This is a genomic window from Ensifer sp. Root278, assembly GCF_001429285.1.
Lineage (GTDB): Bacteria > Pseudomonadota > Alphaproteobacteria > Rhizobiales > Rhizobiaceae > Ensifer.
In genome coordinates this window covers 5001-117195 of record NZ_LMJJ01000001.1, presented here as the reverse complement: position 1 = coordinate 117195, position 112195 = coordinate 5001, and the positions used below count along the sequence as shown (strand labels likewise).

Genomic DNA, 112195 nt, shown 5'->3' with positions numbered 1-112195 from the left:
CGGAATGAGCACGATGGCTTTACCTGAATTTTCGCGATTCATGATCTGGCCTTCAAAAACCCCGCTGAAAGTGTCAATAAGTCTCAGTTAGGGGCCGATAATCACTGTTGCAACGCAGAGCCAAAAGACATAGGTTCCGCGCGATTTCAAGATAGGCCGGGTTTTTGTTTGCGCCGGTGGCAAAGGGAGCGTTTGCAGATGAATTCATATGTGAACATGGGCGTGGGTGCCTTTCTGGGGACGGTCTTCGTTCTGATGTCCGTGTCCATTGCATCGGAAGGCATTTTCCACTCCGAGGCTCCCGAGAAGGAAGGCTTCGCGATCGTTGCCGAAGAGGGCACGTCTGAAGCCGGCGCCGGCGGCGCCGCAGAAGTCGAAGTCGATATCAAGCCGCTGCTTCTCAAGGCCGATGCTTCTGCCGGTGAAGCCGTGTTCAAGAAGTGCGCAAGCTGTCACACCGCCGACAAGGGCGGCGCAAACAAAGTCGGTCCGAACCTCTGGGGCCTCGTCAACCGTCCGATCGCCTCGCATGAAGGCTTCAGCTATTCGGCCGGCATGAAGACCTTCTCCGAGGGCAGCAAGGTCGTCTGGGATTACGACCACCTGAGCTTCTTCATCGAAGCGCCGAAGAAGCACGTTCCGGGCACCGCCATGGGCTTTGCCGGCGTCAAGAAGCCGGACGAGCGCGCCAACCTGATCGCGTGGCTGCGCGAGCAGGCCGATTCTCCGGCTCCGCTGCCGGATGCGGCTGGCGGCGCTGCCGAAGCGGCACCGGCTGCTGGCGCCGAAGGCGCAAAGCCGGCAGAGGCTCCGGCAACCGAAACCAAGCCGGCTGAAGGCCAGGCCGCTCCGGCGACGGAATCCAAGCCTGCCGAAGGCCAGCCGGCACCGGCGCAATAAGCTTAGCGGTTGGAAACAACCCATTCGAAAGGCCCGGCTCGCGCCGGGCCTTTTGCATTTGCGGGGCACGGTGACGCGACACATCCACGCGAATCGATAGACGGGATTTCGCTCCTCCCGAGGAAACACTTCCCGAAGTTCCGAAGCAGTCACACCAGCAGATAGGCCCAGACCGAAACGCTGACGACGCCGAGCGCGGTCGTCAATGTGATGGTCGAGGAGGCGAGTGCGTGGCCGACGTTGAAATGGTTGGCGATCAGCCAGGCGTTGACGCCGGTTGGAACGGCCGATGTCAGCACCAGCGCCGTCGTCCAGTTGTCGTTGAGGCCAAGCAGGTGGCAACTGGTGAACACGACCCCGGGCATGACGAGGAGCTTCAGCACACTCGTAAAGGAAGCAAGACCGAGATTGCCGGCAAGGCCGTATTTGTCTAGCGCCATGCCGATCGAGATCAGCGCTGCCGGCGCCGCCATCGAGGCAAGCTGATCGACGACAGTCTTCACAGGTCCGCCAAGCGGCTGGCCGACGAGATGAAACGCTGCGCCGCAAGCAAGCCCGATGACCAGCGGATTGCGCACCAGGTTGCGGCCGACGCCGGCGAGAAGATGCAACGGGCTTTGCCCTGGTTTGCCGCTTGCACGGCGCTCGGCACGCTCCATCAGCAGCGTGCCGGCGATCATCATGACCGGCAGATGGACGGACAGCAGGATCGAAATCGCCACTATTCCCTCCTCGCCGACGATGCGTGAAACCAACGGCAAGCCGATGAACACGGTGTTGGCGAAGGCCGAGGAGACGCCGGCAAGAACGCCCATGCGTGGGTCACGCCGGAAGATGAGCGTTGCAGCCAGATGCCCGGCCGCCCAGGTGACGGCAACGCCGGAAAAGTAGGCGACCCAGAGCGGCCAGGGCGAACCGTCCTTGAAATCCGCTTCGGCAATCGTGCGAAATAATAGAACGGGAACGGCAACACGAAAGACGAAGTCGCCGAGCGCTTCGCCGACAGCCGGTTTCAGATAGCCTGACCGAACCAGCAGCCAGCCGGCAAGGATCAGGACGAAGATGGGCAGAACGTTCTGGAAGATGTCGGACATGCGCAGGCCTTGGGATGGGACTGCCAGCAATAACCGCGTTCACGCCAGGATCGCAAGCGCGGCGCGGCAGAGCACTTTCAAGGGAACCTTCGCAGACCGCAGGCGTTCGGGAAGAGCATGAGGAACATGCCATGCCGCCAGATAAGCCCATTTATGCCCATGGAGACGACGATCCGCATCTGACGGATGACGCGCTCGCCGACAAGGTGCTGCGCTTCATCCAGTATGCCGCCCTGGTCGACACGAGCCGCATCTCGGTGATGGCGCTTGGCGGGCTCGTCGTTCTTTCCGGTGAGGTCGCGAGCGAAACGGACGTCGCCTGCGCCGGGGATGCGGCGGCATCGGTGATCGGTGTTGCCAGCGTCGAGAACCGGCTGAACGCGAAGCCGGGCGACGCCGACCCGCATGCCTGAGCGGTGATCCGACGGGTTGCCACGTCAAAAGCCGAATGATAGGACATGCGCCACTATTGATGTCGATATGGGCCTGGCATTGCCGTCAGCCTGCAGGAGCCGCAGATGAGGACCGACGAGTCAGCAACCAGGTAAGCCGCAACAACGGTTTGAAAAAGTTGTTGCGGCGTCTGTCGGCTCACACTCCCAAGATTTGATGAAGTGGCAGATCGCCGCCGAATGTTACCCATTTGCGCGGATGTTTCATCATGCCCGATCATAACTTGCCCACCTGGCCCTATACGCTGCCGGCGGCTCTGCTGCTGATGGCGCCTTTCGATATCCTGGCGTCGCTCGCCATGGACATCTATCTGCCTGTCGTGCCGGAAATGCCCGGCATTCTCGGCACGTCGCCGGCAATCGTCCAGCTGACGCTGAGCCTCTACATGCTCATGCTGGGCTTGGGACAGGTGCTCTTCGGCCCGCTCTCCGACCGGTTCGGCCGCCGTCCGGTGCTTCTCGGAGGCGCGACTTTGTTTGCACTGACGTCATTGCTGCTGGCGGTCACCACCTCAGCGCCGGTCTTCGTGGCACTCCGGCTTGCGCAGGCGGCGGGCGCCTCGGCGGCGCTGGTCGCGACCTTCGCGACGGTGCGGGACGTCTATGGCGCACGTCCGGAAGGCGTCACCATATACGGCCTCTTCAGCGCCATGCTGTCCTTCGTTCCGGCGCTCGGACCGATTGCCGGCGCGCTGATCTCAGGCGCTCTCGGCTGGCAGGCGATCTTCCTGACGCTCGGCGTGCTCGGTCTTACCGCGCTCGGCCAGGCGCTGCTGCGCTGGTCGGAAACCCGGCCAATCCCTTCCGGCAACGGGAAGCCCAGCTTTAAGCCCATTCTCAGGAACGGCGCGTTCTGGACCTATACGCTCGGCTTCAGCACGGCGATGGGCGCGTTCTTCGTGTTCTTCTCGACCGCGCCGCGCCTGCTCATCGATCGCGCCGGCTATTCGCAGTTCGGCTTCAGCCTCGCCTTCGCGACGGCGGCAGTGGTGATGATCCTGACCACGCGCTTCGCCAAGGGTTTCGTCGGCCGCTACGGGATGTCCGGCTGCCTCATGCGCGGCATGGCAGCGCTGATCCTTGGCGGGCTGTTGCTTGCCGCCGGCGAAGTCTTCACGACACCCTCCTTCGCAAGCTTCGTGCTGCCGATGTGGGTGATCGCCGTCGGCATTGTCATGAGCGCCTCGGTGACTGCGAACGGCGCGCTGAAGGCCTTTGACGCGATCGCCGGAACGGCGGTGGCGCTCTACTTCTGCATCCAGAGCGTGATCGTCGCCGTCGTCGGCACCGGCGCCGTTCTGTTTCTGAAGGGCTATACGGCCTGGCCGCTCGTCGGCTACTGCCTGGTGATGGCGACGGTCACGCTCCTGGCGCTGGCGCTCCTGAACCGACGTGGAAGACAATAGCTGCCATGTACCTCCCGGAGCGGTTGCCTGCTCCGGGAGGTATTCAGCCAACCGGTCCGGCGGCTGCCAGCAAGACCGCAAGATGCCTCTTGACCTCGCCCCTGGGGCAGGCCCCAGACTTGTCTCATGACCGATTCTTTTTTCCTCGCCGGCCGTTTCGGCGCTGCCACAAGACTGTCGCCGAAGGCGCTCCGGCTCTATGTTGAGCAGGGCCTGCTCGTGCCCGCCCACGTCGATCCGGTGACCGGCTACCGCTACTACGCCGCCGAGCAGGCGGGCCGCGCCCGCTTGATCGCAAGGCTGCGGCAATTGGGCCTGCCGATCGCCCGAATCGCCCGCCTGATCGAGCTTCAGCCCGAAGTGCGCCTCGCCGAACTTCGCGCCTGGCTGGAGGTACAGACCAAACGGCTCGAGGAGCAGAGCGAGCTGGTGCAGGCGATCTTCCGGCAATCGTCCGGCGGCGATGATCCGCTGATCAAAGCCGTCCGCGTCCGCGACACTGCCCCTTCGAAGATCGTCTATCGGCAGGGTCATGTGACGGTCGATGCGCTCGACGCTTTCACGGAAAGCGCCGAAGCGGCGATCCGCAGCTACCTGGCACTATGCGGCAAGGACGACGATGGGCCGATGACGCTGCATTTCCACGAGCCCGTGAACCATGATGGCAAGGGCCTCGTCGAGGTCGCGATCGGCTACACCGGCAGCCTCGAACCGTCAGGTGATCTGCGCATGCGACTTCAGCCGGCTGGGCGCGAAGCATTCCTGCCGGTGTCCGAGACGTTCGAGACCTTTCCGGCGGTGCTGCGTGTCTACGACGCGATCGAGGCCTGGTTCGAGCACAGCAACGATCTCAATTGTTTCGGCAGCCCCTACGAAATCTACCCCGGCAGCGGCGACGCCCGTTTCGATGTCGCCTATCCCATCGTGCCTTAACAAGCCTCCCTTCACATCCCCCCTCAATCGCTCAAGGGTTCCATCCGATGCAGCACGTTCCCTATGTGGGCTCCGGCCCCTATTGCTACGCCAATTCCTTCGCCATGATGTTCGGCGAGGCGGCGCCCTCGCCCGCCGTCATCGAATTTGCCACAAGCAGCCCGTTCGGAATGCAGCTCATCGGCGGCTCGCTGCCGTTCTTCGACCCCTATGGCTGGGACCCGGAAGCCGGGTTCGACGGCGCGCTTGCTGCGCTCGGCTGGACCTCGGAAGTCAGCAAGGGTGACGATGCCGAGGACGCGCTTTCTCGCCTCCGGTCGACGCTCAAGGATGGCCCGGTCTGGGTCGGCCCGGTGGAAATGGGACATCTCCGCCATCAGCCCGGCATGACCGGGCCGATCGAGGCCGACCACTATGTCGTAGTCCTCGCGCTCGACGAGGAGCGGGTGCTGATGCACGATCCGCAGGGCTACCCCTACGCCTCGCTGCCGATCAGTGATTTCATGGCGGCCTGGAGCGCGAAGACGCTCACCTACGGCGATTCTTTCACGATGCGGTCGGGCTTTTCGCGGGTGGCGGAGGTCTCGGAGGTGGACGGGATCCGGGCCTCGATCCCGGCCGCGATCCACTGGCTGTCGATGGTTACGGATCGAGCGATGCCGCCTAGGAGCCTCGGCAATGCCGAGGCCGCCGAAGCGCTGGCGGCGCGCATCGAGGAACGCTGTGACAAGGGCTTGCGGGCGCACCTGATCCATTTCGCCGTTCGCGTCGGCGCCCGCCGTGCGGCTGACGCCGAAACCTGCCTCGAGCGCGCCGGCTTTGCCAAGTCCGCCGCCGTTGCCGGCGAACAGGCGCGACTCATCGGCGCGCTGCAATATCCGTTGGTCTTGCGCAGAGATGCGGAAGCGGCGGAAGCCCTGCGGCGGCTGGCTCCGACCTACGATCGGCTGCTCTCCGCCCTGCGAGGCGGAGACTGATTCCAGCAACACGCAACTCCGGACGGAAAACCGCTTCGCACTTTTCCTGGAATTGCTTCACTTGGCACGGGCGCAATTCCGGACGGAAAACCGCTTCGCACTTTTCCTGGAATTGCTTTAGGCAATGAGCTCGGAGAAGCTCTTCGGCCGCTCCGACTTGGCGTCGCGTACGGTTGCGTAGTGAAGTCCGACGACACCGTTGTCGTAGTGTTCGCTGCCGATCAGCTGCAGTTCGTTCTTATCCCTCAGCCGGGCGAACCACGGTTCACCCGGCGAGACGACGGGATAGACGAAGAAGTGGTAGCGATCGACCAGCCCGAGGCCGATCACCGTCTGCGCCAGGCTGGCGCCACCCGAGAGATGGATATCGCCGCCGGGCTCAGCCTTCAGCTCCATCAGGTAGCGCGAAAGTGCGGCGTCGTCGGCAGCCACGACCTGTTCGGCATTGTGCCAGGGGCTGATTGCCTGCTCACCGGTGCGGGAGAACACAATCTTGCGGGAGTCGTGCATGCGTTTGGCCATCACGCGATTGGTCTCGCCGTTGACCTCATCGTTCAGCGCGCCGGGCCAATAGCCGACCATCTCCTCGTAGGTGGTGCGCCCGACGAGTACCGTGTCGTAGCCGGCATAGAGGCGGTCGATCGCCCGGTACTGCTCATCGACCACCGTGCCCATCCAGGCAAGCGGATCGTCGAGGCGGCCATCGAGCGTCGTCATCATCTGCAGGACGATGTTGCGCATGTCTTCGCCTCCTTAATGGGTTTGCTCGACGAGCCGGGCCAGTTGCTCCGCCACCGTTCCCCAGCCGTCGTGGAAACCCATCTCCTCGTGCATCTTCCGGTCCGCGCCGTTGCGGTGCATCACGTGGGCGGCGTACTCAGTGCCGGCCGGATGGTCGCTGAGCGTGATGATTGCCGTCATGAAGGCGTTCTCGGCCGGCCGCCAGCCGGCAACGAGCGTATCGGTGAAGACGATGCGCGAGAGTTCGTCGACCGCGAGGAAGCAGGCATTGATATGCGGCACGAACTCGCCGCCGCCTTCGCTGATCCGGGTCACGAAGCCGCCGCCCGGCTTCAGGTCCATATCGATCACCTTGCATATTGCCGGCGCCGGGACCCACCATTGCTCAAGCCGGGTCCGATCGCTCCAGGCGCGCCAGACGGTCGCGCGCGGCGCCTTGATGATGCGTGCCATCGTCAGGTCGAGTTCGGGATCTGGAGAGCGGATCATGTCATTCCTCCTCGTGTTCAGTGACGAATTTTTCCAGCCGGTCGGCACGGCCTTCCCAGAGCGCGCGCTGCGCCGAAAGCCAGGTCTCGACCACGGCGAATTGCGCCTTCTCGATGGCGCAGGTCCGCACCCGGCCCTGCTTGTGCGTGCGGATCAGGCCGCTGCCTTCCAGGAAGTGGATGTGCTTCATGAAGGACGGCAGGGCCATGTCGAAGGGTCTGGCGAGATCGCTGATGCTCGCCGGGCCGCCGCCGAGCCGCGAAAGCACGGCGCGCCGGGTGGGATCGGCGAGCGCCTGAAAGATCACGTCCAATCGGCCTGAATACTGTTCCATAAGGCTAAGTATCATGACCAAACACTTAGCGCAACAGCTAACTATTGAAGTCCTCCCCGACAGGCTCGAGCCAATTTGTCTCACGGCGCCGTGCCGTCGACCGCAGGTCGAGAGCCGAGACCATTTCCCCATTTCCCGCTGATATGTTTTACTTGCTGCACTTTGCGGGATCGACAAAGGTCAGGGGCCAAAGCTCGAATGATGCGCTTTCTTGTGTTCGCGGTCGCCGCGCTCATCGCATTCGACGGGAATGCAGCAGAGCAGAATTTCCCCGCCGATGGCGGTCTGATTTATTTCAACATGCCGACCGGCAACATCGGTTGCCAATACACGCCAGCCGGTGGCTCCGATGTTTATGTCCCGGAGGACGGCGGCCCGGAACTTGGCTGTGACCGCATCGAACCGACCTATCAGAGGTTCATTCTGGGAAAGGCGGGCAAGGCCCGACGATTCCAGAACGCGGGCGATACAGCATGCTGCGACGGCTCCCATATCCTGAGCTACGGCAACAGCTGGAAGAAGGGGCCGTTTAGCTGTCGGTCCAGCAAGACCGGGCTCAGCTGCGAGCGCAGTGACGGCCACGGTTTTTACATCAGTCGATCGAAGACCGACGTCTATTAGAGCGGCAGCAGGAAAGGTGCATACGGTTTGCCGCGCGCCCTGACTTCTGGTTGATGGCCAGAGCGGGTTTGGTCGCAATCCTGTCGCGTTAGCGCTGACGAGGCCAGCAAGGGGTCGCCGCAGCACGCGGTAGCTCGATCCGGCAGAAGATCAGCGCTCGCCTATCTCCTGCAGAAAAGTCTCCAGGACGCTGCGGCTCTGCGCCAGCTTTTCCGTCTTCTCTTCGACAAGCCGGATCTGCTCGTGCAGGGTGACGCGCAGTTCGTCGCAGGGCTCAAAGATCGGACCTTCTCCGCGAACGCACGGCAGGAACTGCAGGATCGTCGGAAGGGTCATGCCGCCGGCGCCCAGGAGTTTGATGCGCTCGACGGTTCTCACCTCCGCCAGATCATAGTCGCGATAGCCGCTTTCGGTGCGTCCAGGCTTCAACAGCCCTTCGGCTTCATAGTAGCGCAGCATCCGAATGCTGACGCCGGTGCGTTTCGACAGCTCGCCTATTTTCATTCCGGTCCCTTCGCCTCGCCCTTGACTCTGACAGCGCTGTCAGACCTTAGACCTATTGGCTCCTTCATGTGAACACACCCAGGAGCAAGACCATGCCGAACGAAACAAGCCTCTATCCCGCAGCGCTCAACGGCCGCCCGGCCAGCGCTGCCGATCTGATCCCCTTGGCTTTTGCCGGCTTCGCCCACTTCACCGCAATTCAGGTCAGGGACTGCAAGATCAGAGGTCTGGACCTGCATCTGAAGCGCCTCAGCAACGCCTCTCTCTCCTTCTTCGGCCGCGCGCTGCCCGACGAAGAGTTGCGCGCCCACATCAAACAGGCAATCGACGCAGGTCCGGCGGAGGGTACGGTCGAGCGTGCGCTCATATCCGGCCGGGTCCGCGATCGCCCCCTTGGCGTATCGCTGCGACGTCCGGTCCCAGAAACGCGCGTCACTCGCCGTCTTCATGCTGCCTGCTCCCCAGAGCGCGACCAGATCTCCTCGGCACGGTCGAGGCCGGAGCCACGCCGGTCAAGGGATTCCGGCTACCGCGCAATCGTCAACAAATGGCGGAGATCGGACGGTCAATCAGCGAAGGCCCCTTCGCGCTAGGCCAGACGAACCCAATCGACGGTTTCAAGCACATAGGGCGCGAAGAGAAAGTCGCGGATCGCAGCGATCTCGTCCTCGCGCCAATCGAGAAGAACGAAATGCGCAGGCATCTCCATGGGCCCGGCGCTGTCGAAAACCAGCATGACCGGACGCCCCTCGATCGCACCGAGCGCGAACCGCCACCTCGTCTCCTCGGCATAGCGGGTGAAGTAGCGGCCAATGCCCTCACGGCCCTCCAGCCTCAGCCTGTTGACGAGCTCGAGCTTGACGTCTTCGGCCAGCATGGCGCGGATCGCATCGAAATCGCCCCCCTGAAACAGGCGCACATAGGTCGCCATCTTCTGCCGGTTGGCATCGGACATCAGCGGCAGCCGCATATCGTCCGGGCGATCCGCCAGTTGCCGGAGCGACGCGCGTCCGCGCTGGAGCGCCGACTTGGCAGCCGCCGGCGTGCAGTCGGCAATATCCGCGATTTCTTCGACCGAATGTCCGAGCACATCCTTGAGAATCACGGCGCAGCGCTGAAGTTCAGGCAGCTGCAGGAAGGTGTGAAAGCCGACCGCAACGATGTCCGCTTCGGGCAGCCGTGCGTCCTCCAGATCATCGCGCAGCGGAACGACCCTGTGCCGGGACCGCCGGCGCAGGAAATCGAGGCTGGTATTGTGGGCGATGCGAAGCAACCAGCCCTCGATATTGTCCACGACCACACCGTCCGCCCGCGCCTGCAGGGCCTTGATCAAGGTATCCTGCAGCACGTCCTCGCCGTCCACGGCCGAGCCGGTCATGCGCGCGCAATAGCGATGCAGCCGCGGCCTGAACTCGCGCAGGCGATCCTCGAAATCTTCCACGTTCATGTATCGAGCTCCATGGGCGCATTTCCAGGCGTCAGCCCATCGGCGACGACGGCACGATAACGCGGGTCCAAAGAAATGTCCGCCGCCTTCCGGCCACTGTCGGCGGGCGTCGGCGGCGGATCGACATCACCTGTTATCGCTGAACACGGCCTCGCCCAGGATCGACTCAAGGCTTGCCAATTCCAGGATCTGCGGGAAGTAGGCCTTCATCCGGGGATCGGCCCGCATCGCCTCAATGGCCGCCGGCGTCTCCCATTCCGAATAGATGATGACGCTGGCGCCGTCCTTGGCGGCGATCAGCCGGCTTGTGTGCCAACCGCCGAGCGTGCTGATCACGGTTTCGATGTTGCGCTTCAGGAGCGCAATCAATTGCGCCTGCTTGCCGGGTTCGACCTTCAGCAGATTGACGAGTGTGACAGGTTCGGTGGTCATCAGCGTGTCTCCTTTGCTACGGACACAGCAAAGACGAACCGGAGAGGCGAAACGGATCGCGCCGAAGAAGATTTTTTGCGGGTTGGCGCCAAGCGGGTTGGCAACGTCTTGATATTGATCGCTGTGGCAAGGGAGAGAAATGGCGGACAGAGAGGGATTCGAACCCTCGATACGCTTTCACGTATACACGCGTTCCAGGCGTGCGCCTTCAACCACTCGGCCACCTGTCCATCCGTCAGCAGCCGATGGTCAATCCGGCTGGATGGGAAGGGCGGGGCCCTTCGGTGTCGACCGGTGTAAACCGGCGGACGCGCGTCTATATACCGATGATTTGCTTGGGATCAACTGCTTTCTGACAGATTGTTGACATCTTGTGAAACGAGCGGCCCGTCGTCCCCATTGTGCATACCAGGCGGCACGCTTATCTCTTGCGCCGGGACGAGTGTCACGTCCCGGCAGCGTCCAGATGCCAGCTCGGCTCTACTGCGATCCCCGCATAATTTCGCCACTGGGCCTTGTCCGAGACCCCTGCGATCGAAGAAGATGCCGCCGGGGCGTTGCGCTTGACCATGACATGACGCGACCAGTGACATGAAGGGATAATTGGACCGATGCGGTTTCTACTAAGGCTGGCGAGCGCCGTCGTGTTGTTTGCCGCCGTGCTTGCCGGCGCCGTCGACGCGATTCAGTCGGTCGCCGCATCGGAACTGGTGATGACCTCGCTTGGCGACGACCTGGAGGCGCTGGGCGCCGACACGGCGAGCTGGATCCAGTTTGCGCAGCGTTCCGATACGGCGCAGACGATCTGGCATTCGGTGCTGCATTGGCTGCTGATGCAGCCGGCCTTCGCCGTGCTGGCGCTGCTCGCGCTCGTTCTGTGGATGGTCGGTTACAAGAAGCGGCCGGCCGCGGGCCGCTTCGCCGCCTGATTTTTAGCGGAGCCCGTCTCTGCACCGACGAGGAGTATGCTGATGTTCCTGATCGACATGTTCAACAAGAAGACGATCATGCCCGATGCGCAGACAGCGCTGCCGGGTCGCGACGAGGCGATCCCGACGGCCGAGACGCATTTCGTCTCCGGGCGGCCGCTGAATGGCCCCTACCCCGACGGCACGAAGCAGGTCCTGCTTGGCATGGGCTGCTTCTGGGGCGCCGAACGGCTGCTCTGGAAGATCCCCGGTGTCTACGTGACGGCTGTCGGTTACGCTGGCGGGCTGACACGGAACCCGACCTATCAGGAGACGACCACCGGGCTCACAGGCCATGCCGAGGTGGTGCTGGTCGTCTATGATCCAGAGACGGTTCCGCTTGCGACCCTGCTCAAGACTTTCTTCGAGGAGCACGACCCGACCCAGGGCATGCGCCAGGGCAACGATATCGGCACCACCTACCGCTCGGCAATCTACACCTATGACGACGAGCAGCTGGCGGAGGCCAAGGCCGCGCGCACCACTTTCCAGGCGGCGCTGAAGTATTCCAACCATGGCGGCACGATCACCACCGAGATCGGCAAGGCCGGCCCATTCTACTTCGCCGAGGACTACCACCAGCAATATCTGGCGAAGAACCCGAACGGCTATTGCGGCCTGCGCGGCACCGGGGTGAGTTGCCCGATCGGGTACTAGGGCGCCGTGCGTTCGACTGACGCACAAAGGACGCTCTAGCACTTTGATTCTAGAGCATCTTTCCGCCTCCGGTGGTTCCACTCGAGAGCGGGATGCTCTAGACAGGCCGATGTGCTTGGCCTCAATCGACCCAAACCTTCACCAGATCGTTTCGTGTAAACAAGCGCTGGATGCGGGCGGAGAACCGCACACACTTTTCCTCATCCCGCTCCGACACCGGGGGCCGCTTTGGCCCTCTCGAAAGCAAGCGCGATACCCACAACCCAGAGGTCGCGCCGGATGGGCGCGCACACTTGCCGGCGATCTCAAAAGCGCAACAGAACCGGTGCCTTACGGGTACCGGCTTCTGTGGCTTGTATTTTTACCATCTGAAAAATTTTGAGTGTTTTTTTGCCGTGACCGTGCAAGGATGCGCCACCCTAGCCCCAAGGAGAAGGGGGTGGGTTCCGCAGACAGGTTCCGTCGGGGAGCCGGCGGGAGGACCCAATAAGATCAATAGCGACAACAGGGCTGCACAATGAAAAAAACCATTCTCGGTCTCTTTGCCTTTTCGATGATGTCCGCGACGGCACTGGCCGCCGACATCAAGCCAGCGATCATCTACGATCTCGGCGGCAAGTTCGACAAATCCTTCAACGAGGCTGCCTTCAACGGCGCCGAAAAGTTCAAGACGGAATCGGGCGTCGAATACCGCGAGTTCGAAATCGCCAACGATGCCCAGCGTGAACAGGCGCTGCGCCGCTTTGCGAGCGACGGCAACAGCCCGATCGTCATGGCCGGCTTCAACTGGGCGGCTTCGCTCGAGAAGATCGCGCCGGAATACCCTGATATCAAGTTTGCGATCATCGACATGGTCGTCGAGAAGCCGAACGTCAAATCGGTCGTCTTCAAGGAACAGGAAGGCTCCTACCTCGTCGGCGTTCTCGCCGGCCTCGCTTCGAAGTCGAAGACCGTCAGCTTCATCGGCGGCATGGACGTTCCGCTGATCCACAAGTTCGCCTGTGGCTACGTTGGCGGCGCCAAGTCGACCGGCGCTGACGTCAAGGTTCTGGAAGCCTACACCGGAACGACGCCGGACGCCTGGAACGACCCGGTCAAGGGCGGCGAAATCGCCAAGTCGCAGATCGACCAAGGCTCGGACGTCGTCTACCACGCAGCCGGCGGCACCGGCGTCGGCGTTCTGCAGGCAGCAGCAGATGCGGGCAAGCTCGGCATCGGCGTCGACTCCAACCAGAACGGCCTGCAGCCGGGCAAGGTCCTGACCTCGATGCTGAAGCGCGTCGACGTTGCCGTCTATGAAGCCTTCACGGCGGCCAAGAACGACAAGTTCGAGTTCGGCATTTCCAACCTCGGCCTCAAGGAAGATGGCGTCGGCTATGCGCTCGACGACAACAACAAGGCACTGATCACGCCTGAGATGCTCGACGCAGTGGAAAAGGTGAAAGCCGAAATCATTGCCGGCAAGGTCGAAGTTCACGACTACATGAGCGACGAGTCCTGCCCCTACTAAGAGCAGCACTTATGTAAATAGAGAGGCCGCCGGTTCGTTGGACCGGCGGCCTTTTAATTTCCGTTTGCCGTGGCGCTCGATCAGTAGTGCGGCGGCCGGGTGATCGCCGGCGCATCGAGCGATTGCTCCTCGAGCGACAGGAAACGCTCGGTCAGCCGGTCGAGCTTGGCGCGCGTCTGTTCCACCACCTTCCATTGCTCGGCAAGCTGATCGGAAAGTTCCTCGATGGTCTTGGCCTGGTGGGCCACCGTTTCCTCGAGGTGGGTGATCCGTTCGTCCGTCTTGTTCATGTCCGCCAACTCCGTCCTGCCACGCGCCGGCGCGCCCGCGCAGCACAATGGGATCTTGCCGGCAGATTGGCCATAGCCGGCATCATGTCAAGCAAGAGCCTCTCAGGCCTTCGCCGCCGCACTGCCCGAGAGCGAAAATCCGGGATCCTTTGCCGAAAGCCGCTTGTGCAGATGCACCATCAGTCCGGCAGCAAAGAGCGGCGTCAAAAGGTTGACGAACGGCACCGCCAGAAAGGCCGCGAGCAGAAGGCCGGCGAGAAAAACGGTGGAACGGTGCTTCTCGCGGAAGAGCCGCGCCTCCGCCGGTGCACGATAGCGCATTGCCGCGAACTCGAAGAATTCGCGGCCGAGCAGATAGCCGTTGACCAGAAAGAAGGCGACGAGATTGACGCCCGGAACGAGCAGCAGGAAGAGCGCCAGCAGGTTGCCGAGGATGACAACGCCGAGAAACTTCAGCGATCCGGCGATCGCCTCGCCAAGCGGCAGCGGCCGGCCCTGCGGCTCGCTCGGATAGTCCCGCTTCTCGATCACCTCGGCAACATCGTCGAGGAAGAAGCCGGCGATCAGCGCGGTGACGGGGGCCAGAAGCAAAGCCAAGGCGAGCGCCAGCCCGAGGCTCGCGAAGATGCCGACGACGAAGGTCAGCCAACCGGCCCAGACGGGCGTGCCCGGCATCAGCGTATCGATCCACGGCAGCGCCAGCCAGATAAACACTTCGCGCACCGCAAACCAGAGCGCGACGAGCGCCAGTATCGTCAGGCCCAGCACCTTCCAGAAAACCGATCGGGTCTCGGGCGCAAGGAGATTGGCAAGCGAAAGTCGCGCCGCGTCCAAGATCATCATCGCTCTCCAGTATGGCCCAAGGTTCGATGATGCATGTAGGCAGGGGCACCACCAGCGACAAGACACACGCGGCGGAAGCCAGTCTTTATGCAAGATTCACGCGCCTCGTCTAAGGGAAGCATGGAAAACGCCAAGGGCGGCGATATTGTAGACGTAGCGGACAGCAGCCGCAGGCAAGAACAGCATTCCGCGGAGGATGACATGACAGAACAAAAGACACTCGCCAGCCTTTCCGTGCTGGTGCAGAGCGGCAAGCTGGACCCCGTGGACCTCGCCAAGCAAACCTATGCGGCGATCGACGCACACGGCGACTATGCCATCTTCGTCGAACTGACGCCTGAGCGCGCGACGCGGGATGCCGAGGCCGCCTCGAAACGCCTCAGGGCGGGACGCTCGCTCGGCCTGCTCGACGGCCTGCCGGTCGCGTGGAAGGACCTCTTCGATGTGGCCGGCAGCGTCACGACCGCCGGCTCGAAGGTGCTGCAGACGCACGCCCCGGCGAGGAGCGACGCTCCGGTCGTTGCCGCCGTTGCCGCAGCCGGCATGGTCAGCGTCGGCCGCACCAATATGAGCGAGTTCGCCTTTTCGGGCCTTGGCATCAACCCGCATTACGGCACGCCGAGGAACCCCGCGGCCACCGACGTTGAGCGCATTCCCGGCGGCTCGTCGTCAGGCTCGGCGGTCGCGGTCGCGGCCGGGCTGGTGCCAGCAGCCATCGGCACCGATACCGGCGGGTCCGTCCGCATCCCCGCGGCGATGACCGGCATTGTCGGTTACAAAGCAACACGCGGCCGCTACACGATGAAGGGCGTCTTTCCGCTGGCTGAAAGCCTGGATTCGCTTGGGCCCCTTTGCCACACGGTGCAGGACGCCGTGTGGGTGGACGCTGCCATGCACGGGCTGACGGCTCCGACCGTGCGCCGCGCCGACCTTTCAGGCGTCGCGCTGGTGATCCCGGAAACGGTGGTCTTCGACGATGCGGAAACGGAAGTCGTCGAGGCGTTCGAGGATGCCATCAGGCGGCTCGAGAAAGCCGGCGTTGCTATCAGCCGCCGCGCCTTCCCGACCTTCTCGGCGGTCTTCGGGCTGATGGCGCGCCATGGCGCCCTGGTGACGGCCGAGGCCTATGCGCTTCATCGCGAGCGGCTGGCCGGGCACGAGGCCAATGAGATGGATCCCCGTGTCGTTGCCCGCACCAGGCTCGGCGAGAAGATCACCATGCCCGACTACATTGCCCTGCTCGACGCGCGCGACCAACTGATCCATGAGACGGTCGACAGCCTGAAGCCGAACGAGCTCATCGCCCACCCGACCCTGCCGCATGTGGCGCCGCCGATCGCGCCACTGATCGAGGACGACGAGCTGTTCTTCAAGACCAACGCCAAGACACTGCGCAACACGTCGATCGGTAACTTCCTGGATTTCTGCGGCATCTCCATTCCCTGCGGTACCGGGGCGGCCGAAATGCCCGTTGGTTTGCAGCTTGCCGCGCCGCATCACCAGGACGATCGGCTGCTCTCCGTCGCGCTCTCTGCCGAAACGATCATCCGGGGTGAGGCATGATCGTCTGTTTCGACATCGGCGGCTCGGCGATCAAGGGCGCGATCGTGCATTCGCGCGACCGGATCTTTCCGTTGCCGCGACGGACAACGCCGCTCAGCAACTTCCGCCAGTTCATTGAGGCGCTCGAATCGGTCCTGGACGAAGCGGGCGGACACCCGGATTGCGTGGCGATCTCGATCACCGGCGTCATCGATCCCGAGACGCGGCGGATCAAATGCGCCAACATCCCCTGCATCGACGGACGTGACCTAGTCACCGAACTCGAAGCGGCGCTGCACCTGCCGGTGAAGATCGCCAATGACGCCGACTGTTTCGCGCTTGCCGAAGCAGGTGCCGGCGCCGGGCGCGGCCACCGTATCGTCTTCGGCGCCATTCTCGGCACCGGGGTCGGCGGCGGCCTGGTGATCGACGGCCGGCTGATCAATGCCGATGGCGGCTTTGCCGGCGAATGGGGACACGGCCCGGCGATCGCGGCCGAGGCCGGCAACCCGCCGATCGCCATTCCCGCCTATGACTGCGGCTGCGGCCAGAAGCGCTGCGTCGATACCGTTGGCGGCGCCCGCGGGTTGGAGCGGCTGCACCAGACCGCCCATGGCAAGACGCTTTCAAGCCATGAGATCATCGAGGCCTGGAAGGCTGGGGATGCAGAGGCAAAGCGCACGGTCGATCTGCTCGTCGATCTCGTGAGTTCGCCTTTGGCACTCGTCATCAACATCACCGGCGCGACGATCGTGCCTGTCGGCGGCGGACTCTCCAATTCCGAGGAACTGCTCGCCGAAATCGACAGGACAGTGCGTAGCCGGATTCTCCGGCAGTTCGAACGGCCGCTGGTGGTGCGTGGTGAATGCCGGGTCGAGCCCGGATTGATCGGCGCGGCGCTGCTTGGCCTCGGCGAGGAGAAGATATGAGCGACATCAAACTGGAAGTCTGCGTCGACGATGCCGACGGGCTTTACGCGGCGATCGAGGGCGGCGCAGACCGGATCGAGCTCTGCGCCGCCCTGTCCGTCGGTGGCCTGACGCCCAATCCCGGACTGATGGCGCTGGCCGGTCCGCCGCCGGTGCCCGTTTACGCCATGATCCGCCCTCGCCCGGGCGATTTCGTCTTCTCCGCCGCGGACCTCGATGTCATGCGTCGCGATATCGACGCGGCGCGGGCGGCAGGTCTCGCCGGCGTGGTGCTCGGCGCCTCCCTTGCCGACGGTCGCCTCGATAAGTCGATGCTGATCAAGCTCACAGGCCATGCGGCCGGACTCAGGATGACGCTGCACCGCGCCTTCGATCTGGTTCCGGATTTCGCCGAGGCGATGGAGGTGGCGGTCGAGCTCGGCTTCGAACGCATCCTGACCTCGGGCGGTGCCAGGAGCGCACCGCAGGCGATCGATCGGTTGGCCGAAATCGTCGATCTCGCCAAGGGCCGGCTGTCGATCATGCCGGGGTCCGGCGTCACCCTCGATACGGTCGATGCCCTTCTCGACCGGGTGACCGTCAGCGAAGTGCACTCCTCCTGCTCCGTTCGTGAGCCGGCTCAGGATCCGCGATTGGTCGAAATGGGCTTCGTTTCGGCCGACCGGCGCCGCACCGATGCGGAAACGGTCCGGGCGATGAAGGCGAGACTTCCAGCGCGCTGAGACAACGTTGCCCGAAATGAAAAGCCCCGGACAACATTTGCGCTGTCCGGGGCTTTTGCTTGATGCGTTATGATCAGGCGGCGTAGACCTGCGTGCCGCCGATCCAGGTAGAGCCCATGCCAAGCTCCGGCGTCAGAAGCACGAAATCCGCATCGGCGCCGGGCTTCAGCCGTCCCTTGTGGGTGGCGAGACCCATAGCATCGGCCGGATAGGCGGAGGCCATCCGCAAGGCTTCTTCCACCGGCAGGCCGAGCTTGTCGTGCACGAAACGGACCGACGACAGCATGTCGATGTCGGCGCCGGCGAGCGTACCGTCGGCAAGCGTCAGGCGACCGCCCTCGCGCAGGATCTCGCGGCCGTTCAGCTGGAAGCTGGTCATGTCCGTGCCGATCGGCGACATCGCGTCGGTCACCAGGAAGATCTGGCCCGGGCCGACTTTTGCGCGCAGCGCCACGCCCATCGAGGCCGGCTCGACATGGTAGCCGTCGGCAATCAGGCCCGCATGCAGCGTGCCGGTGGCAAGTGCCGCACCGACCACGCCCGGCTCGCGATGGCCAAGGCCGCTCATGGCGTTGAAGAGATGGGTCACCGTCCTTGCGCCCGCCTTGGCATAGGCGACGGCGGTTTCGTAACCGACATCGGTGTGGCCGAGGCTGACGACGGCGCCGGCTTCGGCCAGCGCCCGCACCTGTTCCCGGGTGGCGTTTTCGGGCGCCACGGTCACCATCAGCACGCCGAGCGCCTTGGCGCAATCGAGCATTTCGGCGAGATCGGCATCGTCCATCGGACGGATCAGCGTCGGATCATGGGCGCCCTTGCGTGCGACCGAGAGATGCGGGCCTTCGAGATGCAGCCCGAGGAAACCCGGCACGCCAGCGGCCTTGGCGTCGAGACCCGCCTTGATGGTGGCGCTTCTGATTTCGCGTGTGTCGGTGATCAGCGTCGGCAGCAGTGCGGTGGTGCCGAACTTGGCATGCGCCGAACAGATCTGCCGGATACCCTCGACGGACGGTTCTTCGTTCAGAAGCGCACCACCGCCGCCGTTGACCTGCAGGTCGATGAAGCCCGGCACCAGCAGCATGCCATGCGCATCGATTTTTTTGGCATCGGCGGGGACGTCCGCCACTGCCACGATCGCCTTGACGCGGCCGGCCTCGATCACGAGAGCACAGCCGTCATGCCATTCGACGCCGTCGAACAGGCGGGCGCCGGTGATTGCTTTCCTCTCGCTCATCTCGTCTCCGTTACCTTCTTGAGGCTCGCCGGTGCGTCGGGGTTGAGACCGCGCGAGCGCGACCAGGCTTCGACGAAGCCATAGAACGGCAGGATCAAGGTCAGCGCGTCGGTGATCGGGTGGCCCGTCTCGACGAACGGCAGGCGCTTGGCCTTGCCGGCAAGGCTCGATGTAACATGAACCACTGCGCCCTTTTCGGCCATACCGTCGGCAATGCCGGCGACCGAAGTTTCGGCTGCATCACGGGCCGCAAGCGTCAGCACCGGGAACTTGGCGCCGACGAGCGCCACCGGCCCGTGCAGAACTTCGGCCGCGGAATAGGCTTCCGCATGCATGCCGGATGTTTCCTTGAACTTCAGCGCCGCCTCGCTGGCGATCGCAAGCGCCGGGCCACGGCCGAGCACATAGAGCGATTCCGCCTCGCCGAGATCGTCGGCAAAGGCCTGCCAGTCGAGCTTGACGGCCTTCGCAAACTGGTTCGGCAGATCGGCGACTGCCCGCTTAAGCGCTGCGTCACCGGTCCATTCGCCGAGCACGGCAAGGCCGGCGACGATCGAATTGACGTAGGACTTGGTGGCCGCAACGGCGATTTCCGGACCGGCGAGAATGTCGAGAGGGTTGGTGCAGGCCTCGGAGATCGGCGAGGGCAGCGTGTTGGTGAGCGCGATCGAGACGGCGCCGGCATCGGTCGCGGCCTGGGCCATAGCGACGATATCCGGGCTCTTGCCCGACTGCGAAATCGCGATCGCCGCGGCACCGCCGAGCTTCAGTTTGGCGCCGTAGATCGAGGCGAGCGACGGGCCGAGCGAGGCGACCGGTCGACCGGCCTGCAGCTCGATCGCATATTTGAGGAAAAGCGCGGCATGATCGGAGGAGCCGCGGGCGATCGTGACCAGGAAGGCCGGATCCTTGACGCGGAGTGCCGCGCCGGCGGCCTTGAGCTGATCGGCCGAGCGTTCCAGCAGGCGCTGGGCGGCTTCGGGGATCTCGTCGATTTCTCGGCGCATATTGGTCTGCATGGTCAATTCCTTTCTGCGGGCGGTCGCTTTAGGATTCCGACAGCGTCAGTTCCGCGACAAAGTCATAGGCATCGCCCCGGTAGAGCGAGCGGGTGAATTCGACGACGCGTCCGGATGCGAGATAGGAGACGCGTTCGATGGAAAGGCCGGCCGAGCCAACGGCAACGCCGAGCATCGAGGCATCCGGGTCCTTGATGTTGCAAGCGGAGATGCGCTGGACGGCGCGCACCGGCCGGGACCGCGTCTTGTCAAGCGCCGAATAGAGCGACGAGGTGACGGCCTGCGGGTCCGGCAGGAACTCCGCAGAGATGCTGGCGCGCTCGATCGCAAGCGGCATGTCGTCGGCGATGCGAAGGCGCCCGAGGCGGGCGACCAGCGCGTCGGCGGGAAGGCCAAGCGCCATCATCTCATCCGGCGAAGGATGAAACAGGCCGCGTTCCAGCCAGCGCGCATGGGTGTTCAACCCGCGGCGCGCCATGTCTTCGGTGAACGACGTCAACCGCGACAGAGACTGCTGCACCTTGGAGACCGGCTTGACGACAAAGGTGCCGGAACCGTGGCGGCGGACAAGCAGCCCATCGCGCACGAGATCGTCTACCGCCTTGCGCACGGTCACGCGGCTGATGTTGGCATAGTCGGCAAGATCGCGCTCTGGCGGCAAGGCGTCGCCATGGTTGAGCTTGCCCGACTGGATTGCGTCTTCGAGCGATTGCCGAAGCTTGAGATAGAGCGGCCCCGATCCTCCGGACTGCAGGCCCTCAAGCGGCAGAATGGAAGCGAGCTGGTGCGTCATGCACTCGCCCTCGCATGTGAGCCAAACCGTTGCGCGGCCAGAGCGACCGACCCGGTCAGTGCGTCCGCCTCGGCTTCGACGAGCAATGCCTGATGGCGCTCGGCAAGCCAGGGGCGATAGAGCGGCGCCAATCCGCCAAGCAGACAAAGCCTCTCGCAGCCTCGTGCAACCACGACATCCAGCGCCTCATCCACCGTAAGTGCGGCGGCCTTCAGGATCCGCACGGCGACGGGATCGCCTGCGGCAGCCCCTTCGAAGACCCGCGGCGCATAGCGGCCGAACTCGCCGGGCTTCGCAAGACGGGCAAAATCGACGACATCGCGCGCGTCGTTGTTGAATTCGGCCAGAACGCTATCCGTGACCGCGGAAGCTGCATGAATACTGTCGAAGGCAAGCAGGCTTTCCTGCAGAAGCGCATGGCCGATGCGGGCTCCGCTGCCATGGTCGCCGATGGTGAAACCCCAGCCGCCGACATAACTGACCGTATCTCCTTGGCGCAAAATATAGATGGTGCCCGTACCGAGGATGGCGACCGCGCCATCCTGGTTGCCGAGCGCACCCTGCAGCGCGATCAAACCGTCGGATTCGATATCCGCGGCGGCGAAGGGCAGACGACGCTTTACGTAATGCACGGCATCGCCGACATTATGTCCGGCCACACCGACGATCGCCTTGGCGGCGGCAATGCCCTCAGGGTCGAGGCCCGCCTCTTCAAAGGCTGCGCGGGCGGCTCCGCCGATATTGGCGAGCGCGGTTTCCGGGTCTGTCAGGATATTGGCGGCGCCGGCCTTGCCACGCCCGAGAATGCGCCCATCTGCCGTTGCCACGGCAGCTCGGCAGCTCGTCCCGCCCCCGTCGATTCCTATCAGGTAATTTGTCATGAGTACCTCCGCCCATTGAGGATACCAAAAAAATACCAATAACCAAGTCTGAATCCGCCCACGCTTTCGATTTCGTTGCAATTCATTGAAATTCAAGGACTAATTTAGACGATCGGTTTTTTCAGGCGCCAAAAGTTAAATTCTGCTGGACAATTGGTATTTTTTTGGCATTAATTTCAACCGAGAGGAGACATGACCCATGCCGTCAGCAAAGACCGAAGAGCGTCACGACAACGCCAAGGGCCTGGATCTTATGCATCCGGCGCTGGCGCTGCGACTGCTCGCCGCCGGCCAGCAGGCAGCGGCCAAGGCCGTCGATGCGGCGATCGAGTCGATCTCCGCCGCCGCCTCGATTGCCGCCGAAGCGCTCAGCTCCGGGCGGCGTCTTGCCTATGCGGGCGCCGGCAGCTCCGGTCTCATGGCGATGGCCGACGCGCTCGAGCTGCCCGGCACCTATGGTATCGCGCAGGATCAGATCGTCATCCTGCTTGCCGGCGGCGCTGCCAGCCTCAGCGACCTCGCGGGAGGTTATGAGGACGATATGGACCTCGCCCGAGAGGACGTGCGCAAGGCGGGCATCGGCGCGGGCGACTGTCTCGTTTCCGTTTCCGCAAGCGGTTCCACCCCTTACGCGCTTGCCGCTGCCGACGAGGCCCGCAAGCGCGGCGCCAAGGTAATCGCCGTCGCCAACAATCCGGGTGCGGCGCTCTTCAAGGACGCGGACGTCTCGATCCTCTTGCAGACGCCGCCGGAAGTGGTCTCCGGCTCGACCCGCATGGGCGCCGGCACCGCACAGAAGATCGCCTTCAACATGTTCTCGACACTGGTCGGCATCCATCTCGGCCACGTGCTCGACGGCCACATGGTCAACCTGCGCGCCGACAATATCAAGCTGCACGGCCGCGCGATCCGCATCGTCACCGACATCACCGGCATCAGCGCCACTGAGGCCGGCCGGCTGATCAACGAGGCCTCCGGCTCGGTCAAGGTCGCGATCCTTCTCGCCTCGGGCGCGAAGGACGTTGCAGCCGCCGACGCCGCTCTGAAAGAGGCCAAGCAGAATCTGCGCCGGGCGATCGGTATCGTCTCGGCCTGAATCAATTCTGGGATCCAAACCGCGCCAAAGCGGCGCCTATAAAAAGGGAGAACCTGCATGACCCGTACAACAATCAAAGGCCTGCTGCTCGCTTCGAGCATTCTCGGCACGGCCGGGCTGGCGCACGCCGAGGACGTGACGCTGACCATCGAAAGCTGGCGCAACGACGACCTGGCGATCTGGCAGGAAAAACTGATCCCTGCCTTCGAAGCGAAGAACCCGGGCATCAAGGTCAAGTTCGCCCCGATGGCGCCGACCGAATACAATGCGGCGCTGAACGCCAAGCTCGATGCCGGCTCCGCGGGTGACCTCGTTACCTGCCGTCCGTTCGACGTCTCGCTCGAACTCTACAACAAGAAGCACCTTGCCGACCTGACGGCGCTGCCGGGCATGGAAAACTTCTCGCCGGTCGCCAAGTCCGCCTGGACCACCGATGACGGCAAGTCCACCTTCTGCGTGCCGATGGCTTCAGTCATCCACGGCTTCATCTACAACAAGGACGCCTTCGACCAGCTCGGCATCCAGATCCCGACGACGGAAGCCGAATTCTTCGCCGCCCTCGACAAGATCAAGGCGGACGGCAACTACATCCCGATGGCGATGGGCACCAAGGACCTCTGGGAAGCCGCAACCATGGGCTACCAGAACATCGGCCCGAACTACTGGAAGGGCGAAGAAGGCCGCGCTGCGCTGATCAAGGGCGAGCAGAAGCTGACCGACGAACCGTGGGTCGAGCCCTACCGCGTTCTCGCCAAATGGAAGGACTATCTCGGCGACGGCTTCGAAGCCCAGACCTATCCGGACAGCCAGAACCTCTTCACGCTCGGCCGCGCCGCGATCTATCCGGCCGGCTCGTGGGAAATCGGCCTGTTCAACACCCAGGCACAGTTCAAGATGGGCGCCTTCCCGCCGCCGGTCAAAAACGCCGGCGACACCTGCTACATCTCGGACCACAATGACATCGGCATCGGCCTCAATGCCAAGAGCGCACATGCCGAACAGGCCAAGACCTTCCTGAGCTGGGTTGCCTCGCCTGAGTTCGCCGACATCTACGCCAATGCACTGCCGGGCTTCTTCAGCCTCAACTCTACCCCGGTGAAGATGACCGATCCGCTCGCCCAGGAATTCGTCTCCTGGCGCGAAAAGTGCAAGCCGACGATCCGCTCGACCTACCAGATCCTGGCGCGCGGCACGCCGAGCCTCGAAAACGAAACCTGGGTCGAATCGGCCAACGTAATCAACGGCACCGATACGCCTGAGGTTGCCGCCGAGAAGCTGCAGAAGGGCCTCGACTCCTGGTACAAGCCGGCGAAGTGAGAAGAGACGTAAGCGCAACAGGTTCCCTCCCCTTTTTGGGGAGGGTCGGCCCTACGGCACCCGTGTCCTGCCGGACGCAGAAGGGCGCCGTAGCAGTTTGAATTGCTGCATGTTTTGTCCTTGGGACACTTGCAGCAAGGCCGGGCGGGGCGACATTGGCCGATGAGGCACTCCCCCAGCCGTCGCGTCACAGGCCTCCCATCGTGGGAGGCCACCGACGCAGTCGTTTGCAAAAGAACGCGATAGACTTAACCTTCGTCATGAGCCCTCAAAAAAGGGCAGATGGCATACGGCGAGACCGGCCGTGTGGCGTCGGTGCGCATCGTGATTGTCTGGGGAACCGGTCTTCTAGAAACGGATGGTTCAATGAGTGACGCTCTTTCAGTGCAAGACGGACAGCCGACCGCAAGGCGGCCGAAGCGCTGGCACATCCTCGTCTTCCTGCTCCCGGCCTTCCTGGTCTATTCGGCGGTGATGATCCTGCCGCTGATCGAGACGCTCAGGCTCTCTCTGTACAACACGGTTGACGGACAGCCAGCCTTCGTCGGGCTTGCCAATTTCCAGACACTGTTTGGGGAAGAGCGCTGGGCCCACGACTTCTGGAACGCGCTGAAGAACAACGTCATCTTCTTCATCATCCATATGTGCGTGCAAAACCCGATCGGCGTCGCCCTCGCCGCGATGCTGTCGATCCCGAAGCTGCGCTTCGTCACCTTCTACCGCACGGCGATCTTCCTGCCGACGCTGCTCTCCTTCGTGATCGTCGGCTTCATCTGGAAGCTGATCCTGTCGCCGATCTGGGGGGTGTCGCCCTGGATACTCGACCTCGTTGGCCTGAAGTCGCTGTTTGCGCCCTGGCTCGGAAAGCCGGGTTCCGCGCTCATCGCCGTGTCGCTGATCTCGGTCTGGCAATATGTCGGCATCCCGATGATGCTGATCTACGCAGCGCTGCTCAACATTCCCGATGAGGTGATCGAGGCTGCCGAATGCGACGGGGTTACCGGCTGGAGCCAGTTCTGGAAGATCAAGCTGCCGCTGATCCTGCCGGCCATCGGCATCATCTCGATCCTGACCTTCGTCGGCAACTTCAACGCCTTCGACCTGGTCTACACGGTGCAGGGCGCGCTTGCCGGGCCTGATGGTTCGACCGACATTCTCGGCACGTTGCTTTACCGCACCTTCTTCGGTTTCCAGCTGCAGCTCGGTGACCGCTCCATGGGCGCGACGATCGCCACGGTGATGTTCCTGATCATCCTCGCCGGCGTGTCGCTCTACCTCTTCGTCATTCAGCGCCGCATGCGCCGCTACCAGTTCTGAGGAGACCGGAGATGTCGAAAGCACGCGATTCTTTTCTCCGCACCGGCTTCGTCCACGTGGCGCTGATCGCCTACACGCTGGTGTCGCTGTTCCCGGTGTTCCTGACGATCATCAACTCGTTCAAGGACCGCAATGCAATCTTTCGGGCGCCGCTGACGATCCCGACGCCACAGACCTTCAGCCTGATCGGCTATGAAACGGTCCTCGGCCAGGGCGATTTTGCCACCTATTTCCAGAACAGTTTCATCGTCACGATCGTCTCGATCGCGCTGGTGCTGCTCTTCGGGGCGATGGCCGCCTTCGCGCTGTCGGAATACCGCTTCCGCGGCAACACGGTGATGGGCCTCTATCTTGCGATCGGCATCATGATCCCGATCCGTCTCGGCACCGTCGCCATTCTCCAGGGCATGGTCGCCGCCAACCTGGTCAACACGCTGACGGCGCTGATCCTGGTCTACACGGCGCAAGGGTTGCCGCTCGCGATCTTCATCCTCTCGGAGTTCATGCGCACGGTCTCGGATGACCTGAAGAACGCGGGGCGCATCGACGGGCTTTCGGAATACTCGATCTTCTTCCGCCTGGTTCTGCCGCTGGTGCGGCCGGCCATGGCGACTGTCGCGGTGTTCACGATGATCCCGATCTGGAACGACCTCTGGTTCCCGCTGATCCTGGCCCCGGCGGAGGCGACCAAAACGGTGACGCTCGGCTCGCAGATCTTCATCGGCCAGTTCGTCACCAACTGGAATGCGGTTCTGGCGGCCCTCTCGCTCGCCATCCTTCCGGTCCTCGTTCTCTACGTCATCTTCTCGCGGCAGCTGATCCGCGGCATCACGGCAGGAGCAGTCAAGTGAGTGCAAGCAGCAAACCCGTCCGGGTCCTCGTCGCAGGGCTCGGCAACATGGGGCGCAGCCATGCGCTCGCCTATCACAACAACCCCGGCTTCGAGATCGTCGGTCTAGTCAACCGTTCGAAGGTGCCGCTGCCGGAGGAGCTCAGCGGCTACACGATCTATCCCGATTTCAGATCGGCGCTTGCCGAACTGAAGCCGGATCTCTGCTCGATCTGCACCTATTCCGACAGCCATGCCGACTTTGCCGTCATGGCGTTTGAAGCCGGTGCCGACGTCTTCGTCGAGAAGCCGCTGGCAACCACCGTCGCCGACGCAGAGCGCGTCGTCGCGGCTGCAAAGAAGCACGGTCGCAAGCTGGTGATCGGCTACATCCTGCGCCACCACCCCTCGTGGATCCGGCTGATCGCCGAGGCCCGCAAGCTCGGCGGCCCCTATGTCTTCCGCATGAACCTGAACCAGCAGTCGAGCGGACCGACCTGGGAGACGCACAAGTCGCTGATGAAGACGACGTCGCCGATCGTCGACTGCGGCGTGCACTATGTCGACGTCATGTGCCAGATCACCGACGCAAAGCCGGTGGAAGTGCGCGGCATGGGACTTCGCCTCTCGGACGAGATCGCCCCCGACATGTACAATTACGGCCACCTGCAGGTGATCTTCGAGGATGGGTCGGCTGGCTGGTATGAAGCCGGCTGGGGTCCGATGATCTCGGAAACGGCCTTCTTCGTGAAGGACGTGATGTCACCCAAGGGCTCCGTGTCGATCGTCATGGACCAGAACGCCAAGTCCGACGACATCGACATACATACCAAGACCGCGGTGATCCGGCTGCACAACGCCGAAACCGGTCCCAATGGTCGCTTCCTGAGGGCCGATGAGGATCTCAAGATGGACGGCGAGCCCGGGCACCAGGAACTCTGCGACCGCGAGCAGGCCTATGTGCTGAAAGCCATTCGCGAAGACATCGACCTCGACCGTCACATGAACGATGCCGTCCAGTCGCTCCGCATCTGCCTTGCCGCAGACGAAAGCGTGCGCACCGGCAGACCAGTCAAACTCTAAAGGGGGCAACCAGGTGGGATCGCTTCAACTCAAATCCATCCGCAAGGCCTATGGCAGCCATGAAGTGCTGAAGGGCATCGACCTCGAGGTGAAGGACGGCGAGTTCGTCATCTTCGTCGGCCCGTCCGGCTGCGGCAAGTCGACCTTGCTGCGCACCATCGCCGGCCTCGAAGACGCGACCTCCGGCAGCGTGCAGATCGACGGCACCGAAGTCGGCCATGTGGCGCCCGCCAAGCGCGGCATCGCCATGGTGTTCCAGTCCTACGCGCTCTATCCGCACCTGACGGTGAAGGACAATATGGGCCTTGGCCTCAAGCAGGCCGGCAAGCCGAAAACCGAGATCGACGACAAGGTCGGCAAGGCGGCGAGCATGCTGTCGCTCGATCCCTATCTTGCCCGGCGCCCGGCCGAACTCTCCGGCGGCCAGCGTCAGCGTGTGGCGATCGGCCGTGCGATCGTGCGCGAACCGAAGCTCTTTCTGTTCGACGAGCCGCTCTCCAACCTCGATGCGGCGCTGCGCGTCAACACCCGGCTCGAGATCGCCCGGCTGCACCGCAGCCTGAAGGCGACGATGATCTACGTGACCCACGACCAGGTGGAGGCGATGACGCTCGCCGACAAGATCGTCGTCTTGAACGCCGGCCAGATCGAACAGATCGGCTCGCCGATGGACCTCTACAACCGGCCGGCAAACGTCTTCGTCGCCGGCTTCATCGGCTCGCCGCAGATGAACTTCATCGAGGGCGCGCGGCTCGGCGATATCAGCGCCAAGACGATCGGCATTCGCCCCGAGCACATGGCGCTTTCGCGCGAGAGCGGCGACTGGAAGGGCAAGGTGGTGCACGTCGAACATCTCGGCGCCGACACCATCGTCTACATCGATTCCGAGCAGGTGGGCCTGATCACCGTCCGCCTCTTCGGCGAGCATCGCTATGCACCTGACGATATCGTCTATGCGACACCGATGGTGGGCAGCATGCACCGTTTCGGCGACGACGATCGCGTTCTCGCCTGACCCCATTTTGGGGCCGACGCCCCATCACAGCTGCGTGAAAACCAGCCGCCACAGGGACTAAATCCCTGTGGCGGCTGAATTATTTTTTGATTCTACGCACCGCATCACGCTGTTGCACTGCAAAGCGAATTAACATACATTTGTGTTTGTATATTAGCTTTCCGGTATTTGCCGAACCTGATACCGGTTCCGCTCCCCTTCACTTCCGGACCGCACGGGCACCTTGCGAGATGCAGCCGTTGCCTGCGGTCACCGAATATGGACATCGCTATGCGCATGAACCGACCGACACTGGCCGCCGCCTTGGCAACTGTGATTCTTCTTTCCGGTTGCCAGAAAGAGGACGAGCAGCCGGCCGCCGCCGCATTCCCACCGTCCGCGGTCGCGGTCTTCACGACCAAGACCGAAACGCTGCCGATCACCAACGAGCTCCCCGGCCGCATTACCGCGACACGCGTCGCCGAGGTCCGCCCGCGCGTTTCCGGCATCGTCGTCGAGCGCGTCTTCCAGCAGGGTTCCAAGGTCAATGAAGGCGACGTGCTCTACCGCATCGATCCGGCGCCCTTCCGCGTGCAGGTCGAAAAGGCCGAAGCAACGCTTCGGCGCGCCCAGTCCGTGCGCCTGCAGGCCCAGCAGAAGGCCGATCGCCAGGAACAGTTGAAGAAGGCGAACGTCGTCGCCGCGCAACAGTTGGAAGATGCGGCGGCCCTGCTCGCGACCGCCGACGCCGATGTTGCGATCGCCGAGGCCGGCCTCGCGGCAGCGAAACTCGACCTGCAATATGCCGACGTGACGGCACCGATCAGCGGCCGCATCGGTCGCGCGATGATCACCGAAGGCGCGCTCGTCAGCACCAACAGCTCGGAAAATCTCGCGACGATCCAGCAGCTCGACCCGCTCTATGCCGACTTCACCCAGTCGGCGACCGACCTCATCCGCCTGCGCAAGGCGCTCGAGGACGGCAAGATGCTGAGCGGCGACGAAGAAGCCGAAGTCCAGCTCGTGCTCGACGACGGCACGGCCTACGAACACAAAGGCAAGCTGCTGTTCTCCGAAGCGGCCGTCGATGCGACGACCGGCCAGGTGACGCTGCGTGGCGAATTCCCGAACCCCGAAAACGACCTGCTTCCCGGCATGTATGTGCGCGTGCTCGTCCAGCAGGGCGTCGAGAAGGATGCGATCACCGTCCCGCAGCAGGCCGTCCAGCGCAACAATGCCGGCCAATCGCAGGTCTACGTCGTTGCCGCAGACAACAAGGTCGAGTTCCGCAATGTGACGCTCGGCCGCACCATCGGCACCCGCTGGCAGGTGACCTCCGGCCTCAAGGCCGGCGAGAAGGTCATCGTCGAAGGCTTCCAGAAGATCGGCCCCGGCGCCCCGGTCGAGCCGACGGACTGGAACCCGGATGCCAAGCCTGCGGCAGAAGCAGCCCAGACGACGGCCTCTGCCGACGAAAAGCCTGCCGAAGCTACAAAGTGAGTTTGATTGATGCCCAGTTTTTTCATCGACAGGCCTATTTTTGCCTGGGTGGTGGCGATCTTCATCATGGTCGCCGGCGTCATTGCGATCCCGCTTCTGCCGGTATCGCAATATCCTGACGTCGCACCGCCGCAGATCTCTATCAACACGAGCTACCCCGGCGCCTCGTCACAGGACACCTATCAGAGCGTCACACGACTGATCGAAGACGAGTTGAACGGCGTCGAAGGTCTGCTCTATTTCGAATCGACCTCCAGCGCCTCCGGTTCGGTTGAAATCAGCGCCACCTTTGCGCCCGGCACCGATCCGGGACAGGCGGCGGTCGACATTCAGAACCGCGTTCGCCGCGTCGAGCCACGCCTGCCCGATTCGGTCAAGCGCCAGGGTGTTCAGGTCGATGAGGCCGGTTCCGGCTTCCTCATGATCGTGGCCCTGACCTCGACCGACGGCTCGATGGATGCCATCGGCCTCGGCGATTATCTCAGCCGCAACGTTTTGAGCGAAATCCAGCGTGTGCCGGGCGTCGGCCGTGCGCAGCTTTTTGCCACCGAACGCTCGATGCGCGTCTGGCTCGACCCGGACAAGATGCTCGGTCTGAACCTGACCGCGGCGGACGTGACGAACGCGATCACGGCGCAGAACGCCCAGATTGCCTCCGGTTCGATCGGCGCCCAGCCGAACCCGATCAGCCAGCAGATCAGCGCGCCCGTTGTCGTCAAGGGCCAGCTGGAGAGCGCCGAAGAGTTCGGCGCCATCGTCCTTCGCGCCAATCCGGATGGTTCGTCCGTTCGCCTGCGCGACGTCGCCCGTATCGAAATCGGCGGCGAAAGCTATGCCTTCTCGACGCGGCTCAACGGCAAGCCGTCGGCGGCTATCGCCGTCCAGCTGTCGCCGAGCGGCAATGCCATGTCGACCTCGGCGGCCATCAAGGAACGCATGGACGAACTGGCGAAGTTCTTCCCGCAGGGCCTCGAATACTCGGTCCCCTACGACACTTCGCCCTTCGTCGCCGTCTCGATCGAGAAGGTGCTTTCGACGCTGGTCGAGGCGGTCGCGCTGGTGTTCATCGTGATGTTCCTGTTCCTGCAGAACATCCGCTACACCATCATCCCGACGCTCGTCGTGCCGGTCGCCCTGCTCGGCACCTGCGCCGTCATGCTGGCGATGGGCTTCTCGATCAACGTTCTGACCATGTTCGGCATGGTGCTGGCGATCGGCATTCTCGTCGACGATGCGATCATCGTCGTCGAAAACGTCGAGCGCATCATGTCCGAGGAAGGGCTGACGCCGAAGGAAGCGACCCGCAAGGCGATGAAGCAGATCACCGGCGCCGTCATCGGCATCACGCTGGTTCTCGCCTCCGTGTTCATCCCGATGGCCTTCTTCCCGGGCGCCGTCGGCGTGATCTATCGCCAGTTCTCGCTGACGATGGTCGTCTCGATCCTGTTCTCGGCGCTGCTTGCCCTTTCGCTGACGCCCGCGCTCTGCGCGAGCTTCCTGAAGCAGGTGCCGAAGGGCCATCACCACGCCAAGCGCGGCTTCTTCGGCTGGTTCAACCGCAGCTTCGACAAGACCTCGCACGGCTATAGCGGCATCGTGAAGCGCCTTGTCCACCGGACCGGCCGCTACATGATCGTCTACGTGGCCGTGCTGGCCGGTCTCGGCTGGCTGTTCATGAAGCTGCCGTCGTCGTTCCTGCCGGACGAAGACCAGGGCTTCGTGATCGTCATGATGCAGTTGCCGTCGGAAGCGACCGGCAACCGCACGACCGAGGTGGTGGAGCAGGCCGAGAAGATCTTCGGCCAGGAGCCGGCCGTCGAACGCATCATCGCGATCAACGGCTTCTCCTTCTTCGGTACCGGCCAGAACGCGGCGCTTGCCTTCGTGACGCTCAAGGACTGGAAGGAACGCGACGCCAACAACGCCGCACAGTCGATCGCGATGCGCGCGACTATGGCGATGAGCCAGATCAAGGACGCGATCAGCTTCGCGCTGTCGCCGCCGGCGATCCAGGGCCTCGGCACCACCGGCGGCTTCTCGTTCCGCCTGCAGGACCGCGGCGGTCTCGGCCAGGCGGCACTGTCGCAAGCCCGCGACCAGCTTCTCGGCATGGCGGCCGAAAGCAAGGTGCTTGCCGGCGTCCGCTTCGAGGGCATGCCGGATGCGGCCCAGGTCAGCGTCGACATCGACCGCGAGAAGGCGAACACCTTCGGTGTGACCTTCGCCGACATCAACTCGACGATTTCGACCAACCTCGGCTCGTCCTACGTCAACGACTTCCCCAATGCCGGGCGCATGCAGCGCGTGACGGTGCAGGCGGACGAAGGTCAGCGCATGCAGACCGCCGACCTCCTGAACCTGAACGTCCGCAACGCCAATGGCGGCATGGTGCCGCTGTCGGCCTTCGCGACGGTGGAATGGGTCAAGGCGTCGACGCAGACGATCGGCTATAACGGCTATCCGTCGGTCCGCATCAGCGGCGAGGCAGCACCCGGCTATTCGTCCGGTGACGCGATCACCGAGATGCAGCGTCTCGCCGGGCAGCTTCCGGCTGGCTTCGGCTACGAGTGGACGGGCCAGTCGCTGCAGGAAATCCAGTCCGGCACCCAGGCGCCGCTCCTGATCGCGCTGTCGTGCCTGTTGGTGTTCCTGTGCCTTGCGGCCCTCTACGAGAGCTGGTCTATCCCGGTTGCGGTCATTATGGTCGTTCCGCTCGGCGTCATCGGTGCCGTGCTGGCGGTCACCATGCGCGACATGCCGAACGACGTGTACTTCAAAGTGGGCCTGATCGCGATCATCGGTCTCTCGGCCAAGAACGCGATCCTGATCATCGAGTTCGCCAAGGAACTGCGCGAGCAGGGCAAGTCGCTGATCGACGCGACGCTGGAGGCGGCACATCTTCGCTTCCGGCCGATCCTGATGACGTCGCTGGCCTTCACGCTCGGCGTTCTGCCGCTGGCGATCGCCACTGGTGCGAGCTCCGGCAGCCAGCGCGCCATCGGCACGGGCGTCATGGGCGGGATGATCTCGGCAACGGTGCTCGCCATCTTCTTCGTTCCGGTCTTCTTCGTGTTCGTCACGAAGCTCTTCGGTCGAAAGAAAGTGGAAAACACACCGGCAGCCGCAGAAAACCCCACGCCCGCCGAGTAAAATGACAACAGACGGCCCGCTGCACATCACTGTCGGCGGGCCGTCTGATGAGGAGGAATGAATGCGCCGAACAAAAGCCGACGCAGAAGTAACCCGACAGAAGATCCTGTGCGCCGCCGAGCGCGTCTTCTACGAAAAGGGCGTCTCGAACACGACGCTCGAAGAAATCGCCAAGGCCGCCGGCGTAACGCGCGGTGCCATCTACTGGCACTTTGCCAATAAGACCGACCTGTTCCTCGCACTGCACGACGCCGTGCCCCTGCCGCAGGAAGACATGGTCGCCCGCGAGATCGAGGCGGAAGCCGCCGATACCCTTTCCATCCTCGAAGGCGCCATGGGCGACTGGCTCGATGTTCTCGCCGCCGACGAGCAGCGCCAGCGCATCCTGACGATCATGCTGCGCACCAATTACGACGGCGACATGAGCGAGGTCCTGACCCGCCAGAAAGAACTCGACGAACGCCACAATGTTCTGCTTGAGCTCGCCTTTTCGCGCGCGCTTGCCAAGGGGCAGATGCACGAGAGCTGGACGCCGGCCTCGGCGACGCGGACGCTGCACTGGATGATGCTCGGGCTCTGTACGGAATGGCTGCTCTTCGGCCGTCCCTTCGATCTGACGGCCGAGGGACGCGAAGGCCTGAGCCGGCTCTTTGCCAGCTTCCGCGCGCCGGCGATCACGGCAACCGCCGTTGCCGCACGCCCCTGACATCCTCAGCCGGCGCCCGTGCGGGTACCGGCTCAGATGCTTTCGGACCCTGTTAGCTGAACACCACCGTCTTGTGACCGTTGAGCATCACGCGCCGCTCCAGGTGCAGCTTGACGGCCCGGGCGAGCACGCGGCTTTCGATATCGCGGCCGGTGGCGACAAAGTCCTCGGCCGTCAGCGCATGGCTGACGCGCTCGGTTTCCTGCTCGATGATTGGACCTTCGTCGAGATCCGGTGTGACGTAATGTGCCGTCGCGCCGATCAGCTTCACCCCGCGCTCATGCGCCTGATGATAGGGCCTGGCACCCTTGAAGCTCGGCAGGAAGGAATGGTGGATGTTGATCGCCTTGCCGTAGAGGCGCTTCGACAGATTGTCCGAAAAGACCTGCATGTAGCGGGCAAGGATGACGAGGTCGGCGCCGGTCTCCTGGACCAGGCGCAACAGCCTCTCCTCCTGTTCGGCCTTGTTGTCCTTCGATACCGGCCAACAGTGGTAGGCGAGCCCCTCGGCCTCGGCCGTGCCTCGGCTGTCCTCGTGGTTGGAGACAATGGCAACGACCTCCGCGTTCAGCCAGCCGACACGGATCTGGTAGATGAGATGCAGGAGCGCATGATCGAACCTGGAGACGAGGATGAGGATCTTCGGCTTCACTGTGGCGTCCGCGAGAACGGTCCGCATCTGGAAACGCTCGACGGCCGGGCGCAAGGCCCGCTCGACATCACCAGCCTGAACGCTCGCCGCAACCTGAAATGCGATGCGCATGAAAAAGCTGTTGGTCTTTGTGTCCCAGAACTGGTTGCTTTCGGCGATGTTCGCGCCGAGCGCGGCAAGCTCGGTGGTGACGGCCGCGACGATGCCGGGTTTGTCGTCGCAGGAAAGCACAAGAATGAAGGTCTTCGGCGCCATGATCTCCTCCGATTGCGGCGGTTCCGGATGAGGCCTCGAGCCCCCTCCCAACCGCTGCCTATGGGGAGTTGAACGCGCCGGCAATCGTTCCGGCTGCGACGGCCGACGCTTTCTATCATCCTGATGGAAAGACGCCCGAGGGCATTAAATGCCCCCGGGCGCTGCAAGATTCATCGCATATGACTTTTGAGGTTTTCTGAGGGAATTCCATCAGAAAACCAGGCACAGGGCCGCTCGGATTAGTGCGCCTCGTCCCAGTTGGTCGCGGCGCGCGCATCGACCTTGAGCGGCACCTTCATGTCGAGCGCCGGCATGGCGGCGTTCTCCATCACCGAGACGACGATCGGAATGGTCTTTTCCACCTCGGCGTCCTCAACCTCGAAGATCAGTTCGTCGTGCACCTGCAGCAACATGCGGGCCGAGAGTTTCGCCTCGGCCAGCGCCGGCTCCATCTTCGCCATGGCGCGGCGGATGATATCGGCGGCCGAGCCCTGGATCGGCGCGTTGATCGCGGCGCGTTCGTTGAAGGCGCGATGCGACGGGATCGACGAGCGGATATCCGGATAATGTGCCCGGCGACCGAAGATGGTCTCGACGTAACCGTGCTCGCGGGCGAACACCTTGGTGCCTTCCATGTAATCGCGAATGCCCGGGAAGCGCTCGAAATAGCGCTTGATGTAGTAGCCGGCCTCGGAGCGTTCGATCGACAGCTGGTTGGCGAGCCCGAAGGCCGAGATGCCGTAGATGATGCCGAAGTTGATCGCCTTGGCGCGGCGGCGGATCTCGCCCGGCATGCCCTCGACCGGAACGCCGAACATTTCCGAGGCCGTCATCGCATGAATGTCGACGCCGTCGGCGAAGGCCTGGCGAAGCTGCGGAATGTCGGCGACATGGGCGAGCACGCGCAGTTCGATCTGGCTGTAGTCGGCCGAGACGAGCTTGTGGCCGGGCGTCGCGACAAAGGCAGTGCGGATCTTGCGGCCTTCGGCGGTGCGCACCGGGATGTTCTGCAGGTTCGGATCGGACGACGACAGGCGACCGGTCGTGGTGGCGGCCAGCGCGTAAGACGTGTGAACACGCTTTGTCTCCGGGTGGACGAAGCCCGGAAGCGCATCGGTGTAGGTGGATTTGAGCTTGGTCAGCTGCCGCCAGTCGACGATCTTGCGCGGCAGCTCGTGGCCTTCGGCGGCGAGATCTTCCAGCACCTGCGCCGAGGTCGACCATTGCCCGGTCTTCGTCTTCGACCCGCCGGCAAAGCCCATCTTGCCGAACAGGATGTCGCCGAGCTGCTTCGGCGAACCGATGGTGAAGGTTTCGCCAGCGAGCTTGTAGATCTCGTCCTCCAGAGCCGCCGCACCTTGCGCGAGCTCGCCCGAAAGCCGCGACAGGATCTGGCGATCAATGGTAATGCCGCGATCTTCCATGCGCGCAAGCACCGCGACCAGCGGCCGCTCGAGCCGTTCATAGACGCGCGTCAGCCCCTTGGCGGCCAGCCGCGCCTTCAGGATGTGCCAGAGTCTCAGCGTGACGTCCGCATCCTCGGCGGCATAGGCCGTCGCCCTGTCGATATCGACGAAGTCGAAGGTCACCGACGACTTGCCGGAGCCGGTGATATCCTTGTAGGCGATCGGCTTGTGGTTCAGCCAACGCTCGGAGAGCGCATCCATGCCGTGGGTGCCGTTGCCGGCATCGACGACATAGGACATCAGCATCGTGTCGTCGAAACTCTCCACGGTGATGCCGTGCCGCTTCATCACGAGGTAATCGTATTTCAGGTTCTGCGCGACCTTGAGGACGGAGGGGTCCTCGAGCAGGCGCTTCAGCCGGCTGAGGGCCTCCCCGACCGGGATCTGGTTCTCGGCGAGCCCGCCCCCCAGGAGATCGCCGACACCGGTCTTGTGGATCAACGGAACGTAGGCCGCCCGGATGGCGGTGCCCGTCGGGTCCGCCCGATGGTCGGCGATCGCCAGCGAGAAGCCGACGAGATCGGCCTGCATGGCATCGAGCGAGTTCGTTTCCGTGTCGAAGCCGACGACGCCGGCATCGCGCGCGGCTGATATCCACTGGTCGAGAGCGGCGACATCACGGATCGTGACATAGGCGCTGTGATCGAACGGTGCCTTCGCGAAGATTTCGGCTCGAGCCGCTGCCAGCGCCTGCGGCGTGGCGTCTGCCGCATCCGTTTCGCCGGCACGTGACAGGACAGCGGCGGCTTCGGCGGCCTCACCGCGGATCGCTGCCTTGGCGGTGGAACCTTCACTGACAGCCGTCGCCGCGTCTCCCTTGTCGAGATCCGGGCCGCGCGCATCCGCGCCCCATTCCACAGGCACGCTTGCGGCTTCCACGGCGTCCGCGTCCGTGCCCGTCGCCGCGGCGACACGACGCGTCAGGGTGGTGAATTCCATCGCCTTGAGGAAGGCGATCAGCTTAGGCCCGTTCTGCGGCTCCAGGCTCAGCTCTTCCAGCGGGACATCGAGCGGCGTGTCGGTCTTGAGCTCCACGAGCTGGCGCGACAGGCGCGCGAGGTCGGCATTGGCGATGATGTTCTCGCGGCGCTTGGCCTGCTTGATCTCGCCGGCACGCGCCAGCAGCGTTTCAAGATCGCCGTATTCCTCGAGCAGCTGGGCCGCCGTCTTCGGGCCTATGCCGGGAATGCCGGGAACGTTGTCGGTGGAGTCACCGGTCATCGCCTGGAGATCGATCATCTTCTCCGGCGGCACGCCCCATTTTTCGATGACCTCGGGGATCGAGATCTGCTTGTCCTTCATGCTGTCGTACATCGATACGTTCGACGTGACGAGCTGCATCAGGTCCTTGTCGGACGAGACGATGGTGACACCCGCGCCGGCCGCCTCGGCAAGGCGCGCATAGGTGGCGATCAGATCGTCCGCCTCGTAGCCTTCCTTTTCGATGCAAGGCAGGTTGAAGGCGCGGGTCGCGTGACGGATCAGGCCGAACTGCGGAATGAGGTCTTCCGGCGGCGCCGTCCGATTGGCCTTGTACTGATCGTAGAGCGCGTTGCGGAACGTCTTCGAGGAATAGTCGAAGATGACGGCGAAATGGGTCGGCGTGACGCCGACCGAGGTGTCACGCGCATCGGTGAGCAGCTTCCACAACATGTTGCAGAAACCCGATACCGCATTGACCGGGAGGCCATCGGATTTGCGGTTGAGCGGCGGGATGGCATGGAACGCCCGGAAGATGAATCCGGAGCCGTCGACGAGGAAGAGATGATCACCGTTTTTCATGGGCAAATGGATAGCGCGGGGTGAGGCAAAGGTCCATTGCGGTTTTCCCGCCGGGCACTACAATCTCCACTTGCCACAGAGGAAGCCAGCCATGCCGCATGACGTGCGTTACGCCCTGCAACAGTATCTCCTTCTTTCAGGCTTTGCCGTCTTTTGCTTCCTCATTTCCTGGCTCCTGTCGGCCGATCCGACATTCCTCGTCATCATCAAGACAGTCTTTGCGCCCATCTATCTGCTCGCCATGGCGGGCCTCGATACCCATTTCAAGCGCGCGGACGGCGCTCCCTGGCCGCGTTGGCAAAAGGTGGAATATGCAGCAGCCCGCGCCGCACTCAACGTTGCCTTCATTGTCGTCATATCGATCACGCCAGATCAAACAGCTGGCGAAATGGCAAAGACGGCGATGATGGTTGCAATGGCGATCGGCGTTGTGGAATTCATTTTTGCCTTGCGAAACCGGGCCTCGACGGATCGCTGAGAGGTGCGTGAGCTTTCACGCAAACGTTACGCATTTGTAATGTCGGAATCGCACCGGCTATCCTTGAAAAGCCACATTTGACTCCTCAAATCTTAGTCAACGGCACCGAGTGATGCCGTCTTCTGGTGATTGGCCTGTCCCCCGCCCGCACCAGATGAGGACAAAGGCCTTATCCCCCTCTCCGGGCCTTTGTCCCGTTTTCAAGAAACCGTCACGGCGCCGCCTCCGCGCCGTGACGGTTTTTTACTTGGCACCAAGGCTTTCGATAATGTCCGCTCAAATCGAAGTGAGCTCAGCGCTTCCCAAGGTTCATCGCCTGCATTGTAACTTGTCTTCATGACGCTTCGGGCGTACCGATAGGCATGGCCTTCAATCGTATGGAATCTGCGACCTATCTGGCCAGCCTGCTGGCGAAGAGCTTTTCGCGCGCGCTTCACGAGCGCGGCCAGAAGCTTGGTTTCGCACCCGGTCAGTTTCCGATTCTGCTCGAACTTTGGGCCGAGGAAGGCTTGACGCAGAAGCAACTGCTCGATCGCCTCGACATCGAGCAGGCGACGATGGCCAACACGCTCTCCCGCATGGAGCGGGACGGGCTCATCGTCAGACGCAAGCACCCTCAGGACAAGCGCTCGCAGCAGATCTTCCTAACCGAACGGGCAAAGGAGATGGAGGCAGCCGCCAAGGAAGCAGCCCTTGCCGCCGACCAGTCGCTGCTTTCCGGCCTCAGGAATTTCGAGCGCGAGCTGATGCTCGAATATATGCGCATGGCGCTTGCCAGCGTGGCACGTGGCGACGGCCGCGCCTGAAGCTTCGCACCTCCCCTGATCGATCCATCAAAATATTTGGCTTAAAGCGAATGACCTTAGGCTCTAAAACCAGAGCGAGCGCGTCCAGTGCCTTTGCGTGTCTGAAGGCGCAGCGTCGAATGCTCGTCAGTCGCCGCCGCTCTACAGCGCCGCGCGTCTTATCAGACGCGCAAAGGTCGCTGCAGAACTTTGATTTGCTGCATGTCTTTGTCCTTAAATCGAAGTCGATTAAAGGAGACATGCAGTAGAACGACCCCGCGTGATTTCGTGCGCAAATCGATTTCGATTTGGCGATTGATGCAGTAGGTTCCGGCAAAACTTGAAGCAAGGATATGCATGATGGCAGATATCACCCCCGTTCTCGAACGCGCAGACGCCAACCTGCCTGACAGCCTCGACCGGCTGTTCGATCTCGTTCGGATCAAGTCGATCTCCACCGACCCGGCCTTCAAGGCGGAATGCCGCAAGGCAGCCGAATGGCTGGTGGCGGAACTCAACAGCCTCGGCTTCACCGCCTCGGTGCGCGACACCCCCGGCCATCCCATGGTCGTCGCTCATCACGATGCTGCCAAGCCTGATGCGCCGCATGTGCTGTTCTACGGTCACTACGACGTCCAACCCGTCGATCCGCTCAATCTCTGGGACACGGACCCGTTCGAGCCGGGCATCAAGGAAATCGAACCCGGCCGCAAGGTGATCACCGGTCGCGGCACGGCTGATGACAAGGGGCAACTCTTGACTTTCGTCGAAGCGGTACGCGCCTACAAGGACGTCCATGGCGGCCTGCCCTGCCGCGTCACCATTCTGTTCGAGGGCGAAGAGGAATCCGGTTCACCGTCGCTGAAGCCTTTCCTGGAAGCCAATGCCGCCGAGCTCAAGGCCGACTATGCGCTGGTCTGCGATACCAGCATGTGGGACCGCGATACGCCGGCCATCTCCGCGGGCCTGCGCGGCCTCGTCGGCGAAGAGGTCATCGTCAGGGCTGCCGACCGCGATCTGCATTCCGGCTATTTTGGCGGCGCTGCAGCCAACCCGATCCGCATCCTCACCACCATTCTCGCCGGCCTTCACGACGAGAACAGCCGCGTAACGCTCCCAGGCTTCTACGAAGGCGTCGAAGAGACCCCGGCCCAGGTCAAGGCTTCCTGGGAAACGCTCGGCCAGACGGCGGAGAAGTTCCTCGGTGAGATCGGCCTGTCGATCCCGTCGGGCGAAAAGAACCGTTCGGTGCTGGAACTGACCTGGGCGCGCCCGACCGCCGAAGTCAACGGCATCACCGGCGGCTATACCGGCGAAGGCTTCAAGACGGTGATTGCGGCCGAGGCTTCGGCGAAGGTTTCCTTCCGCCTCGTCGGCAACCAGAACCCGGAGAAGATCCGCGAAGCGTTCCGCGCCTATGTCCGCTCCAAGGTTCCGGCGGATTGCTCGGTGGAGTTCCACGCCCATGGCGGTTCTCCGGCCATCCACCTGCCCTATGAATCGCCGCTGCTCAACACGGCGAAGGTGGCGCTTTCCGACGAATGGCCAAAGCCGGCCGTCATCATCGGCATGGGTGGCTCGATCCCGATCGTCGGCGACTTCCAGAAGATGCTCGGCATGGAATCGCTGCTGGTCGGCTTCGGCCTTTCCGACGACCGGATCCATTCGCCGAACGAGAAGTACGAGCTGCAGTCCTACCACAAGGGCATCCGCTCCTGGATCCGTATCCTGGACGCGCTCGCCGCTTGACATCATCAGAGCCGCGGCGAAGTGCTTCGCCGCGGCTTTCGACTGCGGTTGCACACACGCCAATCACGCAGCTCTCACGCGCAGTGCATCAACCGACGCGCGCGCATTTCCAAACGATCGACGCGATGTCCGCGCTTTACCGTTTCCCCTTCACCGTTTCCCGGCGGTTTCTCCGGTTTCGGCAGACCCTCAATCCTTGACCTCAGGGGTCTCAGGTGCTTCCTTTTTGTGAAACACATCACAAAGGGAAATCGGATCATTGGCAAGGGTAAGGACCGAAGCGTCGCGCTGCGGGCGTGACGCTACGACAAAGCAGCTTAGAAAACAGGATGTCTCCGCTCGGAGAACCACTCCGGCAGCTGCAACAGAAGTGTCCTCAGAACGCCTCGCCCACGTCCTCACACCGATCGCGGCGCCTGTATGAAGAGGCTGCAGACCTATTTCTGGCCCATTGTCGGCCTTCTCGCGATCCTCTTTTCGGTGAATGCGCTTTATCACGAGCTCCGCGGCCTTTCGCTCGACGAGTTCCTCGCAAGCTTCAACGCGATCTCGCTTAAAAGCTGGCTGTTGGCGATCTGCTCGACACTGGTCGCCTATGCGGCGCTTGCGGCTTACGACCGGCTGGCGCTCGACCATCTCGGTCACCGCATCTCGATCTGGTTCATCACGCTCTGCTCGTTCACGACCTACGCGCTGTCGCACAATCTCGGTGCCTCGGTCTTTTCCGGCGCGGTCGTGCGCTACCGGGCCTATCGCTCCAAGGGGCTTTCTCCAGGTGAAGTCGGCGTGCTCGTCGCCTTCTGCTCCTTCACCTTCACGCTCGGCACACTGGTGCTTTCGGCCATCGTCCTCCTGGTGCGACCCGACATCATCGAGCGCTTCGCCGAATTCCTGCCGGTGGAAATGTCGCTGACCACAGGCGTGCTCATCCTCGTCGTTATCGGGCTCTATGTCATCGGCAGCCTCGTCGGGCTGCCATCGTTCCGCACGCGCTGGTTCCACCTTCACTACCCGAAGCCGAGGATCGTCTTCCGGCAATTGGTGATCGCACCCGTGGAACTGATCGGCGCTGCCGGGATCATCTATTTCGCACTGCCGGAAGCCGGAAACCCGGGCTATATCGTCATCCTCGGGATCTTCCTCGCCTCGTTCTCGGCGGCGCTGCTCTCGCATGCACCGGGCGGGCTCGGCGTGCTCGAGCTGATTTTCATCGCAGCCCTGCCGGAAATGGATCCGGCCGACGTTCTGGCGGCGCTGGCCATCTTCCGCCTGCTCTACCTGGTCATCCCGTTTGTCCTGGCATTGGTGGTGATCCTCGTTTTCGAGCGGGCACGCTTCTTGGCACAACGCCCTCCCCCGGGAGGGACCGACCTTCCCTAGAGTAATTCCAGGAAAAGTGCGAAACGGTTTTCCGTCAGGAATTGCGTAATTTCAAAGACTTAGATCACTTCAGTGTTTCGATGAAACAATGAAGTGATCTAAGGGGATCGCCTGCTTCACTTTGACTGGAATTGCGGCGTGGTGGAAACTTTACGCTTCCCTCGACCCACGTCAGGGCGCGTTGCAGACCGTCGGCAGCGCCTGCTCGAGCGGCCCTTTCACTTCCTTAAGCCGCGCCGCTTCGACCTGGTAGGGCGTGAAGGGCGGCACCTGTAGCGACGGGTTGATGATGCGCGTGACATAGCAGCCGGCGAAGAACCGGACCCGCGCGCGCTTCTCGATAGACTTCACCGCAACCGGAACCGCCGAATAGATGCTGCCGGCGCCAGCCTCCGTTTTCACCTTGCCGATCTTCACCTCGACCGACACGGTGCGATCATAGCCGCGGGTGAAGGACTTGTAGCCGCCGACGGGCTTCGATTCGCCGAAATAGCCGTAGGCGCGGGCATATTCCTTGCGGTTGATGGCATTGTAGAGCGAACGGACGAGAGCTGCCCCGTCGGAGCGGTCGTCGACATAGGCGACGCCTTCCTGTGCCAGAGCCTCGCCGTTCAACGCTGCAAACGCGCCGAGGGCGAAGACGGTGGATCGAAGCTTCATGGCAGTCCTCCTTTTGTCGAGCGCCAGCCGAGCACAACAATAAGGCGAAGCCATAGCAGGATTCGCTACCCGCATGTTTCCCCAAGTCGTCGCCGACGCGGCGCTGAGCTCAGGCCGGAGGCAAGCCGGCACGGCGGCGCGCGACGACGCGCTCGCGCCACACGGTGAAGATGCCGGCGGCGACCACCAGCACGGAGCCGACGATCATGTTGACCGTCAGCGTCTCGCTGAAAATCGTCACGCCCATGATCGAGGCAAAGACGAGCTGGAGGTAGGTGAGCGGCTGAACGGCCACCGCATCCAGCACCTCATAGGCCCGGATGAGGAAGTAGTGGCTGGAGGATCCGGTGATGCAGAGCAGCAGCATCCAGCCCCAGTCAGCCGGCGCAAGCGTGACCCAGAAGAACGGGCCGACCAGGCTGATCGCGGCAGCACCCACGACGCCGGTGTAGAAGAAACTGGTCATCGCCGAATCCTGCCGGCTGACGAGCCGCGTGACGATGACATAGAGCGCAAGCAGCAGAGCCGCCCCGAGCGGCAAGAGGAAGGTCCGGTCGAACAAGCCGTCTGCGGGCTTCAGAATCAGAAGCACGCCGCCGAGACCGACGGAGATTGCCAGCCATCGCCGCCAGCCGACGCGCTCGCCGAGAAGCGGCATGGACAGGAGGGCAACGAACAGAGGCGTCGCCGCCAGGATCGCTTGCGAATGGGCAAGCCCGACCCAGGTGAAAGACGTGATCACCATGACGATCTGGGTCGGCAGCAACACGCCGCGCACGATCTGAAGCCACGGTCTCCTGGTTGTCGCCGTGATCTTCAGGCCTTCCTTGGTACGCGCAGCCAGCGCAATCGCGAAAAGTGCAAAGGCCCAATAGCGGATCATCGCGACGAAGGCCGGCGGATAGATCGCGCCCAGATGCTTGGAGATCCCGTCCTGGATCGAAAAGATGACGATCGCCAGAAGCGTGAAGATGTAGCCGTTTGCCTTGGAAGCCTGTGAGACGGTGGACGTCATGGCGCGCCGATACCTGCGAGAACCCGCCGCGCCGCCAATTGCGCACGACAGGTGCCACATACAGGGAAACACGGCCGTATTCGAGACATGAAAAGAGCCCCGTGTGGGAGGAGGTACACGGGGCTCTCGAACTTGATCGGTGACTGGGAGGAGGAGTGCCACCGACCCGCATCGGGCGCCGCGGGAGGAGGTGCAGCGCTTCGATAAGTCATATAATAATCGTGCGTCGCAGCAATTTCAAGACGTGATTTTTTTGCATTGCACAAAATCGTGAAGGCGAAGCGTCAGGTCGAGCCATCTTGACCCGCTGATCGGAGCCTGAGCCAGGGAACAACTCGTCGCCGGGCCGGCACGCGAAAGCCATGCATGGCGCGGTAACCAGCCGGAAACCACAACCTTTGATAGCTTTTTACTCTACTTCAGCTTTCCTGATATACGACCAGCAATATTAGAAGAAATATATTCACTCTCCATAATTGCAGGCTTTCAGATGAAATTATTGCTCCAGGTCCCCACCGCAATCATCGTTGTCCTGATCCTCGCCACCTGGATCGCCAGCCTGCGCCTCGTCGTGCTGCCACCGGGCTCCTTCAAGTTAAGAGCGATGACGGCGCTCGTTTATCAAGGGCACGACTACCGGCTGGTGGACAGCCCGCGCGCCATGTGCGACCGACAGGCCTACCAGGCGAAGGACTGCGAGGAAGTGGCGATGAACCACCTGGGGAAACGGGTTCTGTTTCGGCTTCCCTATAGCCAATGGCTCTACGACTTTACCGAGCCCGGTGCTGCGGCATCGAACGTGGCGGTCGAAGATACGCCACTGCGCAGCTCCATCCAGTAGTTGCGGCCATATGGGCTCGTTAGCACAACGGAGTGGACGTCTCACCCACTGCCACGCGCAGCGCGTCGCTTAAACGCAAGTTGTTGAAGACCATGCGTATTTCACGATGCGCTTCTTAACTCCCCCTTAAATTGCCGCATTTAAAGTTCACCCGGTCGCCGTGGCGGATGGGCGCAGAGCGCCGGTACCGCCGTCGAGATCGAAGTCACCGTCGTGGTTGAGCCAATCGGCCCCGCAGACGGCAGAGGGACAAATCCAAACGGCATGGCAACAAACGGCAGGTCAGGAGAGCGGATCGAGCCATCGTTCGGCGGAAACCAGGACGATGATGACGATTTTCGCGTCGAGGCCAGCGATCGTGTGACCGCCAGCCGCAAGGCACCCCGCGGCAAATCTTCGGGCAGCGGCAAGAAGGGCAGCAGCAAGAAGAAGGCAGCCGGCAAGCGCGGCAGCGCACGGCGCAACTCTGGCGGCGGCGGCTTTGTTGGCCTTGTCCGCACGCTGTTCTACTGGTGCATCGTGCTCGGCATCTGGGGCGCCATGGGCGTCGGCGGCCTGGTGCTCTACTACGGCGCGCGCATGCCGAGCGCCGAGAGCTGGTCGATCCCCGAGCGGCCGCCGAACGTCAAGATCCTTGCGGTCAGCGGCGACGCCATCGCCAATCGCGGCACCACCGGCGGCGAAGCGCTGTCGCTGGAAAACATGTCGCCCTATATCCCGCAGGCGGTCATCGCGATCGAGGACCGCCGCTTCTATTCGCATTTCGGCATCGATCCGCTGGGTCTCGCCCGCGCCATGCTGACGAACCTCACCACCGGCCGCATGGTGCAGGGTGGCTCGACCTTGACGCAGCAGCTTGCCAAGAACCTGTTCCTTTCGCCCGAGCGCACGCTCGAACGCAAGGTGCAGGAGGTGCTGCTCGCCTTCTGGCTCGAGCAGAAATATTCCAAGGACCAGATCCTGGCGATGTATCTCAACCGGGTGTTCTTCGGCTCCAACGCCTATGGCGTGGAGGCGGCATCGCGGCGCTATTTCAACAAATCGGCGCGCGACGTGAACCTCGGCGAGGCCGCACTGCTTGCGGGGCTGCTCAAGGCCCCTTCCCGCCTGTCGCCGGCCCGCGACCCGAAGGCTGCGGAAGAACGCGCCCAGGTGGTTCTCGGCGCCATGCGCGAGGAAGGTTACGTCACCGATAGCGAGATCAAGACGGCGATGTCGCAGACCCCGACCAAGGCCAAGAGCTACTGGTCCGGCGCCGAACACTACGTCGCCGACATGGTGATGGACCAGCTTCCCGGCATGATCGGCGAGATCAAGGAAGATCTCATCATCGACACGACGATCGACCTCAATCTCGAGAAGAAGGCCGAGGAGGTGATCGCTGCCACGCTAGACGCCGACGGCAAGAAGCTCGACGCTTCGCAGGCAGCACTCGTCTCGATCGATGGCACCGGCGCCATCCGGGCGCTCGTCGGCGGCAAGGACTACGCAGAGAGCCAGTTCGACCGCGCCTCCAAGGCCAAGCGTCAGCCGGGTTCCGCCTTCAAGCCCTTCGTCTATGCCGCGGCACTCGAGATCGGCCGCACGCCGATGTCGATCCGCAACGACGGCCCGGTCCGGATCGGCAACTGGACGCCCGAGAATTACGACCAGAAATATCGCGGCGAGGTAACGATCGCCGATGCGCTCGCCAATTCGCTGAACACCATCGCCGCACAGCTGGTGATGGAGGTCGGGCCGCAGAACGTCGTCAAGGTCGCCCATCGCCTCGGCATCGATTCCGAGATGCAGGCAAACGCCTCGATCGCGCTCGGCACGTCCGAAGTCAGCCTCGTCGAACTGACGTCGGCCTATGCCCCATTCATGAATGGCGGCTTCAAGGCGACGCCGCATGTCATTCGCCGCATTTCCAAGGCCGACGGCACGGTGCTTTACGAAAACACCTACGACAACCCGCCGCGTGTGCTCGACCCGGCGATCGTCAGCGAAATGAACCAGATGATGGTGCGTGTGCTGACCAAGGGTACGGGCAAGAAAGCGCAGCTCAAGGGCTGGGAGGCGGCCGGCAAGACCGGTACCACGCAATCCTTCCGCGACGCGCTGTTCGTCGGCTACACCTCGAACCTGACGACCGGCGTCTGGTTCGGCAACGACGACGGCAAGTCGATGAAGAAGGTCACGGGCGGCGGCCTGCCGGCCAAGGCCTGGCACGATTTCATGATGGCGGCCCATGAGGGCCTCTCGCCCTCGCCGCTCTTCGGCACGACGGGCGTGCAGCCGGTCTTCGATGAAGGCGTGGGCGCACCGGCCGGCGACTTGCTCTCCGGCGATCCGGAAGCCTTCCCGGAAGCACCCGTGGGCGTCAATGGCGCGGTCGCAGTGGGGCAGCGCCCGGTAGACCAGGGGGGCGAATGGGATGGCCAGAGCGCCGATCAGGGCAATGGCGGTCTCGTACCACCGGCCGATGTCGGCCAGACGACGGGTGCCACGCGCCGCACGACCCTCTTCGACATTTTGACCGGCGGTTGAGCCGGCGCGACTGGCGCTGCAAGCGTGCGACTGGCGCCATTCTCACCAGCCGCGCATAGCCCATTTCTAGCTAGGCAAATCCCGGACTTGCATTTGCCCCCAAACGCCCCGCAGAATGCCTTGCAGTCCGAAACGCCGGTCCTTATATACGCCGCATCGGCGCAGTCTCGACTGCGAAGAAATCCTGAGACCATCCCGTTAGGGGCTGTCTTACGAATGCCTGACCGGGTTCCGACAGTCCGCTGCAAGGAGAGAACGACATGGCTAAAGTTATTGGTATTGACCTGGGAACGACCAACTCCTGCGTCGCCGTCATGGACGGAAAAGACGCGAAGGTGATCGAAAACGCCGAGGGTGCGCGCACGACCCCCTCGATGGTGGCATTCAGCGACGACGGCGAACGTCTCGTCGGCCAGCCGGCCAAGCGCCAGGCCGTCACCAATCCGGAAAACACGCTTTTTGCGATCAAGCGCCTGATCGGCCGGACCTTCCAGGACCCGACCACGCAAAAAGACAAGGACATGGTTCCTTACAAGATCATCAAGGCCGACAATGGCGACGCCTGGGTCGAAGCGCACGGCAAGGATTATTCCCCGTCGCAGATCTCCGCCATGATCCTTCAGAAGATGAAGGAAACGGCCGAATCCTATCTCGGTGAAAAGGTCGAAAAGGCCGTCATCACCGTTCCGGCCTACTTCAACGACGCCCAGCGCCAGGCAACCAAGGATGCCGGCAAGATCGCGGGCCTTGAAGTTCTGCGCATCATCAACGAGCCGACCGCGGCAGCCCTTGCCTACGGCCTCGACAAGAAGGACGGCAAGACGATCGCCGTCTACGACTTGGGCGGTGGTACCTTCGATATCTCGGTTCTGGAAATCGGCGACGGCGTCTTCGAAGTGAAGTCGACCAACGGCGACACCTTCCTCGGCGGTGAAGACTTCGACATGCGTCTCGTCGAATACCTCGCCGGCGAGTTCAAGAAGGAACAGGGCATCGACCTGAAGAACGACAAGCTCGCCCTTCAGCGCCTGAAGGAAGCTGCCGAAAAGGCCAAGATCGAGCTGTCCTCGTCGCAGCAGACCGAAATCAACCTGCCGTTCATCACGGCTGACGCTTCCGGTCCGAAGCACCTGACGATGAAGCTGTCGCGCGCCAAGTTCGAAAGCCTGGTCGACGACCTGATCCAGCGCACCGTTGCGCCGTGCAAGGCAGCCCTCAAGGATGCCGGCGTCTCGGCTGCCGAGATCGACGAAGTCGTTCTCGTCGGCGGCATGAGCCGCATGCCGAAGGTTCAGGAAACCGTGAAGCAGCTGTTCGGCAAGGAGCCGCACAAGGGCGTGAACCCGGATGAAGTGGTCGCCATGGGCGCCGCCATTCAGGCCGGCGTTCTGCAGGGCGACGTCAAGGACGTTCTCCTGCTCGACGTCACCCCGCTGTCGCTCGGCATCGAAACGCTCGGTGGCGTCTTCACCCGCCTGATCGAACGCAACACGACGATCCCGACCAAGAAGTCGCAGACCTTCTCGACCGCCGACGACAATCAGTCGGCCGTGACGATTCGCGTCTCCCAGGGTGAGCGTGAAATGGCCGCCGACAACAAGCTGCTCGGCCAGTTCGACCTCGTCGGCATTCCGCCGGCACCGCGCGGCATGCCGCAGATCGAAGTCACCTTCGACATCGACGCCAACGGCATCGTGCAGGTTTCGGCCAAGGACAAGGGCACCGGCAAGGAACACCAGATCCGCATTCAGGCTTCTGGCGGTCTTTCCGACGCCGACATCGAAAAGATGGTCAAGGATGCCGAAGCCAATGCCGAGGCCGACAAGAAGCGCCGCGAGGGCGTCGAAGCCAAGAATCAGGCCGAAAGCCTGATCCACTCCAGCGAGAAGTCGCTGAAGGATTACGGCGACAAGGTTTCGGAAGCAGACCGCAAGGCGATCTCCGACGCGATTGCCGCGCTGAAGACTGCCGTCGAAGCCTCCGAGCCGGACGCCGAAGACATCAAGGCCAAGACCAACACGCTGATGGAAGTTTCCATGAAGCTCGGCCAGGCGATCTATGAAGCGCAGCAGACGGAAGCCGCCCATGCGGATGCCGCAGCAGACGCAGCGCGCGACGGCGATGTCGTCGATGCCGACTACGAAGAAGTCAACGACGAGGACGACCGCAAGCGTTCGGCCTAATCCGTCCCTTCGATCAGACGAAAAGCCCGGGTTCGCCCGGGCTTTTTTTGTTGGCCGGAGGGGCCGTTCATGCGGACAAGAATGACGACGGACGCTGTGAGCCACCGCAAACGTTACTTTTCCGACAAAAAACCGCATCTACCACCGCTCGGGCTATGGTATCGCGCTTCAAGGTTTACTAAATCGGTGGCAAGGTAAACGGGCAGCCGCCGAGCCCTCGCGCTGGCATGCCAACAGGATAATCTTCGACGAATGAAACGTGATCTCTACGAAACGCTTGGCGTTGCCAAGAACGCCGACGAGAAGGAGCTAAAGGGCGCCTTCCGCAAGCTCGCAATGAAGTATCACCCGGACAAGAACCCCGGCGACGCGGCAGCGGAGAAGACCTTCAAGGAAATCAACGAGGCCTATGAGACCCTCAAGGACCCGCAGAAGCGCGCCGCTTACGACCGCTACGGTCATGCGGCCTTCGAGCAGGGCGGTATGGGCAACGGCTTCGGCGGCGGGGGGGCCGGCGGCTTCTCCGACATTTTCGAAGACATCTTCGGCGAGATGATGGGCGGCGGGCGCCAGCGGCGTTCCTCGGGCGGCCGCGAACGCGGCGCCGATCTTCGCTACAACATGGAGATCTCGCTCGAGGAAGCCTTCTCAGGCAAGACCGCGCAGATCCGCGTTCCAACCTCGATCACCTGCGACGTCTGCAGCGGCTCCGGCGCCAAGCCCGGCACGAGCCCGAAGACCTGCGGCACCTGTCACGGCTCCGGTCGCGTGCGCGCTGCCCAGGGCTTCTTCTCGATCGAACGCACCTGCCCGACCTGCGGCGGGCGCGGCCAGACGATCACCGACCCCTGCGGCAAGTGCCATGGCCAGGGTCGTGTCACCGAAGAGCGCACGCTTTCGGTCAACATTCCGGCGGGCATCGAGGACGGAACGCGTATCCGCCTCTCCGGCGAAGGCGAAGCGGGGCTTCGCGGCGGACCGGCTGGCGACCTCTACATTTTCCTCTCGGTCCGGCCGCATGAGTTCTACCAGCGCGACGGCGCCGATCTCTATTGCAGCGTGCCGATCTCGATGACGACGGCGGCCCTTGGCGGCAAGTTCGATGTGACCACGCTCGACGGCACCAAGTCGCGCGTCACGGTTCCCGAGGGCACCCAGGCCGGCAAGCAGTTCCGCCTCAAGGGCAAGGGCATGCCGGTGCTGCGCTCGGCCCAGTCCGGCGACCTCTACATCCAGATCCAGATCGAAACGCCGCAGAAGCTGACCAAGCGCCAGCGCGAACTGCTACAGGAATTCGAACAGATCTCCTCGAAGGACAACAATCCGGAATCGACGGGCTTCTTCGCCCGGATGAAGGACTTCTTCGATACGCTGAGCGACTAAGGCGCCCGGCGTTCCCACAGCGATCTTGCGCGCCGGATAGGGCGCGCAGTGCTGTAAGCTTCACGTCATGGCCGCAAGCTGCCACAGCCCGGCCATGACGAGCACCACCCCAGCGACCCGGGACAGGAGCCGGCCGCCGGGCACCACCTTTTCGGCGAGCACGAAGATGGCGATCGCCGCGATCCACAACACGTTCATCACCCCGCCGACGAACAGAAGCGCCATCAGCGCCCAGCAGCAGCCGACGCAATAAAGGCCATGCCGCAGGCCGAGGCCGAAGGCGGCACCCGCCTCGCGGCGAAATCCGCCGTGGTTCTGGATGAAAAGTAGCGGCGACTGGCATTGCCTGAGGCAACGATCCTTGAGCGACGTCCACTGAAACAGGCCGACGGCGACGAGGACCGCACCGCTCAAGGCTTCGTTGGCGTTCGAGAGCGCCGGAGTGAGCAACAGGGCGCGATCAAGGAGCCATTGCCCGAGAACGGCGACCAGCGCGAACAGGGTCCAGGCCAGCAGATAGCCACCAGCGAAGAATCCGGTCGCGGCGAAGGGCTTGCCCTGCTGCGCCGCCTGTCTTCCGACACGGGCATAGAGCAGGATCATCGGCGTTGCCGACGGCACCATCATACCCATCATCATGACAGCCCACATGACAAATGCATAGGCGAAGGTTGCCGCGGTCCAGGGACCGGCGGCCGCAGTCGCCATCGATGTCATCGATCCCCCTTGCGCCTCCATGGGCATGTTCATCGGCATGTCGATGGGCATCTCCATGTCCATGTCCATGCCCGAACCCATATCCATGGTGTCGGAGGCTGCCGGGGGCGCAGTCATGTCCATGGCCGAAGCCAGCCACAGGACGTAAATCCAACTGATCGCCGTCAGCGTAATCAACGCCGCCACAACGATGGCGCGATCACGTCTGAGCAGGGTTTCGAGCGCCGTATCCTTCATCGACGTCAGTGGATCACGCCGCTTTCGGTCAGGTGCATGCGCGCGAAATGAGCATGCGAGTCCGCCAGTGCCAAGGTCAGCGGCCCCTTCGTATCGGCCCATCCGCGCCCGACTTCGCAGACGTCGTATTCGAACCCCTGAGGGAGATTGATGCGCGCCTGATGGGCGGCACCGGTCACCGGATTGAGGATGGGTTCGCCGCGAGCGACGAGCCAGCCCGGCACATTCAGCCGCGCCGTGCGCGCGCCGACATCGACCTCGAAATCGATCTCGGCAAAGACGGGCTCGTGCATGGTTTCGAAGGTCGTCGCAAAGACCTGGAAGAAGGTAGCACCCGGTTCCGTATCCTCGCCGCTCATGATGCGCAGCAACGCACCGCGCTGTTCGGCCGAAGCGCGGCTATCGACGATCGGCACAACCTGCCCCCTCCCCTCGTGGATGGCGCCCGGCCAGGCAGCGATCAGGCCGCCACGAAGCCCATCGAGCCGCGTATCGCCGTGATAGCCTTCCTCAATCTCGAATGCGCCGACGGCGCTGCAATGGCCTTGTGTCGGCAATGCATTGAACTGGCAAGGACAGCCATAGGCGCAGTTGCAATGTATGAATTCGCGCCCCTTCATCATCCATCTCACACTCGTCATCGTCTCCTCCTGGGATCTGATCGGTGTTCGGTCTACTGCATGTTCGTTTCATCGTAGCCGACCAAAGGACAAAAACATGCAGCAATTCAAAGTGCTACAGCGACCTTTGCGCGTCTGGACGCGCGGCGCTGTAGGTCGATTTCTTGCGACTGGATGCATTCCATTAGATTGCAGAAATATACTCCTCCCAACCAGCGATGCCAACGGCCGGCCGAAGACGACGGGAAGCGCCGCGCATCCGATTGAACACGCGGCGCTTCTGTCTGTTCGTTAGAGTTAAGCCGTGATCAGAGCGTCGCCATGCCGCCATCGATGATCAGTTCGGCGCCGACAGTGAAAGCAGCCTCGTCGGAGGCGAGGAAGACGACCGCCTTGGCGATTTCGCTTGCGTTGCCGAAGCGGCCAAGCGGGATCTGCGCAGCGATCGCATCAACAACCTGCTTGTTTTCCTCCACCGTCGGGGCATGGCCGTCATGCAGCGGCGTGCGGATCGGGCCGGGGCTGACGGCGTTGACCCGGATGCCGCGGCCGATGAGTTCGCCGGAGAGCGTTTTGGCGAGCGACAGCAGCCCCGCCTTGGTCAAGGCATAGACGCTTGAGGTCGGCATGCCGATATGGGCGTTGATCGAGGTGTTGAGCACGATCGATGCCGGTTTGGAAAAGACCGGCAGCAAGGCCTGGATCAGGAAATACGGTCCCTTGAGGTTGATGGCGAGCGAGCGGTCGAAGCTTGCCTCGTCCCACTGCTCGATCGGCTGCAGCTTGGCGATGCCGGCATTGATGAACAGGATATCGAGCGTGCCCAAGGCGGCGCGGATCTTTTCAGCGACGGCGGCCTGGCCGGCGACATTGCCGGCATCGGCCTCGATGATCAGAGCTGTCTCGCCAAGGACGGCGCGTGCTTCGGCAATGTTCTTCGGATTGGTGCCGGTGACGGCGACCCTTGCGCCTTCGGCGATGAACTGGCGTGCGGTTTCGAGACCGATGCCGCTGGTGCCGCCGGTGATGAGTGCCGTCTTGTTCTGCAAACGTGACATGATGAAAGTCCTCTTGTTGGGTTGAAGAGGAGATCGGCTCGGTTGGCTGGAACCGTCATCCTCGAATGCAGACAGATATGGCGGAAAACGATCGTTCGGATTAGTCTCCCAATTGTGGAACTCGAATTCGGAAAAGTCGAACGATGGTGAAGATCGAGGGAATAACCGCCTTTGTCGCGGTCGCCGAAGCTGGCTCGATCAGTGAAGCGGCGCGGCGCCTGCGCCTGTCGAAATCCGTCGTCAGCGAACGCGTGGCGGAACTGGAGCGCGGGCTCAACGCCACGCTCCTCCATCGCACGACGCGCAAGCTGACGCTCACCGAGGACGGCATCGCCTTCCGCGAGCGCGCCGTCAGGATCGTCAGCGAGGTGCAGGCGGCCGCGAGCGACCTTGCCGAGCGGCGCGGACAGCTGACGGGGCCGCTTCGGATCGCCGCGCCCGTCAGCTTTGGCCGCCGGCATCTCGGTCCGGCGCTCTATCCGTTCCTGGCGCGCCATCCGGAAATCGAACTGACGCTCGACCTCGACGACCGGCGGGTCGATGCGGCCTCGGAAGGCTACGACGCGATTGTCCGCCACGGCGTGATCGCAGATTCCCGCCTGATGGTTTGGAAACTTGCCAGAAGCCGGCGCCTGCTCGTCGCCTCGCCCGATTATCTTGAACGACACGGCACGCCGGCGTCGCTTGCCGAGCTCGAAGGCCATCGCGGCGTCTTCTACACCAATCGCGGTGCGGCCGATTGGCGGTTCGAGGGACCTTCCGGTGCAACGATCGTCAGGGCGCGCCTGGCCCTCGGCATGAACAATGGCGACATGATGCACGACGCCGCCGTCGCCGGGCTCGGCATCGCGCTGTTGCCCGCCTTCATCGCCGGCCCCGCGGTGCGCAAAGGGCAATTGCGTGAGATCGATGTCGGGCTGCGTCCGGAGCCCGAATTCATCTACATGGCGCATCCGGAAGGACGACGCGTCTCCGCCAAGCTCCGAGCCATCGCCCAACATCTGAAGGAAGCTTTTGGCGATCCGCCCTATTGGGATCCGTGAAGCGTTTCCGCAACCCCGGCGTAATCGCTGTCGGCGACGGTATCTCGCCGATTGCCGATCGAGTCTCGACAGAAGCTTGATCGAAATCGGCTGGCATGCGCTTCGCACCCATCGCAACCAAAGATTGGTTTCCTATCTTCTCATCATGCGGACCTTCTTTCTGAACTGGATCGTCGCCATGACGCTTGGCACCGCCGCCCATGCGGACAACCTTTCCGCGGCTCCGACCGATGCCGAAATCCTGAATATTCTGACCGATCGAATCGACAAGCAGCAGCAGTCGGTCGGCATTGTCGTCGGAATCATCGATGCCAATGGACGACGCATCGTCGCGCATGGCCATCCGGCCAAAGGTGACCCGCGCCCGGTCGATGGACGGACCGTGTTCGAGATCGGCTCGGTCACCAAAGTCTTCACCGCGCTGTTGCTCGCGGACGCGATTGAAAAAGGCACGCTGCGCCTCGACACGCCCGTCTCCGCGTTGTTTCCGCCAGGTGTGGCGATGCCGGACGACAAGGAGGAGCCGATCACGCTGAAGGACCTGGCGACGCACATGTCCGGTCTGCCGCGGCTACCCACCAATCTGGACCCGACAGACACAAGCAATCCGTATGCGGACTACGGCACTGCAAAGCTTTATGCCTTCCTGTCCCATCACAAGCCGCTGCGGCGCCCTGGCGTCGAGCACGAGTACTCCAATCTCGGCGCCGGGCTTCTCGGCCACGCGCTCGCCTTGAAGGCCGGCCTTTCCTACGAAGAGCTCGTCATCAGCCGCATCACAGCGCCTCTCGACATGAAGGACACGGCGATCTCGTCGCAGCCCGGCTGGGCCGAAAGGCGGGCGACGGGCCACAATGCGGCGCTGGAGCCGGTGAGAGACTGGGATCTCAACGCGCTGCAAGGAGCCGGCGCGCTGCGCTCCACGACGAACGATCTTCTGATATTCCTGGAGGCGGCCATGGGGAAAACGTCATCGCCGCTGGCGCCGGCCTTCACCATGCTACTTGCGACCCGGCAGCCGCTCGGCAACGGGGGAGACGACCAGCAGGCACTCGGCTGGGTGATCTCGGGCAAGGGCGACGAGCAGATTATCTGGCACAATGGCGGGACCGGCGGCTATCGGTCCTTCGTCGGCTACCGACCGTCGACCGGTATCGGCGTCGTCGCCCTCTCCAATGCGTCGACCGAGGTCGGCGTGGACGATATCGGCCAACACCTGCTCAACCGCAACGCTCCGCTTGCGCCGGCAAATGCCAGGCGCACTGCGATAACCGTCGATCCGACGAGCTATGACGCCTATGTCGGCACCTATCGGCTGGCCCCCAGCTTCGAGCTGACGATCTTTCGCGATGGAGATCGGCTGTTTGCCCAGGCAACGGGACAGGATCGGATCGAAATCTTTCCGGAGGCCGAACACCGTTTCTTTGCGAAGCTTATCGATGCGCAGATCAGCTTCACCGTAACCGGCACCCGCGCCGGGAGCCTGACCTTGCATCAGGGCGGGCGGGACAGCCCCGCGCCTCGGATCGAGAAATGATGCACGTCTCCCACCGATTGAAGCGGGAGACGCTGTTCGCTTCGATCAGAAGATCAGATCGATCAGGAAATAGGCGAGCGCCGAAATCGCCGCCGCGGCCGGCATGGTGATGAACCAGGCAATCACGATATTGCCGGCAAGCCCCCAGCGGACCGCCGAGACGCGCCGCGCCGCACCGACGCCGATGATCGCACCGGTGATGGTGTGCGTCGTCGAGACGGGAATGCCGAGCCAGGTGGCGGCAAAGAGCGTGATCGCCCCGCCGGTTTCGGCGCAGAAGCCCTGCATAGGATTGAGCCTGGTAATCTTCGAGCCCATGGTGTGCACGATGCGCCAGCCGCCGAACAGCGTGCCGAGCGCGATTGCCGCCTGGCAGGTTATGACCACCCAGAAGGGCACGTAGAACTCCGAACCGAGATAGCCCTGCGAGAAGAGCAGAACGGCAATGATGCCCATGGTCTTCTGCGCGTCATTGCCGCCGTGGCCGAGCGAATAGAGCGACGCGGAAACGAACTGCATCACGCGGAAGGTGCGGTCGACGGCAAAGGGCGTCTGCCGCACGAAAATCCAGGAGACGATCAACACCAGGAGCAAGGCCAGGAAGAAGCCTATCGCCGGCGACATGAAGATGGCGCCGACGGTCTTGAGAAGACCGGTCCAGACGATGGAACTAAAGCCGGTGCTGGCAAGGCCGGCACCGACGAGGCCGCCGATCAGCGCATGCGACGAACTCGACGGAATGCCGAAGAGCCAGGTGACGATGTTCCAGACGATCGCCCCCATGAGGGCCGAAAAGATCACCAGCGGCGTGACGATGCCGGGATCGATGATGCCCTTGCCGAGCGTCTCGGCCACATGCAGGCCAAAGAACAGGAAGGCGATGAAGTTGAAAAAGGCTGCCCAGATGACCGCGTATTGCGGTCTCAGCACCCGCGTCGAGACGATTGTCGCGATCGAGTTGGCAGCGTCGTGCAAACCGTTCAGGAAGTCGAAGAACAGCGCGATGCCGATCAGCCCGACGAGCAACGGAAAGGCGAGCGTCGCATCCATCAGACGTTCTCGATCACGATGCCGCTGATTTCATTGGCGACGTCCTCGAAGCGATCGATCACCTTTTCGAGCTCGCCATAGATCTCACTGCCGATGATATAGGCCATCGGGTTGCTGGCGCCGTGACGGCGGAAGAGATCCTTGAGGCCGAGGTCGTGCAATTCGTCGGCACGCCCCTCGATGCGGGTAACTTCCTCGGCGATGGCGATAAGGCGATTGTGATTGGCGCCGATACGGTCGAGCAACGGAATGGCCTCGCCGATCAGATGCGCGGCCTGGACGATGATCGTCGCCATCTCGCGCATGCCCGGATCGAATGTCTTCTGCTCGTAGAGCCGGATCGTCTTGACCGTCTTGTGCATCATGTCGATGGCATCGTCCATCGACTGGATCAGGTCCTTGATGTCGCCGCGGTCGAAGGGCGTGATGAAGGACCGGCGCACCGCCAGGAGCACTTCGCCAGTAATATGATCCGCTTCATCCTCAAGCGCGACGATCCGGTCGCACTGTTTCTCCATGTCGTCGCCACCGGCAAGCAGCCTGTCGAGCGCTTCGGCGGCACCGACAACGGTGAGCGCGTGTTTTGCGAAAAGGTCGAAGAAGCGATCTTCGCGGGGAAGCAGTTTGCGGAACCAAGCCAGCATTACAAATATATCCATCCGTGGATTGTCATGAAACTGTCATATTTGACCGAGGCGCTCAAGAAAAGCACCTGATTCAAGGGGTTTGTCGCCTATCCCCTGCCGATATCGACCTATCCCAGGCGATATCGACGCGCTGGCCATTTCGTCTTGCCTTGGCCAACGCTTTCGTCCTACTGCATGTCTCCTTAAATCGACCTCGATTTAAGGACGAAGACATGCAGCAATTCAAAGTGCTACAGCGACCTTTGCGCGTCTGATATGACGCGCGGCGCTGTAGCTGGCGCCCAACGTCGAATCCGGTTTGCCCATGCCCCACAAGGTCTTTCTCAACCGCTTGAAGCTCACGGAGTTCCGCAACTATGCGGCTCTCTCGCTGGAGCTCGACCAGCGCCATGTGGTGCTGACGGGAGAGAACGGCGCCGGCAAGACCAATTTGATGGAAGCGGTTTCCTTCCTCTCGCCAGGACGAGGCTTGAGGCGCGCGGCTTACGCCGACGTCACCCGCGTCGGCGCGAGCGACGGGTTTTCCGTCTTTGCGGAGGTCGAGGGCATGGAGGGGCCGGTCGAAATCGGCACCGGCACCGCCGGGGTAACCGAGGGCCAATCCCGGCGGCTGCGGCTCAACGGAACTCCGGCATCAACCGTCGACGAACTGACGGATCACCTGCGCGTTCTCTGGCTGACGCCATCGATGGACGGGCTCTTCACCGGGCCTTCGGCCGACCGGCGGCGCTTCCTCGATCGGCTGGTGCTTTCGCTCGATCCTGAGCATGGCCGACGCGCCAGCGAATTCGATCGGGCGATGCGCAGCCGAAACCGGCTGCTCAGCGAGTTTCGCCCGGATCCGTCCTGGCTGACCGCAATTGAGCGAGAGATGGCCGGTCTCGGGGTTTCCATGGCGCTGGCAAGGCAGGAGATGCTCGGCCTCTTGACCGCGCTCGTCGAGCGGAACGTCGATGACAGCGTTTTTCCGTCCGCCCGCCTGGCGCTGTCCGGCTTTCTCGACGACGAGGGCCATCGCCCGGCCTATGATCTCGAAGAGCAATATCTGACAATGTTGCGCGACGGGCGGCCGCGCGACGCAGCGGCGGGCCGGACGCTCGATGGGCCGCACCGAAGCGACCTGCTGGTGCGTCATCGGGACAAGGACATGGAAGCCGCACGCTGCTCGACCGGCGAGCAGAAAGCGCTGCTCGTCGGACTGGTGCTGGCGCATGCGCGCCTCGTCGGCGACATGACTGGCCACGCGCCGATCATGTTGCTCGACGAGATCGCCGCGCATCTCGACGTCAACCGGCGTGCGGCGCTGTTCGACCTCGTCGATGGCCTCGGCGGCCAGGCCTTCATGACGGGAACGGACCAGGCGATGTTCGACGCACTTGGCGATCGCGGCCGCTTCCTGACCGTTTCGCACGGGAGCGTTACGGGATAAGCAAGAGCGGATGGGGAAAAGTGTGTGCGGTTTTCCGCCCGCATCCGCTCTCGCTTGAGAATCGATCGGCCACCCGGCCGAGCGGGATGAGGAGGATGTTGCATGACCGGTGAGAACAAGCTCGACCAATCGGAGATCGCCCGCTACGCCCGCCATATCGTGCTGCCGGAAATCGGCGGCGCGGGGCAGCAAAAACTCAAAGCGGCACGTGTGCTGGTGATCGGCGCCGGCGGGCTCGGCGCCCCGGTGCTCGTCTATCTCGCGGCCGCTGGCATCGGCCGGATCGGCGTCGTCGACGACGACATCGTTGCACTCTCGAACCTGCAGCGGCAGATCATTCACCGCACCGAGGACATCGATCGCGCCAAGGTCGAGCGAGCAGCCGAAGCGATCGGTTCACTCAACCCGCATGTCAGCGTCGACGAACACAGGCTGCGGCTTAACCCCGACAATGCCGAGGCGCTGTTCCGGCAATATCACCTGGTGATCGACGGCTCGGACAATTTCGACACGCGCTATCTCGCAGCCGATACGGCAGCCGCGGTCGGCATTCCGCTTGTAACCGGCGCCGTCGGCCGCTTCGACGGATCGCTGACGGTGCTGATGCCGTACAAGGCAGGCAGCGATGGGCGGCCGAACCCCTCCTATCGCGATCTTTTCCCGGAACCGCCGCCGGCCGGCGTCGTGCCCTCCTGTGCCGAAGCGGGCATCGTCGGCGCCCTGACCGGCGTCATCGGCACGCTCCAGGCGATGGAGGCAATCAAGGTGATCGCCGGTTTCGGCGAACCGCTGGTCGGTCGGCTGTTGATGTATGACGCGCTGACGGCGCAGTTCAACACCATCCGTTACCATCGCAGAGCGTAGGCCGATCATGGTGCAGATCTTTCGCATCAGTGAAAGTTTCGACCGGCACGAGGAGCTGCTGAAGCTGATCCTTGGCGCCTTCTCCTACATGGACGGACGGGTCGACCCGCCCTCCTCGGCGCACGTACTCACCGTCGAATCGCTCCGGCAGAAGAGTGCCGACGAGATCGCCTTTGGCGTCAGCGACGGCGAGCGGCTTGTCGGCTGCATCTTTTGCAAGCCTGAAGCCGATTGCCTCTACATCGGCAAGCTCGCGGTTGCCCCACAGACACAGGGAAAGGGTATCGGCCGGTTGCTGCTCGCGGAAGCGGAGGCGACAGCGCGAGCGCTCGGCCTTTCGGCGTTGCGGCTACTCACCCGCATCGAACTCACCGAAAACCACCGGGCGTTCGCCGCCTGGGGCTTCGTCGAAACCGGTACGATGTGCCACCCCGGCTTTACCCGGCCGACGGCGATCGAGATGCGCAAGACACTCTAGCTAGCTTCTAACCTTGAGCAGGCCGGACGGACAGCCGCACGGCAGGACCGTGCGGCGCTCCGCGATCAGTCGCGGCCCGGAAGCACGCGGTCCGGCGGGCGATGGCCGTCGAAGAAGGTGCGGATGTTGATGACCACCTTGTCGCCCATATCGATGCGGCCCTCGAGCGTCGCCGAACTCATGTGTGGCAGGAGCACGACCTTGCCTTCGCCGGCAAGCTTGATCAGCTTCGGATTGACCGCCGGCTCGTTCTCGAAAACGTCGAGGCCGGCACCGGCGATCTTGCCTTCGCGCAGCGACTTGATCAGCGCCGTCTCGTCGATGATGCCGCCGCGGGCTGTGTTGACGATATAGCTGTCAGGCCGCATCAGCGCCAGGCGGCGGGCCGAGAGCAGGTGATAGGTCGCCGGCGTCGACGGGCAGTTGACCGAAACAATATCGACGCGGGCCAGCATCTGGTCGAGGCTGTCCCAGTAGGTCGCCTCCAGCATCTCTTCGGTTTCCGCGTTCACCCGGTGACGGTTGTGATAGTGGATCGAAAGGCCGAAGGCCTTGGCGCGGCGTGCGACCGCGGTGCCGATCCGGCCCATGCCGACGATGCCGATGCGCTTTCCGGCAATGCGCCGGCCGAGCATCCAGGTCGGCGACCACCCGGCCCATTCGCCCTTGCGATCGGTCAGGATCTGCGCACCTTCGGCAAGCCGGCGCGGCACTGCGAGAATCAGCGCCATCGCCATGTCGGCGGTGTCCTCCGTCAACACGTTCGGCGTGTTGGTGACGGTGATGCCTTTGCGCGCTGCGGCGTCGACGTCGATATTGTCGACCCCATTCGAGAAGCTGGCGATCAGCTTCAGCTGTGGGCCGGCCTGCTCGATCAGCGCCGCATCGATGCGATCGGTCACTGTCGGCACCAGCACGTCGGCGCGCTTCACCGCCGCGACGAGCTCGGGCTGGCTGCGCGGCGTGTCGTCGATGTTCAACTCCGCATCGAAAAGTTCGCGCATGCGCGTCTCGACGATATCAGGCAGTTTACGGGTGATGTAGACCGTGGGCTTCTTCTTGCTTGTCATTGCTGCGACGGGCCTTGTTGACGGGTCCTTAACCAAGTTGGGCGATACTTTCTCCCTGTAGCCGCAATTTCTACCAGACCCCACCGGGAAGACAAACAAAACTCGCGCGTTCGTCCCCGCGATTTCAGCCCGTGTGTTGGGCCCCAGGTGAACTGCGCCCGCAAAAGCTAGTGCCACGGAAAATGAGCTTCGTCATGCGTCATGTCATTTCCAGATTCTCGTTCTCGTTGATCGCCGCCTGCCTTGGCGCCGGGATCATGGCGTCGGCGGCTTACGCTCAAGCTGCCAAGGGCGCCAGCGGACTGCCGCTGCCGCGCTTCGTGAGCCTCAAGTCGAAGAGCGTCAATCTCCGGATCGGCCCGAGCGTCGATTACGCGGTCGCCTTCCGCTACATGAAGCCCGGCGTTCCCGTGGAGATCATCCAGGAATACGATAACTGGCGCCGTATCCGCGACGCCGACGGCACCGAAGGCTGGGTCAACCAGGCGCTGCTTTCCGGCGACCGTACAGCCGTCGCAGCGCCCTGGATGCGCGGCAAGGGCGAAGGCGTCTTCGTCAACATGCGCCGCGATCCGCAGGGTACATCCCCGATCGTCGCCCGCATGGAGCCGGGGGTCATCGTGCATGTCGGCGAATGCAATGGCGACTGGTGCCATGCCGAGACGCAGGGCGTCGAAGGCTGGATCGCCCAGAGCGAGATCTGGGGCGCCTATCCCGGCGAGGCCTTCAAGTAAGGCCACGCCTGCTTTTCACAAAATTCAATCAGGACGAATCAGGCGAGACCCGCCTGCTTGGCGGCCGTTTCCAGCGAGACCATCGGCCGCGGGCCGATCTGACCGATGACAATGCCGGCGGCGAGATTGCCGAGCCTGCTGCAGTCTTCGAGCGAGCGTCCGGTCGTGTAGCCGTGCAGGAAGCCCGCGGCATAGAGGTCGCCGGCACCGGTCGTATCGACGACCTGGGCGATCGGCGTTGCGCGGACCCGAACCCGCTCCTCTCCACGCACGACCACCGAGCCTTCTTCGCTGAGAGTCACGGCAGCGAGCTTGCAATCCTTCGAGAGTTTTTCCAGCGCCAGATCGAAGTCTTCGGTCTCGTAGAGGGCCAACGCTTCCTGCCTGTTGGCGAAGACGATATCGACCGTGCCTGATCGCATGAGTTCGAGGAACTCCTCGCGATAGCGGTGAACGCAGAAGCTGTCGGACAGCGTGATCGCGGTTTCGCGGCCGTTTTCGTGGGCGATCCGCGCGGTCTCGCGGATGGCGTCCTTGGCCCGCGGCGGATCCCAGAGATAGCCTTCGAAATAGGTGACCTTGGCCTCAGCGACGACGTCGGCCTCCACATCCTCGGGGCCAAGCTCGACGCAGGCGCCGAGATAGGTGTTCATCGAGCGCTCGCCATCCTCGGTGACGAAGATCATCGAGCGCGCGGTCGGCGGCACGTTTTCGAGCGGCTTCGTCTGGAAGTAAACGCCCTGGGCGCGGATGTCGTGCGCGAAGATCTCGCCGAGCTGGTCGCTCGCGGTCTTGCCGAAGTAGGCAGCGCGACCGCCAAGGCTGGCGACACCGGCTGCCGTATTGCCGGCGCTGCCGCCGGACGCTTCGACGGCCGGGCCCATGCGCGAGTACAACAACTCGGCTCGTTCGGCATCGATGAGGTTCATGGCGCCCTTTATGATGCCGTTTTCATTGAGAAAGGCATCGTCGCAGCGCGCGATGATATCAACGATGGCATTGCCGATCGTCAGCACGTCGTATTTTGTCATGAACCTCGTCCGGTCTCCGTGATGGCCGGTGTTCGTTAATACCGGTTTTCCGGCCATTTGGAAGACAAAAGACGTGGGGCCATCGCATCAGGCCGTCGGAAGCGCGCTTTCGTCGTAAGCTGCGGCGAATTCGGCGCTCGGCGGGATCGGCTTGATGACATCGATCAGCACGCCGTTCGGATCGGCGGTGATGAAATGACGCTGACCGAAGACCTCGTCTCGCAACGTCTTCAGGATCGGAAGCCCGGCGGCAACCGCTTGCGCGTAAATGCGATCCGGATCCTCGACCTCAAAATTCAGCAGAAGACCGCGGGTGGGCGTACGTGCTTCCTCCGGGATCGTCTCGTGGCGGTAGTCGAGCACCGCCAGCGTCACATGCTCGTCCTCGACCGACTGCAGATGCACATACCAATCGCTGGTGAAGAGCGCCTGGAAGCGGAAGTGCTCGATGTAAAAGGCGGCGGTGGCGGCAACATCTGATGTCATGATGACAGGATAGTAGCTCGTCGATTTCATGGCTTTCCCTCGCTCCGGCAATATCATACAATCTGTATGTATCTTTAATTAACATACAGGCTGCATGCATGCAACAGGAAGTCTCCCGTCGCTCCAATCGCGAGCGATCCGACACGACGCGCACCGCGATCCTCGATGCCGCGCGTGGCCTTTTCGTCACCCGGGGTTATGCCGATACCTCCACGCCCGATATTGTTGCCGCCGCCGGATTGACCCGCGGCGCGCTCTATCACCACTTCGAAGACAAGAAGGCATTGTTCCGTGCCGTGGCGGAGCGGGAGGCGGGCGCAGTGGCGATATCGATCGAGCAGGCAACGGCCAACGACCTCACGCCCCGCGACGCACTGAAAGTCGGTGCCCGCGCCTATTTCGACGCGATGCGCGAGCCGGGCCGAATCCGTCTGCTGCTGCTCGACGGGCCGGCGGTGCTCGGCAAGCAGGAAATGGCCGCGATCGACGCGGCCAATGCCCAGAGAACCCTGGAGGAGGGCATTGCCGAGGCGATGGCGCCGGCAGTGCCGGGCCCGGAAAGGCTGTCGGCCATGGCCTCGCTGCTTTCGGCCGCCTTCGATCGCGCGGCGCTCGACATCGCCGATGGTGCTTCGGCCGAGCTTTACGCGGAGACGATCGGCACGCTGATCGACCGGCTGGTGTCGGCCTGACGCCGACCGTCAAGACAACACCAGGGTGCCTCAGCCTGCGGCGGAGATGATCTGCGGCGGCAGTTCGACGAGCGGCGCCGGGATCTCGCAGGTCTTTTCCGGCGACTTGCAGAGATCGGCGATGACGCAGCGCTCGCATTCGGGCTTGCGCGCCTTGCAACAGTAGCGCCCGTGCAGGATCAGCCAGTGATGCGCGTGGTAGAGGTATTCATCCGGGATGATCTTGATCAGCTTGTCTTCCACCTCGTCTGGGGTCTTGCCCGGTGCCAGACAGAGGCGGTTGGCGATGCGGAGGATGTGGGTGTCGACGGCGATCGTCGACTGGCCGAAGGCCATCGACAACACCACATTGGCGGTCTTGCGACCGACCCCCGGAAGGGTCACCAGTTCCTCCCGCGTGCGCGGCACTTCGCCACCAAAATCGCGGATCAGCTTTTCGCTGAGCGCGATGACGTTCTTCGCCTTGTTGCGATAAAGGCCGATGGTCTTGATGTAGTCCCGGACCTTTTCCTCCCCAAGCGCCAGCATTTTCTCCGGCGTATCGGCGATGGCGAAGAGTGCGCGCGTCGCCTTGTTGACGCCGGCATCGGTCGCCTGGGCCGAGAGCGCCACGGCAACGACGAGCGTGAACGGGTTGACGTGCTCCAACTCGCCCTTCGGCTCGGGGCGCTGGATCGAGAAGCGGCGGAAAATCTCCTTGAGCTCGTCCTGGCTGTAGAGGCTCTTCACCCGCGGCGTTGCGCGGCGGCTCGTCTTGGGTTTTGCGGCGCTGACGGGGAATTTCGGCTTCACGTTTTTCATGATGCATCTATAGTCAAAGGTCATGATCAATGGCAACGTCACCACCCCGCCCGAGGATGCGCCGGTCTTCACCGCCGAGCTTACGCCCTATCGTTCGCTCGGGCGAAAAGGCTTCAGGATCGTCTTCCTGATCGCCGGACTGCTCAGCCTGGTGCACGCTTTTGTCTTCCTCGTCATCGGCGCCTGGCCGATCGTGTTCTTCTTCGGGCTCGACTACCTGCTGCTGTTCGGCGCCTTCTGGCTGAATTACCGCTCGGCGCTCAGCCGCGAAGAGGTCAGCGTTTCCAGAACCGATGTTTCCGTGCGCAAGTTCACGCCGTCGGGCCAGATCACCGAACACCGCTTCAATCCGTTCTGGGCCCGCTTCAATGTCGCCCGCCATCAGGAAATCGGCATCATCTCGATGACGATCAGCGGTGGTGGCCGCCGGACCGACATCGGTTCGTTTCTCAATCGCGACGATCGCGAGACCTTCGCGCTCGCCCTCTCGGGTGCGCTTGCGACCGTTCGCCGCCGCTGACGCTCGCCGAACGACCAATGGGACGCAAATCCGCGCATTCGTTCAAGTTTCGGGTGGTTTCCTGGACCAGCAAGGGATTACCTGTGACATGACAGGAGAAGAGCCATGAACATTGCGACATCCGTACCCACAGACATCACGCCGAAAGGCACCGATTACGATACGGTCAGCCGCGTGATCGAAATGCTCACCGAGGATTATCGCGACCAGCCGTCGCTCGAAACGGTGGCGCACCGCCTGAAGCAGTCGCCGACGCAACTCCAGAAGGTCTTCACCCGCTGGGCCGGGCTTTCGCCGAAGGCCTTCCTCCAGGCGGTGACGCTCGACCATGCCAAGCGCCTGTTGCGCCAGGAAGACATGCCGCTGCTCGAAACCAGCATCGAGGTCGGCCTGTCAGGGCCGAGCCGCCTGCACGACCTGTTCGTCACCCACGAGGCGATGTCGCCCGGCGAATGGAAGGCGCGCGGCACCGGCCTGACGATCCGCTACGGTTACCATCCCTCGCCCTTCGGCACGGCGCTGGTGATGATCACAGACCGCGGCCTGGCAGGCCTCGCCTTTAACGATGGCGGCGGCGAACAGGCGAGCTTCGAGGACATGGCGCAACGCTGGCCGAACGCCAGCTATATCGAAGACAGTGCGGCCACCGCCCACTATGCGGCACGCATCTTCGATCCCTCGCGCTGGCGCCAGGAAGAGCCGCTGCATATCTTCCTGATCGGCTCCGATTTTCAGATCCGGGTCTGGCAGGCATTGTTGAAGATCCCGCTCGGCTGCGCCACCACCTATTCGAACATCGCCGGGACGATCGGCCAGCCGACGGCCTCGCGCGCCGTCGGTGCCGCGGTCGGGCGTAATCCGATCTCCTTCGTGGTTCCCTGCCATCGCGCACTCGGCAAGAGCGGCGATCTCACCGGCTACCACTGGGGCCTGACGCGCAAGCGCGCGATCCTCGGCTGGGAAGCCGGCAAGGCGGCGGACGGCACGATCTGATGCTTTCAAGTCACGCAGATCCGGACGGAAAGCCGCTTCGCACCTTTCCTGGAACTGCTTGGAAAAACAAAAAAGGGGCGCTCGGCGCCCCTTCTTCATTTCCATATTTGTCAGCGCTCAGTGGGCGCCGGACATGTCGCCCAGCACTTCCTTGGAAGCGACCGTCGAGTCGGCCTTGAGCTTGTAGACCATTGGCACGCCGGTCGCGAGGTTGAGCTTCAGGATCTCTTCCTTGGTCAAACGATCGAGCACCATGACCAGCGAGCGCAGCGAGTTGCCGTGGGCGGCGACCAGAACCTTCTGGCCCGACAGCACGCGCGGCAGGATCTCGGTCAGGTAATAGGGCCAGACGCGGGCACCGGTGTCACGCAGGCTTTCGCCGCCCGGAGGCGGCACGTCGTAGGAGCGGCGCCAGATGTGCACCTGCTCTTCGCCCCACTTCTCGCGTGCGTCGTCCTTGTTAAGGCCGGAGAGGTCGCCGTAGTCGCGCTCGTTGAGCGCCTGGTCGCGGATCGTTTCGAGCGAGGACTGGCCGACGGCGTCGAGCACGAACTGGCAGGTGCGCTGGGCACGGACGAGGTCCGAGGTGAAGGCGATGTCGAACTTGATGCCATATTCGGCAAGCGCCTTGCCGCCGGCCCTGGCTTCCGCGACGCCGAGTTCCGTCAGGTCCGGATCACGCCAGCCGGTAAACAGGTTCTTCAGGTTCCAGTCGCTCTGGCCATGCCGGACGAGGACGAGAGTACCGCTCATGTCGAATTCCCCTTGAGACTTGAGAGTGGAAAGGTCAGTTGAGCCCGAGAACGTCGAGCATGGAATAGAAGCCGGGTTTCTGGCTGCGTGCCCAAAGCGCCGCCGTGACGGCGCCGCGCGCGAAGATCGAGCGATCCGTGGCACTGTGCGAGAGCGTCACCTGCTCGCCTTCGCCGGCGAGAATGACCGAGTGTTCGCCGACGACCGAGCCGCCGCGCAGCGTCGCAAAGCCGATCGTACCGGCCGGACGCGGGCCCGTATGACCGTCACGCACGCGCACCGAATTGTCGGCAAGGCTGATGCCGCGTCCCGTCGCCGCCGCTTCGCCGAGAAGCAATGCGGTGCCCGAGGGCGCATCGACCTTGTGCTTGTGGTGCATTTCGAGGATTTCGATATCCCAATTGGCGGGGCCGAGCGCACGCGCCGCCTTTTCCGTCAACACGCCGAGCAGGTTCACACCGAGGCTCATATTGCCCGACTTGACGATCCGGGCGTGACGCGCAGCAGCACGGATTTTCGCCTCGTCGTCGGCCGAGCAGCCGGTGGTCCCGATGACATGGACGATGCGGGCCTGGGCCGCAAGGCCGGCAAACTCGACGGTGCCCGCGGGTGCTGTGAAATCAAGCACGCCTTCCGCCTCGACGAACGCTTCGAGCGGCTGGTCGGTGACCGGCACGCCGATCGGCCCGAGACCGGCCACTTCGCCGGCGTCACGGCCGATGAAGGGAGAACCCGGGCGTTCGATGGCGGCATGCAGGCGCACGCCGTCCATCGCGTGGACCGTGCGTATCAGCGTCTGGCCCATACGGCCTGCAGCACCCACCACCACGAGCTTCATATCGGGTTCGCCCATCGGTGATTTCCTTCTCGTCCGCTGTTAGCGCGTTCCCAGTCAAAACGGCGTCGGGAAACGCTCTATCTCATTGTTCTTACGCATTTCCGGACGCAAAACCGCTACGCGCTTTTGCTGGAAATGTTCTAGATTTCGGCGCCGGCCGGCGCTTCGGGCGCCTTGGCCTCAGGCGACTGGCCCTGAAGATTGTGAAGCCGAGCGTAGAGACCGTCCGGTCGCCGTGCAAGCTCGGCATGCGTGCCCTCCTCGACGACGGAACCATCCTTCATGACGATGATCTTGTCGGCATTGACGACGGTCGAAAGGCGATGCGCGATGACGATCACCGTACGGCCGTTCATGGCGTAATCGAGCGCCTTCTGCACGGCGGCTTCCGATTCGGTATCGAGCGCCGAGGTGGCCTCGTCGAGCAGCAGGATCGGCGCATTGCGCACGAGTGCACGGGCGATGGACAGCCGCTGGCGCTGGCCGCCGGAAAGCGTCATGCCGTTTTCGCCGACCGGGGTATCGTATCCCTGCGGCTGCGCCAGAATGAAATCATGCGCATAGGCAAGCCGCGCGGCTTCCTCGATCTCCGCGTCGGTCGCATCGATGCGCCCGTAGCGGATGTTGTCGCGGATCGATCCTTCGAAGAGGTAGGGTTGCTGTGACACATAGGCGATGCTCTTGCGCAGCGACTGCTTGGTAACGTCGGCAATATCCTGCCCATCGATCAGGATCTGGCCGGAAGCCGGATCGTAGAACCGCGGGATGAGGCTGATGACCGTCGACTTGCCGGCACCGGAGGGGCCGACGAGCGCCGTCGTCTTGCCGCCTTCTGCAACGAAGCTGACGCCTTTCAGAACCTCGTCGCCATTGGCGTATTGGAAACGGACGTCGCGCAGCTCGACGGCGGCACTCGTGAAGGTCAGTTCCTTGGCGTCCGCCTTGTCGCGCTGATGCGGCACGGTGTCGAGGATTTCGTAGACCATGCGGGCATTGACGGCAGCACGCTCCATCGAGACCTGCAGCCGCGCCAGTCGGCGGGCCGGATCATAGGCCATCAGAAGAGCCACCACGAAGGCGAAGAAGGCGCCGGGCGGCACGTCCGCATAGATCGCGCGGAAGGCGGAATAGGCAAGCACAGCAGAAATCGCGAGGCCGGCGAAGGTTTCGGTCATCGGCGCCGTGCGCTCGCTCAACCGCGCAATGCGGTTCGCCCGGTTCTCGGCCCGATCGATGATCGCATCGACCTTGCCGCGCAGTTCGCCTTCCATGGTGAAGGCCTTGACGATGGTAATGCCCTGGATCGTTTCCTGCATCGCACCGAGAACGCGGCTATTGACCTCGATCGATTCGCGCGTTGCCGAACGCAGGCGCCTGGAAACGTAGCGCAGGCCGAGCAGCAATGGCGGCGCCGCGACGAAGACGATGATCGACAGCAGCCAGTCCTTGGCGAACATGACGCCGACAAGACCGATCAGGGTCAGGAGATCGCGGGCGATCGACGTGACCGTCAGGTTGAGCACGTCGCGGATGCCGCTGACATTCTGGCTTATCTGAGCTGCAAGCTGTGCCGACCGCGTCTCGTTAAAATAGCCTACGCTCAGCGCCATCAGATGGGCGTAGAGCCGGCGCTGGTAACGCGCGACGATGTTGTTGCCGATCTTCGACAGGGCAACGGCCTGGCCGTAGGTGGCGAAGCCGCGCAGAATGAAGGCTGCGAGGATCGCGCCGCAGACGAGCAGGACGATATCTGCCCGCTTGTTGGCGAAAGCCTCGTTGATCACGGTCTCCATGATCGAGGCCGTGAAACCGGTTGTTGCAGCGACGACGGCCAGACAGGCTATGGCAAAGACATAGCCGCGAATGTGGTCGCGACCGTTTTCCGCAATGACCCGTTTCAGAATTCCGCTGATCGTATCGGAATCGACCGCGTGCTGTTTTCTATTGCTGGCGCTCAAAAAGCCCGTCTTCCCTGGACCCAATGTGGCGAGCCGGTTTCCGGCCCGACCTTTCCCGGGGCTCTATAGTAGTTTGGTATCGCTTTGGCGAGTCTTTGCGCGCGCCGACTGCTCAGCTTCTCCAGCGGCGTCCCTCCGTTGCAACACCGAAATCCCTCGGCGTGCGGGCAAAAGCGGCCAGACCGGAGAGCGCCGCCATCGGATGAATGACGGCAAAGGTCGGGATCGTCTTCATCAGCGCCGAGTGCGGCGCCTTGTCTTCGAAGGCGTCACGGAACGGTGATTTCATAAGCGCCGGCAAGATCTTCTGCGAGATGCCACCCGCCAGGAACACGCCGCCGCGAGCCATGAAAATTAGCGCCATGTCACCGGCAACGCGGCCGAGATAGGTGCAGAACAGCGAGATCGTCTCGATCGCCGCCCTGTCGCTCTCGGCCAGAGCGTGCGTCGTCACTTCCGCCGGATCGATGAGCACCGGGTCCACGCCATCGGCGGCACAGACGGCGCGATAGAGATTCATGATGCCGCGCCCGCAGAGGATCTGCTCGCCGGCCATGCGCCCTTCGATCGGCTCGAGGAAGGGCCAGATCTGAAAGTCGCGTTCGCTACGCGGGCCGATGTCGACATGGCCACCCTCGCCCGGTACCGGGATCCAGGTGTGCTGGGCAAAGACCAGTCCGCCGACGCCGAGACCCGTGCCCGGGCCGAGGACCACACGCGACGTCAGGGGACGAACACTGCCGCCACCGATCTGCACGAGATCCTCGTCCGCCGGCGCGGCCACGGCGAGCGCCTGTGCCTCGAAATCGTTGATGATCAGTACGTCCTCGAGGCCAAGGCTCGAGAGCATGTCCTTCGGCCTGATCACCCAGCCGGCATTGGTGAGCGGAATTTCATCGCCCCGGATCGGACCGGCCACCGCCAGAATCGCCGAACGCGGCTGCACCGAGGTCTTGTCGAGGATGCTCTTCTGCATCGCCTCCTCGATCGTTTCGAAATCGCCGGTCTTGATCGGCGGCAGCTGCTTCGGCTCGGCAAAAGCATCGAGGAGCAGGGCAAAGCGGGCATTGGTGCCACCGATATCACCGATCAGGATCGGAAAGGGGAAGGCGTTTTCACTGGTGCCGGGCATCGCAAGATCCATCCTGATCGTCGTGGCAGGTATATCGCTGTCTATCAGCTAGAGCGGGATAAGGGAAAGTGTGTCCGGTTTTCCGCCCGCAGCCGCCTAATTCATGAGAAGCGATCACGTTTATGATTTTGGGTTGAAGTCGATCAACCGTTCGGCTGTCGCCTGGTTGAGGGCCATTGGAATGTCGTAGACGATCGCGAGACGCATCAGCGCCTTGACGTCCACGTCATGCGGCATTGCCGTCAGAGGATCGACGAAGAAGATCAGAAGCTGCACCTCGCCGGTGGCGATCATCGCGCCGATCTGCTGGTCGCCGCCGAGCGGACCGCTTTTCAGGCGCGTGATATCGAGCCCCGGACAGACATCGAGGACACGGCCGCCTGTCGTGCCTGTCGCAACGATGCGCCATTGGGACAAAACCGCTTCATGCACCTTGGCGAAAGCCGCAAGATCGTCCTTCTTCTGATCGTGAGCGATCAGGGCAATGCATTTCCGATCCGCCATGTCGGGCCTCGCATCAATCTTTAAATCGATTTGATCGCCCTATACATGAACGCCGCGGCGATGGGAAGATTGAAGCCCGCCCACCCCGCTCACGCGTTCATGATCATCGCAAGGTCGGACGGGCCAGCGGCACCGGAATATCGGCCGGCGGAACGTCTCCGGCGGCAGCGCCGATCACCTGCTCGATACCCTGTATCGCAGGGGCAGGTGCCGCCGCCCGATAGGCCGTGCCAAACGTGGCGGCCTCTTCCGAGGCAGGCGCCGGACCGTTCAACACGAGTGCGCAGGCTTTCGGCAGGTCGGCCATGGTCGTGAGCCTTGGCTTCACCGGCTTTTCGCCCGGCTTTTTCTTCGGCTTTGCCCAGGGCTCGTCGGTAAACCACCAGGCCAGCGACTTGTCGCAGCCATCGCCGGCCGGCACCGCCGCCTGGTCCTTGCAGCTCGCTGCGCCCGCGGGGCATTTGATGCGGATGTGGAAGTGATAGTCATGGCCGTAGATCGGCCGGACCTTGCCAAGCGCCGATCGGTCCCCGGTCCAGGTGTCGCAGAGCTTCTTCTTGATCGCCGGATTGACAAAGACGCGCTCCACCTGCGGGTAGCTGGCAGCCAGCATGATGAGCTGCGCGTGTTTTGGCGTCCAAATGGAACGATCAACCGTCAGGAACTTGTTCTTCTGCAGCATCGAGGTCGCCGAAATATCCTCGCGCTCGCGATAGGTGAGCGTGCGCTGCGGCATCGGCGTCAGCCAGATATCGGCGTCAAGACCGATCTGGTGGGACGCGTGCCCGGAAAGCATCGGACCGCCGCGCGGCTGCGAGATGTCACCAAGCAACAGGCCGGGCCAGCCGACCTTTTCGGCGGCATCGTGCGAAAACTGCTCGATCAGCGCGATCATCTGCGGGTGACCCCAGCGGCGGTTACGCGACAGCCGCATCGCCTGCCAGGTGGGCCCGTCGGTCGGGATGGCGACACCGCCGGCAAGGCAGCCCTTCGCGTAGAAACCATAGGGGTTCGCGGCCATTTCGGCTGGCAGGGCCTTGGCACCGAACAGCGCCTTTGCCGGCACATCCTCGGCCGCCGCGTTGTCGGCAATCAGAAGGCTTGTTCCCAGCAGCAACGCAAGAAACGCCGAGCCGCAACGTCGAAGTGGAGCAATCATTGAATTTCGTCCCATTTGTCTCGCGGACAGCAGCGCCAACTCGCGGCATTCCCTGTCCGACGAACCCCGATCCTAAGGCCCCGTCTTTGCCTCAGCCTTACGCGTCACGCGCTTGTGAATCACCGGGATGTGACTCAAAAATTTTGCCTGATTTGCGGCAGTGCCTGTCAATTGCCCCGATTTCGCCTATGCTCTCGCAAAAGAAGATTGAAATATAAGGGGTACCGGCTGGATGCCAAACTTCTGCAGGACCGTGAAACCTGGAATCGCAGCGTCGCTACTGGCAGCGACACTTCTCCTCCTTCCTCCTGCAGCACGCGCCGACCATGCCGACTGGCATCACGGCCTCTCCCTCATCGGCGAACTGAAGTACAAGCCCGATTTTGCCCATTACGACTATGTCAATCCGGATGCGCCCAAGGGCGGCGACGTCAAACTGTCGAGCACCGGAACATTTGATACCTTCAACCCGGTCCTCGACAAGGGACAACCCGCAGTCGGGCTGACGCTCGTCTTCGACACGCTGCTGAAATCCGCCGATGACGAGATCTCGACCGCTTACGGTCTGCTCGCCCAAGGCGTTTCGTTCCCAGAAGACATTTCATCCGCAACCTTCCGGCTGCGGCAGGAAGCCAAATGGGCGGATGGAAAGCCTGTGACGCCGGAAGACGTCATCTTCAGCTTCGACAAGAGCAAAGAGCTCGATCCGCTCTACGCCAACTACTACAAGCATGTGACCTCGGCGGAAAAGACCGGCGAACGCGACGTCACCTTCCATTTCGATGAGAAGAACAACCGCGAGCTGCCCCACATCCTCGGCCAGCTGCAGATCCTGCCGAAGCACTGGTGGGAGGGCCAAGGAACGGACGGCAAGCCGCGCGACATCAACAAGACGACGCTTGAGCCGGTGATGGGATCCGGCCCCTACAAGATCGCCGCATTTTCGGCCGGCTCGTCCATTCGCTACGAGCTCAGGGACGACTACTGGGGCAAGTCGCTGAACGTCAATGTCGGGCAGAACAATTTCGGCTCGATCAGCTATACCTTCTTCGGTGACCGGGATGTCGAGTTCGAGGCGTTTCGTTCGGGAAACAGTGATTACTGGCTTGAAAACATCGCGGCGCGCTGGGCAACCGCTTATGATTTTCCGGCAGTGAAGGACGGTCGCGTCAAGCGCGAGAGCCTACCCAATCCGCTGAGGGCCACCGGCATCATGCAGGCTCTGGTCCCGAACATGCGCCGGCCGCCCTTCAATGACGAAAAGGTGCGCGAGGCGCTGAACTATGCCCTCGACTTCGAGGAAATGAACCGCACGGTGTTCTACAACCAGTACACGCGGATCGACAGTTACTTCTGGAATACGGATCTCGCCTCGTCGGCCCTGCCGCAGGGCGCTGAATTGGCGATCCTTGACGAAGTGAAGGACAAGGTGCCGTCGGAAGTCTTCACGACACCCTACAAGAACCCGGTGGGCGGCACGCCACAGGCGGGACGCGACAACCTTCGCCAGGCGATCGCTCTGCTAAAGGAGGCCGGCTTCGAGCTCAAGGGCAATCGGATGGTCGAGGCGAAGACGGGCAAGCCCTTCTCATTCGAGATCCTGCTCAGCAGCGCCACGCTCGAGCGCGTCGCGCTTCCCTATGCCCAGAACCTGAAGAAGATCGGTATCGACGCGCGTGTGCGCACCGTCGACGCTTCGCAGTACACCAATCGCACGCGCGCTTTCGACTACGACATGACCTGGATCGTCTGGGCACAGACGCTGAGTCCCGGCAACGAACAGCTCGACTATTGGGGTTCGCGCTCCGCCGGGGAACAGGGCTCGCGAAACTACGCCGGCATTGCCGACCCGGGTGTCGATGCACTGATCAACAAGGTCATTTTCGCCAAGGATCGCGAGACGCTGGTGGCGGCGACGAAAGCGCTCGACCGCGTGCTCCTTGCCCACAATTTCGTCGTGCCGCTTTACTACAAGCGCGACATGAACATCGCCTATTGGGACAAATTTGCTCGCCCCGCCGAACTCCCGACCTATGCGATCGGCTTCCCGTCGATCTGGTGGTCGAAAAACGCTACCCCCAAATGAAGTCCTTGCACTCGGATGGCGTCTCGATTCCAAATGCAAAAAAACGAATCACTGAAACAAGCCCCGATCCGGGCCTGACAGCCGCAAGGAGACACAGGGATTGAGACACCATAGACGGCATGCCGACGCTTCGCCGGTCCGGGCCATCGCCCACACGTCGATCGAAAGGCTCGCCTGATGGGTGCCTATATTCTGCGCCGCCTCCTTCTGATGATCCCGACGATCTTCGGGATCATGGCGATCTCGTTCGCCATCGTACAGTTCGCGCCGGGCGGCCCGGTCGAGCAGGTGATTTCAGATCTCACCAATGCTGGCGGCTCCGATCGCCTGAGCGGCAGCAGCGGCGACCTGATGCAGGCCGGCGGCGACGAAGGCGGGCGCTATCGCGGTGCCCAAGGGCTTGATCCCGAATTCATCGCCAAGCTCGAGAAGCAATTCGGCTTCGACAAGCCGCCGCTTGAGCGCTTCGCGACGATGATGTGGAATTACATCCGCTTCGACTTCGGCGAGAGCTTCTTCCGCAACACCTCGGTCATCGATCTCATCAAGGAGAAGATGCCGGTCTCGATCTCGCTCGGCCTCTGGATTCTGCTGTTTTCCTACGCAATCTCCATCCCGCTGGGCATCAAGAAGGCGGTTTCCGACGGCTCGGCCTTCGACGTCTGGACCTCCGGCATCATCGTCATCGGCTATGCCGTGCCGAGCTTCCTGTTCGGCATCCTCTTGATCGTCATCTTCGCCGGCGGGTCGTTCTTCGACTGGTTCCCGCTCCGCGGCATTGTCTCCGACAATTTCTGGCAACTGCCCTGGTGGCAGAAGCCACTCGACTACATCTGGCACATGACCCTGCCGCTGATCACGCTGCTGCTTTCGGCATTTGCGACCACCACGCTGCTCACCAAGAATTCCTTCATCGACGAGATCAAGAAGCAATATGTGACGACGGCGCGGGCGAAGGGTCTCAACGATCGCCAGGTGCTCTACGGCCACGTGTTCCGTAACGCCATGCTGATCATCATCGCCGGCTTCCCGGGCGCCTTCATCTCGGCCTTCTTCACCGGGTCGCTGCTGATCGAGTACATCTTCTCGCTCGATGGCCTCGGTCGCCTCGGTTATGATTCGGTCGTCAAGCGTGACTACCCGATCGTCTTTGCAACGCTCTTCATCTTCTCGCTGATGGGTCTGCTCGTCAGCCTGCTGTCAGACCTCATCTACACCTGGGTCGATCCGCGCATCGACTTCGAGCGGAGGGACGTCTGATGGTGGACGTGACGACCTCCCCGACAAGCCGCGTGGCGGTGCCCCCGCGCGGCTGGCTGTCTCCGGTCAACCAGCGGCGCTGGCAGAATTTTAGGGCGAACCGACGCGGCTACTGGTCGCTCTGGATCTTCCTTGCGCTTTTCGGCCTCAGCCTTGTTGGCGAATTCATCGCCAACGACAGGCCCATTGTCGCCTCCTACAAGGGCGAGCTTCTCTTCCCTGTTGTCATCGATTACCCGGAGGAAAAGTTCGGCGGCTTCCTTGCCGAGACCGACTACCGCTCCGACTTCATCCGCGACGAAATCGAGGCCAATGGCTGGATGATCTGGCCGCCGGTCCGCTATTCCTATCAGACCGTCAATTCCAACATCCCACATTCGGCGCCCACCAAACCCTTCTGGCTGATGGACAAGGAGGAGCGCTGCTCCGCCTACCCGGAGGGGCTCAACGACCGCAACTGTATCGTCGGCAATCTCAACTGGCTCGGCACCGACGACCAGGCCCGCGACGTGTTTGCGCGGATGATCTACGGCTTCCGTCTCTCGGTGCTGTTCGGCCTGACGCTGACCATTGCCTCGGCGGTGATCGGCGTGACCGCGGGCGCTGTCCAGGGCTATTTCGGCGGCTGGACCGATCTCCTGATGCAACGCTTCATCGAGATCTGGTCGTCGATGCCGGTGCTTTACATCCTGTTAATCATTGCAGCGATCCTGCCGCCGGGCTTCTTCATCCTGCTCGGCATCATGCTCTTGTTTTCCTGGGTCGGCTTCGTCGGCGTCGTGCGCGCCGAGTTCCTAAGGGCGCGCAATTTCGAGTATGTGAATGCGGCGCGCGCGCTCGGCGTCGGCAACGGCACGATCATGTATCGCCACCTGCTGCCGAACGCGATGGTCGCAACGCTGACCTTCCTGCCCTTCATCCTCTCCGGCTCGATCACGACGCTGACATCGCTCGACTTCCTCGGTTTCGGCATGCCGCCGGGCTCGCCTTCGCTCGGCGAGATGATCGCGCAGGGCAAATCCAACCTGCAGGCGCCCTGGCTCGGACTGACGGCCTTCTGCGTCATGTCGCTGATGCTATCGCTGCTGATCTTCGTCGGTGAAGCAACGCGCGATGCCTTCGATCCGAGAAAGACATTCCGGTGAGCGCGACGATGACAGATCCCATCCTCTCCGTCCGCGACCTCTCGGTCGCCTTTCACCAGGGCGGCAACACCTCGATCGCCGTCGACCACATCTCCTTCGAGATCAAGCGCGGGGAAACCGTGGCGCTTGTCGGCGAATCCGGGTCCGGCAAGTCGGTTTCGGCCAATTCGATCCTGAAACTTCTGCCCTATCCTTCGGCCAGCCACCCGAGCGGCGAGATCGTCTTCAACGGCAAGGACCTGTTGAAGGCCGGCGATGCGGAGCTGCGCAACGTGCGCGGCAACGACATCACCATGATCTTCCAGGAGCCGATGACCTCGCTCAACCCGCTGCATTCGATCGAGCGGCAGATCGGCGAGATCCTCGAACTGCACCAGGGGCTCGAAGGAGCCGCTGCGCGCACCCGCATTCTCGAGCTTCTCAATCAGGTCGGTATCCGCGAGCCGGAGAAGCGCCTCAGCGCCTATCCGCACGAGCTCTCCGGTGGCCAGCGCCAGCGCGTCATGATCGCCATGGCGCTGGCCAACCGGCCCGAGCTTTTGATCGCCGACGAACCGACAACGGCGCTCGACGTCACGGTGCAGGCGCAGATCCTCGAGCTTCTGAAGACACTCAAGGACGAACACGGCATGTCGATGCTGTTCATCACCCACGACCTCGGCATCGTGCGCAAGATCGCCGACCGGGTCTGCGTGATGACCAAGGGCAAGATCGTCGAGACCGGGCCGACCGCCGAGATCTTCGCCAATCCGCAGCACGCCTATACCCGCCATCTGCTCGCCTCCGAGCCGAAGGGAAACCCACCGCCATCAGACGCGTCGAAGCCGATCGTGATGGAAGCCTCCGACATGAAGGTCTGGTTCCCGATCAAGGCCGGCTTTCTGCGCAAGGTGGTCGACCATGTGAAGGCCGTCGACGGCATCGACCTGAAGCTGCGCGCCGGCCAGACGCTCGGGGTCGTCGGCGAATCCGGTTCCGGCAAGACGACGCTCGGCCTGGCGCTGACGCGGCTCATCTCGTCGAAGGGCCGCATCGCCTTTATCGGCAAGGACATCGACCGCTACAGCTTCAACGAAATGCGGCCGCTTCGAAACCGGATGCAGATCGTTTTCCAGGACCCCTATGGCTCGCTCAGCCCGCGCATGTCGGTGGCCGATATCATCGCCGAAGGCCTGAAGATCCATGAACGTTCGCTTTCGGAGAACGATCGCGACGCCCGCGTCGCCGCCGCTCTCGAAGAGGTCGGCCTCGACCCCTCGACCCGTTGGCGCTATCCGCACGAGTTCTCCGGCGGCCAGCGGCAGCGCATTGCCATTGCGCGTGCCATGGTGCTGAAGCCGCAATTCGTCATGCTCGACGAACCAACCTCGGCGCTCGACATGAGCGTGCAGGCGCAGGTGGTCGATCTCTTGCGCGACCTGCAGAGCAAACACGATCTCGCCTATCTGTTCATCAGCCATGACCTGAAGGTCGTGCGGGCGCTTGCCAACGAGATGATCGTGATGCGCCTGGGCAAGGTGGTGGAACAGGGGCCGGCCGAGCGCATCTTCAATGCGCCGAGCGAAGATTACACGAAGGCGCTGATGGCAGCGGCCTTCAACCTCGAAGCCGTCAATCTCACCGCGATCCGCCAGTAGAGTGCCCGCAATGTCCGCAAAGAGCCCCGTCATCGTCGATCTGAAGTTCATTCCGGAGGAGGTCGAGGCGGCTCTTCGCGGCGCCTTTCCCGATCGCGAGGTGATCAATCGCGCCGACGTCGTGCACCACAACCGCGATCTCTCGGGGATCGACTATGCAGTGGTGTGGAAATCGGCGCCGGATCTCTTCGAGCGGGCGCCGGATCTCAAGGTGGTCTTCTCCGGCGGCGCCGGCGTCGATCACGTGCTGACGCTTCCCGGGCTTCCCGAGGTGCCGCTCGTGCGCTTCGTCGATCAGACGCTGACGACGCGCATGAGCGAGTGGGTCGTCATGCAATGTCTTCTGCATCTGCGCCAGCACCGCGCCTATGAGGCGCTAGCGGCGAAGCGCGAATGGCGCGATCTGACCCAGCCGGAAGCCGCAGACATCACGGTCGGCATCATGGGCATGGGCGTGCTTGGCCAGGACGCCGCCCGCAAGCTCTCCACCATGGGCTTCAAGGTCGTCGGCTGGTCGCGCAGCAAGCGAGACGTCGCAGGCATCGAGACCTTCGGCGGCAGCGAGCTCGACACGTTCCTGGCGCGCACGGATTTCCTCGTCGGTCTGCTGCCGCTGACGCCGGACACGCGCGGCATCTTCAATCTGCGCCTGTTTGCCAAGCTCAGCCGCAACGGCCCGTTCGGTGCGCCTGTTTTCATCAATGCCGGCCGTGGCGGCAGCCAGGTCGAAGCCGATATCGTTCAGGCACTCGACAATGGCGTGCTCGGCGGCGCCTCGCTCGATGTCTTCGAAGAGGAACCGCTTGCCAGCGACAGCCGCTTCTGGACCATGCCGAACGTGTATGTCACACCGCATGTGGCGGCATCCTCCGACGTCAAGGCGTTGTTCCGCCATGTCGAGCAGCAGATCGCCCGCTTCGAAAGCGGTCAATCGCTCGAACACGTGGTCGACAAAGTAGCCGGCTATTGATTTAGCGGAAGCGAGGTGCGGCGGAATCAACCCGCCTGCACGTGGCTTGCTTCAGGGCCGTCGATAGCCGGTCGGCTGGTCGTAGAGCCAGCCAATGCGAGCGATCGCCTCTTCCAATCCTTCATGCGCGACCGACATGGTGTGGCCGTTGGCATGGACCAGCGTGCGTTCGTCTTCCATGATCGCGACATGGCCCTTCCAGAACACGAGATCGCCGCGCCGCAACTCTTCACGAGAGATCGGCATCCCGAGTCGAGCCGCCTGCATGTCGGAATCGCGCTCGACTACACGGCCTGCCATCAACATCGACGTCTGGACGAGGCCTGAGCAATCGATGCCGAAGCCGGAGCGGCCGCCCCACAGATAGGGCGTCTCCAGGAAGCGGGTGGCGACGGCGACGTAGTCGGCGCTGACGGCGTGGCCAACGGGCGCACAATGATTGGCGACGATCGCGCGGCCGCCCTCAAGCAGGAAGTAGCGCGTGCCACGCGTTTCCGCCTCGCCGATGACCGCGACACGGCTTCCCATCGAGAGAGCGAGGGCATGCGGAAACTTGAGGTCGGCACCGTTGTAGACGAATGTGCGCGGCACGGTGACGATATGGGTCGGAACGGTCGTCTGCCGCAGAAGAGCCGTCTCCGGCAGATAGCCGACATAGCCGTCGAGATCGGCTTTGACCCAGGCCCAGCCCTCGGCCGTATCAAGCACCCGCACGCCCTCGCCATAGAGCACCTCGGTGTCCGTGCCGCAGGCGGCGTCCGGGCGGGCACGGAGCGGCGCGACCGGCACGGCGAGCGTCGCCACCTCTCCCTCGACATAACGCTCCGCCTCGACCTGGCCGCGAAGCGCGATTTCGGCGAGATCGCTGCGATAGGCGTTGAGACGACGGTCCGGCAGTTGCGACATGGCTGAGACTCACAAGGTCAATTTGCGACCATGAAGAATGATCAGATCGCCGAGTTTTTCAAGGTAAAGCGCACCTTCGACGGTGCGCTTGATGATCACGTTGCGCCGGTCGATATCGTCACGCACCCGGTCCACGAGACCAAGAGCGCCCATGGTATCGAGCGCGCGGGTGATGACCGGCTTGGTAACGCCAAGCGTCGCCGCCAGTCCGCGCACCGTGTGGGGCGGTGGCACGAGGTAGATGTGCAGAAGGATCGCCAGCTGCCGCAGGGTCAGGTCGCGGCTGTCGACGCGCACCTGGGCGAGCGACACCGTATGCCAAAGCCCGAGGGCCTGGGAGGGCGTAAGCTCGATCGGCAATGGCGGCTCCTGCGCAAGAAACTGATCCGCCACGATAGCGGCGGATCGTTACGCAAGCGTTTCTTTCTTGCCAATCGTTCCGATAGGCTATTTTGCCATCTTCTGGACGTGATGGTAGAGCGCCCGGATCGCCTGCGCCTCGCCGCCAACCGGCGAATGCGGCCGCTCGGACTGTGCCCATCCGAAGATGTCGAAATGCACCCAGCTCTTGGTGTTGGTGACGAAACGCCGGAGGAAGAGCGCTGCAGTGATTGAACCGGCCATACCACCCGCCGGCGCATTGGTGAGATCTGCGATCCGTGCCGAGACATCCTTGTCGTAGCCATTGTAAAGCGGCATGCGCCACATCGGATCGTCGACCTCGAGGCTTGCTTCCGAGAGATCATGGGCAAGGTCGGCGTCGTCGGTAAAGAAGGGCGGTAGATCCGGGCCGAGCGCGACGCGAGCGGCACCGGTGAGCGTCGCCATGTCGACCAAAAGATCAGTCTTCTCCTCGTCGGCATAGGCGAGCGCATCGGCCAAGATCAGCCGGCCCTCGGCATCGGTGTTGTCGATCTGAACTGTCAGCCCCTTGCGGCTGCGATAGATGTCACCGGGGCGGAAGGCATTGGCGGAGATCGAGTTCTCGACAACCGGCACGATGACGCGCAGATCGACCTTGAGTTTGGCGTCCATGATCATCAACGCGAGGCCGAGGACATTGGCGGCACCGCCCATGTCCTTCTTCATCAAGAGCATCGAGGCGGCCGGCTTGATGTCGAGACCGCCGGTGTCGAAGCAGACGCCCTTGCCGACCAGCGTTACCTTCTTGTGGCCCTTCTTGCCCCAGCGCAGCTCAAGCAGGCGCGGAGCTTCGGCGCTGGCGCGTCCAACGGTATGGACCAGAGGGAAATTCTGCGTCAGCAGCGCTTCGCCCGATATCACCGAGACATCGGCCTTGTAGTGGGCGGCAAGCGCGCGGAATGCCGCTTCGAGCGCCTCGGGACCCATGTCGTTGGTTGGCGTGTTGATCAGGTCGCGCGCAAGGAAGACGCCGGCGAGCTGCCGCTTGATATCGGTCGCATCGGCGTCGGCGGGGATCAGCAGTGTCGGCGGCTCGCCCTTGGTGGATTTGTAGCGCTCGAAGCGATAGGAACCGAGGCCATAGCCGAGCGCCAGCCGGTTGGCGGTGAGCGGCGCGGTTTCGATGTGCCACTTGCCTGCCGGCAGTGCTCGCGCAAGCTTGCCGGCCAGAAACGGCGCTTCCGACGGGTTGCTGCCGAGACCGAAGAGCGCACCGCCGAGATGGCCGTCTGAGGACGGGATCAACAGCACCGCGCCGGATTCGGCCGTGAAGCCAGCCTTGCGCGCCCAGTCCAAAGCGATCGGATCGATCGTCCCCGTCTCGATATGCGCCGGCGTGACCGCGAAGATCGGCAGGGTCTTGCCGGCGCTGGTGTTGAACGGCGACGGCCGCTCGATGAACTGATAGGGAGCCATGAAAGTCCTCGGCTGACAGAGATGGAATCGCGCCATTAACGCTCCGTTAGGGTTAACAGATTATTGCTGGAGTGAAAGTTGCGCCGGTGTTGTCTGAAGTTCAGGTGCGCGAATGCATGCTGGGGACACTCATGGCCAAACGCACGACTTCACCGTTGAAAGTCGCTCACTTCTTCCAGGGCGCGGCGATTGCGCTGGTGGCGCTCTCGCTCGCAGGCTGCGCCAATCAGCCGAAGAAGGAGCTGACCACGGGCTCGATTTCGAGAACGTCGACGCCGGTTCAGTCGATGACCGCGACCGAGCTTTCGGCGGCGGCCGAAAGCGTTGGCCAGGCCTATGAAAAGAACCCCAAGGATCGCGAAGCCGGGCTCAACTACGCCAACCTCCTGCGTATGACCGGCCGCAACGAGCAGGCCCTCGCGGTCATGCAGCAGGTCGCGATCAACAATCCGTCGGACCGGGAAGTGCTCGGCGCCTATGGCAAGGCGCAGGCCGCGGCCGGCCAGCTCGATCAGGCGCTGGCGACGATCAGCCGCGCCCAGACCCCGGACCGTCCGGACTGGAAGCTGAAATCGGCCGAGGGCGCAATCCTCGACCAACTCGGACGCCCGCAGGAGGCGCGCACGCGCTACCGCGAAGCGCTCGAACTCAAGCCGAACGAACCGTCGGTGCTCTCCAATCTCGGCATGTCCTATCTTCTGACCAAGGATCTCCGCACCGCCGAAACCTATCTCAAATCGGCGGCGGCCCAGCCCGGTGCTGACAGCAGCGTTCGCCAGAACCTGGCGCTGGCCGTCGGGCTTCAGGGCCGCTTTCAGGAGGCCGAGACCATCGCCCGGCAGGAGCTTTCCAGCGAGCAGGCGGAAGCGAACGTCGCCTATCTGCGCTCGATGCTCTCCCAGCAGGGAGCGTGGAAGCAGTTGGCCAAGGCTGACGAAGCGAAGACCAACTGAGCACCTTGCAGGCGAGGCACGGTCAGGCGGCTCTCCCCTCCTCCGGTGTATTTCACCTCAGAAACGCATGCGTTTAAGCGCGCATCAGTCCGCGCGACGTCGTAAGCCGACACTGTCCTAAGCAGTGGGCGTAACGGACGACGATTTTCAGTTACACTCCGAAATTCGCTGGAGCATCCCGCGTCGAGCGGAATCGCTGGAAGCGAAAAAGATGCTCTGGAATCAAGGTTCCAGAGCGTCGTTCGTGCGTTCGTCTGAACGCAGGGTGGTCTAGAACTTGTCGGCCACCTGAATGCCGGCGGGTCCAAGGATGACGGCAACCAGCACGGGCAGAAAGAAGAGGATCATCGGCACCGTCAGCTTCGGCGGCAGCGCCGCCGCTTTCTTCTCCGCCGCGTTCATGCGCTGATCACGGCTTTCCTGCGCAAGGACGCGCAAGGCCTGGGCGATCGGGGTGCCGTAGCGGTCCGCCTGGATGAGTGCCTGGACCACCGACCTGACCTCTTCGAGGCCGGTGCGAAGACCGAGGTTTTCAAGTGCTGCGCGACGCTCGGGCAGGAAGGAAAGTTCTGCCGTCGTCAGCACGAGTTCTTCCGCCAATGGCTGCGACTGGGCTGCGATTTCGTCGGCGACACGCCGCATGGCAAGTTCCATCGACACACCCGATTCGACACAGATCAAGAGAAGGTCGAGTGCATCCGGCCAGGCGCGACGAATGGAAGCCTGACGCTTGGAGACGGCATTGGCGACGATAATGTTCGGCGCGTAGAAGCCCAGATAGGCGAAACCGATCGCAAAGAAGAGACGTACCATCAGCGGTTTCTCGGCAAAGTTGCCGAGCCCGAAGATGTAGACGAGGGCGACGAGCAGAAACAGGAAGGGCAGGCAGAAACGCGCAAACAGGAAGGTATTGAGGGCATTCTGTGAGCGAAAGCCGGCCATTTTCAAACGGTTGACCGTCTTGTCATCCACGAGCGCCGTGCGCAGATTGAGCCGTTCGACGATCTGGCGAATGGAGGCGTTGTTTTGGCCACGCAGGCTCGCCCTGCCGCCCTGCATATCAGCAAGCCGCGCCCGTTCGCGTGCTCGGATTTGTTCCCGCTCGCTCGCAACCGACTTCATCCGCTTTCCGAGGTCGCCCCGTTCGAAGAACGGCACGATCAGCGAATAAAAAGTCGCGAGCACGGCGAGCGAAACCAGAACGGCCAGGACAACGTTCGGATCGGTCAGTGTCTTGATCAGGCCCGTGCTCATCGATGCCCCCTCAGATATCGAAATTGATCATGTTGCGCATCACCATGATGCCTACGCTCATCCAGAAGAGGCCGAGACCGATAATCAAGTGGCCGCGCGGGTCGGTGAACAGGACCATCATGTATGCGGGTGACGTCAGATAAACCAGCAAAGCAACGATGAACGGCAGGGCACCAATGATGCACGCCGACGCCTTGGCCTCCATCGACATCGCGCTGACCTTCGCCCTCATCTTCCTACGTTCGCGCAGAACCTTCGACAGGTTGCCGAGGGCTTCGGAAAGGTTGCCGCCCGCCTGCGCCTGAATGGCGATCACGATCGCGAAGAAGTTCACCTCCGGCAAGGGAATGCTATTGATCATGCGGGCACAGGCATCAGTGACGCTCAACCCGACCTGCTGTGATTCCACCACGCGGCGAAACTCCGTCTTCACCGGCTCCTGCGCGTCGGCGGCAATGAGGCGGAGCGCGTCATTGAGAGGAAGGCCCGATTTGATCGAGCGGACCATGGTCTCGAGAGCGTTCGGAAACTCCTCCAGGAACTTCTTGCAGCGTCGCTTGATCAGGAAGCCGACAAACCAACGGGGTAGGCCAAGGCCGGCGATCACTGCTATGCCGAGGCCTATAGCGGGCCCGGCTCCCATGATCAGGGCGACGAGAAAGGCGAAGGCGCCGAAAAGCGCGCTGAACAGATAGAAGCGCCCCAAGGAAACTGAGAGGTCCGCCTGGGTCAGTCGCACCTTCATCGAAGGGGAAGACTTGGCCGAGCGCTCCTGTTGCTTCTTCTCGAGTTCCTTCAGCGAATCCTGCACGGACTTGCGCCGCTTCGACAGTTCGCTCACGCGGTCCCGCGCGGCCTTCACCTTGGCGCGGTCCGTTTCAGCCGCGCTGACCTTACGCACGCGGCCTTCCGCCTTCTTTTCGCTTTCGATACGCGAGAACAAAAGGCCGTAGGCGAGCGCCGCCGCCGATATTGCGACAAGGGCGGCCAGCGCCAGAACGGTGATGTCTATGCCGAACATCGCAGCTCCTAGTTCTTGTCCATCGCGTCAAGGGTGGCGGCCAAACGCTTATCCTCGTTGAAGTAGCGGGCGCGATCCCAGAAATGCGGCCGGCCGATTCCGGTCGACGTGTGGCGGCCAATGATACGTCCGCCGGCGTCCTCGCCATCGATCTCGTAGCGCATCAGGTCCTGCGTGATGATCACGTCACCTTCCATGCCGACCACTTCGGTTATGTGGGTAATGCGCCGGGAGCCGTCGCGCAAACGCGATGCCTGGATGATCACATCAACCGATCCGGCAATGATCTCGCGCACGGTTTTGGCTGGCAGGCTGTAGCCACCCAAGGCGATCATCGATTCCATACGGCTCAAGCATTCGCGCGGCGTGTTGGCATGGATCGTTCCCATCGAGCCGTCATGGCCGGTGTTCATCGCCTGAAGCAGGTCGAAAACCTCTGGTCCGCGCACTTCGCCGACGATGATGCGTTCGGGGCGCATGCGCAGGCAGTTCTTGATGAGGTCGCGCATGGTGATCTCACCTTCGCCTTCGATGTTCGGCGGGCGCGTTTCCAGGCGCACGACATGCGGCTGCTGCAGCTGCAGCTCGGCCGTGTCCTCGCAGGTAATGACCCGTTCGTCGGCGTCGATGTAGCGCGTGAGGCAGTTGAGAAGTGTCGTCTTGCCCGAGCCGGTGCCACCGGAGATGACAATGTTGCAGCGGACGCGGCCGATGATCTGCAGAAGGACGGCACCCTCCGCCGTTACCGAACCGAAGCGCACGAGCTGCTCCAGCGTCAGCTTGTCCTTCTTGAACTTGCGGATGGTCAGCGCCGTGCCGTCGATGGCGAGCGGCGGGGCAATGACGTTGACACGGGATCCGTCTGGCAGGCGGGCGTCGCAGATTGGGCTCGATTCATCGACGCGACGGCCGACCTGGCCGACGATGCGCTGGCAGATCGACAGCAGCTGCGCGTTGTCGCGAAACCGGATTTCCGATTCCTGCACCTTGCCGCCGACTTCGATGAAGGTCTGACCGGCGCCATTAACCATGATGTCGGCGATGTCGTCGCGGGCAAGCAGCGGTTCGAGCGGACCATACCCCAGCACGTCGTTGCATATGTCGTCGAGCAGCTCTTCCTGCTCGGAGATCGACATCGCGAAATTCTTGATCGTGATGATGTCGTTGACGATGTCGCGGATTTCCTCGCGCGCGCTCTCGGTGTCGAGCTTGGCGAGCTGCGACAGGTCGATCGTGTCGATCAGCGCCGAAAATACCTGCGACTTCGTATCGTAATAGTCTTCCGTTCGCGCTGTGCGACGTCGGGTCGTCGATGGGGCGGCCGGCTGGATCTTCGGGATCGCGGACGTCGTTTCGCCGAGAACCGGAACCGCGGACCGCTCGGTCGCCATCGGTTGCGCAGCAACCACGGGCGGCGGAACGGCGGGACCCGGGGTGCCGCTTTTGCCGAAGCCTTCGTTTCCGCGTTTGCCAAACATTTGCGTGATCCTATGTCCAGTCTATTTCCTGCCGAGCGCGGCAAGCACCTTTCCAAGTCCGCCGCGCCGAGCCTTCTTCATCGTTACCCGGCCGGTCAAAAGATGCGCGAGCTGTGAGAACGTTTCAGCCGCCGGCGCCTTCTTGTCGATTTCCGCTATCATCCGTCCGCTGTTCGAAGCGTTGCCAAATAGGGCCGCGTCAAAGGGAATGATGGCCGCCGCTTCGGTTTCCAGCGAATCGCAGAACTCGCTCGCCGTAATCTCCGGACGCTTCGGCATCCCGACCTGGTTCAGAACCAAGTGGGGCGGTTTGTCGTTTGGACGCAGCTTCTTCATTGCATCGAGCAGGTTCTTGGTATTGCGCAGGCTGGCGAGATCGGGGATCGCGGTAATCACCACTTCGTCGGCTTCTCCGAGCACGGCGCGGGTCCAGTCCGTCCACAGATGCGGAAGATCGAGTACGGAAACGGGGGCGCTGCGCTGCAGGATCTCCAGGATCGGGTGGAACGCACCGGTCTCAAAATCATAGGCGCGGTCCAGCATGGAGGGGGCGGCCAACAGCGACAGGTGGTCGGAGCATTTGGTCAGCAGCCGGTCAAGGAACACCTCGTCCAGGCGCTCTGGCGCAAACACCGCTTCGGCAATGCCCTGCGGCGGATCCTGGTCGAAATCGATGTTGGCCGTGCCATAGGGAAGGTCGAGATCGGCGAGAATGGTCTCGGTCGAGAAGAGGCTGGAGATGCCCCAGGCGCAATTGTGCGCGATCACCGACGAACCGCAACCGCCCTTTGCACCGATGAAGGCGATGCTTCGGCCCAGGGGCTCGGCATCCGGGTCGACGAAGATCGCCGAAACGGCGGTGAGAATGTCCGGCATAGACACCGGTGCGACCATGTATTCCGAAATGCCGTTGCGGATGAGCTCGCGATAGAGCCCGATATCATTGTGTTTGCCGACGAGAATCACCTTGGTGCTCGGGTCGCAGACCTCTGCAAGCGGCGTAAGCTCGGCCAGTAGCGACCGTGGTTCGGTCGATGTTTCAAGGATGATGAGATTGGGGGTAGACACGGTCGCGAACATGTTTGCGGCCGCGTCGATGCTGCCGCTGTTGATGCGCAAGCTGACCTTGGCCATGCGCCGGTCCCGCCCGCAACGCTCCATCAGCTGCTGCATTGCATTGGTTTCGCAGAATGCGTGGATCGAGATCCGCGGTAGCGGGCGGACTTGCTCCAGATCGCCCGTGCGCACTTGGTCGAAGAAAGGCTCGTCCCCCTCGCCGCCGGTGCCGATCTTATAATCGATCGTGTTCATTTCTTCATCCCGCCGCTATCAGTTGAAGATGACGACCGGGCCGTCGCTCTTGTCGGTTCCACGCCAGTCCTTGATCACCTGGCCACGCTGTTCCGCGTCGATCGGCGACGTCTGGCGCGGGCCGAGCAGGTCTGTCGGATTGGCGATCTGGGCGGCCAGGTTCGATTGCGAGGCGCAACCGAAATTGTAATAGTTCTTGTTTTCCAGTGTGTTGAGGTTCAGATCTTCCGGCCAGGTGCCGCAAGGCGCGGTCTGGGCGGTAATCGCAACGTAGCTCAAGCGGATCGGTGCCGCGTCTCCATAAGGTCCGGCGTCGTAGCTCGTTTCGAGCAGACGTTTGGCGGGAATGCCCGCAGCAACCAGGACGCCGCGGATTTCCCTGCGCATCGCTTGCGCAGCATGGCTGTTGGCCGCGCCGCGCGGCATCATGATCTGCACGACGCCGCTTGCCGAATTGCGATAGTCGGAAGCGAACCCGGCGATAACATCGCGCGTGCCCTGGGTCAGGCGACGGTCGCCCGATGCGATCGGGATGTCGATGGCGCGTTCGCCTTCGGCGAGCACGATCGGATGTCTCGTGCGATAGTCGTCCGGAATCGAGCCAGTAGCGAGATTGTCCTTTGTCCCGCAGCTCGCAAGAAAGATACCAGCGATGGCCAGCATGGCCACGCGGCTCGTGCATCGCATGAAGGCGCTGGATGTGCTCAGGGGCATGGCAGTCGGCCTTTCAGAATTCTGGTGGGAACCGGTTCGAAGCGTCATGACCCGACCTATTTGTAGATGAAGCCGACATTGCCGTGGTAACGCCCTGCCGGAGCGGCCGCCTCCGGCCGCCCGTAGATGCGGTTCACGCGGCCAAGGAAGTAGCTGTCGAGATCATTGGCCGGATTGAAATTGTCGTCAGGCCGGGAGATCGCGCTTCTGGCGACAGGACGGACAAGATAGGGCGTCGCGATGATGACGAGCTCGGTTTCGTTGCGCACGAAATCCTTGCTGCGGAAGAGCGTTCCGAGGATCGGGATCTTCGAAGCACCCGGCAGGCCGGACATCGCCTGGCGAATATTGTCCTGAACCAGGCCGGCGATCACGATCGAGCCGCCGGAAGGCAACTCGACGCTGGTCGAAGCTTCGCGCCTGCGGATGCCGAGAAAGGTATTGCCAGGAATCTTGCTCGTGCCGTTGCCAGTGACGACGGATCCCTCATAGGTGGGCTCAGAGACATTCGTCTCGATCTGCAGGCTGATGCGTCCCGGTCCCAGGACAACAGGCTTGAAGTTCAGGCGGATGCCGTATTCGACGTCGTTGACTTCGCGCGTGACCCTGTTTTCGCCGGTCTGATCGTCGGTCGTGACTTCCTGGGTTCCCGACAGGCGAAACTGACCGCCGACATAGAACTTCGCCTCCTGACCAGAAATCGCCGTCAGGCTTGGCTCGGCCAGTGTCCGCATCACACCCGCCTGCTCCATCGCGTTGATGTAGCTGGAGATCATCGTGCCGCCGACAGACTTGTTGATCACGGCGTTGACACCAACGCCGATCGCATCCCCGAGGTTGGCCGGATTGCGGAAACCGATGCCGCTTTCGCCGTCGCTAACACGGCCGTTGAAACCGAGCTGCTTCAGCACCTGGCGGCTGACTTCGGCCACCGTGACCTTGAGGTTGACCTGGTCATCGCCGTCGATCGTCAGGAGGTTGACGATCTGCGAAACCTGGCGATCTTCAGCGAAGATGTCGGCATCGCCATTGTTGCCCTGGGCGGTGATGTTGCGCGTGGTCGCCTCGCCGCCCTGGAGGAAGGCCTTCGCAAGGTCTACGGCACGGGTGGAATCGAGCGGCGTTCGCACGGTTCCGGTCAAGACGATGTTGTCCGAAATGATCTCGACATTGATGTCGGCGTCCGGAATGAAGCGACGCAGATTGGACTGGAGATTGGCGATATCGCGCTCGACTTCGATGTCGAGGCTGACGATCTCCTCGCCATTGGGGCCGAAGACGAAGATGTTGGTCTGGCCGACGGATTTGCCGAAGAGATAGATACGCCGTGAGGTGCGCGTCACTGCGTCCGCCAGCGACGGGTCCGCCACGAGAATGTCGTGCGCGTCCGCCGGCAGGTCGACGACCACGGCCTTGTTTAAGCCGAGACTGACCTTCTTCTTGACGCCTGGGCCGCTTTCAACGATCCGCACGACGGAGGAAGCAGCGGCGAGTGCGACCGTCGGCGCCGGCAGATACATGCCGGTAAACGCCAGGCAGAATGATAGGCCGGCTGCGACAGACGCCCGAAATGTGTTTCCGCTCCGTTTCACCTTATGCCCCATTCTAGCCTGGTTACTGCTGTGTCTGGCCGAGGGCGCCATCGCTCTTGACGATGGACCCGGATTTGATGACCTGAATGCTCGGCTGACCGTCGCCGCTCAATAGATAGTCTGCGGCGTCGGTGTCGGATTCCTGTGCATCGGCGACGCTTCGGAGCGCCAATGAAATGCGCTCGGCCATCTGCTGCGCCACTGTCATTACTTTCGACTGGTCGGGCGTCAGCTCCAGCGTGGCCGTGGTTCCGACCACGGCCTTGGTGCCGTCTTCCTTCTCCTCGACCTGCTGGTCGATCGCCAGAACACGCACGTTGCTGAGCACGGTTTCGGTCAGGTAGAGTTCGCCATCGCCCTTGCGGACCATGATGACGTCGACACGGTCATTCGGAAGGATGAAGCCGCCGGCACCGGTAGCGACGGTGATTTCCGTCGCGACGGCGCGTTTGCCCGCCGGCAACAGCGACGACATGATGCGGTTGGACGAGTCTGCGACCTTTTCGTGACGGACCGGCTCGCCGTTGAAGATCGGCAAGCGAACGACGGCTCCGGTGAGGTCGTCGATTGCCGACGGTTGACTTTCGTCGGTGATCAGGCCGTCAACCAAACCGTCCTTCGGCCAGGCCATCCACTGGATGGAATCGCCGGCCAGGCGCGATCCGACAGGCAGGCTCTTGCTGGCAACCAGGACGTTGACGGTCGGCGCCCGCTCGATCAGAGGCTCGGCGGCCAACGGCGCAGGTGCGCGCGTCAGTTTCATCGCCAATAGACCAGCCATTGCAGCCGACAGAACGGCCACCGCCAGTATTATGATGCGAACCGGTTTCATGATCGTTTCCGAGCCCCGAAGAATTGCCAGGGTCAGATTGATCAGGAATTGGTGTAATTATAGTTAACGGATTACTTATGAGGAGAGTTAACGAAAGGTGATGCCCCGCGCTTGAGCCTTAAGAAAGGCGCGCAAAGACCGCCTCCATAAGCGGCGAAGCCGGATAGGCAACAAAGCCACCGAGCGCGATTGCCACGCCGTACGGAATTTTCTTGGCCGTCAGCAAGAGCTGCGGAACGGGGATGCCACTCGCCAGTATCGTGTTTTCCTGCCGGCGCAACATCAGGATGGCAAGCGTCAACAAACCTCCAAAAATGGAAACGTAGAGCAGAAAAGCGGTCAACGACGGGGTGAATCCGAACCAGATGGCGCTGGCTGTCAGGAGCTTGGCGTCGCCGCCGCCCATCACGTTTGCAGCAAACAGGCCGAAGCACACGGCAAAGACAACCAAGGCCGCGGCCACATGCTGGCCGATCTCCCCGAGATCGAGTCCCGCCAGCAGCGCCACGACAAAAAAGCTGCCCAGAAGCACTACCGAAACGCGATTGGGAATCGTCATGGTCAGCAGGTCTGAAAAGGCTGCAAACGCCAGGCAAAAGGGAAAAACCACCAAAATAGCAGCCTCAGTCATGGTTCCTGCCTCCAAGATGAGCGCACGCAATCTCCGATTCCCCGTGGGGCTCCAGATAGAAATGGAGCCGCTTTTGCAGCGGCTCCATTTGTTCCTTGCAAGACCGGTTCATTAGATCTTGCCGCTCGTCGCAATACTCGATCCGATTGCATTGAGCGCGGAATCGAGCGTATTGCCAATCGTGGTTGCGCCGGCAATCAGGGCCGCGGAAACGAGCACCGCGATCAGACCATACTCGATGGCGGTCGCACCACTGTCATCCCGCTTCAGGCGACGGAAAATCTTCGCCATGCGAATCTCGCCTCGCTTGAACCGGTCAGACCGATTAGAGCTTACCAGTCGTGCTATCCGTGAGCTTTCCGCCCAGGCCGTCGAACGTGGTGTTGAGCGCGTCGCCCAGGGTGCTTGCGCCAGCAATGAGGGCAACCGAGATGAGGGCGGCGATCAGGCCGTACTCGATAGCGGTCGCGCCGGACTCGTCCTTCATCAGACGGGCAAAAATCTTCTTCATGATGATTCTCCTACTTCGCGTTTGTTGTTCAGCACTTCCGCCAACTGTTGCCGTTGATCGGATGGCCTCAAACTAGTCCTGGCGCATTTCCATCGACTTAAAGAAGGCGGTTACCGACAGGTTAACGACGCATCCCTGATTTTTGGGTAAACGAACAGAAAACGGCGCGGGGCCTATCCGGTCTCGAAATCATGGATTTAACGGTTCATTCACCAAGACGGGTGAGTATGGCGTGAACCCACCTCAAGGACCCGCCATGACCATGCCATTCGCGACCGGCCGAGCCGCCCTGTTTGCTTTCGTGATCGCATCGCTCGCCCCGGTGGTCGCCGCTGGCGCAGAGAACGACATGATGCGCGTCTATATGGATCACGCGCGCGTGCTCAAACTCGATCGCCCGGTCAGCAAGGTCATCATCGGCAATGCCGAAGTGGCAGACGCCACGGTTGCCGACGCCCGAACCATCGTCATCACCGGCCGCAATTTTGGCACGACCAATCTGGTCATCCTCGACCAGGATGGAAACGCCATTGTCGATGAGCGGATTCTGGTGTCGATCGATGAAGGCAACACCGTGCGCGTCTACAAACAGACGTCGCGCACCGTGCTCTCCTGTACGCCAAATTGTGAACGACACGCGGAACGTAAAACCACAGGTAGCACCAACTGAATTTTATGGGTTTCGACCCGCGATTCGTTAAAATGCACATGATTTGCGGGAACGAAATATCAACGGTTGCTCCATAATCTTCCGCCCGTCTGGCGTAACATGATGGGACGGCACAATGAGCAGCGAGCAGGCAATCGAACGTGCGAGCGGGCCTGATATCAGGCGAAAAGGCATTCTGCGCCGCTTCATCCGCAACCGCAAAGGCACGACGAGCATCGAGTTCGCCATCCTCGCGCTGCCCTTCTTCGTGGTGATTTTCGCCTCACTCGAAACCTTTGCCGCCTTCTACGGCGACCAGCTCCTGGCGAACGCAACGGAGACGATGGCGCGCAAGGTCCGTACCGGCCAGATTACCTTCCAGCGGGGGAAGGCCACGGATATGACTCAGGCGCAGTTTCGCCAGGCCTTCTGCAATGAAATCTCAGTCCTGATGAAATGCTCCGCCACCGAAGCAAACCAGCCCTCGCAGTTCTACCTGGATGTCCGGGCGGTCTCGGATCTCAGCACGTTTCCTGTGAACATCCCGCGCAAGGCCGGCTCGACCGATATTGATACGGGCGACTTCAAGTTTGCCCCCGGCGGTCCGGGTACCTTCAACGTGGTGCGTGCCTACTATCGGTGGAGCGTGATCACCGACCTCGTCAGGCCGTTCGTCACCAACTTGCGGCCCGCCGGCGCGAGCATGCCGAAGGACTATCTCATGGTGGCAACCGCCACCTTCCGAAACGAGAGCGAGTGAGGTTTGCCGTGAAGCAGATTGCGAAGCAAAAGATCCTGCGCCTTCGGGCGGTTTCTGCCATGTTTCACGCGCTGCGGCGGGACAAACGCGGCGTCGGAGCCGTTGAATTCGCGATCGTCGCACCCTTGCTGATCATAACCTATCTCGGTGCGTTCGAGCTTTCGGTCGGTTTTACGGTCGCAGGCAAGACGGCCCGCGCCGCAAGCGCCGTCGCCGACATCATCGCACAGCAATCGGAAGTCAACAAAGCCTTCCTCGCCAAGGTGCCGAATATCGCAAAGAGTATTCTCGAACCCTATGGGAACGCGAACTACACACTGAAGATCACCGGTATCGAGGTCTCAAGCACCAATGAGGGGACCGTCATTTGGTCGCACGATCAGGCCGGCGGGGTTCCCTACAGCGTGAATTCGAAGGTCACCCTGCCCGGCCAATTCACGGCCAACAAGTCCTTTGTCATTCGCACGGAGCTGACCGTGCCGCACGAGTTGCTGCTCTACGCTCCGAGCCTTCAGGCCACTGCGAAGACGATAGACCTCTCCAAGACGGCCTACTTCCACTCGCGTCTCGCCCAAACTATAAAATGCACTGATTGCTGATCGGGCACTGATCCGGCGCAATTGCATTGCGCCGTGCGCAGCGCTATCCCTTCGGGATTGTGCGTGGCGCGCGCCTCCGGCGTCGTCGCGTTCTTCCAGAAGCTTTCGGAGCGCGATGCGAGCGCTTCCGCTGTCAGGTGCATCATGGCGCGTGCGTTTCTATTCGTTCTCGATTCCTTCGGCTTAGGCGGCGCGCCGGATGCCGAAGCCTACGGTGACCTGGGCGCCAACACGCTCGGACACATCGCGGAGTTCTGCGCCGCCGGCGCCGCAGATCGGGTTGGTTTGCGAGAAGGGCCGCTCAATCTGCCGAACATGTCCGCCCTTGGCCTTGTTCACGCAGCAAAGCTCGCCAACGGCACGATTCCCAAGGGCATGCCGGTGCCCAATCGGGTCTATGGTGCCTTTGGCGCCGCCAGCGAAGTCTCGCGCGGCAAGGACACGCCCTCCGGGCACTGGGAAATCGGCGGCACGCCGGTCATGTTCGATTGGGGTTACTTTTCGGCTGAAGGCGATGCCTTTCCGCCCGAGCTCGTCGAAACCATCTGCCGCGAAGGCAACATTCCCGGCATCCTCGGCAATTGCCATGCTTCCGGCACCGACATCATCGCCCGCCACGGCGAGGAGCACATGCGCAGCGGCAAGCCGATCTGCTACACCTCTTCGGACTCGGTCTTCCAGATCGCGGCGCATGAGCAGAGCTTCGGGCTCGATCGCCTGCTTGAGCTTTGCCAGACGGTCCGCCGCCTGGTCGACGACTACAATATCGGCCGGGTGATCGCCCGCCCCTTCGTCGGCACCAGCCCGCAGACTTTCACCCGGACCGGCAATCGCCGTGACTATTCCGTGCTGCCGCCGGAGCCGACGATCCTCGACCGGCTGACGGAAGCGGGGCGCACGGTTCACGCGATCGGCAAGATCGGCGACATCTTCGCCCACCAGGGGGTGACGAAGCTGACGAAGGCCGACGGCAATATGGCGCTCTTCGACGCAAGTCTCGCGGCCATCGACGAGGCCGAAGACGGCAGCCTGGTCTTCACCAATTTCGTCGATTTCGACATGCTCTACGGCCATCGCCGCGACGTCGCCGGTTACGCGGCAGCACTCGAAGCCTTCGATGCGCGCCTGCCGGATCTCGACCGCCGCCTGCAGCCCACCGACATCGTCATCCTCACGGCCGATCACGGCTGCGACCCGACTTGGCGCGGCACCGACCATACGCGCGAGCGGGTGCCGGTGCTGATGTTCGGACCGTCGCTGCGCAGCCGCTCGCTCGGCGTCGCCAACACCTTCGCGCATATCGGCGAATCCGTCGCCAAACATCTCGGCATCGCGCCGGGCCATCATGGGAGAAGCCTCATTTGACCGCGCATCTGAAGAAGGCGGAGCTGCATTGCCACATCGAAGGCGCGACGCCGCCTGAGCTGGCTTTAGCTCAGGCCGAGAAGTATGGCATCGACACCAGCGCGATCATCCGTGACAGGGCCTATGTCTGGGAAGACTTCACCAGCTTCGTGAAATGCTACGACGCCATCGCCTCGCTGTTTCGGACCGAGGAAGACTACGCACTGCTCGCCGAAGCCTATCTGACGGAGCTTGCCGAAGCCGGCACAATCTACAGTGAAATCATCGTTTCGCCCGACCACGGCAACACGATCGGCCTGGGCGCGAAGGCTTACCTTGAGGGCCTTGCCGCCGGCATGGAAGCCGCAAGGCAGAAGACCGGGATCGAATCGCGCATGCTGATCACAGGCATTCGCCATCTCGGCCCGGAGTCCGTAATCAAGACCGCAGAATTCGCGGCCAGGCGGGAGCATGCGCTCGTCACCGGCTTCAACCTCGCTGGCGAAGAACGCATGCACAACGTGGCCGATTTTGCCCGCGCCTTCGACATTGTACGGGACGCAGGCCTTGGCCTGACGATCCATGCGGGCGAGCTCTCCGGCGCCTTTAGTGTGCGCGACGCGCTTGACCACGTGCACCCCTCGCGCATTAGCCATGGCGTTCGGGCGATCGAAGACATGGATCTGGTGCGGCGCCTTGCCGATGCCGGAGTCGTGCTCGAAGTCTGCCCCGGCTCCAACATCTCGCTGCAGGTCTTCCCGGACTTCGCCTCGCACCCATTGCGGGCACTTTACGAGGCAGGCGTGCGCGTCACGCTCAATTCCGACGATCCGCCGTTCTTCCATACGTCGCTCGCTCAGGAATACGACATCGCCTCTGCGGTGATGGGCTTCACCGACGAGGAGATCAACCGCATGACCCGCACGGCGATCGAGGCCGCCTTCGTCGACGAACCGACGCGCCAGCGGCTGCTCGCGCGGATCTAGGAACCGCCGCCATCCGTCGGCTGGGGATGACGTTCTCCGGCCGGCCAATACCCTTGCGGCGACGACGCATTCCATGGAAAAAGGGACGGATACAAAAAATCCGGAAAGGTGAGCCATGAACGGCGTTACAGTGATCGATCATCCGCTTGTGCAGCACAAGCTGACCATCATGCGCAAGAAGGAGACCTCGACCGCAGGTTTCCGCCGGCTTCTTCGCGAGATCTCGACGTTGCTCTGCTACGAGGTCACGCGCGATCTCGAACTGACGATGGAGCGGATCGAGACTCCGCTGCAGGTAATGGACTCGCCGGTCCTCGAGGGCAAGAAGCTTGTGTTCGCCTCGATCCTGCGCGCCGGCAACGGGCTGCTCGAAGGCATGCTCGAGCTGGTGCCTTCGGCCCGCGTCTCGCACATCGGCGTCTATCGTGACCATGAGACGCTGGAAGCGGTGGAGTATTACTTCAAGGCGCCGGAAAGCCTGTCCGAACGCCTCATCATCGTCGTCGACCCGATGCTCGCCACCGGCAATTCGTCGATCGCAGCGATCGACAAGCTGAAGGAGCGCGGCGCCAAGAACATCCGCTTCCTCTGCCTGCTGGCCGCTCCCGAGGGCATCCGCAATTTCCAGGGCGCACACCCGGACGTGCCGATCTACACGGCCTCGATCGACAGCCACCTCAACGAACTCGGATACATCATGCCCGGCCTCGGTGACGCGGGCGACCGCATGTACGGCACCAAATGATTTCCTGATCCTTAACCAGGATTGCAAATCCGTGAGAAAGCCGCCGGTATCCGGCGGCTTTTTTATGTCGTCTTAGGCGTCATGCGGTCTACTGCTCCATAGCGATCGCGCCTCCTTTTCGGGCGTGCAGACCGGTCTCCGCAGCAATTTGCGTTTGCTGCATCCGATGCCATTGAAGGGTGATGTCCATGCTCGTCCGTTTGCTCGCATTGGCAGGTTTGGCCGCACTTGCAGCCATGGTGGTTCCGCACTTGGCAACGACCGCCTTGACGCAAGGCGGTAACAAGACGGCTGCCAAGGAAGCTGCAGCCCCGCCGACGACCACGGCAAAGTATGCGGCGGGGCGGAGCGTTGTGCTCGACGCCGATGGCAGGGGCCACTTCTTTGGCACTTTCCGCATCAACGGCCGCAGCGAGCGCGGCCTGGTCGACACCGGCGCCAGCAGCATCGCCATCAACCTTTCGACCGCACGCCGGCTCGGCATTGCACCAAGCACGCTTTCCTTCACGGCTCGCGTCAATACTGCCAATGGTGTCGTCGAAGGGGCTCCGGCGATGCTGAACCGTATCGAGATCGGCGGCATATCGGTACGCGACGTTCAGGCACTGGTGCTGCCGGACAAGGCGCTCTCCGGCACGCTTATCGGCATGACGTTCCTGAACCGGCTGTCGTCCTTCCGCGTCGAGGACGGTGCCCTGCACCTCGTCAGGTGATTTTCGCGAGAATCGGCGAACGCTTCGTCGGCTCCATATCATCGATCGTATAGAGTTCGTGCAGACGCCGACGGGCTACGTCCGCAGCATCCCGATCGGCCGCATGAACAAAGGCAATCAGGTCGCCCTTCTCGATCCGCGTACCGAGCGGCTTCAGCGCATCGAAGCCGACCCGATGATCGATCCTGTCATCCGGATGCGACCGTCCGCCGCCGAGCGCAATGACAGCCATGCCCAGTTCGCGGGTCTCACAGGCTGCAAGATAGCCGGACTGCTTCGCTTCGACCGGCAAGATGACCGGCGCACGCCCGAGATAGGCCACCGAGCGCTCGACGAAATCCGTCGGGCCGCCGAGCGCGTGCACCATTTTTCCGAAGCATTCGAGCGCCGCCCCGCTTGAAAGCGCCTTGCGCGCCAGCGCTTCGCCCTGTTCGGCATCACCAGCGACGCCCCCCGCCACCAACATTTCGGCAGCAAAGGCCAGGACGACCGTTTCGAGCCGAGTGCCCTTCTTCTCGCCCCGGAGGAAGGCCAGGCAATTTTCGATCTCCAACGCGTTGCCGGCGGCATCGGCTAGAGGTTCGTTCATGTCGGTCAGAAGCGCCGAGGTACGAACGCCGGCGCCGTTGGCGACATCGACCAGCGAGCGCGCAAGCACCTCCGCTTCCTTGGCATCGCTCATGAAGGAGCCATTGCCGAGCTTGACGTCGAGCACCAGCGACTGAAGGCCGGCGGCCAGCTTCTTCGACAGGATCGAGGCCGTGATCAGCGGCACGGAATCGACGGTCGCGGTCACGTCGCGGATCGCATAAAGCCGTTTGTCGGCCGGAGCGAGGTTCGCCGTCTGGCCGATGATTGCGCAGCCGATCTCGTCGACTGTCCTGCGGAATAGCGCCGCCGACGGCTGGATATCGTAGCCGGGTATCGATTCGAGCTTGTCGAGCGTGCCGCCCGTATGCCCGAGCCCGCGCCCCGAAATCATCGGCACGGCAAGGCCGCAGGCGGCAACGATCGGCGCCAGCATCAGCGAGACGTTGTCGCCAACGCCGCCGGTAGAATGCTTGTCGGCGATCGGGCGACGGATGGTGCTCCAGTCGAGTGTTTCGCCGGAGTCGCGCATCGCGAGCGTCAGCGCCACGGTCTCGTCGCGACTCATGCCGGAAAACCAGACCGCCATGGCGAAAGCGGCAACCTGCCCTTCGGAGATGGAGCCATCCGACAGGCCGCGGACGAAATCCGCGATCTCGGCTGGAGCGAGGCGTTCGCCGTTGCGCTTGCGCCTGATTGTTTCCTGCGGAAGCATCGTCACCCGCGCACCGCGTCGGCTGCGATCATGTCGGCGAGGATCGCGGCAAGCCGCTTGCCACCAACCGGCGCCATGTCCTTCGTCTCGTGATGGCTGATCTCGCCCCCGGTCATGCCGGCGCCGAAATTGGTGATCACCGAGGCGGCGACGACCCTCAGCCCGAAGAAACGGGCGAGAATGACCTCCGGAACCGTGGACATGCCGACGGCATCGGCGCCAAGGATGCGGGCCATGCGGATCTCGGCCGGCGTCTCGAAACTCGGGCCGGAGAACCACATATAGACGCCGCCAAGAAGCGGAATGCCGAGGCGTTCGGCACTCTCCTGCATTCTTCCGGCGAGCTCGGCATCATAGGCATTGGTCATGCCGACGAAGCGATCGTCGCTTTCCACGCCGATCAACGGATTGAAGCCCGAATAGTTGATGTGATCGGAAATCCGCATCACCGATCCCGGCGGCAGATCCTCCCGCAGCGATCCGGCGGAATTGGTCAGCACCAGGCACTCGATGCCGAGTTCCTTCAGGGTTTCCAGCGGCAGGCGCATCGCGTTGGCGTCGCCCTGTTCGTAATAATGGACTCGGCCGGAAAGCATGACAACAGGAACGCCCGAGAGCGTTCCGGCCACGAGTTCGCCGGCATGGCCGGAGACGCTGCTGACCGGGAACCCCGGTATGTCGGCATAAGAAAGCCGCAGCGTTTCGTCCACGGCATCGACCAGCGAGCCGAGCCCGGAACCAAGCACGATGCCATAGCGCGGCGAAAGGCCGCCGAGCCTGGATTTCAGCAGTTCAGCGGCGGCGGTCATCCGAGGATCTCGGTCTCGAAGCTGTGCGGCAGAAGGTCCGACAGCGCCAGGGTCTTTTTCACCCCGGTCTCGTCGCACAGGAAGATGCGCGTGCTGGCGCCGGAGAATTCCGCCAGCCGCTGCCGGCAGCCGCCGCAGGGCGGGCAGAGCGCCAGCTTCTCGGCAATGACGGCCACTTCCATGATCTTGCGCTGGCCGGCCATGACCATATGGCTGATGGCGGTGGTCTCAGCGCACCACCCTTCAGGAAACGACAGGTTCTCGATGTTGGCGCCGGTATAGATCTTGCCGTCTTCGGCGCGGATCGCCGCGCCGACCGGAAACTTCGAATAGGGCGCATGCGCCTTGGCCATCGCGTCACGCGCGGCCTCGAACAGTTCTTTTTCCATGGTTCTAGCGCTCCTTGACATAGGGGACGCCGCCGGCCTTCGGCGGGATGGCCTTGCCGATAAACCCGGCGAGCAGGATCACGGTCAGAATGTAGGGCAGCGCCTGCATCAACTGCACCGGCACCTGGCCGATCAGCGGCAGCGGATTGCCCTGAAGGCGGATCGCCAGCGCATCGAGGAAACCGAAGAGCAGGCAGGCCAGCATGATGTTGAACGGCCGCCATTTGGCAAAGATCAGCGCCGCCAACGCGATATAGCCCTTGCCAGCGGTCATACCCTTGACGAAGCCGGCGGTCATCGCCAGCGACAGATAGGCACCGGCAAAGCCGCAGAGGATGCCGCAGCAGATAACTGCGCGATAACGCAGCCAGAGAACCGAGATGCCGGCCGTGTCGACCGCGCCCGGGTTTTCGCCGACGGCGCGTAAGCGCAGGCCGAAGCGGGTGCGGTAAAGGATCCACCAGCTGATCGGCACCATCGCGAAGGCGACATAGGTCAGAAGGAAATGGCCGGAAAGCAGGTCCGAATAGATCGGGCCGAGGATCGGAATCTCCCTGACGCTGTCGGCATAGGGGAAGGTGATCGTCTGGAAACGGGAACCTTCCCCGAGCGCCGGCGTGCGGCCGCCCTGGCGGAACCAGGCTTCACCGAGAATGACGGTCGAGCCGGCGACGATGAAGTTGATCGCGACACCGGAGACGATCTGGTTGCCGCGCTGGGTGATCGAGGCGTAGCCGTGCACCAGCGACAGCGCGATCGAGATCAGGATCGCCGCAAGCAGCCCCATCCAGACAGACTGGGTGACCGCAGCGACGGCGCCGGCGGCAAAGGCCGCACCAAGCATCTTGCCTTCAAGGCCGATGTCGAAAACGCCGGCGCGCTCGGTGAAGAGCCCGGCAAGGGCTGCGAAGATCAGCGGAACGGAAACACGGATGGTGGACTCGAGAAGCACCACGATGACGTGGAAGAAATCCATGGCTTCAAGCTCCCTTGGTCTGCGTCACGACGGCTGCGCGGCGGCTCTGCATCGTAAACAGCCGGGTGATTGCCGGCCGGAACATGTTTTCGAGTGCACCGGCGAAGAGAATGACCAGGCCCTGGATGATGACGATCATGTCGCGCGAGATCGACGGCATTTCAAAGGAGATCTCGGCCCCGCCCTGATAGAGCATGCCGAAGAGCACCGCGGCCGGGATGATGCCGGCCGGATGCGAGCGGCCCATCAACGCCACGGCGATGCCGACGAAGCCTGCACCTTGCACGAAGTCGAGCTGCATGCGCGCCTGTTCACCCATGATCGGGTTCAGCGCCATCATGCCCGCGAGACCACCCGAGATCATCATGGTGATAACGGTGATGCGGCTCTCGCTCATGCCCGCGTAGCGTGCCGCCGACGGGCTGTGGCCCATGGTGCGCATTTCGTATCCGAGCTTGGTACGCCAGATCAGCAGCCAGACACAGAAGGCCGCAACGAGCGCCAGCAGGAACGAGACGTTGAACGGCGCCGTACCGACATTCAGTCCGAAGATCGCAAGCAGCCAGTCGAGCTTCGGCAATTGCCCGCCTTCGGCGAAGGTCCGCGTCTGCGGCGCCATGGAGCCGAGCGGCTTCAGGACGCGTGTCAAGAGATAGACCATCAGGCTCGACGCGATGAAATTGAACATGATGGTGGTGATGACGATGTGGCTGCCGCGCTTGGCCTGCAGCCAACCGGGCAGGAAGGCCCAGGCCGCGCCGAAGAAGGCGGACCCAAGGATCGCCAGCGGGAACACCACGAACCAGGGCATCGTCTGATCGAGCCAGAGGCAGGCGAGCGCCACGCCAATGCCGCCAACATAGGCCTGGCCTTCGCCGCCAATGTTGAAGAGGCCGGCATGGAAGGCGACGGCGACGGCAAGACCGGTGAAGATGAAGGTGGTGGCGTAGTAGAGCGTGAAGCCCAAATACTCGCCTCGGCCGAAGGCACCGTTGATCAGATGATAGGCCGCTTCCAGGGGATTTTCGCCGACGAGCAGCACCACGAGGCCGGCAACGAGGAAGGCGACCGCGAGGTTGATCAGCGGGATGAGGCCATATTCGACCCAGCCCGGGAGCTTAGCATAAGGGGTGCTCATTCTGCGGCCTCCTTGCGGCCTTCTACACCGGCCATCAGGAGGCCGAGTTCGCCCTCGGTCGCATCAGGATCGCGCTCGCCGACGACACGGCCGGCGAACATGACCAGAATGCGGTCCGACAGGGCGCGGATTTCATCGAGCTCGACGGAGACCAGAAGGACAGCCTTGCCCTGGTCGCGCATCTCGATGATCCGCTTATGGATGAATTCGATGGCGCCGACATCGACGCCGCGCGTCGGCTGACCGATGATCAGCACATCAGGCCCGCGCTCCATCTCGCGTGCCAGCACGATCTTCTGCTGGTTGCCGCCGGAGAAATTCGCGGTCTTCAAGCGTGGGTTCGGCGGGCGGATGTCGTATTCGCCGATACGCTTCTCGGCGTCCTTGCGAATCGCATCAACGTCGAGGAAGACGCCGTTGAGATAGCGCTTGTCATGGTGATAGCCGAGGATGGCGTTTTCGCATTCTTCGAACTTCAGGACGAGGCCGACATGGTGGCGGTCTTCCGGAACATGGGCGAGACCACGATCACGCAGCTCGGAGGGGTCGGCGCGCCCGGTGACATCGATCGGTTTGCCGTTCAGGAGCACGGAGCCGGAAACGGCGCGGCGGATGCCGGAGATCGCTTCCAGCAGTTCCGACTGGCCGTTGCCGGCAACACCGGCGATGCCGACAATCTCGCCAGCCCGCAGATTGAACGAGACATTGTCGACCATGGTAACCCCACGGCCATCCTTGACGGTCAACCCCTCGACGGCGAGCTTGACCTCGCCGGGCTTGGCTTCGCCTTTCTCCACACGCAAGAGCACGCGGCGCCCGACCATGAGCTCGGCGAGCTCTTCGACCGACGTTTCGGCCGTCGTGCGGGTCGCCACCATCTCGCCGCGGCGCATGACCGAAACCTCGTCGGTGATCGCCATGATCTCGCGCAGCTTGTGGGTGATCAGAATGACGGTCTTGCCCTGGCTCTTCAATTGCTCGAGCACGCGGAAGAGGTGATCGGCCTCGGCCGGCGTCAAGACGCCCGTCGGCTCGTCCAAAATCAGGATATCGGCCCGGCGATAGAGCGCCTTCAGGATCTCGACGCGCTGCTGCAGACCGACCGGCAACTCCTCGATGACGGCGTCCGGATCGACTTCCAACGCGTATTCGCGCTCCAGCCGTTTCAACTCGACGCGCGCCTTGGCAATGCCCTTGTTGAGGATCTGGCTGTCCTCGGCGCCAAGCATGATGTTTTCCAGAACAGTGAAGTTCTCGACCAGCATGAAGTGCTGGTGGACCATGCCGATGCCGGCTGCGATCGCCGCGTTCGGATCACGGATGGCAACGGGTTTGCCGTCGACGAGGATCTCGCCGCTGTCGGCCTGATAGAAGCCGTAGAGGATCGACATCAGGGTCGATTTCCCCGCACCGTTTTCGCCAATGATGCCGTGGATCGTCCCTTTGCGGACCTTCAGATTGATGTTCTTGTTGGCGTGGACCGGGCCGAAACTTTTGTCGATCCCACGCAGTTCGATGGCAATATTGTCCATATTGGCCTTGCGATCCCCAAACTGGCCCGCTTCGGCATTCTTCCCAGAAACCGTGCCGGCGATTTTTTTACCATTTGGTATAAGTTTATCATCGATTTTTCGGGGCGGAAGCCCTCAATCGAGTTCTCCTTATACTCTCACCAGATCGCTGGTGAGAGTCCAGCGTGAATATACACAGGCACCTGGACGCGAAAAACCGGCGACACCATGTGCCGCCGGTCGTCTTTTTGAGGCATTTTAGCTGTTCAGGCGGCTCGCACGGGCCGAAGCAGACGCAGAGCATTCATGGTGACGAGCACGGTGGCGCCGGTGTCGGCCAGGATAGCCGGCCACAGGCCGGTGACCCCAATGATCGTCGTCACCAGGAAGACGGCCTTCAGGCCAAGCGCGATGGTGATGTTCTGGACGATGTTGCGCATCGTCGAACGGGACAGCCGGATCATCGCCGCCACATCGCCCACCCGTCCATGCAGGACCGCCGCATCCGCGGTCTCGAGCGCCACATCCGTGCCGCCGCCCATCGCGATGCCGATATCGGCGGCCGCCAGCGCCGGCGCGTCGTTGATGCCGTCGCCGATCTTGGCAACGTTGAAGCCCTCGTTCTTCAGTTCACGGACGATCCGCTGCTTGTCCTCGGGCAGGAGCTCGGCGCGAACCTCCATGCCGAACTGGCGGCCGATTGCTTCCGCCGTGCGGCGGTTGTCACCGGTCAGCATGACGACGCGCAGACCAGCATCGGTCAGCGCCTTGACGCCGGCGGCCGCATCCGGCCGCGGCTCGTCGCGCATGGCAATGGCACCAGCAATCACGCCACCGGCTACCAGCACCGAAACCGTCTTGCCTTCGTCGTTGAGCGCCGAAACACGCGCCGTCTCAGCCGCCGTTATCGGTGCCCGCTCAGCGGCCGCCTTCGGCGAGCCGAAGAACAATGCGCCACCCTCGACTGACCCTTCGAGCCCCTTGCCGCCGACCGCATTTACGGTCGCGATATTGGGGACGACAAGGCCGTCAGCCGCGCTCCGCTCCAAGATGGCACGGGCAAGCGGATGGCTCGATCCCTGCTCAAGTGCCGCCGCCAGGCGCAGAACCTCGGTCTCCGATCGGCCGAAGCCGACAATGTCGGTCACCCTCGGCTTGCCTTCGGTGAGCGTGCCGGTCTTGTCGAAGGCGGCGGCGGTCACCTTGCCGACATTCTCCAGCACTGCGCCGCCCTTCATCAGCAAACCGCGCCGGGCGCCAGCCGAAAGGCTGGCAGCGATCGCGGCTGGCGTCGATATAACCAGAGCGCAGGGGCAGCCGATCAGGAGGATGGCGAGGCCCTTGTAGATCCATTCATCCCAGGCGCCGCCCCAGAGAAGCGGCGGTAGCAAGCCGACCAGCGCCGCAACCACGACGACACCTGGCGTATAGTACCGCGAGAAACGGTCGATGAAGCGCTCGGTCGGCGCCTTGCTTTCCTGTGCTTCCTCCACCAGGCGGACAATCCGCGCGATGGTGTTGTCCGCAGCAGCGGCCGTCACTCGCACGCGCAGCGCACCGGAACCGTTGACGGTGCCCGCAACGACGGTGTCGTCGACCTCCTTGCGCACCGGCGTGCTCTCGCCGGTCACAGGCGCCTCGTCGACAGCACTCTCGCCAGAAAGCACCACGCCGTCGGCCGGAATGCGGTCGCCGGGACGAACGAGAATGACAGCGCCGACACTGAGCGTCTCGGCGGGAACTTCGTCCAGCCGGCCCTCCCGCTCGACGAAGGCGGTCTTTGGAACGAGTGCTGTCAGCGACTGGATGCTGGCGCGCGCCTTGCCGGCCGCTACGCCCTCCAGCAACTCGCCGATCAGGAAGAGCAGCACCACCATCGCCGCTTCTTCGGTCGCCCCGATGAAGACCGCGCCAACGGCAGCGATCGTCATCAGCATCTCGATCGAAAACGGCGTGCCCATGGTGGCAGCGGCAAGGGCGCGGCGCGCGATCGGCAACAGGCCGACCAGCATGGCCAGCGTGAAGATCCAGGGCTCTGTGGCCGGAACCATCTTGCCGACCGCATAGGCTGATATCAGCGCCAGGCCGCTGGCGATCGTCAGCTTGCCCTTACCCGATTTCCACCACGGGCCGCTCGCCGGGCCATGGTCATGGCCATGAAGGCCCATTGCCGCAGCCGCTGCGTTTTCGCCCTTCTGTCCGGCGTGGCCCTCACGGTGATGATCGTGGTGGTCGTGGTGATGCCCATGATCATGGTCATGGTCATGGCCGGAGCACACATGCGCTGCTTTCCGTTCCAGCGTCTGGCCAGCATTGATCGGATGCAGACGATAACCCAGCTTTCCGACTTTGCTGACGATCGATGTCGCGAGATCATTCTCATCGGCAAATTTTACCGACATCGTGCCTGCCGATACGGAGACCGAAACGTCCTCGACGCCTGACAGCCTGCGTACCGCCGTATCGATCTTGGTCGCGCAGGATGCGCAATCCATGCCTTCGACGCGATAACGGGCTTCTCGAATAGTGCTCGCCATGACCTGCTCCTTGCAATCTTGAAGCAAGGCTACGACCTCTAGCAACTAGAGCTACAAGGCGAAATTGCAGCGCGCATGCAGTATTTTTGGCAGCTATCGCGAAAGGAAGCGGATCACCCAGTCGGCGATGCCTTTATAGGGCGGTTTCACCAGGTCGCTCGGCGCCGGATCGTATTTCCGCAAGATCGGCATTGCCTTGGAGAATGTCAGGAATCCGTCGCGCCCGTGATAGTGTCCCATGCCGCTGGCGCCGACGCCGCCGAAGGGCAGGTCGTTGCAGCCGAACTGGTAGAGCGTGTCGTTGATGCAGACGCCACCGGCGACGACGCGCGAGAGCATGGCTTCGATTTCGGCCTCGCTGCGCGTGAAGCAATAAAGCGCCAGCGGACGGTCATGGCCGAGCACATGGCCGATCGCCGCGTCGATCGAAGCGTAGCTGACAACAGGCAGGATCGGGCCGAAGATCTCCTCGCCCATGACGGCGCTGTCGCGATCCGGATCGAGGATGACTGTCGGCGGGAGAAAGCGTGGGCGTCCGGGCGCGTCCTGTGTCCCATCGAGAAGCGGGACCACCCTGTGGCCGCGCCGATCGGCATCGGCGATCAGCCGTTTCAGACGTTCGTGCTGGCCGGCATTGACGATCTCGGTGTAATCGTCGAAGCGACGCTTTGCCGGATAACGCGTGGCGATTTCCTGCTTCAGCAAGTCCACGAAGGCATCGCGTCTGCTCTCATGTATCAGAACGTAGTCGGGCGCGATGCAGGTCTGTCCGGCATTGAAGAACTTGCCGGTCGTAACACGCCTTGCGGCTTTTGCGAGATCGGCGGTTTCTCCGATGATCGCCGGCGACTTGCCGCCGAGCTCGAGCGTTACTGGCGTCAGGTTTTGCGCGGCTGCCGCCATCACCTTGCGCCCCACGGCGGTGGAACCGGTGAAGAACAGATGATCGAATGGAAGAGCCGAGAAACTGGCGGAAAGCTCGGGGCCGCCAAGCGCGACCGCCACCCGCGACGTGGGAAAGACCTCGGCGAGCAGCGACCGCAGGAACTCTGCCGTTTTCGGCGTATGCTCCGAGGGCTTCAGGTAGACATGGTTGCCAGCAGCAATCGCCGCGACAAGGGGCGCGAGCGCCAGATTGATCGGGTAGTTCCACGGCGAGATGATGCCGACGACGCCAAGCGGCACGAAGCGCACTTCCGCCTTGGCCGGCCAGAGCTTCCATCCGGCCTTCCGCCGCTCCGGACGGACCCACCGCTTGAGCTTCGCCAGCGTGTGGTCGATCTCCGAGAGCACGACGCCGCCTTCGCCGAGCAGCGTTTCATGCCGGGCGCGATGGCCGAAATCCGCATTGATCGCTTCGCACATCTCGTCCTTGCGGGCGCGCAGCCGATCCTTGAGCCGGCTCAGGTCGTCACGTCGTTGCTCGGTCGTTGGACGCTGCTCCAGCCATGCGCCACGCAGCCGGTCGAAGGTGGAGCGAAGCTGCGCGGATGAATTATCGTTTGCTGTCATGGGCTTGCGTCGAACGGGCGAAGAAATACTGGGCGGCATAATAGGTGCCGAGCACCCAGAGTGCGTTGTAGGGGATCTGCCAGCGGAAGCGGCCATAGGCAAGCAGCGTGTCGCTGATCATGAACAGTAGGCCGCCATAGGCGGCAAACCGCGCGGTTGCCTGCGCCGGCGTTCCCAAGAACTGCCTTAGGCGGCAAATGGCCTGGGCGGCCATGGCGCCGAGCGCCAATGCGTAGATGATGACTGGGATGCGCATCTCCGGCGGCAGGGACGTCCAGAGGCCAGCGACGACGGCAAAGGCGACCAGGGCGAAAGCACCGAACAGCCCGGGATGGGCCGCAAATTTGGCATCGCGGGTGAGTGCGAAGATGTAGGCGCAATGGGTCAGCAGGAAGCAGATCAACCCGGCGAGGAAATAATCGCCGGGCAGCATCAGAAACGTGTCGCCGGCCGCGGCAAAAAGCAGGCCGATGGCGACTGCCATGCCGTAGGTGCGTGACGAGGCCGGGCTGTTGCGCAGGACCACGACGAAAAGCAACAAGGTCGCCGTCGGCTTCGTCAGATAGTGCAACCAGCGCCAAGGGGACTCGTCTGAAGCGGCAAGCAGACTGCCGAGGATCGCCAGTCCGGCGCAAACGAGAAAGAGTGCGTAGACCAGTCGGGTTCGCTCGATACCCAAAGTCCCCTGATAGGCCATGCTCGCGAATCCCCCCGCCATTTTCGGAGCCTGGTGCGACTCCCTTTTGATTATGGCGATAGTTTCTATTTTCGAGAGCTTGTCCAGCTGCATCGCGCAGAGCGGGTGCCTGGAGGGGCCGATCAGCAGGATGTGCTTCGCTGTCGTGCACTCTGCCCATACGCTTGCTTCTACTTGCTTAGCCACCCAGCGACGTCAGGTTTCATTGGTCAAAACACAACAATCGCCGCTGGCTAGAAGGGGTTGGTCAAGTGTCTGGCATCGCGTCGCGGTTTGCCGTTTCAGCGCGCTTTATGCTTGCGGGCGTGGTGGTTTCGCGTGGTGACGGTGGTTTTGGTGGTTGAGAAACGCCAAAAAAGCCCGGCGGATTTCTCCGCGCGGGCTTTTGGGATGTTTGGTTGCGGGGGCAGGATTTGGAGTTTTCTGTCCCGCTGCGTCGGCTTTTGCTTGTCTGCGGGCCCCTGACGAGGCGTTAAATCCTCGACCCGTTACCAACAAAAAAGCCCGCTTGAAGCGGGCTATTTTATTGGTTGCGGGGGCAGGATTTGAACCTGCGGCCTTCAGGTTATGAGCCTGACGAGCTACCGGGCTGCTCCACCCCGCGYCATCGCGGTAAATCCCTATGGGATTTATCCGCTCTTTCCGGGTTTTGCCGAAGGCAAAATCCCGTTTAGTCCGGTCCGAGTTTTGCGAAGCAAAATCTCGTTGTTTGTCTGTGCCGAGCAAATCNCATCGCGGTAAATCCCTATGGGATTTATCCGCTCTTTCCGGGTTTTGCCGAAGGCAAAATCCCGTTTAGTCCGGTCCGAGTTTTGCGAAGCAAAATCTCGTTGTTTGTCTGTGCCGAGCAAATCCGGAAGGATTTGTCTCGTGTTATCCGTGTCGATCCTAGCAAAACAAAAGGGCCGCTTGGTGGCGGCCCGTTTTCGGCAGGGCCGAAGTGTGTGTCGAGAAGATTTCGGTTTGTTTCTCTTGCGTTTTGCAGACCTGGCAGCGACCTACTCTCCCGCGTCTTAAGACGAAGTACCATCGGCGCTGGGGCGTTTCACGGCCGTGTTCGGAATGGGAACGGGTGCNGTCATTCCGGCCAAGGCGAGTGCCGCCTTCAACATCCGCTTCAACGACACCTGGACGGGTTTGTTTCTCTTGCGTTTTGCAGACCTGGCAGCGACCTACTCTCCCGCGTCTTAAGACGAAGTACCATCGGCGCTGGGGCGTTTCACGGCCGTGTTCGGAATGGGAACGGGTGCAGCCACCCCGCCAGAACCACCAGGTCGGCAAAGCGCAAGATTTRCGCCTAGCTTGGCGCAAACCGAATGAGAAGCTGGTTGAAGTTTTCACTTCAGTTGTTTTGAACACGTCGCTCATCTCAAGGCGAATGCAAAAGCATTCGTCCGAACGTGATGAGCAYRAGCAATGGGAACGATCAAGCCAATCGAACGATTAGTACTGGTAAGCTTCATGCGTTGCCGCACTTCCACACCCAGCCTATCAACGTGGTCGTCTTCCACGGTTCTCAAGGGAATACTCGTTTTCAGGTTGGTTTCCCGCTTAGATGCCTTCAGCGGTTATCCATTCCATATATAGCTACCCTGCTATGCCCTTGGCAGGACAACAGGTCCACCAGAGATATGTCCATCCCGGTCCTCTCGTACTAGGGACAGATCCTGTCAATATTCCTACACCCACGGCAGATAGGGACCGAACTGTCTCACGACGTTCTGAACCCAGCTCACGTACCGCTTTAATTGGCGAACAGCCAAACCCTTGGGACCTGCTCCAGCCCCAGGATGCGATGAGCCGACATCGAGGTGCCAAACAACCCCGTCGATATGGACTCTTGGGGGTCATCAGCCTGTTATCCCCGGCGTACCTTTTATCCGTTGAGCGATGGCCCTTCCACGCGGGACCACCGGATCACTATGACCGACTTTCGTCTCTGCTCGACTTGTCAGTCTCGCAGTCAGGCGGGCTTATGCCATTGCACTCGACGACCGATTTCCGACCGGTCTGAGCCCACCATCGCGCGCCTCCGTTACTCTTTCGGAGGCGACCGCCCCAGTCAAACTACCCACCATACACTGTCCCGGATCCGGATAACGGACCGCGGTTAGACATCCATGACGATAAGGGTGGTATTTCAAGGATGGCTCCACAAGAACTGGCGT

General features: G+C 62.5%; 106 protein-coding genes, 2 tRNA genes, 3 rRNA genes and 2 pseudogenes (2 of these 113 only partly in view). 52 read left to right on the top strand and 61 right to left on the bottom strand.

The window, feature by feature from the left end:
- Nucleotides 1-42 carry the 5' end (the start) of a 3-deoxy-manno-octulosonate cytidylyltransferase gene (locus ASE60_RS00575; protein WP_057247802.1) on the bottom strand. 717 nt of this gene lie to the left of the window's left edge, so 42 of the gene's 759 nt are visible here — the first part of the coding sequence; it begins with the start codon at nucleotides 40-42; its stop codon lies off the left edge, out of view.
- Nucleotides 43-198: 156 nt separating this feature from the next.
- Between ASE60_RS00575 and ASE60_RS00570 the strand changes: the two genes are divergently transcribed.
- Nucleotides 199-900, top strand: a complete 702-nt coding sequence (locus ASE60_RS00570; RefSeq protein WP_057247801.1) for a cytochrome c family protein — start codon at nucleotides 199-201, stop codon at nucleotides 898-900.
- A 149-nt stretch (nucleotides 901-1049) separates the two neighbouring features.
- Here the strand turns inward: ASE60_RS00570 and ASE60_RS00565 are convergent, their stop codons facing one another.
- Nucleotides 1050-1994, bottom strand: coding sequence for an AEC family transporter (locus ASE60_RS00565; RefSeq protein WP_057247800.1), 945 nt, complete (start codon nucleotides 1992-1994; stop codon nucleotides 1050-1052).
- A 131-nt stretch (nucleotides 1995-2125) separates the two neighbouring features.
- Here ASE60_RS00565 and ASE60_RS00560 point away from each other — a divergent pair, with 131 nt between their 5' ends.
- The 4 genes from ASE60_RS00560 (at nucleotide 2126) to ASE60_RS00545 (ending at nucleotide 5762) form a co-directional block, all read left to right on the top strand.
- Entirely contained in the window at nucleotides 2126-2407 is a 282-nt protein-coding gene (locus ASE60_RS00560; protein ID WP_057247799.1) for a BON domain-containing protein, read from the top strand.
- A gap of 248 nt (nucleotides 2408-2655) precedes the next feature.
- Nucleotides 2656-3852: a CmlA/FloR family chloramphenicol efflux MFS transporter gene (cml, locus tag ASE60_RS00555; RefSeq protein WP_057247798.1), complete on the top strand. Its 1197-nt coding sequence runs from the start codon at nucleotides 2656-2658 to the stop codon at nucleotides 3850-3852.
- 126 nt (nucleotides 3853-3978) lie between these two features.
- Nucleotides 3979-4785: a MerR family transcriptional regulator gene (locus ASE60_RS00550; RefSeq protein WP_057247797.1), complete on the top strand. Its 807-nt coding sequence runs from the start codon at nucleotides 3979-3981 to the stop codon at nucleotides 4783-4785.
- Nucleotides 4786-4832: 47 nt separating this feature from the next.
- Entirely contained in the window at nucleotides 4833-5762 is a 930-nt protein-coding gene (locus tag ASE60_RS00545; RefSeq protein WP_057247796.1) for a hypothetical protein, read from the top strand.
- 117 nt (nucleotides 5763-5879) lie between these two features.
- On the opposite strand, the gene ASE60_RS00540 is transcribed toward ASE60_RS00545, so the two are convergent.
- From ASE60_RS00540 to ASE60_RS00530, 3 genes are read right to left on the bottom strand one after another with little or no spacing between them, the layout of a single operon-like run.
- Nucleotides 5880-6503 carry a dihydrofolate reductase family protein gene (locus tag ASE60_RS00540; RefSeq protein ID WP_057247795.1) on the bottom strand — a complete coding sequence of 208 codons (624 nt, stop codon included), beginning with the start codon at nucleotides 6501-6503 and terminating at the stop codon, nucleotides 5880-5882.
- Nucleotides 6504-6515: 12 nt separating this feature from the next.
- On the bottom strand, nucleotides 6516-6992 hold the full coding sequence (locus ASE60_RS00535; RefSeq protein WP_057247794.1) for an SRPBCC family protein: 477 nt from the start codon (nucleotides 6990-6992) through the stop codon (nucleotides 6516-6518).
- 1 nt (nucleotide 6993) lies between these two features.
- Complete coding sequence (locus ASE60_RS00530) at nucleotides 6994-7326, bottom strand: metalloregulator ArsR/SmtB family transcription factor (protein WP_057247793.1); 333 nt, start codon at nucleotides 7324-7326, stop codon at nucleotides 6994-6996.
- Nucleotides 7327-7524: 198 nt separating this feature from the next.
- Here ASE60_RS00530 and ASE60_RS00525 point away from each other — a divergent pair, with 198 nt between their 5' ends.
- Nucleotides 7525-7947, top strand: a complete 423-nt coding sequence (locus ASE60_RS00525) for a DUF6636 domain-containing protein (protein ID WP_113399017.1) — start codon at nucleotides 7525-7527, stop codon at nucleotides 7945-7947.
- Between the two features lie 150 nt (nucleotides 7948-8097).
- Here ASE60_RS00525 and ASE60_RS00520 read toward each other — a convergent pair whose 3' ends face one another.
- Nucleotides 8098-8451 (bottom strand): MerR family transcriptional regulator, encoded by a 354-nt coding sequence (locus ASE60_RS00520; protein WP_057247792.1) that lies wholly within the window; start codon nucleotides 8449-8451, stop codon nucleotides 8098-8100.
- A gap of 92 nt (nucleotides 8452-8543) precedes the next feature.
- Between ASE60_RS00520 and ASE60_RS36135 the strand changes: the two are divergent.
- A pseudogene (locus ASE60_RS36135) lies at nucleotides 8544-8765 on the top strand (aminotransferase class IV); the annotation flags it as partial.
- Between the two features lie 30 nt (nucleotides 8766-8795).
- Here the strand turns inward: ASE60_RS36135 and ASE60_RS35395 are convergent.
- The 4 genes and pseudogenes from ASE60_RS35395 to ASE60_RS00500 form a co-directional block, all read right to left on the bottom strand.
- A pseudogene (locus ASE60_RS35395) lies at nucleotides 8796-8900 on the bottom strand (SAM-dependent methyltransferase); the annotation flags it as partial.
- Nucleotides 8901-9040: 140 nt separating this feature from the next.
- On the bottom strand, nucleotides 9041-9898 hold the full coding sequence (locus ASE60_RS00510) for a sigma-70 family RNA polymerase sigma factor (protein ID WP_057247790.1): 858 nt from the start codon (nucleotides 9896-9898) through the stop codon (nucleotides 9041-9043).
- Nucleotides 9899-10024: 126 nt separating this feature from the next.
- Nucleotides 10025-10330: an antibiotic biosynthesis monooxygenase family protein gene (locus ASE60_RS00505; protein WP_057247789.1), complete on the bottom strand. Its 306-nt coding sequence runs from the start codon at nucleotides 10328-10330 to the stop codon at nucleotides 10025-10027.
- 140 nt (nucleotides 10331-10470) lie between these two features.
- Nucleotides 10471-10560: transfer RNA gene (locus tag ASE60_RS00500), tRNA-Ser, on the bottom strand.
- Nucleotides 10561-10941: 381 nt separating this feature from the next.
- Between ASE60_RS00500 and ASE60_RS00495 the strand changes: the two genes are divergently transcribed.
- The 3 genes from ASE60_RS00495 (at nucleotide 10942) to ASE60_RS00485 (ending at nucleotide 13465) form a co-directional block, all read left to right on the top strand.
- Nucleotides 10942-11259, top strand: a complete 318-nt coding sequence (locus tag ASE60_RS00495; protein ID WP_057247788.1) for a hypothetical protein — start codon at nucleotides 10942-10944, stop codon at nucleotides 11257-11259.
- Between the two features lie 42 nt (nucleotides 11260-11301).
- Nucleotides 11302-11955 (top strand): peptide-methionine (S)-S-oxide reductase MsrA, encoded by a 654-nt coding sequence (msrA, locus tag ASE60_RS00490; protein ID WP_057248229.1) that lies wholly within the window; start codon nucleotides 11302-11304, stop codon nucleotides 11953-11955.
- Nucleotides 11956-12472: 517 nt separating this feature from the next.
- Nucleotides 12473-13465: a BMP family ABC transporter substrate-binding protein gene (locus ASE60_RS00485; RefSeq protein ID WP_057247787.1), complete on the top strand. Its 993-nt coding sequence runs from the start codon at nucleotides 12473-12475 to the stop codon at nucleotides 13463-13465.
- Nucleotides 13466-13545: 80 nt separating this feature from the next.
- Here the strand turns inward: ASE60_RS00485 and ASE60_RS00480 are convergent, their stop codons facing one another.
- Together ASE60_RS00480 and ASE60_RS00475 are read right to left on the bottom strand one after the other, a co-directional pair.
- A complete protein-coding gene (locus tag ASE60_RS00480; protein ID WP_057248228.1) occupies nucleotides 13546-13755 on the bottom strand; it encodes a SlyX family protein in 210 nt (69 codons plus the stop codon).
- Between the two features lie 102 nt (nucleotides 13756-13857).
- Nucleotides 13858-14595 carry a sulfate transporter family protein gene (locus ASE60_RS00475; protein WP_057248227.1) on the bottom strand — a complete coding sequence of 246 codons (738 nt, stop codon included), beginning with the start codon at nucleotides 14593-14595 and terminating at the stop codon, nucleotides 13858-13860.
- A 204-nt stretch (nucleotides 14596-14799) separates the two neighbouring features.
- Here ASE60_RS00475 and ASE60_RS00470 point away from each other — a divergent pair, with 204 nt between their 5' ends.
- From ASE60_RS00470 to ASE60_RS00460, 3 genes are read left to right on the top strand one after another with little or no spacing between them, the layout of a single operon-like run.
- A complete protein-coding gene (locus ASE60_RS00470) occupies nucleotides 14800-16161 on the top strand; it encodes an amidase (protein WP_057248226.1) in 1362 nt (453 codons plus the stop codon).
- Nucleotides 16158-17069, top strand: coding sequence for an ROK family protein (locus tag ASE60_RS00465; RefSeq protein WP_057247786.1), 912 nt, complete (start codon nucleotides 16158-16160; stop codon nucleotides 17067-17069). The genes ASE60_RS00470 and ASE60_RS00465 overlap by 4 nt, the downstream gene beginning before the upstream one ends.
- On the top strand, nucleotides 17066-17791 hold the full coding sequence (locus ASE60_RS00460; RefSeq protein ID WP_057247785.1) for a copper homeostasis protein CutC: 726 nt from the start codon (nucleotides 17066-17068) through the stop codon (nucleotides 17789-17791). Before ASE60_RS00465 ends, ASE60_RS00460 begins: the two co-directional genes overlap by 4 nt.
- Before the next feature lie 73 nt (nucleotides 17792-17864).
- Here the strand turns inward: ASE60_RS00460 and nagA are convergent, their stop codons facing one another.
- Genes nagA through ASE60_RS00440 form a run of 4 tightly spaced genes read right to left on the bottom strand, consistent with a single transcriptional unit; the run spans nucleotide 17865 to nucleotide 21718 of the window.
- Nucleotides 17865-19025 (bottom strand): N-acetylglucosamine-6-phosphate deacetylase, encoded by a 1161-nt coding sequence (gene nagA / locus ASE60_RS00455; RefSeq protein WP_057247784.1) that lies wholly within the window; start codon nucleotides 19023-19025, stop codon nucleotides 17865-17867.
- On the bottom strand, nucleotides 19022-20044 hold the full coding sequence (locus tag ASE60_RS00450) for an SIS domain-containing protein (RefSeq protein WP_057247783.1): 1023 nt from the start codon (nucleotides 20042-20044) through the stop codon (nucleotides 19022-19024). Before ASE60_RS00450 ends, nagA begins: the two co-directional genes overlap by 4 nt.
- Nucleotides 20045-20072: 28 nt before the next feature.
- Nucleotides 20073-20837: a GntR family transcriptional regulator gene (locus tag ASE60_RS00445; RefSeq protein WP_057247782.1), complete on the bottom strand. Its 765-nt coding sequence runs from the start codon at nucleotides 20835-20837 to the stop codon at nucleotides 20073-20075.
- The gene (locus tag ASE60_RS00440; RefSeq protein WP_057247781.1) at nucleotides 20834-21718 is read right to left on the bottom strand and encodes an N-acetylglucosamine kinase; all 885 of its coding nucleotides are present in this window, start codon (nucleotides 21716-21718) and stop codon (nucleotides 20834-20836) included. Before ASE60_RS00440 ends, ASE60_RS00445 begins: the two co-directional genes overlap by 4 nt.
- Nucleotides 21719-21917: 199 nt before the next feature.
- Between ASE60_RS00440 and ASE60_RS00435 the strand changes: the two genes are divergently transcribed.
- From ASE60_RS00435 to ASE60_RS00395, 9 genes are all read left to right on the top strand, one after another.
- Nucleotides 21918-22814, top strand: a complete 897-nt coding sequence (locus tag ASE60_RS00435) for an N-acetylmuramic acid 6-phosphate etherase (protein WP_057247780.1) — start codon at nucleotides 21918-21920, stop codon at nucleotides 22812-22814.
- A gap of 57 nt (nucleotides 22815-22871) precedes the next feature.
- Nucleotides 22872-24131 carry an ABC transporter substrate-binding protein gene (locus tag ASE60_RS00430; RefSeq protein WP_057247779.1) on the top strand — a complete coding sequence of 420 codons (1260 nt, stop codon included), beginning with the start codon at nucleotides 22872-22874 and terminating at the stop codon, nucleotides 24129-24131.
- Between the two features lie 366 nt (nucleotides 24132-24497).
- Nucleotides 24498-25448, top strand: a complete 951-nt coding sequence (locus ASE60_RS00425) for a sugar ABC transporter permease (RefSeq protein WP_057248225.1) — start codon at nucleotides 24498-24500, stop codon at nucleotides 25446-25448.
- An 11-nt stretch (nucleotides 25449-25459) separates the two neighbouring features.
- Nucleotides 25460-26299 (top strand): carbohydrate ABC transporter permease, encoded by an 840-nt coding sequence (locus ASE60_RS00420; protein WP_057247778.1) that lies wholly within the window; start codon nucleotides 25460-25462, stop codon nucleotides 26297-26299.
- On the top strand, nucleotides 26296-27360 hold the full coding sequence (locus ASE60_RS00415; RefSeq protein ID WP_057247777.1) for a Gfo/Idh/MocA family oxidoreductase: 1065 nt from the start codon (nucleotides 26296-26298) through the stop codon (nucleotides 27358-27360). Before ASE60_RS00420 ends, ASE60_RS00415 begins: the two co-directional genes overlap by 4 nt.
- A gap of 13 nt (nucleotides 27361-27373) precedes the next feature.
- Nucleotides 27374-28375, top strand: coding sequence for an ATP-binding cassette domain-containing protein (locus ASE60_RS00410; protein WP_057247776.1), 1002 nt, complete (start codon nucleotides 27374-27376; stop codon nucleotides 28373-28375).
- A 258-nt stretch (nucleotides 28376-28633) separates the two neighbouring features.
- Nucleotides 28634-29854 (top strand): efflux RND transporter periplasmic adaptor subunit, encoded by a 1221-nt coding sequence (locus ASE60_RS00405; RefSeq protein ID WP_057247775.1) that lies wholly within the window; start codon nucleotides 28634-28636, stop codon nucleotides 29852-29854.
- Between the two features lie 9 nt (nucleotides 29855-29863).
- Nucleotides 29864-33004: an efflux RND transporter permease subunit gene (locus tag ASE60_RS00400; protein ID WP_057247774.1), complete on the top strand. Its 3141-nt coding sequence runs from the start codon at nucleotides 29864-29866 to the stop codon at nucleotides 33002-33004.
- A 61-nt stretch (nucleotides 33005-33065) separates the two neighbouring features.
- Entirely contained in the window at nucleotides 33066-33710 is a 645-nt protein-coding gene (locus ASE60_RS00395; protein WP_057247773.1) for a TetR family transcriptional regulator, read from the top strand.
- A 52-nt stretch (nucleotides 33711-33762) separates the two neighbouring features.
- Here the strand turns inward: ASE60_RS00395 and purU are convergent, their stop codons facing one another.
- Together purU and polA are read right to left on the bottom strand one after the other, a co-directional pair.
- Complete coding sequence (gene purU, locus ASE60_RS00390; protein ID WP_057247772.1) at nucleotides 33763-34617, bottom strand: formyltetrahydrofolate deformylase; 855 nt, start codon at nucleotides 34615-34617, stop codon at nucleotides 33763-33765.
- 239 nt (nucleotides 34618-34856) lie between these two features.
- On the bottom strand, nucleotides 34857-37865 hold the full coding sequence (gene polA / locus ASE60_RS00385) for a DNA polymerase I (protein WP_057247771.1): 3009 nt from the start codon (nucleotides 37863-37865) through the stop codon (nucleotides 34857-34859).
- A 91-nt stretch (nucleotides 37866-37956) separates the two neighbouring features.
- Between polA and ASE60_RS00380 the strand changes: the two genes are divergently transcribed.
- The 4 genes from ASE60_RS00380 to ASE60_RS00365 all read left to right on the top strand — a co-directional run bounded on the left by ASE60_RS00380 (nucleotide 37957) and on the right by ASE60_RS00365 (nucleotide 42257).
- The gene (locus ASE60_RS00380; RefSeq protein WP_057247770.1) at nucleotides 37957-38343 is read left to right on the top strand and encodes a hypothetical protein; all 387 of its coding nucleotides are present in this window, start codon (nucleotides 37957-37959) and stop codon (nucleotides 38341-38343) included.
- A 362-nt stretch (nucleotides 38344-38705) separates the two neighbouring features.
- Complete coding sequence (locus ASE60_RS00375; RefSeq protein ID WP_057247769.1) at nucleotides 38706-39149, top strand: MarR family transcriptional regulator; 444 nt, start codon at nucleotides 38706-38708, stop codon at nucleotides 39147-39149.
- Nucleotides 39150-39485: 336 nt separating this feature from the next.
- The gene (locus ASE60_RS00370) at nucleotides 39486-40877 is read left to right on the top strand and encodes a M20/M25/M40 family metallo-hydrolase (RefSeq protein ID WP_057247768.1); all 1392 of its coding nucleotides are present in this window, start codon (nucleotides 39486-39488) and stop codon (nucleotides 40875-40877) included.
- Nucleotides 40878-41297: 420 nt separating this feature from the next.
- A complete protein-coding gene (locus ASE60_RS00365; protein ID WP_057247767.1) occupies nucleotides 41298-42257 on the top strand; it encodes a YbhN family protein in 960 nt (319 codons plus the stop codon).
- A gap of 171 nt (nucleotides 42258-42428) precedes the next feature.
- Here the strand turns inward: ASE60_RS00365 and ASE60_RS00360 are convergent, their stop codons facing one another.
- Nucleotides 42429-42917, bottom strand: coding sequence for a hypothetical protein (locus ASE60_RS00360; RefSeq protein WP_057247766.1), 489 nt, complete (start codon nucleotides 42915-42917; stop codon nucleotides 42429-42431).
- A 109-nt stretch (nucleotides 42918-43026) separates the two neighbouring features.
- Complete coding sequence (locus tag ASE60_RS00355; protein ID WP_057247765.1) at nucleotides 43027-43932, bottom strand: DMT family transporter; 906 nt, start codon at nucleotides 43930-43932, stop codon at nucleotides 43027-43029.
- A 490-nt stretch (nucleotides 43933-44422) separates the two neighbouring features.
- Between ASE60_RS00355 and ASE60_RS00350 the strand changes: the two genes are divergently transcribed.
- From ASE60_RS00350 to dnaJ, 4 genes are all read left to right on the top strand, one after another.
- Complete coding sequence (locus tag ASE60_RS00350; RefSeq protein WP_057247764.1) at nucleotides 44423-44773, top strand: hypothetical protein; 351 nt, start codon at nucleotides 44423-44425, stop codon at nucleotides 44771-44773.
- Nucleotides 44774-45037: 264 nt separating this feature from the next.
- The gene (locus ASE60_RS00345; protein ID WP_057247763.1) at nucleotides 45038-47302 is read left to right on the top strand and encodes a transglycosylase domain-containing protein; all 2265 of its coding nucleotides are present in this window, start codon (nucleotides 45038-45040) and stop codon (nucleotides 47300-47302) included.
- 260 nt (nucleotides 47303-47562) lie between these two features.
- The gene (gene dnaK, locus ASE60_RS00340; RefSeq protein WP_057247762.1) at nucleotides 47563-49485 is read left to right on the top strand and encodes a molecular chaperone DnaK; all 1923 of its coding nucleotides are present in this window, start codon (nucleotides 47563-47565) and stop codon (nucleotides 49483-49485) included.
- Between the two features lie 252 nt (nucleotides 49486-49737).
- The gene (gene dnaJ / locus ASE60_RS00335) at nucleotides 49738-50868 is read left to right on the top strand and encodes a molecular chaperone DnaJ (protein WP_057247761.1); all 1131 of its coding nucleotides are present in this window, start codon (nucleotides 49738-49740) and stop codon (nucleotides 50866-50868) included.
- 60 nt (nucleotides 50869-50928) lie between these two features.
- On the opposite strand, the gene ASE60_RS00330 is transcribed toward dnaJ, so the two are convergent.
- The 3 genes from ASE60_RS00330 to ASE60_RS00320 all read right to left on the bottom strand — a co-directional run bounded on the left by ASE60_RS00330 (nucleotide 50929) and on the right by ASE60_RS00320 (nucleotide 53500).
- Nucleotides 50929-51822 (bottom strand): DUF2182 domain-containing protein, encoded by an 894-nt coding sequence (locus tag ASE60_RS00330; RefSeq protein ID WP_057247760.1) that lies wholly within the window; start codon nucleotides 51820-51822, stop codon nucleotides 50929-50931.
- Nucleotides 51823-51827: 5 nt separating this feature from the next.
- Complete coding sequence (locus ASE60_RS00325) at nucleotides 51828-52463, bottom strand: DUF1326 domain-containing protein (RefSeq protein WP_057247759.1); 636 nt, start codon at nucleotides 52461-52463, stop codon at nucleotides 51828-51830.
- Between the two features lie 287 nt (nucleotides 52464-52750).
- The gene (locus ASE60_RS00320) at nucleotides 52751-53500 is read right to left on the bottom strand and encodes an SDR family oxidoreductase (protein WP_057247758.1); all 750 of its coding nucleotides are present in this window, start codon (nucleotides 53498-53500) and stop codon (nucleotides 52751-52753) included.
- Nucleotides 53501-53643: 143 nt separating this feature from the next.
- Between ASE60_RS00320 and ASE60_RS00315 the strand changes: the two genes are divergently transcribed.
- Both ASE60_RS00315 and ASE60_RS00310 read left to right on the top strand, forming a co-directional pair.
- Nucleotides 53644-54543 carry a LysR family transcriptional regulator gene (locus tag ASE60_RS00315; protein WP_057247757.1) on the top strand — a complete coding sequence of 300 codons (900 nt, stop codon included), beginning with the start codon at nucleotides 53644-53646 and terminating at the stop codon, nucleotides 54541-54543.
- A 76-nt stretch (nucleotides 54544-54619) separates the two neighbouring features.
- Nucleotides 54620-56080 (top strand): serine hydrolase, encoded by a 1461-nt coding sequence (locus ASE60_RS00310; protein WP_057247756.1) that lies wholly within the window; start codon nucleotides 54620-54622, stop codon nucleotides 56078-56080.
- Nucleotides 56081-56125: 45 nt separating this feature from the next.
- Here the strand turns inward: ASE60_RS00310 and ASE60_RS00305 are convergent, their stop codons facing one another.
- Both ASE60_RS00305 and ASE60_RS00300 read right to left on the bottom strand, forming a co-directional pair.
- Entirely contained in the window at nucleotides 56126-57130 is a 1005-nt protein-coding gene (locus ASE60_RS00305; protein WP_057247755.1) for an inorganic phosphate transporter, read from the bottom strand.
- Nucleotides 57130-57774 carry a DUF47 family protein gene (locus ASE60_RS00300; RefSeq protein ID WP_057247754.1) on the bottom strand — a complete coding sequence of 215 codons (645 nt, stop codon included), beginning with the start codon at nucleotides 57772-57774 and terminating at the stop codon, nucleotides 57130-57132. The genes ASE60_RS00305 and ASE60_RS00300 overlap by 1 nt, the downstream gene beginning before the upstream one ends.
- Nucleotides 57775-58081: 307 nt before the next feature.
- On the opposite strand from ASE60_RS00300, the gene recF reads away from it, so the two are divergent.
- The 3 genes from recF (at nucleotide 58082) to ASE60_RS00285 (ending at nucleotide 60548) form a co-directional block, all read left to right on the top strand.
- Nucleotides 58082-59206: a DNA replication/repair protein RecF gene (gene recF, locus ASE60_RS00295; RefSeq protein WP_057247753.1), complete on the top strand. Its 1125-nt coding sequence runs from the start codon at nucleotides 58082-58084 to the stop codon at nucleotides 59204-59206.
- 102 nt (nucleotides 59207-59308) lie between these two features.
- Nucleotides 59309-60070 (top strand): molybdopterin-synthase adenylyltransferase MoeB, encoded by a 762-nt coding sequence (locus tag ASE60_RS00290; protein ID WP_057247752.1) that lies wholly within the window; start codon nucleotides 59309-59311, stop codon nucleotides 60068-60070.
- 10 nt (nucleotides 60071-60080) lie between these two features.
- Nucleotides 60081-60548, top strand: a complete 468-nt coding sequence (locus ASE60_RS00285) for a GNAT family N-acetyltransferase (protein WP_057248224.1) — start codon at nucleotides 60081-60083, stop codon at nucleotides 60546-60548.
- Between the two features lie 65 nt (nucleotides 60549-60613).
- On the opposite strand, the gene ASE60_RS00280 is transcribed toward ASE60_RS00285, so the two are convergent.
- On the bottom strand, nucleotides 60614-61618 hold the full coding sequence (locus tag ASE60_RS00280; protein WP_057247751.1) for a D-glycerate dehydrogenase: 1005 nt from the start codon (nucleotides 61616-61618) through the stop codon (nucleotides 60614-60616).
- Between the two features lie 182 nt (nucleotides 61619-61800).
- Between ASE60_RS00280 and ASE60_RS00275 the strand changes: the two genes are divergently transcribed.
- Nucleotides 61801-62352, top strand: a complete 552-nt coding sequence (locus ASE60_RS00275) for an SH3 domain-containing protein (protein WP_057247750.1) — start codon at nucleotides 61801-61803, stop codon at nucleotides 62350-62352.
- Between the two features lie 38 nt (nucleotides 62353-62390).
- On the opposite strand, the gene ASE60_RS00270 is transcribed toward ASE60_RS00275, so the two are convergent.
- Together ASE60_RS00270 and ASE60_RS00265 are read right to left on the bottom strand one after the other, a co-directional pair.
- Nucleotides 62391-63383 carry an adenosine kinase gene (locus ASE60_RS00270; protein WP_057247749.1) on the bottom strand — a complete coding sequence of 331 codons (993 nt, stop codon included), beginning with the start codon at nucleotides 63381-63383 and terminating at the stop codon, nucleotides 62391-62393.
- A gap of 87 nt (nucleotides 63384-63470) precedes the next feature.
- Nucleotides 63471-63899, bottom strand: a complete 429-nt coding sequence (locus ASE60_RS00265; RefSeq protein ID WP_057247748.1) for a VOC family protein — start codon at nucleotides 63897-63899, stop codon at nucleotides 63471-63473.
- 68 nt (nucleotides 63900-63967) lie between these two features.
- Here ASE60_RS00265 and ASE60_RS00260 point away from each other — a divergent pair, with 68 nt between their 5' ends.
- On the top strand, nucleotides 63968-64561 hold the full coding sequence (locus ASE60_RS00260; protein WP_057247747.1) for a TetR/AcrR family transcriptional regulator: 594 nt from the start codon (nucleotides 63968-63970) through the stop codon (nucleotides 64559-64561).
- Between the two features lie 30 nt (nucleotides 64562-64591).
- Here ASE60_RS00260 and nth read toward each other — a convergent pair whose 3' ends face one another.
- Entirely contained in the window at nucleotides 64592-65362 is a 771-nt protein-coding gene (nth, locus tag ASE60_RS00255) for an endonuclease III (RefSeq protein ID WP_057248223.1), read from the bottom strand.
- A 22-nt stretch (nucleotides 65363-65384) separates the two neighbouring features.
- On the opposite strand from nth, the gene ASE60_RS00250 reads away from it, so the two are divergent.
- Both ASE60_RS00250 and ASE60_RS00245 read left to right on the top strand, forming a co-directional pair.
- A complete protein-coding gene (locus ASE60_RS00250; protein WP_057247746.1) occupies nucleotides 65385-65882 on the top strand; it encodes a DUF2244 domain-containing protein in 498 nt (165 codons plus the stop codon).
- Between the two features lie 105 nt (nucleotides 65883-65987).
- Nucleotides 65988-66875: a bifunctional helix-turn-helix domain-containing protein/methylated-DNA--[protein]-cysteine S-methyltransferase gene (locus tag ASE60_RS00245; RefSeq protein ID WP_057247745.1), complete on the top strand. Its 888-nt coding sequence runs from the start codon at nucleotides 65988-65990 to the stop codon at nucleotides 66873-66875.
- Nucleotides 66876-66992: 117 nt separating this feature from the next.
- Here the strand turns inward: ASE60_RS00245 and ASE60_RS00240 are convergent, their stop codons facing one another.
- The 6 genes from ASE60_RS00240 to mepA form a co-directional block, all read right to left on the bottom strand.
- Nucleotides 66993-67628 carry a 2,3-bisphosphoglycerate-dependent phosphoglycerate mutase gene (locus tag ASE60_RS00240; protein ID WP_057247744.1) on the bottom strand — a complete coding sequence of 212 codons (636 nt, stop codon included), beginning with the start codon at nucleotides 67626-67628 and terminating at the stop codon, nucleotides 66993-66995.
- A 34-nt stretch (nucleotides 67629-67662) separates the two neighbouring features.
- A complete protein-coding gene (dapB, locus tag ASE60_RS00235) occupies nucleotides 67663-68481 on the bottom strand; it encodes a 4-hydroxy-tetrahydrodipicolinate reductase (RefSeq protein ID WP_057247743.1) in 819 nt (272 codons plus the stop codon).
- A 125-nt stretch (nucleotides 68482-68606) separates the two neighbouring features.
- Nucleotides 68607-70424, bottom strand: a complete 1818-nt coding sequence (locus ASE60_RS00230; protein WP_057247742.1) for an ABC transporter ATP-binding protein — start codon at nucleotides 70422-70424, stop codon at nucleotides 68607-68609.
- Nucleotides 70425-70536: 112 nt separating this feature from the next.
- Nucleotides 70537-71556, bottom strand: a complete 1020-nt coding sequence (locus ASE60_RS00225) for a glucokinase (RefSeq protein ID WP_057248222.1) — start codon at nucleotides 71554-71556, stop codon at nucleotides 70537-70539.
- Nucleotides 71557-71676: 120 nt separating this feature from the next.
- Entirely contained in the window at nucleotides 71677-72060 is a 384-nt protein-coding gene (locus tag ASE60_RS00220; protein ID WP_057247741.1) for a methylglyoxal synthase, read from the bottom strand.
- A 103-nt stretch (nucleotides 72061-72163) separates the two neighbouring features.
- Nucleotides 72164-73234 (bottom strand): penicillin-insensitive murein endopeptidase, encoded by a 1071-nt coding sequence (mepA, locus tag ASE60_RS00215; protein WP_057247740.1) that lies wholly within the window; start codon nucleotides 73232-73234, stop codon nucleotides 72164-72166.
- Nucleotides 73235-73472: 238 nt separating this feature from the next.
- Here mepA and ASE60_RS00210 point away from each other — a divergent pair, with 238 nt between their 5' ends.
- From ASE60_RS00210 to ASE60_RS00190, 5 genes are all read left to right on the top strand, one after another.
- Complete coding sequence (locus ASE60_RS00210) at nucleotides 73473-75305, top strand: extracellular solute-binding protein (RefSeq protein WP_244495496.1); 1833 nt, start codon at nucleotides 73473-73475, stop codon at nucleotides 75303-75305.
- A gap of 177 nt (nucleotides 75306-75482) precedes the next feature.
- Nucleotides 75483-76565, top strand: coding sequence for a microcin C ABC transporter permease YejB (locus ASE60_RS00205; RefSeq protein WP_057247738.1), 1083 nt, complete (start codon nucleotides 75483-75485; stop codon nucleotides 76563-76565).
- Complete coding sequence (locus tag ASE60_RS00200; protein WP_057247737.1) at nucleotides 76565-77710, top strand: ABC transporter permease; 1146 nt, start codon at nucleotides 76565-76567, stop codon at nucleotides 77708-77710. Before ASE60_RS00205 ends, ASE60_RS00200 begins: the two co-directional genes overlap by 1 nt.
- 8 nt (nucleotides 77711-77718) lie before the next feature.
- A complete protein-coding gene (locus tag ASE60_RS00195; RefSeq protein ID WP_057248221.1) occupies nucleotides 77719-79347 on the top strand; it encodes an ABC transporter ATP-binding protein in 1629 nt (542 codons plus the stop codon).
- A gap of 10 nt (nucleotides 79348-79357) precedes the next feature.
- Entirely contained in the window at nucleotides 79358-80317 is a 960-nt protein-coding gene (locus tag ASE60_RS00190) for a glyoxylate/hydroxypyruvate reductase A (RefSeq protein WP_057247736.1), read from the top strand.
- A 51-nt stretch (nucleotides 80318-80368) separates the two neighbouring features.
- On the opposite strand, the gene ASE60_RS00185 is transcribed toward ASE60_RS00190, so the two are convergent.
- From ASE60_RS00185 to ASE60_RS00175, 3 genes are all read right to left on the bottom strand, one after another.
- Nucleotides 80369-81223 (bottom strand): NlpC/P60 family protein, encoded by an 855-nt coding sequence (locus ASE60_RS00185; RefSeq protein ID WP_057247735.1) that lies wholly within the window; start codon nucleotides 81221-81223, stop codon nucleotides 80369-80371.
- A gap of 9 nt (nucleotides 81224-81232) precedes the next feature.
- Entirely contained in the window at nucleotides 81233-81583 is a 351-nt protein-coding gene (locus ASE60_RS00180; RefSeq protein ID WP_057248220.1) for a MarR family winged helix-turn-helix transcriptional regulator, read from the bottom strand.
- A gap of 87 nt (nucleotides 81584-81670) precedes the next feature.
- Nucleotides 81671-83062 carry a M17 family metallopeptidase gene (locus ASE60_RS00175; protein ID WP_057247734.1) on the bottom strand — a complete coding sequence of 464 codons (1392 nt, stop codon included), beginning with the start codon at nucleotides 83060-83062 and terminating at the stop codon, nucleotides 81671-81673.
- Nucleotides 83063-83193: 131 nt separating this feature from the next.
- On the opposite strand from ASE60_RS00175, the gene ASE60_RS00170 reads away from it, so the two are divergent.
- Nucleotides 83194-84015 carry a tetratricopeptide repeat protein gene (locus ASE60_RS00170; RefSeq protein ID WP_057247733.1) on the top strand — a complete coding sequence of 274 codons (822 nt, stop codon included), beginning with the start codon at nucleotides 83194-83196 and terminating at the stop codon, nucleotides 84013-84015.
- Between the two features lie 270 nt (nucleotides 84016-84285).
- Here the strand turns inward: ASE60_RS00170 and ASE60_RS00165 are convergent, their stop codons facing one another.
- The 10 genes from ASE60_RS00165 to ASE60_RS00120 all read right to left on the bottom strand — a co-directional run bounded on the left by ASE60_RS00165 (nucleotide 84286) and on the right by ASE60_RS00120 (nucleotide 93359).
- Nucleotides 84286-85269, bottom strand: a complete 984-nt coding sequence (locus tag ASE60_RS00165) for a type II secretion system F family protein (RefSeq protein ID WP_057247732.1) — start codon at nucleotides 85267-85269, stop codon at nucleotides 84286-84288.
- Between the two features lie 10 nt (nucleotides 85270-85279).
- Nucleotides 85280-86290: a type II secretion system F family protein gene (locus ASE60_RS00160; protein WP_057247731.1), complete on the bottom strand. Its 1011-nt coding sequence runs from the start codon at nucleotides 86288-86290 to the stop codon at nucleotides 85280-85282.
- Between the two features lie 8 nt (nucleotides 86291-86298).
- Nucleotides 86299-87768 carry a CpaF family protein gene (locus ASE60_RS00155; RefSeq protein ID WP_057247730.1) on the bottom strand — a complete coding sequence of 490 codons (1470 nt, stop codon included), beginning with the start codon at nucleotides 87766-87768 and terminating at the stop codon, nucleotides 86299-86301.
- Nucleotides 87769-87789: 21 nt separating this feature from the next.
- Entirely contained in the window at nucleotides 87790-89079 is a 1290-nt protein-coding gene (locus ASE60_RS00150; RefSeq protein ID WP_057247729.1) for a CpaE family protein, read from the bottom strand.
- A gap of 18 nt (nucleotides 89080-89097) precedes the next feature.
- The gene (locus tag ASE60_RS00145) at nucleotides 89098-89766 is read right to left on the bottom strand and encodes a CpaD family pilus assembly protein (protein WP_093235392.1); all 669 of its coding nucleotides are present in this window, start codon (nucleotides 89764-89766) and stop codon (nucleotides 89098-89100) included.
- An 83-nt stretch (nucleotides 89767-89849) separates the two neighbouring features.
- Entirely contained in the window at nucleotides 89850-91397 is a 1548-nt protein-coding gene (locus tag ASE60_RS00140; RefSeq protein WP_057247727.1) for a type II and III secretion system protein family protein, read from the bottom strand.
- A 10-nt stretch (nucleotides 91398-91407) separates the two neighbouring features.
- Nucleotides 91408-92217 (bottom strand): Flp pilus assembly protein CpaB, encoded by an 810-nt coding sequence (gene cpaB / locus ASE60_RS00135; protein WP_057247726.1) that lies wholly within the window; start codon nucleotides 92215-92217, stop codon nucleotides 91408-91410.
- A 118-nt stretch (nucleotides 92218-92335) separates the two neighbouring features.
- Complete coding sequence (locus ASE60_RS00130) at nucleotides 92336-92848, bottom strand: prepilin peptidase (protein WP_057247725.1); 513 nt, start codon at nucleotides 92846-92848, stop codon at nucleotides 92336-92338.
- Between the two features lie 111 nt (nucleotides 92849-92959).
- Nucleotides 92960-93139 carry a Flp family type IVb pilin gene (locus ASE60_RS00125; RefSeq protein WP_057247724.1) on the bottom strand — a complete coding sequence of 60 codons (180 nt, stop codon included), beginning with the start codon at nucleotides 93137-93139 and terminating at the stop codon, nucleotides 92960-92962.
- Nucleotides 93140-93173: 34 nt separating this feature from the next.
- Complete coding sequence (locus ASE60_RS00120) at nucleotides 93174-93359, bottom strand: Flp family type IVb pilin (protein WP_057247723.1); 186 nt, start codon at nucleotides 93357-93359, stop codon at nucleotides 93174-93176.
- 256 nt (nucleotides 93360-93615) lie between these two features.
- Between ASE60_RS00120 and ASE60_RS00115 the strand changes: the two genes are divergently transcribed.
- From ASE60_RS00115 to ASE60_RS00085, 7 genes are all read left to right on the top strand, one after another.
- On the top strand, nucleotides 93616-94029 hold the full coding sequence (locus tag ASE60_RS00115; RefSeq protein ID WP_057247722.1) for a pilus assembly protein N-terminal domain-containing protein: 414 nt from the start codon (nucleotides 93616-93618) through the stop codon (nucleotides 94027-94029).
- Between the two features lie 115 nt (nucleotides 94030-94144).
- The gene (locus ASE60_RS00110) at nucleotides 94145-94768 is read left to right on the top strand and encodes a TadE/TadG family type IV pilus assembly protein (protein ID WP_057247721.1); all 624 of its coding nucleotides are present in this window, start codon (nucleotides 94145-94147) and stop codon (nucleotides 94766-94768) included.
- A gap of 59 nt (nucleotides 94769-94827) precedes the next feature.
- On the top strand, nucleotides 94828-95367 hold the full coding sequence (locus tag ASE60_RS00105; protein WP_057248219.1) for a TadE/TadG family type IV pilus assembly protein: 540 nt from the start codon (nucleotides 94828-94830) through the stop codon (nucleotides 95365-95367).
- Nucleotides 95368-95511: 144 nt separating this feature from the next.
- Complete coding sequence (locus ASE60_RS00100) at nucleotides 95512-96732, top strand: phosphopentomutase (protein WP_057248218.1); 1221 nt, start codon at nucleotides 95512-95514, stop codon at nucleotides 96730-96732.
- Nucleotides 96729-97697, top strand: a complete 969-nt coding sequence (locus ASE60_RS00095; protein WP_057247720.1) for an adenosine deaminase — start codon at nucleotides 96729-96731, stop codon at nucleotides 97695-97697. The genes ASE60_RS00100 and ASE60_RS00095 overlap by 4 nt, the downstream gene beginning before the upstream one ends.
- 115 nt (nucleotides 97698-97812) lie before the next feature.
- Nucleotides 97813-98442 carry a uracil phosphoribosyltransferase gene (gene upp / locus ASE60_RS00090; RefSeq protein WP_057247719.1) on the top strand — a complete coding sequence of 210 codons (630 nt, stop codon included), beginning with the start codon at nucleotides 97813-97815 and terminating at the stop codon, nucleotides 98440-98442.
- Nucleotides 98443-98630: 188 nt separating this feature from the next.
- Nucleotides 98631-99155, top strand: coding sequence for a TIGR02281 family clan AA aspartic protease (locus ASE60_RS00085; RefSeq protein WP_057247718.1), 525 nt, complete (start codon nucleotides 98631-98633; stop codon nucleotides 99153-99155).
- Here ASE60_RS00085 and deoA read toward each other — a convergent pair.
- The 13 genes from deoA to ASE60_RS00020 all read right to left on the bottom strand — a co-directional run.
- Nucleotides 99148-100464, bottom strand: a complete 1317-nt coding sequence (gene deoA / locus ASE60_RS00080) for a thymidine phosphorylase (RefSeq protein ID WP_057247717.1) — start codon at nucleotides 100462-100464, stop codon at nucleotides 99148-99150. The genes ASE60_RS00085 and deoA overlap by 8 nt on opposite strands.
- Nucleotides 100461-101267, bottom strand: a complete 807-nt coding sequence (locus ASE60_RS00075; protein WP_057247716.1) for a purine-nucleoside phosphorylase — start codon at nucleotides 101265-101267, stop codon at nucleotides 100461-100463. The genes deoA and ASE60_RS00075 overlap by 4 nt, the downstream gene beginning before the upstream one ends.
- On the bottom strand, nucleotides 101264-101656 hold the full coding sequence (locus ASE60_RS00070; RefSeq protein WP_034805117.1) for a cytidine deaminase: 393 nt from the start codon (nucleotides 101654-101656) through the stop codon (nucleotides 101264-101266). The genes ASE60_RS00075 and ASE60_RS00070 overlap by 4 nt, the downstream gene beginning before the upstream one ends.
- 4 nt (nucleotides 101657-101660) lie before the next feature.
- Nucleotides 101661-102632, bottom strand: coding sequence for an ABC transporter permease (locus ASE60_RS00065; RefSeq protein WP_057247715.1), 972 nt, complete (start codon nucleotides 102630-102632; stop codon nucleotides 101661-101663).
- 4 nt (nucleotides 102633-102636) lie between these two features.
- Nucleotides 102637-103770, bottom strand: coding sequence for an ABC transporter permease (locus ASE60_RS00060; protein ID WP_057247714.1), 1134 nt, complete (start codon nucleotides 103768-103770; stop codon nucleotides 102637-102639).
- The gene (locus tag ASE60_RS00055) at nucleotides 103767-105302 is read right to left on the bottom strand and encodes an ABC transporter ATP-binding protein (protein ID WP_057247713.1); all 1536 of its coding nucleotides are present in this window, start codon (nucleotides 105300-105302) and stop codon (nucleotides 103767-103769) included. The genes ASE60_RS00060 and ASE60_RS00055 overlap by 4 nt, the downstream gene beginning before the upstream one ends.
- A gap of 245 nt (nucleotides 105303-105547) precedes the next feature.
- The gene (locus tag ASE60_RS00050) at nucleotides 105548-107818 is read right to left on the bottom strand and encodes a heavy metal translocating P-type ATPase (RefSeq protein WP_057247712.1); all 2271 of its coding nucleotides are present in this window, start codon (nucleotides 107816-107818) and stop codon (nucleotides 105548-105550) included.
- Between the two features lie 93 nt (nucleotides 107819-107911).
- On the bottom strand, nucleotides 107912-109330 hold the full coding sequence (locus ASE60_RS00045) for a coniferyl aldehyde dehydrogenase (protein WP_057247711.1): 1419 nt from the start codon (nucleotides 109328-109330) through the stop codon (nucleotides 107912-107914).
- The gene (locus ASE60_RS00040; protein ID WP_057247710.1) at nucleotides 109314-110027 is read right to left on the bottom strand and encodes a lysoplasmalogenase; all 714 of its coding nucleotides are present in this window, start codon (nucleotides 110025-110027) and stop codon (nucleotides 109314-109316) included. Before ASE60_RS00040 ends, ASE60_RS00045 begins: the two co-directional genes overlap by 17 nt.
- Before the next feature lie 527 nt (nucleotides 110028-110554).
- Nucleotides 110555-110631, bottom strand: a tRNA-Met gene (locus ASE60_RS00035).
- A 381-nt stretch (nucleotides 110632-111012) separates the two neighbouring features.
- Nucleotides 111013-111134: ribosomal RNA gene (rrf, locus tag ASE60_RS00030) — 5S ribosomal RNA — on the bottom strand.
- Between the two features lie 52 nt (nucleotides 111135-111186).
- Nucleotides 111187-111301, bottom strand: a 5S ribosomal RNA gene (gene rrf / locus ASE60_RS00025).
- Nucleotides 111302-111449: 148 nt separating this feature from the next.
- Nucleotides 111450-112195 (bottom strand): 23S ribosomal RNA (locus ASE60_RS00020); it runs 2051 nt beyond the window's last position.

Bases quoted from the DNA above. Each gene is read 5' to 3' on its own strand.
- ASE60_RS00570 (WP_057247801.1), top strand. From the start codon at position 199: ATGAATTCATATGTGAACATGGGCGTGGGTGCCTTTCTGGGGACGGTC.
- ASE60_RS00565 (WP_057247800.1), bottom strand. From the start codon at position 1,994: ATGTCCGACATCTTCCAGAACGTTCTGCCCATCTTCGTCCTGATCCTT.
- ASE60_RS00560 (WP_057247799.1), top strand. From the start codon at position 2,126: ATGCCGCCAGATAAGCCCATTTATGCCCATGGAGACGACGATCCGCAT.
- cml (WP_057247798.1), top strand. From the start codon at position 2,656: ATGCCCGATCATAACTTGCCCACCTGGCCCTATACGCTGCCGGCGGCT.
- ASE60_RS00550 (WP_057247797.1), top strand. From the start codon at position 3,979: ATGACCGATTCTTTTTTCCTCGCCGGCCGTTTCGGCGCTGCCACAAGA.
- ASE60_RS00545 (WP_057247796.1), top strand. From the start codon at position 4,833: ATGCAGCACGTTCCCTATGTGGGCTCCGGCCCCTATTGCTACGCCAAT.
- ASE60_RS00540 (WP_057247795.1), bottom strand. From the start codon at position 6,503: ATGCGCAACATCGTCCTGCAGATGATGACGACGCTCGATGGCCGCCTC.
- ASE60_RS00535 (WP_057247794.1), bottom strand. From the start codon at position 6,992: ATGATCCGCTCTCCAGATCCCGAACTCGACCTGACGATGGCACGCATC.
- ASE60_RS00530 (WP_057247793.1), bottom strand. From the start codon at position 7,326: ATGGAACAGTATTCAGGCCGATTGGACGTGATCTTTCAGGCGCTCGCC.
- ASE60_RS00525 (WP_113399017.1), top strand. From the start codon at position 7,525: ATGATGCGCTTTCTTGTGTTCGCGGTCGCCGCGCTCATCGCATTCGAC.
- ASE60_RS00520 (WP_057247792.1), bottom strand. From the start codon at position 8,451: ATGAAAATAGGCGAGCTGTCGAAACGCACCGGCGTCAGCATTCGGATG.
- ASE60_RS00510 (WP_057247790.1), bottom strand. From the start codon at position 9,898: ATGAACGTGGAAGATTTCGAGGATCGCCTGCGCGAGTTCAGGCCGCGG.
- ASE60_RS00505 (WP_057247789.1), bottom strand. From the start codon at position 10,330: ATGACCACCGAACCTGTCACACTCGTCAATCTGCTGAAGGTCGAACCC.
- ASE60_RS00495 (WP_057247788.1), top strand. From the start codon at position 10,942: ATGCGGTTTCTACTAAGGCTGGCGAGCGCCGTCGTGTTGTTTGCCGCC.
- msrA (WP_057248229.1), top strand. From the start codon at position 11,302: ATGTTCCTGATCGACATGTTCAACAAGAAGACGATCATGCCCGATGCG.
- ASE60_RS00485 (WP_057247787.1), top strand. From the start codon at position 12,473: ATGAAAAAAACCATTCTCGGTCTCTTTGCCTTTTCGATGATGTCCGCG.
- ASE60_RS00480 (WP_057248228.1), bottom strand. From the start codon at position 13,755: ATGAACAAGACGGACGAACGGATCACCCACCTCGAGGAAACGGTGGCC.
- ASE60_RS00475 (WP_057248227.1), bottom strand. From the start codon at position 14,595: ATGATCTTGGACGCGGCGCGACTTTCGCTTGCCAATCTCCTTGCGCCC.
- ASE60_RS00470 (WP_057248226.1), top strand. From the start codon at position 14,800: ATGACAGAACAAAAGACACTCGCCAGCCTTTCCGTGCTGGTGCAGAGC.
- ASE60_RS00465 (WP_057247786.1), top strand. From the start codon at position 16,158: ATGATCGTCTGTTTCGACATCGGCGGCTCGGCGATCAAGGGCGCGATC.
- ASE60_RS00460 (WP_057247785.1), top strand. From the start codon at position 17,066: ATGAGCGACATCAAACTGGAAGTCTGCGTCGACGATGCCGACGGGCTT.
- nagA (WP_057247784.1), bottom strand. From the start codon at position 19,025: ATGAGCGAGAGGAAAGCAATCACCGGCGCCCGCCTGTTCGACGGCGTC.
- ASE60_RS00450 (WP_057247783.1), bottom strand. From the start codon at position 20,044: ATGCAGACCAATATGCGCCGAGAAATCGACGAGATCCCCGAAGCCGCC.
- ASE60_RS00445 (WP_057247782.1), bottom strand. From the start codon at position 20,837: ATGACGCACCAGCTCGCTTCCATTCTGCCGCTTGAGGGCCTGCAGTCC.
- ASE60_RS00440 (WP_057247781.1), bottom strand. From the start codon at position 21,718: ATGACAAATTACCTGATAGGAATCGACGGGGGCGGGACGAGCTGCCGA.
- ASE60_RS00435 (WP_057247780.1), top strand. From the start codon at position 21,918: ATGCCGTCAGCAAAGACCGAAGAGCGTCACGACAACGCCAAGGGCCTG.
- ASE60_RS00430 (WP_057247779.1), top strand. From the start codon at position 22,872: ATGACCCGTACAACAATCAAAGGCCTGCTGCTCGCTTCGAGCATTCTC.
- ASE60_RS00425 (WP_057248225.1), top strand. From the start codon at position 24,498: ATGAGTGACGCTCTTTCAGTGCAAGACGGACAGCCGACCGCAAGGCGG.
- ASE60_RS00420 (WP_057247778.1), top strand. From the start codon at position 25,460: ATGTCGAAAGCACGCGATTCTTTTCTCCGCACCGGCTTCGTCCACGTG.
- ASE60_RS00405 (WP_057247775.1), top strand. From the start codon at position 28,634: ATGGACATCGCTATGCGCATGAACCGACCGACACTGGCCGCCGCCTTG.
- ASE60_RS00400 (WP_057247774.1), top strand. From the start codon at position 29,864: ATGCCCAGTTTTTTCATCGACAGGCCTATTTTTGCCTGGGTGGTGGCG.
- ASE60_RS00395 (WP_057247773.1), top strand. From the start codon at position 33,066: ATGCGCCGAACAAAAGCCGACGCAGAAGTAACCCGACAGAAGATCCTG.
- purU (WP_057247772.1), bottom strand. From the start codon at position 34,617: ATGGCGCCGAAGACCTTCATTCTTGTGCTTTCCTGCGACGACAAACCC.
- polA (WP_057247771.1), bottom strand. From the start codon at position 37,865: ATGAAAAACGGTGATCATCTCTTCCTCGTCGACGGCTCCGGATTCATC.
- ASE60_RS00380 (WP_057247770.1), top strand. From the start codon at position 37,957: ATGCCGCATGACGTGCGTTACGCCCTGCAACAGTATCTCCTTCTTTCA.
- ASE60_RS00375 (WP_057247769.1), top strand. From the start codon at position 38,706: ATGGCCTTCAATCGTATGGAATCTGCGACCTATCTGGCCAGCCTGCTG.
- ASE60_RS00370 (WP_057247768.1), top strand. From the start codon at position 39,486: ATGATGGCAGATATCACCCCCGTTCTCGAACGCGCAGACGCCAACCTG.
- ASE60_RS00365 (WP_057247767.1), top strand. From the start codon at position 41,298: ATGAAGAGGCTGCAGACCTATTTCTGGCCCATTGTCGGCCTTCTCGCG.
- ASE60_RS00360 (WP_057247766.1), bottom strand. From the start codon at position 42,917: ATGAAGCTTCGATCCACCGTCTTCGCCCTCGGCGCGTTTGCAGCGTTG.
- ASE60_RS00355 (WP_057247765.1), bottom strand. From the start codon at position 43,932: ATGACGTCCACCGTCTCACAGGCTTCCAAGGCAAACGGCTACATCTTC.
- ASE60_RS00350 (WP_057247764.1), top strand. From the start codon at position 44,423: ATGAAATTATTGCTCCAGGTCCCCACCGCAATCATCGTTGTCCTGATC.
- ASE60_RS00345 (WP_057247763.1), top strand. From the start codon at position 45,038: ATGGCAACAAACGGCAGGTCAGGAGAGCGGATCGAGCCATCGTTCGGC.
- dnaK (WP_057247762.1), top strand. From the start codon at position 47,563: ATGGCTAAAGTTATTGGTATTGACCTGGGAACGACCAACTCCTGCGTC.
- dnaJ (WP_057247761.1), top strand. From the start codon at position 49,738: ATGAAACGTGATCTCTACGAAACGCTTGGCGTTGCCAAGAACGCCGAC.
- ASE60_RS00330 (WP_057247760.1), bottom strand. From the start codon at position 51,822: ATGAAGGATACGGCGCTCGAAACCCTGCTCAGACGTGATCGCGCCATC.
- ASE60_RS00325 (WP_057247759.1), bottom strand. From the start codon at position 52,463: ATGACGAGTGTGAGATGGATGATGAAGGGGCGCGAATTCATACATTGC.
- ASE60_RS00320 (WP_057247758.1), bottom strand. From the start codon at position 53,500: ATGTCACGTTTGCAGAACAAGACGGCACTCATCACCGGCGGCACCAGC.
- ASE60_RS00315 (WP_057247757.1), top strand. From the start codon at position 53,644: ATGGTGAAGATCGAGGGAATAACCGCCTTTGTCGCGGTCGCCGAAGCT.
- ASE60_RS00305 (WP_057247755.1), bottom strand. From the start codon at position 57,130: ATGGATGCGACGCTCGCCTTTCCGTTGCTCGTCGGGCTGATCGGCATC.
- ASE60_RS00300 (WP_057247754.1), bottom strand. From the start codon at position 57,774: ATGCTGGCTTGGTTCCGCAAACTGCTTCCCCGCGAAGATCGCTTCTTC.
- recF (WP_057247753.1), top strand. From the start codon at position 58,082: ATGCCCCACAAGGTCTTTCTCAACCGCTTGAAGCTCACGGAGTTCCGC.
- ASE60_RS00290 (WP_057247752.1), top strand. From the start codon at position 59,309: ATGACCGGTGAGAACAAGCTCGACCAATCGGAGATCGCCCGCTACGCC.
- ASE60_RS00280 (WP_057247751.1), bottom strand. From the start codon at position 61,618: ATGACAAGCAAGAAGAAGCCCACGGTCTACATCACCCGTAAACTGCCT.
- ASE60_RS00275 (WP_057247750.1), top strand. From the start codon at position 61,801: ATGAGCTTCGTCATGCGTCATGTCATTTCCAGATTCTCGTTCTCGTTG.
- ASE60_RS00270 (WP_057247749.1), bottom strand. From the start codon at position 63,383: ATGACAAAATACGACGTGCTGACGATCGGCAATGCCATCGTTGATATC.
- ASE60_RS00265 (WP_057247748.1), bottom strand. From the start codon at position 63,899: ATGAAATCGACGAGCTACTATCCTGTCATCATGACATCAGATGTTGCC.
- ASE60_RS00260 (WP_057247747.1), top strand. From the start codon at position 63,968: ATGCAACAGGAAGTCTCCCGTCGCTCCAATCGCGAGCGATCCGACACG.
- nth (WP_057248223.1), bottom strand. From the start codon at position 65,362: ATGAAAAACGTGAAGCCGAAATTCCCCGTCAGCGCCGCAAAACCCAAG.
- ASE60_RS00250 (WP_057247746.1), top strand. From the start codon at position 65,385: ATGATCAATGGCAACGTCACCACCCCGCCCGAGGATGCGCCGGTCTTC.
- ASE60_RS00245 (WP_057247745.1), top strand. From the start codon at position 65,988: ATGAACATTGCGACATCCGTACCCACAGACATCACGCCGAAAGGCACC.
- ASE60_RS00240 (WP_057247744.1), bottom strand. From the start codon at position 67,628: ATGAGCGGTACTCTCGTCCTCGTCCGGCATGGCCAGAGCGACTGGAAC.
- dapB (WP_057247743.1), bottom strand. From the start codon at position 68,481: ATGGGCGAACCCGATATGAAGCTCGTGGTGGTGGGTGCTGCAGGCCGT.
- ASE60_RS00225 (WP_057248222.1), bottom strand. From the start codon at position 71,556: ATGCCCGGCACCAGTGAAAACGCCTTCCCCTTTCCGATCCTGATCGGT.
- ASE60_RS00220 (WP_057247741.1), bottom strand. From the start codon at position 72,060: ATGGCGGATCGGAAATGCATTGCCCTGATCGCTCACGATCAGAAGAAG.
- mepA (WP_057247740.1), bottom strand. From the start codon at position 73,234: ATGGGACGAAATTCAATGATTGCTCCACTTCGACGTTGCGGCTCGGCG.
- ASE60_RS00205 (WP_057247738.1), top strand. From the start codon at position 75,483: ATGGGTGCCTATATTCTGCGCCGCCTCCTTCTGATGATCCCGACGATC.
- ASE60_RS00200 (WP_057247737.1), top strand. From the start codon at position 76,565: ATGGTGGACGTGACGACCTCCCCGACAAGCCGCGTGGCGGTGCCCCCG.
- ASE60_RS00195 (WP_057248221.1), top strand. From the start codon at position 77,719: ATGACAGATCCCATCCTCTCCGTCCGCGACCTCTCGGTCGCCTTTCAC.
- ASE60_RS00190 (WP_057247736.1), top strand. From the start codon at position 79,358: ATGTCCGCAAAGAGCCCCGTCATCGTCGATCTGAAGTTCATTCCGGAG.
- ASE60_RS00185 (WP_057247735.1), bottom strand. From the start codon at position 81,223: ATGTCGCAACTGCCGGACCGTCGTCTCAACGCCTATCGCAGCGATCTC.
- ASE60_RS00175 (WP_057247734.1), bottom strand. From the start codon at position 83,062: ATGGCTCCCTATCAGTTCATCGAGCGGCCGTCGCCGTTCAACACCAGC.
- ASE60_RS00170 (WP_057247733.1), top strand. From the start codon at position 83,194: ATGGCCAAACGCACGACTTCACCGTTGAAAGTCGCTCACTTCTTCCAG.
- ASE60_RS00165 (WP_057247732.1), bottom strand. From the start codon at position 85,269: ATGAGCACGGGCCTGATCAAGACACTGACCGATCCGAACGTTGTCCTG.
- ASE60_RS00160 (WP_057247731.1), bottom strand. From the start codon at position 86,290: ATGTTCGGCATAGACATCACCGTTCTGGCGCTGGCCGCCCTTGTCGCA.
- ASE60_RS00155 (WP_057247730.1), bottom strand. From the start codon at position 87,768: ATGTTTGGCAAACGCGGAAACGAAGGCTTCGGCAAAAGCGGCACCCCG.
- ASE60_RS00150 (WP_057247729.1), bottom strand. From the start codon at position 89,079: ATGAACACGATCGATTATAAGATCGGCACCGGCGGCGAGGGGGACGAG.
- ASE60_RS00145 (WP_093235392.1), bottom strand. From the start codon at position 89,766: ATGCGATGCACGAGCCGCGTGGCCATGCTGGCCATCGCTGGTATCTTT.
- ASE60_RS00140 (WP_057247727.1), bottom strand. From the start codon at position 91,397: ATGGGGCATAAGGTGAAACGGAGCGGAAACACATTTCGGGCGTCTGTC.
- cpaB (WP_057247726.1), bottom strand. From the start codon at position 92,217: ATGAAACCGGTTCGCATCATAATACTGGCGGTGGCCGTTCTGTCGGCT.
- ASE60_RS00130 (WP_057247725.1), bottom strand. From the start codon at position 92,848: ATGACTGAGGCTGCTATTTTGGTGGTTTTTCCCTTTTGCCTGGCGTTT.
- ASE60_RS00125 (WP_057247724.1), bottom strand. From the start codon at position 93,139: ATGGCGAAGATTTTCCGTCGCCTGAAGCGGGATGACAGTGGTGCGACC.
- ASE60_RS00120 (WP_057247723.1), bottom strand. From the start codon at position 93,359: ATGAAGAAGATTTTTGCCCGTCTGATGAAGGACGAGTCCGGCGCGACC.
- ASE60_RS00115 (WP_057247722.1), top strand. From the start codon at position 93,616: ATGACCATGCCATTCGCGACCGGCCGAGCCGCCCTGTTTGCTTTCGTG.
- ASE60_RS00110 (WP_057247721.1), top strand. From the start codon at position 94,145: ATGAGCAGCGAGCAGGCAATCGAACGTGCGAGCGGGCCTGATATCAGG.
- ASE60_RS00105 (WP_057248219.1), top strand. From the start codon at position 94,828: ATGTTTCACGCGCTGCGGCGGGACAAACGCGGCGTCGGAGCCGTTGAA.
- ASE60_RS00100 (WP_057248218.1), top strand. From the start codon at position 95,512: ATGGCGCGTGCGTTTCTATTCGTTCTCGATTCCTTCGGCTTAGGCGGC.
- upp (WP_057247719.1), top strand. From the start codon at position 97,813: ATGAACGGCGTTACAGTGATCGATCATCCGCTTGTGCAGCACAAGCTG.
- ASE60_RS00085 (WP_057247718.1), top strand. From the start codon at position 98,631: ATGCTCGTCCGTTTGCTCGCATTGGCAGGTTTGGCCGCACTTGCAGCC.
- ASE60_RS00075 (WP_057247716.1), bottom strand. From the start codon at position 101,267: ATGACCGCCGCCGCTGAACTGCTGAAATCCAGGCTCGGCGGCCTTTCG.
- ASE60_RS00070 (WP_034805117.1), bottom strand. From the start codon at position 101,656: ATGGAAAAAGAACTGTTCGAGGCCGCGCGTGACGCGATGGCCAAGGCG.
- ASE60_RS00065 (WP_057247715.1), bottom strand. From the start codon at position 102,632: ATGGATTTCTTCCACGTCATCGTGGTGCTTCTCGAGTCCACCATCCGT.
- ASE60_RS00060 (WP_057247714.1), bottom strand. From the start codon at position 103,770: ATGAGCACCCCTTATGCTAAGCTCCCGGGCTGGGTCGAATATGGCCTC.
- ASE60_RS00055 (WP_057247713.1), bottom strand. From the start codon at position 105,302: ATGGACAATATTGCCATCGAACTGCGTGGGATCGACAAAAGTTTCGGC.
- ASE60_RS00050 (WP_057247712.1), bottom strand. From the start codon at position 107,818: ATGGCGAGCACTATTCGAGAAGCCCGTTATCGCGTCGAAGGCATGGAT.
- ASE60_RS00045 (WP_057247711.1), bottom strand. From the start codon at position 109,330: ATGACAGCAAACGATAATTCATCCGCGCAGCTTCGCTCCACCTTCGAC.
- ASE60_RS00040 (WP_057247710.1), bottom strand. From the start codon at position 110,027: ATGGCCTATCAGGGGACTTTGGGTATCGAGCGAACCCGACTGGTCTAC.